Below are 111,539 nucleotides of genomic sequence, written 5' to 3' on the forward strand. Positions count from 1 at the left end.
TGCAGCCCGCGCCGGGGCGGCTCTGGACACCTCCGGCGGGGAGGCAGTGCTGGCGCAGGCGGACAGCACCGCGGCAGCAATAAACAAGATCAAAGGGGTCGGGCGCTTCATGCGGCCTCCGAAAGCGGTTTCTCACGATGGGCAGATTACCCGCCCCGGCGCGGGCTGCAATCCTGCCCGTGCCAGCAGGGGCGTCCGGTGGCGGGGAACCGCCATTGCCGCGGGGGGAAACCGCCTGAAATCCGGCGTGCGTTCCGGTGTCCGGGAAGTCGGTCAAACTTTAATCATTAGACATTTGTTAAATATGGCCGCCCACTACATATTGGGGTTGCGCATTGAGGCAGAAACAACCCTCAGGGCAGTTTGCCCCTCACGCCTGTGGGGCAGCTGACCACTTCGGGCAGAAAGGGACCGCGGCTGTTTCCCAAAATTTCGCGGTCCCTACAATCCCTGCCAACGCTTCTGTGCAGCCCCTGACCGCCCTGCGCAGACCGGTTTGCATACCTCAGCCAAAGGCCGCTTGGGACGCCTTTAGACAGGTTTCTGCATCGCGTCTGACGGCGCCTTGAACAGGCTGTCCCCAGGGCCGATAAGCCCTTTGGGCACCAGTTCTGAAATCGCTTCTGTCTTAAAGTCCGGCCGGTCGAACCGCTGGCCGCGCAGCAGCCGGAACAACAGCCGCCGCCGCAGCGCCAGCTCCTCACTTTCCAATGCGTCCTGCATGGCGCATCCCCCTTTTTCACTCCACGTGCCGACTATTCTGGATGAATCCGGCAAACAGATGGTTATTCGGGGGCAGGGGATTTCCGTGCAATTTGGCGTGTCTTTGCAAACTCCGCTGAGCCAAAGAAAAAGGCCGCCCCAAGGGCGGCCTTTCCCGTGTCTCACTGTCCCGGATGGGATCAGTTGGTTTCTTCGCCAGCGGCTTCGGCCGGTGCTTCGTCGTCGTCGGACGCAGCAGAGCCGATGTCGTCGAACAGCTCGGAAATCTCGAACTCTGCAGCGGCTTCCTCTTCGGCGGCCAGCTCCTGGATCGATTTGCCCGATGCCTGCAGTTCGGCTTCTTCTGCCGAACGTGCGACGTTCAGTTCGATGGTTGCTTCGACTTCCGGGTGCAGTTTCACGGAGACCGAGTGCAGGCCGAGGTCCTTGATCGGAGCGATCAGGGCGACCTGTTTCTTGTCGACCGAGAAACCGGCTTCGGTTGCAGCATCAGCCGCGTCGCGCGGGGTGACGGAGCCGTACAGCGCGCCCGCGTCCGAAGCGGAGCGAATCACGATGAACTGCTGGCCGTCCAGCTTCTCTGCCAGAGCCTCGGCTTCTTTCTTGGTCTCCAGGTTGCGCGCTTCCAGCTGCGCTTTCTGGGCTTCAAAAGAGGCGATGTTGGCTTCGGAAGCGGTCTTTGCCTTGCCCTGCGGCAGCAGGAAGTTGCGGGCGAACCCGGGCTTCACGTCAACGACGTCGCCCATCTGGCCCAGCTTTGCAACGCGCTCAAGAAGGATAACTTGCATCTGCTTATCTCCTTACTTCACGGCGTAGGGCAGCAGGGCGAGGAAGCGGGCGCGCTTGATAGCACGGGCCAGCTCACGCTGCTTCTTTGCCGAAACGGCGGTGATGCGCGAAGGCACGATCTTGCCGCGCTCAGAGATGTAGCGCTGCAGCAGACGGGTGTCTTTGTAGTCGATCTTCGGCGCATTTTCACCCGAGAACGGGCAAACCTTGCGGCGGCGGAAAAACGGTTTGGCTGCCATGATTTAGCGTCCTTTTCTCAAGCGTTGATCAGCGGCGCTCACGGCGATCGCCGCGTTCGTCGCGCTTCTGCATCTGGACCGAAGGGCCCTCGGCGTGCTCGTCGACCTTGATGGTCAGGACGCGCATCACGTCATCATGCAGACGCATCAGGCGCTCCATTTCCTGAACGGCGGCCGACGGTGCGTCGGTCTTCAGGAAGGCATAGTGGCCCTTGCGGTTCTTGTTGATCTTGTAGGCCATGGTCTTGACGCCCCAGTACTCCTGCTCGACCAGCTTGCCGCCGTTGTCGGACAGAACAGCACCGAAATGTTCGATGAGGCCTTCAGCTTGCGAGTTGGACAGGTCCTGACGCGCAATCATGACATGCTCATAGAGTGGCATGCGAACTCCTGTTTGTGTCTAGGCGCATTTCATAGACGGGGCATGTCACACTTCCGCTGCCCGGTCACGAGAGTCTGCGCGGATCGAAGATGTCGCGGAAGCAGGGCCTCCTATACAGGCTGGCGCCAAAAGAGCAAGTCCAAAGGGCGTTTTGCGCTGGCTGCAACACCCCGCCGCGGCAAAACCGCAAGCCCGCCCCATTGCTGCCCCAATGCCGGTCTTCACTCCTTAACGAAGCCTTAACGCGGAGAGAAGCCGCGGCGCCGGAATCCCAGACGCGGGACCCGCAGCAGGGCAGCAGAAACAGGACCGCAGCAGAAAGGGCAGTCAAATGGCAGTGACAGACCACACCCCGCCGCAGATTTCCGCAATGTCCAGCGCCCGGGCGCTTGGCGCAATTGCCAGCGCATCGCCGCTGCGCCTGCGGTTCGAAGCAAACTGGAAAGTGCGGGTGGTTGCGCTGAAACTTCTGGGCGCCGCGATGATCCTCAGCTCAACCGGCCTGTGGCTGGTGCAGGGGGCTGGTGCGGATGCGGAAATGAACCTGATCCGCTTCGGCCTCTCCGTTGCTTTCCTGCTGGCCGGGCTGGTCCTGATGACCGCGCATGAGCCTGAAGGCCGGCCGGAGGCCTGCTTTGATCCGGTGCGCCGCGAACTGCGGGTGCTCAAGCGCGACGCCCAGGGCCGTCCGCGCACCGTCCTGCGGCGCAGCTATGACACCTTGGGCGGCGCACGGCTCACTGCCAGCTCCGTCCAGCTGTTCGAGGGCGACGGCAGCCTGATGATCGAACTGCCTCTGGCCTCCGCCGCGGTGCGCAGCCAGCTGCGCGACCAGCTCAGCGGTGCGGTGCGGATCCTGACCTGATCCGCTTTCACATTTGCGCGAGATGCCGCCCGGCTGCCTGCAGCCGGGTTTTGTGTTCGCGCGCTCACAGATAATGTTGGATTTTGCAGTCTTCCTTTCGGGGGGGAAACAACCACATGTGTTGCCATAGAAATTCTTCAATTCGGAGCCTTTGAGATGAAAAAGACCCTGTTTGCCGCCGCCCTGGCCGCTGCCGCTGCAACCGGCGCTGCCGCCGCACCGGAGAAATACGTGCTGGACGCCGGCCACAGCCAGATTCTGTTCGATTACAACCACCTCGGCTACTCGACCACCTACGGCCTGTTCTCCGGCTTCGAAGGCGAGATCATGTTCGACCAGGAAGACCCGGCCGCTTCCAGCGTGTCGGTTTCGATGCCGCTCAGCAGCATGTTCACCGGCTGGCAGGCGCGCTTTGACCATTTCATGACCAAGGACTTCTTTGACGCCACCGAGGATGAAACCATCAGCTTCACCTCCACCGGCATCGAAGTGACCGGCGAAAATACCGCCAAGATCACGGGCGACCTGAACCTCAACGGCGTGACCAAATCCGTGGTGCTGGACGCCAAGCTGAACCAGGCCGGCGAACACCCGATGGCCAAGAAGCCCTGGGCCGGCTTTGACGCCACCACCCAGATCCTGCGCTCCGACTACAACCTGGGCCAGTTCGCCCCCTTCGTCAGCGATGAGGTCAACATCAAGATCTCCGTCGAGGCGATGAAGGCCGACGGCTGATCCAGCCGCCGCATCTTTGAAATTACAGCCGCCGGTTCCCTTGGGTCCGGCGGTTTTCCTTTGCGCCGCACTGCGAAGACCTCCCCAAACCGTGACCCAAGTTCACTGGCCTTTGCACCGCATCAGGCGCAGACTGTGGGCGGCCTCTCCGGCCACTTCGGAAAGGAGGCACCATGTTCCGCTTCGGCTTTCTCACTTCAGCCTGCGCGGCTTTGGCCCTTGCTGCCAACCTGGCCTTTACAGCACCCGCCGCAGCCCATGATTCCGGCAATGACGCCGCCCGTGCCATCGCCGGGCTGATTGCGCTTGGCATCATCGTCAAGAGCCTGGACAACGACCGCGACCGCCACCGCGGCCGCGCCTATTACCACCAGCCCCGGGAATATTACGGTCACCACGGCGCCCGCCGCCACCAACACGCGGGCCGCAACCGGCACCACGTCCGCCGCCACGGCGGCCACCGGCACCGCTCACGCCACGGCGGCTATTACTACCACCGGCATTGAAATCAGCGGGCAGATCAGGTCCCGGAAGCCTGTGAATAAGCAAAGCGCCGCGCGTCAGCGCGGCGCCAGGCCCAAGGCTGCCGGGGGGTGCCGGCCTTGCCGGCGCACCCGCCAGGCGCGGGAGAGCGGCCCTGTGCTGCCGGTTATTCGGCGCGCTTGGCGTCCAGTTCCACCGCGACATCCACGGCAAACGCCAGCGAGCTTTCATCGGGCAGGCTCTTGCCAACCCCGAAATCCAGCCGGTTCAGCGTCAGCCCGCCACTCATCTTGGCCGTATCCCCCTCAAGCACCAGATCAAAGGGCAGGGTGGCCGGCACGGTTTCCCCCTTGATGGTCAGGGTGCCTACTGCCTGATAGCCCTCTGCCAGCTTCTCGATCTCCGCAGTGAACTGCGCGGTGGGGAAATTGGCGCTGTCGAAGTAATCCGCGCCCATCGCCTGGCTTGCGACGGAGCCCAGCTCCAGCGAGGGGATTGCAATGGTCACCTCCACATCGCCCGCCGGGCCGGGGGCGGCAGGCTCCTCGAAATTGATCACCGCGGTCCACTCACCAAAACTGCCATTGATGACGCTGCCCATCTGAGTGACGGCGATGCCCAGCGTGCCGGATTGCACCGCCCAGCCGCCCGCGCCCTCGGGCGCTGCGGCAACCACCGGGGCAACGGTGCCTTCTGTGCCATGATCGTGGTCATGGCCGCCCAGAATGCCCAGCGCCGCACCGCCGCCCAGGACGCCGCCCCAGACCACCACTGCAGCCAGCATCGGTGCCAGGCTGTGCGCCTGCGCAGGCGGCTTGGGCAGGGTGCCGCTGCCCGGCAGCATCCGCCGCAGGGTGGCGTCGCGGTCGATCACATGGTGCTTCAGCGCACCGGCAATATGCAGCCCCAGCGCCGCCGCCAGCGTCCAGACCAGCAGCCAGTGCAAGCCGCCAAAGACTCCCGCAACCGCGTCGGACTTCGGCACAAACGGCAGCTCCTGCCCGAACGGCCACCAGATCGGCGCAAAGCCGGTGGTCGCCGCATGATGGATCCAGCCCGTGAGCGGCACCGCCACCAGCGAGCCGTACAGAAGCCAATGCACCACCTCCGCCGCCAGCGCCTCTGCCTTGCGCTCCGGGTGCAGCAGGCCGGGTTTCGGCTGGCTCAGCGCCCACAGGATCCGCAGCAGTGCAGTAAAGAACACCGCCACCCCAACGGTCTTGTGCAGGGAGAACAGCAGCGTTGCCCGCTCGATCACCGCCTGGCTGCCGTCAAACCCGGGGCTCTGGATCTCATGCGCCAGTTCATTGGCGACATAGCCCAGCGGAAAGGCAGAGAAGATCAGGAGGGCCGTAAGCCAGTGAAAGCCCTTGGCGACAGAGCCGTAAGACGAAAATGTATTGGAGCGGGACATAAAGCGCATTTCCTGGTCTGGGTCCGGTTGACCTTAACCTAACCGCGCGCACCCGGGATGCAACGCATGGGGCTGTCCGTCCATGCACAGGTTTCGTGCGCAATCTGCACCTTTGCTTGTACGTGAGGGAAAGGGCGGGTACATCAGGCAAAACGCTAAAACAGACGAGGTCATCAATGACGATCGCATTTGTGTTCCCCGGGCAGGGCGCCCAGACCATCGGCATGGGCAAGGCGCTGGCTGAGGCCTATCCCGCCGCCAAGGCCATCTTTGACGAGGTGGACAGCGCACTCGGCGAAAGCCTGAGCCAGCTGATCTGGGAGGGCGACATCGAAACCCTGACCCTGACCCAGAACGCCCAGCCCGCCCTGATGGCCACCTCGATGGCGGCCATGCGCGCGCTGGAGGCCGAAGGCGTCACCATCGAAAGGGCCGCCTTTGTGGCCGGCCACTCCTTGGGCGAATACTCCGCACTTGCTGCCGCCGGTGCCATTTCGGTAGCCGATACCGCCCGCCTGCTGCGCACCCGCGGCCTTGCGATGCAAAGCGCGGTGCCGGTGGGCGAGGGCGCCATGGCCGCGATCCTGGGCCTCGATCTGGATGCCGTGCGCGCGGTGGCTGAGGAAGCCGCGCAGGGCGAGGTCTGCCAGGCCGCCAATGACAATGACCCGACCCAGGTGGTGGTCTCCGGCGCCAAGGCCGCGGTGGAACGTGCGGCTGAGATTGCCAAGGAAAAGGGTGCCAAACGCGCGGTGATGCTGCCGGTGTCCGCCCCCTTCCATTGCGCCCTGATGCAACCTGCCGCTGACGCCATGGCGGAGGCGCTGGCGGGTGTTGATATCAAATCCCCCGCAGTTCCGCTGATCGCCAACGTCCGCGCCGATGCTGTCACCAGCCCGGACGAAATCCGCCAATTGCTGGTGGAGCAGGTCACCGGCTCCGTGCGCTGGCGTGAAAGCGTGCAGGCCATGGCCGCCAAGGGCGTCACTGAGTTCTGGGAAATCGGCGCAGGCAAGGCTCTGTCGGGCATGATCCGCAAGATCGACCGCAATCTCGCCTGCCGCCAGGTCGGCACGCCCGAGGACGCCGCGGCCGCCGCCGGGGCCTGATCCATGCAGCGCCGCCTCGCGTTTCTGGCATCCAGCCTTGCCCTTGCCGCAGCCGTGGCAGTGGCGGGCGGGCTGATGCTCAGCCACGCGCAGGCGGCCAGTTTCAAGCTGCAGGGGCAGGACATTCTGGTCAACGGCACCGTCAACGGCAAGTCGCTGCGCAAGTTCCGCGCCTTCATGGCCAAGAACCCGGATGCGCAGCGGCTGGTGCTGCTGGACATGCCCGGCTCTGACGATGACGAGACCAATCTGAAAATCGGCCACATGGTCCGCGATCTGGGCCTCGGCACCCATGTCACCGCCAGCAGCCGGATCTATTCCGGCGCTGTGGAGCTGTTCCTGGCCGGCACCGAGCGCACGATGGAGGCAGGCGCCGTCCTGGGCGTCCACGCCTGGGAAGGTGACAGGACAGCCGACGAATACCCGCGCTGGCATCCGGAACACGCCCCCTATGTGGCCTATACAACCCGGATGCTGGGCAGCGCCGATTTCTACTGGTTCACCGTCCACGCGGCCCCCGCCAGCTCAATGCACGAAATGACCGAGGCCGAGATAGAGCGCTTCGGTCTCCTGACACAACCGGTCCTGCGGGACTAAGAAGCCAAGAGGGCAAGAAACATGTTTGATCTTACAGGAAAAAATGCGCTGGTCACCGGCGCCTCCGGCGGTATCGGCGGCGACATCGCCCGCGCCCTGCACGCCGCTGGCGCCACCGTGGCGCTGTCCGGCACCCGCGAGGAGCCGCTCAAGGCGCTGGCGGCTGAGCTGGGCGAGCGCGCCCATGTGCTGACCTGCAACCTGTCGGACGCAGACTCGGTTGAGGCACTGCCGAAACAGGCGGCGGAGGCAATGGGCTCGGTCGACATCCTGGTGAACAACGCAGGCATCACCCGCGACAACCTGTTCATGCGCATGAAGGACGAGGAGTGGCAGAGCGTGCTGGACGTGAACCTCACCTCCACCATGCGGCTCTGCCGCGGCGTGCTGCGCGGCATGATGAAGGCGCGCTGGGGCCGCATCATCAACATCTCCTCCGTGGTGGGTGCCACCGGCAACCCGGGCCAGGGCAACTATGCCGCCTCCAAGGCCGGCATGGTCGGCATGTCCAAGTCGCTGGCCTATGAGGTCGCCAACCGCGGCATCACCGTCAATGCCGTGGCACCGGGCTTCATCGCCACCGCGATGACCGACAAGCTGAATGACAACCAGAAAGACGCGATCCTGACCCAGATCCCGGCCGGCCGGATGGGAGATTCGAAGGAAATCGCCTCTGCCGTGCTGTATCTGGCCAGCCAGGAAGCAGGCTATGTCACCGGCACCACCCTGCATGTGAACGGCGGCATGGCGATGATCTGAGCGCCCCGCCGCGCCGCATCATTATTGAACCCCGTAGCCTGTCTGCGGGGTTTTTCCGTCTCTGCAGCCCGGAACAAGAGCCGCAACCGGGGTTGGCCGGAGGCGCCAAATGATTGAAATCCGGTGAAAAAGCAAAAAAGATGCAGTGCAGGTCTTGCAACCACTTGATTACAAGGCCATCTGCACGCTTCATAGCGGCCACAGGCAAACCGCGCTGCCGCTTGATGACCGCGCGAAACCGTTTGCCTTGGCTGCGGTCTATGCTATAGGCGGCCCATATCCGCTGGTATTTCCTAACGGAAACGCCGCACTGTCCCCGTCCCGCGGGGATCACACCGCCCGCTCCGGGCAAAACCACGCCGCCCGGCTAGGGCAGGGCAGAACCGGGCAGAGTGCCCTGTAAAACGAGGAAGAGACATGAGCGACGTCGCAGATCGCGTTAAAAAGATCGTTGTTGAGCACCTGGGTGTTGAAGAAGACAAGGTCACCGAAAACGCCTCCTTCATCGACGATCTGGGCGCAGACAGCCTGGACACCGTGGAACTGGTGATGGCGTTTGAAGAAGAGTTCGGCATCGAGATCCCGGACGACGCAGCCGAAACCATCCAGACCTTCGGCGACGCGGTCAAGTTCATCTCCGAAGCGTCCTAAGCCACGCTTCCGGATGACCGGATTTCACGGCGCTCTCCTGCACGGAGGGCGCCGTTTTCTTTTGCCCGCCTGCCTGCGCCGAATCTGCTGCTGCGGCATTCTGGCCCCTTGTGCCTGTGGCGTTTGTTTGCGCTACCAGCGCGCCCGGAATTCCACGCCGCAATTGTTCTATAAATGGTCAGGATACGGCGTATCGCCGGCCTCAATCCGTGTTACTCTGAACCCATGAGGCATGACATGAGGAGACTGGCACTATGATCATCTACCCCACGATGCAAATTCAGAATGGCCGTTGCGTGACGCTCGAAAAAGGCCGCCTGGACGAGCCGCAGATCTGGCACGTGGACCCGGTGGAAACCGCCAAGGGCTTCGCTGCAGCCGGGGCGGAATGGATGCACCTCACCGATTTCAACGCGCTGGAAGGCGACAACAGCAACGAGGAACTGGTCACCGACATCATCCGCGCTGCCGGTATCCCGGTGCAGCTGGGCGGCGGCATGCGCTCGCGCGAGCAGGTCGAGTACTGGATCGACAAGGGCGCAGGGCGTGTCGTGATCGGCACCCTGGCCGCGCGCGATCCGCATCTGGTGCGCGAACTGGCCGAACACCACCCCGACCAGATCGTTCTGGCGGTGGACATCTGGCAGGGCCAGGTGATGACCGATGGCTGGCGCAAGTCTGGCGCTTTCACCCCGGAGGCCTATCTTGAGGCTTTTGCGGGCGCGCCCTTTGCAGGCATCCTCATCACCGATATCGACGCTGATGTTGCCGATACCGAGGCGCAGATGGGGCTGATCTCGCATCTGGCCTCGCTGGTGAAACTGCCGGTGATCGCCAGCGGCGTAGTGCGCAACGCTGATGACATCTCACGGCTGAAGTACATCCACAACATCGCCGGTGCCCAGATCGGCCGGGCCCTGTTCAGCAAGACCATCGCGCTGGAGGATGCGCTGGCCGTGGCCCGCCCGGAACCGGAACCGGTCGCCGAATTCCAGTAAGGCCGGCATCCGGCACGCAAGACCAGGGGCGCCTGCCAGCGGGCGCCCCTTCGTTATGGGCGTAACCGGCTTGGCTGCGGCCAGAGGTGCTGCACGGATGCCAGCCGCGGGTCCCGGGCTGGTCTCAGGCCGGTTTGACCGCGGCTTTCGATGCCAGTTCCGTCGCGGTCTCGGCCTGTTTCGACCAGTTGAGGAGGCTGCGCAGTTCTTCTGCCGTCATTGGCTTCAGGAATTTCACCCCAACATAATCAGCGCTCTGCCAGGTCACCTGGGCCCGGATTTCACCTACACCGGGAAAGACGGCAATGACGTCTTTCTTTGGCGGTGGCAGCGGGGTGCCGGGCAGCTGCCAGATCCGGATCTTGGCGCCCATGCGGCTGATGTCGACCAGTTTGGCGCGCAGCATCTGCGCCGGGGTTTTCAAGGAACAGGGCAGCGAGCAGGGGTAGCGGCGGCGCCTGCGCCGGTGGCGCCGGGCGACCCGCTCCGCCAGAAACATGCCGCCGCCGCCCAGCACCAGTGCGGACAGCGATCCGGCAATGGCCGTCTCCTGTGAAATGCCCCTGATCCGCCCCATCCCGGCCGCTGTGTCCGCGGAACTTTCCTTCTCCGGCGCATAGTCGCAGGGCAGCGGGATGATCCGGGCGGCAAACTCCTCCAGCAGCGCCGATGTGCCAAGCCGCTGCGCGCTGACTTCCGCCTTTGCTTGCCCATGCCGGTTATACACCTGAAGCAGCCCTTTCTGCTGGGTGATCAGCCGCATCGCCAGCGGCTCATACGCGTCCATGCCGGCCCGCCGCATTTGCATCCGCAGTGTGACATCCGGATGATCCTCCAGCCAATGCTCCAGCTGCCGGGCCGCGCGCGGCCCGTTCCCGGTGCGCAGATACTCCAGGAACTGGCGCGCTTCATGCTGGAAAATCACAAGATCGGATTGCAGAACGCAGGTGGGCCTGGACGCCTCAGCCCGCCCTGCGCTGCACCAGAGCGCTGCAGGCGCAGCAAGCGCAACCAGGATCAGTGGCCAATGTTTCATGCGGGGCTCGCCTTGCAGATCAAAAAGGTGGTTTCGCGCGGTTTCCGTTCAATCACTCTACCAAGGAGGGTGCTGGCAGTTATTAACGCAACCATTTACGGGAGTTAATTCGCCGTAAAAGCGCCCGTGGGTGACAGGGTAAGGAGGGCAGGAGGAAACAGGATATGCCGCAAATCAGCAGCAGGAGACGCAAACGGAGCACAGGCCGCGCCGCATGCAAAGCATCAGCCGGGCTCTGGGCCCGGCTGCAGGCCGCTGGCCTGAAAAGTGATTCTGGCTGGTTTGGCAGCCGCGCTGCCAAGGACGCTGCCGGGGGCGTTTACAGCCCCAGCCGCACTTCCTCGCGCATGCCGCCTTCTTCCATCGGGAATTCCTCCAGCAGCCGGTGCAGCTGCATGAAGTTGAATTCCTTGATGAATTGCACACCGACATAATCCGCGGTCTTCCAGCGCACCTGGGCGTCCACCGTATAGCCGCCAAAGTTCAGTTTCACCCGGCCTGAGGCATCGACCTGCGTGTCCGGGTGCACCTTGGCGCCGGCCCGGCTGAGGTCGACCAGGTGGCCCCGCACCGTGCGCCCGCCGGCCTGCAGCACGCAAGGCACGGCACAGGGGTAGCGTTTGGTGCGGCGGATCTTGCGGATGCCGATCCGGTCGAGAAAGTACAAAACGCTGCCGCCCAGCACCAGGAAGGACACCCAGGCAATCGCGGCATTGATGATCTGCTGGCGCTGGCGGGCGTCATTGGCGTTGATCGCCACCAGCTTGCTGCCGAAACCGTCTTCCTTGATCTGATCGCACGGCAGTGCCTCAACCCGGATGCCATAGTCCGACTGCAACGCGAAAACCCCCATGTGGCGGGCGGTTTCCAGCGCCGCCTGGCGGCCCTGGCTGGAGAGGATCTGCAGCAGCACAGTGGATTGCTGCATCAGCTTCAGCGTGCCGGCTTCGACCTGCTGAATGCCGACGGCCCGCATCCGCTGCTTCAGCGGGGCAGGCGGATTCGTACCGATCCAGCTGTTCAATTGCTGCACGTAATAGGCGCCTTCGCCGGTCTCGAGGTAGGACAGGAAGCCCGCCGAAGCCCGGTTCAGTCCGGAGAGATCCTGATGCACAGGACAGGCCGCCTCCGCCCGCAGGGGAAGCAGGGACAGGGTCAGCAGAACCGCAGCAGTCGGAAGCCATTGGCGCATGGCGGGGTAGTCCTCACGTATCTCCGCAGGAGATTTTGGCGCAAAGTTGCAAATTTGAGGTTAACAAGGCCGGATTGCAGCCCGGAAAGTTCCTGTTTCCCTCCCGCCAGATGCTGCAACGGGGATGCCGTCTCAATCCGGAGTCTTGCTGCCGGCAAAGGAAAAAACGAAAAAAAGACGGGCTGGAGACAAAATGGCCCAGAGCTCCAGCCCGTTTTGGCATTCGATGAGGACGGATGCCGAGTTTCGCGTTTTGATAAATTCAACCTAAGTGTGAGTCGTTAATCAAACGTTCCCGCAGCGCAAAAACACCGTCACCGCCCATTTTCCGTAACGTCACGGCGGGTGCCAGCCCGCTCTTGCACCCGGTTGCCATTCCAAGCTATTTGAACGGACGGATTGCCGAGGCATAGGAGAGCAAGGAATGCGCCGAGTAGTAGTCACCGGACTGGGCCTGGTCACCCCGCTGGCCAGCGGAGTCGAAGAAACCTGGTCCCGGTTGCTGGATGGACAGTCGGGCGCCGGCCCCATCACCCTGTTTGATGCTGAAGCAAGCGGCGTCACCACCACCTACGCCTGCGAAGTTCCGCGCGGCGACGGCGCGGATGGCACGTTCAATCCGGATGACTGGGTCATCAAGAAAGAACAGAAGAAGATTGACGACTTCATCCTCTATGGCATCGCTGCCGCCGATATGGCCGTGCGCGACGCCGGCTGGACGCCCGAGGACGAGGAAAGCCGCCTGCGCACCGGCGTGATGATCGGCTCCGGCATCGGCGGGTTGTCGTCGATCGCCGACACCGCGGTGATGATCAAGGAGAAGGGCCCCCGCCGGGTGTCGCCGTTCTTCATCCCCGGCGCGCTGATCAACCTGATTTCCGGTCAGGTCTCGATCCGTTTCGGCTTCAAGGGCCCGAACCACTCCGTCGTGACCGCCTGTTCGACCGGCGCCCATGCCATCGGCGACGCGGCCCGGCTGATCAAATCCGGCGACGCCGACGTGATGATTGCAGGCGGCGCCGAAGCCGCGATCTGCGAGATCGGCATTGCCGGCTTCAACGCCTGCAAGGCGCTGTCGACCAAACGCGCCGATGACCCCAAGGCCGCCTCGCGCCCCTATGACGCCGACCGCGACGGGTTCGTGATGGGCGAGGGCGCTGGCATCGTGGTGCTGGAAGACTACGAGCACGCCAAGGCCCGCGGCGCCAAGATCTATGCCGAGGTGCTGGGCTATGGCCTTTCCGGCGACGCCTACCACATCACCGCGCCCTCCGAGGACGGCGAGGGCGGCGAACGCTCGATGAAGGCTGCTCTGGCCAACGCAGGCCTGGACGCTTCCGCCATCGACTACATCAACGCCCACGGCACCTCGACCATGGCGGACACCATCGAACTGGGCGCGGTTGAACGCCTGCTGGGCGATCACGCCGCCAATGTCACCATGTCCTCGACCAAATCCGCCACCGGCCACCTCTTGGGTGCCGCCGGCGCGATTGAGGCGATCTTCTCGATCCTGGCGATCCGCGACCAGGTGGCGCCGCCGACCATCAACCTCGACAACCCCGCGGTCGAAACCCCGGTCGACCTGGCCCCCAACGCCAAGCGCGAGCGCAAGATCAACGTGGCCCTGTCGAACTCCTTCGGCTTCGGCGGCACCAACGCATCGGTCCTGTTCGGGAAACCTGACTGATGTGGCGCAGCCTCGCCTCTAACATGCTGACTGTCCTGATCGCCGCCCTGTTCCTGCTGGGCGGCCTCATCCTGTGGGGCAAGTCGCAATATACTGCCGGGGGCCCGCTCGATACCGCCATCTGCCTGCGGGTGGAGCGCGGCTCCAACATGGCCCGCGTCAGCCGCGACCTGGAAACCCAGGGCGCCGTCTCCTCCGGCACCATCTTCCGCCTCGGCGCCAAATACAGCGAGAAGACCGGCCAGCTGAAGGCCGGCAGCTTCCTGGTGGAGCCGGGCAGCTCGATGGAGCGCATCGTTGACGAGATCACCCATTCCGGCGCCTCCACCTGCGGCACCGAAATCGTCTACCGCGTCGGCGTGACCCGGACCCAGGCGCTCGTGCGCGAACTGGACCCGGCGACCAGCAAGTTTGAGGTGATCGCCGACTTCGTCCTCGGCGAGGATGAGGTCCCGGCCCAGTACACCGAGACCCGCCAGGACACCGACACCCGCTACCGCATCGCGCTGGCCGAAGGCGTGACCAGCTGGCAGGTGGTCGCGGCGCTGAAATCCATGGATGTGCTGGACGGCGACCCGGGCGAGCGCCCCGCCGAGGGCCTCTTGGCACCCGACAGCTATGAGGTCACCCCCGGCACAGACCGCGCTGCGGTGCTGGCCGAGATGCAGAAACGCCAAGAGCTGCGCATCAACGCCGCCTGGGAAAGCCGCTCCGCGGATGCGGTGGTGAAAACCCCGGAGGAAATGCTGATCCTCGCCTCGATCATCGAGAAGGAGACCGGCGTCGCCGAGGAACGCGGCCTGGTCGCCTCTGTGTTCACCAACCGCCTCAACCGCGGCATGCGCCTGCAGACCGACCCGACGGTGATCTACGGCGTCACCAAGGGCGAGGGGACCTTGGGCCGCGGCCTGCGCCAAAGCGAGCTGCGCAAACCCACCCCCTGGAACACCTATGTGATCGAGGGCCTGCCGCCCACGCCCATCGCCAACCCCGGCCTTGCCAGCCTGGAGGCCGCAGTGAATCCGGAGACCACCAACTACGTGTTCTTCGTCGCTGACGGCACCGGCGGCCACGCCTTTGCCGAGACGCTGGACGAGCACAACGCCAACGTCGCCAAATGGCGCGAGATCGAGGCCCAGCAGCAAAACAACTGACCGGACGCCGGAATTCTGCGAGAATTCCGGCCCGGAAAACACGTGTTTTCCGAGCCGTTTCCCGCGCCGGGAAACGGTCTGCGGGGCAGGGGCAAAAACAGGGAAGGGCGCCGGTTGGCGCCCTTTTTTTGTTACTGCAGGAAGCAGAGATTGCGCGCTGCAAGTGCGGCCGTTTGCGGGTGCTCTCGTTCTTTTCCATGGCCTTATTGCCTTTCGGCCGGTATGCAAAAGAGGGAGGGTAGGTTGTGGAACGCAAGCTGGCGGCAGTCTTAATCGCCGATATGGTCGGGTACACCAGCCGGATGGAACAAGACGAAGCCGGCACGCTCGCTTCGCTGTCTGCATTTTTTGATACGCTCTCCGCCCCGCTTATTGCTTCCCATCGCGGCCGCATCGTCAAGCAATTGGGCGATGGTCTTCTGGCCTGCTTCGACAGTGCTGCCGACGCTGTTTCTTGTGCCATCGAATGGCAGCAAGCGCAGGGTGAGGCTGCCGATCCGATCCGCTTTCGAATTGGTATTAATCTCGGCGACATAATCATTCGTGACGGCGATGTCTTCGGATCGGGTGTCAACCTGGCTTCAAGGTTGGAGCAGCTTGCCCCGCCCGGCGGAGTGCTAATCTCGGAAGCTGTTTACCGTGTTGTTGGAACCAGTCTCCCGGTTACTTGGGAAGATACCGGGCTCCACACTCTCAAAAACGTCGCCTCGCCGGTGCGCGCCTGGCGTTATGGCGGGGTGAAAGAGGCGGACACAGGACAAGTTCGGCCGGCTGATCCCGGAACGGCTAAGGTTGCCGTTCTTCCCTTCGATAGCATGAGCGGCGATACCGATCAGTCATTTTTCAGCGAAGGTATTGCAGAAGATGTTATCACAGGCTTGTCACGTTTCCGCACCCTCCAGGTCACTTCAAAGAACGCATCCTTCCGCTTCAAACCGAAGGATACAGACCCGGCCGAAATAGCCGAGGCGCTCGGTGTCGATTACCTCGTTCAGGGCAGCGTCCGGAAGGCCGGGGGACGGGTACGTATCTCGGTTCAGCTTGCGGATGCCCATAAAGGGATCCAGCTTTGGTCGGAGCGCTATGACCGCGAATTGGAAGATGTATTCGCCGTGCAGGACGAAGTAGCGCGCAGTGTCGCGGCGGTCTTGCCCGGACGGGTGCAACACGACGTGGTTGACCGCGCCGCTCATAAGCCGGCGGATGAAATGAAGGCCTACGAATTGATGCTGAAGGGCAAGGCGCTGCGAGACGGGCTGAATGCGCAGGACACAGCAACTGCACGCGTGCTCCTCGAACGGGCAGTCGTGCTCGATCCGTCTGTTGCGCGAACTTACATGTACCTGTCAGACACCTATGTGATTGACCTCTGGCTCGGTCTTGCGGACCCGGACGCGCCCGACCATGCACTTAAGACCGCCCGCAAAGGCGCTGCACTTGATAACCGCGACGTCTATATCCAGGATCAACTCGGGTTTGCATACCTTTGTGCGGGTCTTTGGGATGAAGCAGAAGCCCAGTTCGAAAGAACACTGTCGCAAATCGTCAATGAAGCAGAATCCATGGCGTGGTGCGGCTACGCGTTTCTCTTGCTAGGACGTCAGGAAAAAGCGCGCGATGTCGTGTCGGAAGCGATGCGTCTGGACCCGCTGCATCCGCCCGCCATTAAATGGATCATGGGACAGGCAGAGTTCTTTAGGGGCAACTATGAAGCGGCGCTTGGTATGTTGAATGGCGAGGCGCGTTTAAACTCGCTCGCCTCAGCATTTGTCGCTGCATCCTACGCACATCTCGGCCGTCGAAAGGAAGCCGCAGCCGCATTGAAGGAGTTCGTCGCTGAACGCCATGACGAATTCGCCAGCCGCGGCATTGAAGTCGATGAGGATACCGTTACGAGTCTTGCGCGCGGGTTTGAAACGATGTGGCGGCGGCCGGGGGATTTTGCTCTCGTTGCGGATGGTTTGCGCGCCTCAGGACTCAGCAGCTGAACCTAGCGATCCTAAGTATTTCCTTCCGGTCCTTCTTATTCTCCGCCTCCCCCGTTGCGTACCCACCGTACGCACCTCTCCCCATAACCCTTGACTTTTACGCCAAAATCGCGTATAGGTTGTGGTGCAGCTGGAAGAAACATGGACGGCCCCGGACCCCCTCCGCCGGCGGCCGTCCTGTCTTTCTCTCGTGCGGACAAGAACGCATGAGGCAGAGCATATCATGACAGATCAGACCAATGGCCCGGCACCGGGCCGCACAGGGCCGGGCTACCCGGCACCGGCCCCCTCAGAACCGGACCGCGCAGCACCGGCCCCCTCTGAACAGGGCCCCTCTGAACAGGGCCAGGCACCGGACCAGGACGGCGCCGCCCTCCTGAAACGGCGGGTGCATTACACCGCCGATCTCCTGCTGTCCCTGCAGGACAGCATCCACCGCCTGCGCAAAGAAGCAGAGGAGCTCCGGGAGCAGCTCGAAACCACCGGCGCCGATGAAATGACCGGCGCCAAATCCCAGGTCCGCAAGCTCGAGGACCTGATCCGGGACTGCCAGAAAGTGGAGAAGACCCTTGCAGAACAAAGCACCGACGTCGCCCGCCTGCTCAAATCCGAACATGAACTCGATCTCGTCGCGGCGCGCGCAGCTGTCGAGCTCGGACTTTCTCGCCTGCGTGCCGCCCTCGCTCCTGAGCTGCTTCTTGGATGAGCTGGACCGCAAGACCCTTGGCGCGCTGCCGCATCTCTTCCACATCTGGGCGCTGGATCACCAGCGCCCGCCGCCGGGCGATTGGCGTGCCTGGGTGATCCTGGGCGGGCGCGGCGCGGGCAAGACGCGGGCAGGGGCCGAATGGGTCCGCTCGCTGGCTGAGGGCGCGTGGCCTCACGACCCCGGCACCGCCCGGCGCATCGCACTAGTGGCGGAAACCTATGACCAGGTGCGCGACGTGATGATCCACGGCGACAGCGGAATCCTGGCCTGCTCGCCGCCGGACCGCCGCCCCAAGTGGAAGGCGTCAGAGCGCAAGCTGATCTGGCCAAACGGCGCAGAGGCGCAGGCGTTCTCCGCCCACGACCCCGAGGCGCTGCGCGGCCCCCAGTTCGACGCCGCCTGGGCGGATGAACTGGCCAAGTGGAAGAAGGGGCAGGAGAGCTGGGACATGCTGCAATTCGCGCTTCGGCTGGGGCAGGATCCCCGCGTCTGCGTCACCACCACCCCGCGCAACGTAGCCGTCCTGAAACGGCTGCTGGCCTCGCCCAGCACCGTCACCACCCATGCCCCGACCGAAGCCAACCGCGCCAACCTCGCAGCCTCCTTCCTGACGGAGGTCCGCGCGCGCTACGCGGGCACCCGGCTGGGCCGGCAGGAGCTGGACGGGGTGATGCTGTCGGACATCCAGGGCGCGCTCTGGACCACCGCAGCGCTGGTGGAGGCCCAGGTGGCCGAGGCGCCGCCGCTGGACCGGGTGGTGGTCGCCGTCGACCCGGCGGTCAGCGCGGGCAAGGCGTCTGACGCCTGCGGCATCGTGGTGGCGGGCGCGGTCACCCACGGCCCGCCGCAGGACTGGCAGGCCTATGTGCTGGCGGATTGCACCGTGCAGGGGGCCACGCCGATGACCTGGGCGCAGGCGGTGATCTCCGCCCGCGACCGCTTTGGTGCCGAACGGGTGGTGGCAGAGGTCAACCAGGGCGGCGCCCTGGTCGAAACCGTGCTGCGCCAGGCCGACCCGCTGGTGCCGTTCCGCACCCTGCACGCGCGAAAGGGCAAATCCGCCCGCGCCGAACCCGTCGCGGCACTTTATGAGCAGGGCCGGGTGCGCCACCTGCCGGGATTGGGAGAGCTCGAGGACCAGATGTGCCAGATGACCCCGCAGGGCTACCGCGGCAGCGGCTCTCCCGACCGGGTCGATGCGCTGGTCTGGGCCTTGCATGAGCTGATCATCCAGCCCGCCGCCAACCTGCGCAGGCCGCAGGTCAGGGTGCTCTAGAACCTCTCAAAAACCAACCGCCCGGCGGCACGCCGGGCAGCGCCCGTCCCGCCCTCCGTCATGCCGGAGGCGTGCTTCCAGCACGATGGGGCGGGCGCTTTGCTTTCCACCCCGCCGGGACCGGCGCTGCCCTCAGTGTGATGCAACACTGTATTGTTTCCAACATATCTCCTTTATTTCAGATGGTTGGCGTAGGGTGTTGCGTGCCCACCGTACGCACCGCTTGCCAAATCTTCAGGCCTTTCCGGCACAAATATTCCTCAGCAAAGGCGCACCAGCCCCAAGGGCCAGCAGCGTCACCTAGGAACAACCTGAGGAGCGGACCATGGTCTTTGACCTGCTGCGGCGCAAAACGCCGGACCCCCAAAAACCGGGCCCCAATAATCCGGGCCTGGAACAGAAGGCCAGCCAGACCGCCCGCGTGGTCTCCTGGCACGGCGCCGGCCGCATCGCCTGGAGCCCGCGCGACACCGTATCCCTGACCCGCAGCGGCTTTGCCGGCAATCCGGTCACCCACCGGGTGATCCGCCTGATCGCCGAGGCCGCCGCCGCCGTGCCGCTGGTGCTGCAGGACAGCCGCCAGCGCTACGACACCCACCCCTGGCTGGCGCTGCTGGCCCGTCCCAACCCGGCCCAGACCCAGGCGGAGCTGCTGGAGGCGCTCTACGGCCACCTGCTCCTGTCCGGCAACGCCTATATCGAGATGGTCACGGCAGAGGACGCAACCCCCGCAGAACTGCACGTGCTGCGCTCCGACCGGATGAACGTGGTGCCGGGGCCGGACGGCTGGCCCGCAGGCTTTGACTATGTGGTCGGCGGACGCAAGCACCGCTTCGCCAACGAGCCCGGCAACGCCCCGGTCTGCCACATCAAAAGCTTCCACCCGCAGGACGACCACTACGGCCTCTCACCCCTGCAATCGGCGGCAATGGCCATCGACGTCCACAACGCCGCCTCGCGCTGGTCCAAGGCGCTGCTTGATAACGCAGCCCGCCCCTCCGGCGCGCTGGTCTGGACCGGTTCCGACGGCCAGGGGCAGATGTCCGACGATCAATTCCGCCATCTAAGCGAAGAAATTCAAACGAATTTCCAAGGCGCCAACAATGCCGGCCGCCCGATGGTGCTGGAGGGCGGATTGGACTGGAAACCGATGGGCTTCTCGCCCTCCGACATGGAATTCCAGAAAACCAAGGACACCGCCGCCCGCGAGATTGCGCTCGCCTTCGGGGTGCCGCCGATGCTGATCGGCATCCCCGGCGATGCGACCTATGCCAACTATCAGGAGGCCAACCGCGCCTTCTACCGTCTGACCGTACTGCCCTTGGTCTCCAAGGTGACGGCGGCGCTGTCCGGCTGGCTCACCGCCTGGACCGGCGACGCGCTGACGCTGAAGCCCGACCTCGACCAGCTGCCTGCGCTCGCGGCAGAGCGCGAGGCGCAATGGCGGCGCATCACCTCCGCGGATTTCCTCTCCCATGAGGAAAAGCGGCGTCTGCTGGGGTTGCCCACAGAAACCCTGCCCCCAGACCACACTGAGGGCGCGCAGACGGAGGGCGGACAGGATGACTGAGCACCCGATGCACGCATTTGATTGTTCACCGGGATTGCGCCTGTCCGCCCATGAGCGGGTCGCCCAGATCCAGAATGACGCGGTAAACCGCCGCCTCGACCGGATCGAACAGATGATGGAGCGGCTGGAGAAACGCCTCTGGCTCACCGTCTACGGCGTCGCGGCGGTGATCCTGGCGCAGGCCTTCCAATCCTTCCTGACGGTGCAATTGCCGTAGTTCCAACGACTTGCGAGGTTCAGATGATGCAGGGATCCCCCCAGCTGGAACATAAATTCGCACGCTTCGGCGAGGATCTCTCGCTGAAGGATGCAACCGAAATCAAGGGCTACGCCAGCCTGTTCGGCCAGACCGACCAGGGCGGTGACGTGGTGATGCGCGGCGCCTATGCGGCCTCGCTCAAGGCGCTCCGCGATCAGGGCCGCACGGTCAAGATGCTGTGGCAGCACGACCCGGCACAGCCCATCGGCGTCTGGGACGAGGTGCGCGAGGACACGCGCGGACTGTATGTGAAGGGCCGCATCCTCACCGCCACCCCCAAAGGCGCCGAAGCGGCAGCCTTGATCGAGGGTGGCGCCATCGACGGCCTGTCGATCGGCTACCGCACTCAGAAAGCCAGCCGCGCCCCCGACGGCAGCCGCCATCTCACGCAGGTGGAGCTGTGGGAGGTGTCACTGGTCACCTTCCCGATGCTGCCCGCCGCCCGGGTGGCAGCCAAATCCTCCGCCGATGCGGAAGCACAAGCGCTGCGCGCCCTGGCCGACGGCCTGCGCCAGATCACCCGTGACCTCAGAACAGGACACCCATCATGAGCAATCAAGACCTCCCGGCCCAAACCGGGGACGCAGCGCCCCTGGCGTATGAAGTGAAACAGGCCATCTCCGGCTTTCTTCATGAATTCAAGGGGTTTCAGGACGACGTGCAATCAAGGCTGAAACAGGCAGAAGAGCGAGTGACCATGCTGGACCGTAAGACAATCTCTCAGAACCGCCCCCATCTGGCAGCCAGCCAGGACGCGGGTGCCCCGCACCAGAAGGCGTTCAACGCCTACCTGCGCAACGGCGACGACGATGGCCTGCGCGGGCTTGAGCTGGAGGGCAAATCCATGTCCACCGCGGTGGGCAGCGACGGCGGCTATCTGGTCGACCCGCAGACCGCGGACACCGTCAAGGCGGTACTGAACGCCTCCGCCTCGATCCGCGCCGTGGCCTCCGTGGTGCATGTGGAGGCCTCAAGCTATGACGTGCTGATCGACCACAGCGAAATGGGCGCCGGCTGGGCCAATGAAACCGGCCCGTCCACGGAAACCTCCACCGGCAGCATCGACCGCATCTCGATCCCGCTGCATGAGCTGAGCGCGCTGCCCAAGGCATCGCAGCGGCTGCTCGATGACAGCGCCTTTGATATCGAGGGCTGGCTGGCAGGCCGCATCGCAGACAAATTCGCGCGGTCTGAGGCCGACGCCTTCATCAACGGCGACGGCAACGACAAGCCCACCGGTTTCATGAACTACAACGTCGAGGAAAACGGCAACTGGACCTGGGGCAACATCGGCTACAAGGCCACCGGCGTCGAAGGCGAGATCGGCAACGGCGACGCGATCATCGACCTGGTCTATGCGCTGGGGGCGGAATACCGCGCCAACGCCACCTTCATTCTGAACTCCAAGACCGCGGGAATGCTGCGGAAATTGAAGGATGCCGATGGCCGCTTCCTGTGGTCCGACGGTCTGGCCGCAGGCGAGCCTGCGCGCCTGATGGGCTACCCGGTGCTGATCGCCGAGGACATGCCGGACCCGGCCGCCAACAGCTTCCCGATCGCCTTCGGCGACTTCCGCGCCGGCTACACCATTGCCGAACGCCCGGACCTGCGCGTCATGCGCGACCCCTTCAGCGCCAAGCCGCATGTGCTGTTCTACGCGACCAAGCGCGTCGGCGGCGACGTCAGCGACTTTGCCGCGATCAAGCTGATGAAATTCGGCCTGAGCTGACCGCTCAGCGCTGATGGCGGACCGGCAGCCCGGTCCGCCGGCTGGCACGCACCCCATATTTCCCTGCCGTCTAGCTGCTCCCCCTCCGTCCGAGCGGCAGGGAACGGTGCGTGCCGGCCGAACCTTTGAACGGACAGCAGATCAGGGCCGGCACAAGGGGGAGGCCCGCAGGAGTAAGATGATGATGCTGAGCGAAGTGACCCCCGTGCCCGAGGCCGCCCTGCCGCTGGCCCCCTTCAAGGCGCACCTCCGCCTGGGCACCGGCTTTGGCGAGGACAGCCTGCAGGACGAGGTGCTGATTGGCTTCCTGCGCGCCGCCGTGGCCGCGGTAGAAGCAAGAACCGGCAAGGCACTGATAACCCGCGATTTTGAAATGGAAACCCGCCACTGGCGCGACCGCACCCGGATGGTGTTTCCCATCGCCCCGGTGCAGATGGTGACAGAGGTGATGATCCGTGACGCCGCAGGCGCTGAGACGGTGCTGGACCCCGCCGCCTACCATCTGGAGCGCGACTGCCAGCGCCCGGCGCTGTGTCCCGCGGGCAGCCTGCTGCCCTCCATTCCCGTCGGCGGCTTCGCACGGATCACCCTGCAGGCTGGCATGGCCGCGGACTGGGGCGGGCTTCCTGCCGATCTGGGTCAGGCGGTGATGCTCTTGGCGGCGCATTACTACGAATACCGGGCCGATACCGGTCTGCATGGCGGCTGCATGCCCTTTGGCGTCACCAGCCTCATTGAACGCTACCGCACGCTGCGGCTGACATTGGGGGGCCTGGCATGAAACGCCCCCCGAACCTGACCCGCAAACTGGTGCTGGAAGACCCCCAGCGGACCCCCGACGGCGCCGGCGGCTATGCTGAGACCTGGGTGGCGCTTGGCACTCTCTGGGCTGAGGTGAAGCCCCTTTCGGGGCGTCTGAACAGCGACAGCCTGTCTTTGCAAAAATACCGCATCACCCTGCGTGCAAGCCCGGATGGCTTTGCATCCCGCCCGCGCCCCGATCAGCGGTTCCGAGACGAAAACCGCTTCTACCGCATTGATGCAGTTGCGGAAAACGGACCGGACGCCCGCTACCTCACCTGTTTCGCGGTTGCGGAGGTGAGCACATGACCTATGCCATCGCAGGCGGGCTGCAATCCGCCATTTACACCCATCTGACCGGCGATGCGGGCCTGACCGCACTGGTCGGCAGCGCGATCTATGACGCCATCCCCGCAGGCCCCTTGCCGCAGACCTATGTGGCGCTTGGCAGCGAAGAGGTGCTGGACCGCTCTGACAAGACCGCGGGCGGTGCCGAACACCGGTTCTTTGTCACCGTCACCACCGACATGGCCGGCTTTGCCACCGCCAAATCCGCCGCCGCCGCCGTCTGCGACGCGCTGGTCGGCGCCGCGGTGCCGCTGCCGCGCGGGCAGTTGACCGGCCTGTGGTTCGACCGGGCCAAGGCCGAGCGGCTGAGCACCGGCGGACGCCAGATCACCCTGCGCTTCCGCGCCCGTGTGGATGATGTCTGAACCGCAAGAACCTAACGAAACCAATTGAAATACATGGAGAAACCCCATGACAGTTCAAAACGGCAAGGACCTCTTGGTCAAAGTGGACATGAACGGCGCAGGCCTGTTCGAGACCATCGCCGGCCTGCGCGCCACGCGGATCAGCTTCAACGCCGAAAGCGTCGATGTGACCAGCCTTGAAAGCCAGGGCGGCTGGCGCGAGCTGCTGGCAGGCGCCGGCGTCCGTTCCGCCAGCATTTCCGGCTCCGGCATTTTCCGGGATGAAGCGACGGACGAACGCGCCCGGCAGCTGTTCTTTGACGGGCTGACGCCGGAGTTCCAGGTGATCATCCCCGACTTCGGCATTGTGCAGGGGCCGTTCCAGGTCACAGCGCTGGAATACGCCGGCAGCCACAATGGCGAGGCGACCTATGAGCTGTCGCTCGCCAGCGCCGGCCAGCTCAGCTTTGCGGCGGTGTGATCCGATGGTGAACCCGCATGCAGGCGAGGCGGAATTGCTCGTGAATGGAACCCCTTACGCGCTGAAGCTCACACTCGGTGCGCTTGCAGCCCTTGAGGCCGCGCTGGAGGAAGGCACGCTGGTGGATCTGGTGCAGCGGTTCGAACAGGGCCGGTTTTCCGCCCGCGACGTGCTGGCGCTTTTGGCCGCAGGATTGCAGGGCGGCGGGTATGATCTCAGCCGCGAAGACCTCGCCTCTGCCACCATCACCGGCGGCCCGATACAGGCGGCACGGGTAGCGGCGGAACTGCTGGTGCGCAGTTTTGCCGTGCCGGACAGCCCATGACTGCGCTCGACTGGCCCGCCCTGATGCGCGCCGGGATGGCGGGGCTGAAACTGATGCCGCGCGATTTCTGGCAACTGACGCCTGCGGAATTGCGGCTGATGCTGGGCGAGGCCGCAGCACCGCAGCCGCTGGGGCGCGACCGGTTGGCCGCCTTGATGGCGGCCTTCCCGGACGCCACCGCCCCGAAGAACAAGGAGACAACAGATGACTGACTCATCCTCGATGGCAGAATTGGAATTGCAGGGAGAGGCTTTGGGAGAAGCGCTGGACGGTGCCTCTGGAATGGCCGCAGCCTTTGCAGATGTGCTGGGGCGGGTGAAGGAAGGTTTTTCCGAAACCGGGCGCGATGCCCAGATCCTGGACCGCAGCCTTTCCAAGGGCTTGCGCCGTGCTTTTGACGATCTGGTGTTTGACGGCGCCAATCTGTCGGAGGCGATGGATACGCTCGCGCGCTCAATGATCCGCACAACCTATAACGCGGCGATGAAACCGGTCACCAACCACGTGGGCAGTCTTATTTCCGACGGTTTCGGCAGCCTCATCGGCAGTATCCTTCCCTTCGCCAATGGCGCCGCCTTCAGCCAGGGCAAGGTGATGCCTTTTGCCAAGGGCGGCATTGTCACCAGCCCCACCACGTTTCCGATGCGCGGCGCCACCGGGCTGATGGGCGAGGCCGGTCCGGAGGCGATCTTGCCGCTGACGCGCGGCGCCGATGGCTCGCTTGGGGTGCGCAGCCAGGGCGGCGGCGCGGTCAACGTGGTGATGAATGTCTCCACCCCGGACGTCAAAGGCTTTGAACGCAGCCGCAGCCAGATCGCCGCGCAGCTGTCCCGCGCGCTGTCACGCGGCGGGCGCAACCGTTAAGGATGGAGGGTAACCTTATGAATTTCCACGAAGTCCGCTTTCCCGCATCGCTCAGCTTCGGCTCCGTCGGCGGGCCGGAGCGGCGCACCGATGTGGTGACGCTGGCCAACGGTTTTGAGGAGCGCAACACCCCCTGGGCGCACTCCCGCCGCCGCTATGACGCGGGCCTTGGCCTGCGCGCGCTGGAGGATATCGAGGTGCTGATTGCCTTTTTCGAGGCGCGTCAGGGGCAGCTGTACGGCTTCCGCTGGAAGGATTGGAGCGACTTCAAATCCGCCCGGCCCAGTGCGGAGGCCGCCTTTGACGATCAGGTGATTGCCACCGGCGACGGCAGTACCGTGACGTTCCAGCTGGCCAAAACCTACCGCTCCGGCGCGTTTACCTATCAGCGCCCCATTGCCAAGCCCGTGGCGGGCACCGTGCGGGTTGGGATCGAGCAGGACGAACTGCGCGAAGGCGTGGATTATGAGCTGGATACAGCCACAGGGCTGATCACCCTGGCACACCCGCCGGAGCTTGGCCTCAGCATCAATGCGGGCTTTGAATTCGACGTACCGGTGCGGTTTGACACCGCCAGCATCCAGACCAGCGTGGCGTCATTCCAGGCCGGCGAGGCACCGGCGGTCCCGGTGGTGGAGGTGCGGATATGAACAGCCTTTCCAATGCGTTGCGGGAGCATCTTCAATCCGGTATCACCACGGTCTGCCGTGCCTGGGCACTGACCCGGCGCGACGGCGCGGTGCTGGGATTCACCGACCACGACTGCGTCCTGTCCTTTGATGGCATCTCCTTCCAGCCCGGCAGCGGTCTCACCGCGCGGGCGGTGCAGCAGGCCACCGGCCTGTCGGTCGACAACACCGAGGCGCTGGGGGTGCTAAGTGACGCCGCCGTGCGCGAGGAGGACATCGAGGCAGGCCGGTTCGACGGCGCTGAGGTGCGCTGCTGGCTGGTCAACTGGCAGGATGTCACAATGCGCTGGCTGCAATTCCGCGGTTCGATTGGAGAGATCCGCCGCGCCGGCGGTGCATTCGAGGCAGAGCTGCGCGGGCTGACCGAGCAGCTGAACCAGCCGCAGGGGCGGATTTTTCAGACGCCCTGTACGGCGGTGCTGGGGGATGCGGCCTGTGGGTTTGATCTGAGCACGCCGGGCTATGCCATCGAAACGGCGGTGGAAACAGTGGAGCGCAGCGAGGACTTCCGCTGGAACGCGCTGCCGGGGTTTGAGCCGGGCTGGTTTGCGGATGGCCGCCTGACGGTCCTGAGCGGCGCGGCACAGGGCCTTTGGGCGGCGGTGAAGTCCGACCAGTCCACGGCGGCGGGGCGCCGGATCACCCTGTGGGAGCCCATCCGCGCGCCCGTGTCCGCAGGTGACACGGTGCGGCTGGAGGCCGGCTGTGACAAGCGGATGGAGAGCTGCCGGCTGAAGTTCAACAACCTGATGAATTTCCAAGGGTTCCCGGATATTCCGGGCGAGGACTGGATCATGGCGGTGCCGCGCCAGTCCGGCATGAACACCGGGGGCAGCAGGCGATGAGCCGGGTGGTAGAGGCAGCGCGCGGCTGGATCGGCACGCCCTATGTGCATCAGGCCTCCTGCAAGGGGGCGGGCTGTGATTGCCTTGGCCTGATCCGGGGGGTGTGGCGCGAGCTGCTTGGCGCGGAGCCGGAGCTGCCGCCCGCCTATACGATGGACTGGTCAGAGCCGCAGGGGGCTGAGGCGCTGTGGCAGGCCGCGGCGCGGCATCTGGCGGCGAAGCCGCTGGCAGAGGCAGCTCCGGGCGATGTGATCCTGTTTAGGATGCGGGAGGGATCGGTGGCCAAGCATCTGGGGGTGCAGGCTTCGGTAACAGAACTGAGGGCAGCGCCCGGCCCGGCGGGGAGGGTGCGAAGAGCCCGCCCCGTGGGGGGCGGGATGGGCGCTGCCTGGCCTATCGGCCAGGCGGATGTGTTTAGCTGCAAACCATCCTTCATCCACGCCTATGCCGGCCACGGGGTTGTCGAAAGCCCGCTGAGCCCGCCCTGGCAGCGCCGTATCGTGGCGCGGTTTCACTTCCCCGGCATGTCCCGGCAAAGGAGCTGATCTGATGGCAACCATTCTTCTTTCTGCCGCCGGCGCGGCGGTTGGCGGCGCAATTGGCGGCACGGTGGCGGGGCTGTCCTCAGCCGTTATCGGCCGCGCGGTGGGGGCAACCCTGGGGCGCCTGATCGACGAACGGCTCTTGGGCTCCGGCGCTGATCCGGTGGAGACCGGCAAGGTCGACCGCTTCCGCCTGACCCAGGCCAGCGAAGGCGCGCCCATGGCGCAGGTCTATGGCCGGATGCGGCTGGGCGGGCAGGTGATCTGGTCCTCGCGCTTTCTGGAGACCTCGCAGACCAGCGGCGGCGGCGGTGGCAAGGGCCGGCCCAGCCAGCCGCAGGTCACCAGCTACAGCTATTCGGTCTCGCTGGCGATTGCGCTGTGCGAGGGGGAGATCGCCAGCGTCTCCCGCGTTTGGGCTGATGGTGAGGAAGTGGCGCCGAAAGATTTGAACATGACCGTCTACCGCGGCACGGCGGATCAGCTGCCGGACCCGGTGATGGAGGCGATCGAGGGCGCAGGGCAGGTGCCTGCCTACCGCGGCACGGCCTATGTGGTGATGGAGAACCTGGAGCTGGGACGGTTCGGCAACCGGGTGCCGCAGTTCTCCTTTGATGTCTTGCGCCCTGAGCAGCCCGCCAGCAGCACCTATGCGCAGGACCTGGGGCAAATCGTGCAGGGCGTGGCGCTGATGCCCGGCACCGGGGAATATTCGCTGGCCGCGGATGTGGTGCAGTATTCCGGCGGGCCGGGCGATGCCAGGGCTGCGAATGAGCATACGCCCAGTGGCCTCAGCGACCTCAAGACCTCGCTGAATGCGCTGGAGGCGGAACTGCCGTCCTGCGGCGCGGCGTCGTTGATTGTGTCGTGGTTCGGAAATGACCTGCGCTGCGGCAGCTGCACGCTGAAACCCAAGGTGGAGCATAAGGACGCTGAGGGGAACATGGCCTGGACGGTCAGCGGCGTCACCCGCGCAGGTGCTGAGGAGGTGCTGAAGGAGGACGGCGAGCCGCTCTATGGCGGCACGCCCGCCGATGCTTCGGTGATCCAGTCGATCCGGGAGATGCAAGGCCGCGGCCTTCGGGTGATGTTCTACCCGTTCATCCTGATGGATCAGGCAGAGGGCAACGCATTGGCTGATCCCTGGACCGGCGGTGCCAGCCAGCCGCATCTGCCCTGGCGCGGGCGGATCACCTTGTCGGTGGCTCCGGGCCGGCCGGGTTCACCCGATGGCACAGCGGCGGCGGATGCGGAGGTGGCGGCGTTCTTTGGCACCGTGACGGCGGCGGATTTCACCGTGGGGGACGGAACCGTCACCTACAGCGGGCCTGACGAATGGAGCCTCAGCCGGTTTATCCTGCACAATGCGGCGCTGTGTGCGGCGGCGGGCGGGGTGGAGGCGTTTTGCATCAGCTCCGAGATGCGCGCGCTGACGCAGATCCGCGGCGCCGGCGGCTTCCCGGCTGTGCTGGCATTGAAAGGGCTGGCGGCAGAGGTGCGCAGCCTGCTGGGGGTGGAGACCAAGATCGGCTATGCCGCCGACTGGTCGGAATACTGGGGCTATCAATCGCCGGAGGGCGACAGGTACTTCCACCTCGATCCGCTGTGGGCGGATGAAAACATCGACTTTGTCGGCATCGACAACTACATGCCGCTGTCCGACTGGCGCGAGGGTGATGATCATCTGGACGCGCAGGCCGGTGTGCCGTCGATCTATGACCTCGGCTACCTCAGCGGCAATGTGGAGGGCGGTGAAGGGTTTGACTGGTACTACCATTCCCCGCAAGCGCGGGAGGCGCAGATCCGGACGCCGATCACCGATGGCGCGCATGATGAGCCCTGGGTGTGGCGCTACAAGGATATCCGCAGCTGGTGGATGCAGGAGCACTTTGAGCGCATCGGCGGGGTGCGGCAGGCTGCGCCGACCGAATGGGTGCCGCAATCCAAGCCCGTGTGGTTCACCGAACTGGGCTGCGCTGCCATCGACAAGGGCACCAACCAGCCGAACAAGTTTCTGGACCCCAAAAGTTCTGAATCGAAACTGCCGCGCTATTCCAACGGCTTGCGCGACGATCTGATGCAGATCCAGTACCTGCGCGCGTTTCTGGGGTATTGGGGCGCGGCGGCCAACAATCCCGTGTCAGAGGAATACGGCGGGCCAATGCTGGATATGTCCAACGCCTATGTCTGGGCCTGGGATGCGCGCCCGTTTCCGGCCTTTCCGGCGCGGGTGGAGATCTGGAACGACGGCGAAAACTACCTGCGCGGCCATTGGCTGAACGGGCGTGCGGGGCAGCGCACGCTGGCCTCTGTGGTGGAGGAAGTGTGCCACCGTGCGGGGCTGTATGACTTTGACGTCACTGGGCTTTATGGCGTGGTGCATGGGTTTGTGAACCCGGATGTCGCGGATGCCCGCGCGGTGCTGCAGCCCTTGATGCTGCGGCACGGGTTTGACGCGGTGGAGCGCGACGGGGTGCTGAGGTTCCGGATGCGCAAGGGCATTGTGACGGAAGCACTGCAGTTGGAGCATCTGGCCGACAATGACGAGATGGACGGCAGCCTGGAGCTGGCCCGCGCCAGCGAGGCGGAACTGGCGGGCCGGGTGCGGCTGCGGTTCACCGAATGGGGCGGCGACCATGCTGCGGGCTCGGTCGAGGCGGTCTTGCCGGATGAGGCGACGCATAGCGTCAGCCAGAACGAGCTGCCGCTGGCGCTGACCCGGGCCGAGGCGCGCCAGACCGTCAGCCGCTGGCTGGCGGAAGCGCGGGTTTCCCGTGACACCGCGCGGTTCGTGCTGCCGCCCTCGCTGCTGCATCTTGGGGCGGGGGATGTGGTGTCGCTGCCAGTGGAGGGCAAGGACCAGCTCTACCGCATCGACCGGGTGGAGCAGGCGGAGGCGCAGACGGTGGAGGCGGTCAGGATCGAGCCCGGCACCTATGATCTGGCCGCGGTGGCGGAGGAGCTGCCGGGGGTCAACGCCTTTGCCGCCCCCGGCCCGGTGCTGCCGCTGTTCCTGGACCTGCCGCTGATGCGCGGGGATGAGGTGCCGCACGCGCCGCATCTGGCGCTGACGGCGGCGGCCTGGCCCGGCAGCGTCGCGGTTTACGGCTCCGAAGCGGATGAGAATTACGTTCTGGAACAGGTGGTTGCGGCACGGCAGGTGATCGGCGTCACGGAAACGCCGCTGTTTTCTGCCGGGGCCGGGCGCTGGGACTTGGGCGCGGACCTGCAGGTCAGGCTGATCTCCGGAAGCTTGGAAAGCCGCACGGTGGAGGCGGTGCTGAACGGTGCCAACGCCGCCGCCATCGGTGATGGCACGCCCGGCAACTGGGAACTGTTCCAGTTCCGCGAGGCGGAGCTGATTGCGCCGCAGACCTACCTGCTGCGGGGCCGGTTGCGCGGTCAGCAGGGCAGTGATGCGCTGATGCCGGACGTCTGGCCTGCGGGGTCTTATGTGGTGCTGCTGGATGGCACGCCGGTGCAGATGGAGCTGGCGCCCGAACAGCGCCGCCGCTTGCGCCATTACCGGATCGGCCCGGCGCGGCGCGCGCTGGAGGACCCATCCTATCTGCATCTGCAGGAGGCGTTTGAAGGAAATGGCCTGCGCCCCTATGCGCCGGTGCATCTGCGGCTGAATGGTGCGCTGGGGCAGGACCTGTCGGCGGGCTGGATACGCCGCACACGGATCGAAGGCGACAGCTGGGAGCTGGACGAGGTGCCGCTGGGCGAGGAAATCGAGAGCTACCGCATCCGGGTGATGCGCGGTGCCACTGTGCTGCGGGAGGAGACCTCTGCCACGCCCTCCTGGGCCTATCCGGCGGCGGCGCAGGCGCTGGACGGGGTGCAGGCCGGTGACGTGCTGGAAGTGGCGCAGCGCTCAGCCCGGTTTGGCGCCGGGCCGGCGGCAGAGGCCGTTCTGGGATGATCCGCCCGGTGCTGCCCGGCGATGTGTCCGCAGTGGCGCGGGCCTTGCTGGCAGTGCCGGAGAGCGCGCGCCTGGCCTTGTGCCGCCGCATCTTCGGCGGTGCGGCGGAGGCGGCGGCGCATTGCTGCCTGCTGGGCCGTCTGCATCCGCTTTGGGGTGATGGGAGCTTAAGCGCCGCGGCCCGGCGGTATGCGCTGGCGGATGAACCGTTTCTGGATGATCCGGCATATCTGGATTGCACCCGGCTGGTGCTGCGGGAGCTGGCCTCTGTGCTGGAAACCGGCAGGGAGGGTCCGGCCGGCTGATCCAAAATGGAAACCTGCCAAACCATCTGTTGGGCTGGCGCCGCTTGCCTCAGGCAGCGATGCGAGAGATTAGCTGCTAAGGGGGAGCGCCTGCCTGCGGGGTGGCGCTCCAACAGTTCTGTGTGGCAGTTTATTCCGGCAACGTCCGTACTAACTTTCCAAGGAGCTCCGCACTCTCAAAAGCGCCAGCCCGTGCGGGCGGGCAGGCGCTCGCCCGGCGCCTGCGGCTTGATTCCGGGCGGGATGGGGCATCACCCGAAAGCGAAGCGTTCTCTGCCGCCAGTTCCGCCAGCCGGATGGTGATCTGCTGCTTCAGCCCCACCTGATCGGACTCATTCATTTTGAAAATATGCCTCATCACGGGTTTGCGTTTGCTGCAAACCACCTTAGATGGGTAGTCTGAGCGGAGAAAGGACGTTGACCCATGGCAAAAACACAGCAAGCCGTTACTCCGGTGGATCCCGTATGGGACCGCATCACCCGCGAAGCTGAGGAGGCCGTTGCCACCCAGCCGCTGATGGGCGGGCTGATTCACGCCTGTATCCTGCACCACAAGACGCTGGAAAAGGCGCTGTCCTACCGGATTGCCGCCAAGCTCTGCTCGAATGAAATGTCGATGATGGTGCTGCGCGAGATCGTTGACGAAGCCTATGAGACCTGCCCGGAAATCCTGGAAGCCGCGCGCGCCGACCTGATGGCGATCAACGAGCGCGACCCGGCAAGCCACCGGCTGCTGCAGCCGATCCTCTACTTCAAGGGGTTCCAGGCGGTGCAGGCCTACCGTGTCAGCCATTACCTGTGGGACAAGGGGCAGAAGGATCTGGCCTATTTCTTCCAGATGCGCACCTCGGAGATTTTCGGGATCGACATCCACCCCGGCGCGCGTCTTGGCAAGGGGATCATGATTGACCATGCCCATTCCATCGTGATCGGCGAGACCGCAGTGGTGGGCGACAATGTCTCTATGCTGCATTCGGTGACCCTGGGCGGAACCGGCAAGGAAGAGCAGGACCGCCATCCGAAGATCGGCGACGGGGTGCTGATCGGTGCCGGCGCCAAGGTTCTTGGCAACATCAAGGTCGGCCATTGCAGCCGCATTGCAGCCGGGTCCGTGGTGCTGGCAGAAGTGCCGCCCTGCACAACGGTTGCGGGCGTGCCTGCGAAGATCGTCGGCGAAGCGGGTTGCGACCAGCCGTCGATCAACATGGACCAGGTGGTTCCGGCGGGGTCTCCTGCGGAGTGAGGCCTCTGGCTGCCGGACTGGGAAGTTGAGTATTTGAGCAAAGAAGAAGGGGCGGGTTCCGCCCCTTTTTTGATGGTCCTATCTGGCGTGAATATTGTTTTGAATAAAAGGGTTGCGGGTGGGTTTTGATCTGCTGCGTGCAGGCGGTGCGGCCTGCGGTTCTGAAAATGCCGGGTTGTGGCGGAGGCTGGTCTTAATCGCTGTCCGGTGCCGCCGGCTGGCTTGAACCCGGCGGCGGCGGGGCGCATATTCCTGACCAACAGCTTCTTTTTCTGCAGTTTCGATTTGGGGGACAGATCATGATTTATACAACCGAAGGCCGCGGGCGTCTGTTTGGCTCGATCCTTGAGACGGTGGGCAACACGCCCGTGATCCGGCTGAACAATATCGCGCCAGCGCATGTCACCATGTATGTGAAATTCGAGGCGTTCAACCCGGCGGGATCGGTGAAGGACCGGCTGGCGCTGAACATCATCGAGGCGGCGGAGCGCGAAGGGCGGCTGAAGCCGGGCCAGACCGTGGTGGAGGCGACCAGCGGCAACACCGGGATCGGGCTGGCGATGGTCTGCGCCGCCAAGGGCTATCCGCTGGTCATTACCATGCACGACGGGTTCTCAGTCGAGCGGCGGCGGCTGATGCGGATGCTGGGCGCCAAGGTGGTGCTGACCCGAAAGGAAGACAAGGCGGTTGGCATGGTTGTGAAGGCCAAGGAACTGGCGGAGGCCAACGGCTGGTTCCTGGCGCATCAGTTCGAGACCAAGGACAACGCCGACATCCATGAGAGCACCACTGCGCAGGAGATCCTGGGCGATTTTGACGGGCAGCGGCTGGATCACGTTGTTCTGGGCTATGGCACCGGCGGCACGGTGTCGGGCCTGGGGCGGGTGCTGAAGGGCGCGCGGCCGGACCTGAAGATCACCCTCAGCGAGCCCGCCAACGCGGCGCTGGTGCAGTCCGGCGCGGCGCAAGAGCGCAACGCAGAGGGCGAGCCCGCGGCGACCCACCCGGCCTTCAACCCGCACCCGATCCAGGGCTGGACCCCGGATTTCATCCCGCTGGTGCTGCAGGAGGCGCTGGACAAGGGCTATTTCGATGCGCTGGAACCGGTGAGCGGTGACGAGAGCATCAAGTGGTCCCGGCGGCTGGCAGCGGAGGAAGGCATCCTGGCGGGGATTTCCAGCGGCGGCAGCCTGGCGGCGGCGATGAAGGTCGCGGAAAGCGCGCCGGAGGGTTCGGTGCTGCTGGCGGTGCTGCCGGATACCGGCGAGCGCTATCTGTCGACGCCGCTGTTTGAGGATATTCCGGCGGAGATGGATGAAGCGGAGCAGGCGCTGTCGGCCTCGACGCCCGGGTATCAGTACTGAGCGGCGGACTGCCGCAGGCGTAGCGCCGCCGCGGGCGGGGGGCTGGCGGCGGCTGTTGCGCAGATGAGTATTTTGGGAAAGATGAAGGGGAGCGGTTGCGCTCCCTTTTTTCATGCGTTTGGAGGCAAATGGGTGCGCCCGATTTCCGGTAGCGGCTTCGAAGGCTGCCGGGGCGAAGCAGACTTTCCGCAGGGATTATGGTATTTCTTGCACATACAGTCTGGAGAAGAGGGATGTGTGAGGAGAATAAGGCGCTTGTCGAACGGTACTATCGCGAAGTCATGACGATTGGGCAGGGAGACACGGTGAAGTTTGATGAGTTTGTGGCGTCTGATGCGGTGCTGCACAATTCTTACTTCAATCCGCCTGTTGGGCCTGAGGCGTGGAAAGAACGCGTGCGGATTTTCACGACGTCGTTCTCTGACGTTGAAATCACGCTGGGAGAGGTGCTGGCCGAGGACGACAGGGTCGCAACGCAGATGATCTATCGCGGAACGCATACCGGAGAGTTTCTGGGGGTGCCGGCCAGCGGAATACGCGTCGCGGTGGATGAAATCCAGATCATGCGCATCAAAGACGGGATGATTACCGAACGCCGCAGCGTGATCGATATGATCAACTTGCTTGCTCAAATCGGGGCGACTGAAATTCCGGCATCTTATCGCGGCGCAGCCATTCCCGGGACCTGACTCAGGTGGCTATCAGTGCCGAGCGGCGCGCCGCCCGAGAGCATGGCGCCGCAGCGGGCGGGGTGCTGGCGGCGGCTGCGGTGCAGGTGAGTATTTGGTCAAAGAAGAAGGGGGCGCGCGCGCTCCCTTTTTCGGTTTGGGGCTTTGGGGGCCTGTAAAGGGCGTCTGACGGTGTGGTCGCGTTGCAGCGCCATGCGCCCCTTGCCCTGGTGCCGGGGCTGATGCACACTTCCATGTACAGGAGGGATGTCTGTTTCATTGCCTGGCCCGTTTGCACGGGGGCCAGCCCAAGGTCTTGCTTTGGAAGGAGTGTGCCATGACATCCGATACTGACCGTTCCCCGTCACCGGAAAACCTGAAGCCGCGGCCGCGCAGCGTGCTTGAGGTCAACAGGCTGACTGCAGGTGATATCAGCGCATCGCTGAAGGCCGGGTTTGCCGATTTTCTGGCGCGCCCGGTCATGAGCGGCTTTTTCGGCCTGTTCTATGCGGTTTTCGGCATTCTGTTTGTCTGGTGCCTGGTCTGGCTGGGCAAGATCTGGATGATCATTCCCGCCGCTGTGGGCTTTCCGCTGGTGGCGCCTTTCGCCGCGGCCGGGCTTTATGAAATGTCGCGGCGGATGCAGGCGGGCGAGAGTTTCGGCTGGTCAGACATCCTCAGCGTGATGGTCCGCCAGCGCAACCGTGAAATGGGCTGGATGGCTTTTGTGACGCTGTTCATTTTCTGGGTGTGGATGTATCAGGTCCGGCTTTGGCTGGCGATCACCCTGCAAAACGCGTCTTTCTCGGATTTCGAGGGGTTCCTGCACGCGATCTTCTTTACGCCGCAGGGCTGGGCCTTCCTTGCGGTTGGCACCTGTGCCGGCGCGTTTTTGTCGGCGGTTCTGTTCACGGTGACCGTTATCGCCATGCCGATGCTGCTGGACCGGGACACCAATTTCGTGACGGCCATGCTGACGTCGGTCCGCGCGGTTGCGGAGAACCCTGTGGTCATGCTGGGCTGGGCGGCGATCATCTCCGCCGCCATGCTGCTGTCGATGGTGCCGGCGTTTCTGGGCCTGATCGTCACGCTGCCGGTTCTGGGGCACACCACATGGCATCTCTACCGGCGGGCGGTGCCGCCGGCGGAGGCGGGGGCTTCTGATGCTGCTGTTTGAGGATTGTCTGGCGGAGATGGATGGGGCGGAGCAGGTGCTGCCGCCCTCGGCGCCCGGGTATCGGTGCTGAGCGGCGCGCCACCTCTGGCGGGGTGCTGGTGGCTGCTGTGGCGCAGGTGAGAATCTGGGGAAAGATGAAAAGGGAGCGAGGGTGCTCCCTTTTTTGAGTCCCGATGGCTGATGGCTGAACTGTAGATCTAGCTGTCTCAGTGCACATTATCGGGACTTTGCGGACATTCTCTGCACCTGCAGCGTACATCCCGAAACCAAACGTTGTTCTGTCCAGGACGCGGCCCGTTAGACTGACTTTATACTAGAGGCACCTTACGTACCTTAGCGCACGCTCGGCGGGCTTTTCCTGCTAGCAATTCCCGTCACCTTGCGCCAGAGTGACGCGAGCAGTCAGACCGGTTGAGGGGTAATGAAAATGACCGAGTACCTTGTTGAAAATAAAGAATGGATCTTCAGCGGTGCAGGTATCGCAATTGTTTCAGCAGGCGTCTATCTGTTACGCAAAATTGGCCGCCAAACACCCAGCATGAAACAAGAATCCGGCGACGGTTCGCTCAACATCCAAGTTGGCGGCAGCATCAACGATTCTGAAATAAAAAAGTGATCGACTATGTTTGGATCTGGAAAGAAAGAGCAGTCTTCTGGAGATGGTTCAGTAAATTTTCAGGCTGAAAAAATTACAGTTCAAACGGGACTTTCAATCGCTCACGTAAAGGAAATTGCCCTAGAGGTTTTTGAAAACAACTTTCACAAACTGTCAGGAGTGGCAAAAGATACCGCGGAAGAGCGAGCTCGTGAACTGACGGACAATTTTCTAAAAGAGTTCTCAAAAAGGAACCCAAATGGATTGGAGGTCGCTCAAGACCCAGGGTTTCAATATGACCTATACATCGCACAGAAAGAGTTCGTGAGATATGGCGATCAAGACCTGGGCGAGATCCTTGTCGATATCCTTGTTGATCGCACCAAGCACAAGGAAAAGGATCTTCGCCAATTGGTACTAAGTGAGGCGCTAGTGACTGCGCCCAAGCTAACTAGTGGGCAGATTGAAATCTTAGCATGTCATTTTAACATCACTCTGACAAAGAGGAACAACTTCCAATCAATAAAAGATTTCTCAAAATACATATCAGAAGTCATCCTGCCACTTTCGGAAAGTGTTGCTACCGCAGGAGTAAACTATAAACATCTAGAGTTTGTCGGATGTGCCGCGATCAGAACGGGTTCTTGGGATTTACTTGAAATCCTTCGGGGGGCTTACCCAGCAATCTTCTGCAAGGGTTTTTCGCATGAAGAGTTTGCGAAGTTGAGAGAAATGGACCCCAATGTTACAAAGGTGTTGATACGATGTCCCCACAATCCCTCGCTTTATCAAGCGGGAGGGATGGACGATAAAATCAATAAGCAGATGTGTGTTAGCAACGGCGTTTCAAAGGAAGCTGAAACCGCCCTGCTAGCCCTAAACAAGAATTCCATGATGAGCAATGTGGAAGCTGCCGAATTTATTGAGAGTGTCGCACCCGGTTTCTCCAAGTTTGTCAAGGGCGCAAAAGGATCTCAATTCGTAAATATGGAATTAACCAGTGTAGGCATAGCTATTGCGCACGCTTATAGCAGGAAAAGACTCGACTTTGATGCTGACCTGTCCATCTGGATTTAGGGCGACAGCTTCACCACCGAAACCTTTACCAGAGTCGGCTGCCCACAACCGACGCAGAGCGCGGTTCACGGCCTTCTGCGGGTGCGAGGGCCTGCTTAGCAATCAGTGTCCGCTTTGGGCTCGAAGCGGCCAATTGAGACGAGCGGCAGTATCACACACTAAAAGCCCCGGCGCGGAGGCCGGGGCTTTGTTTTTTCATTGGCGACCCCTCAGGCCAGCATCACCATCGGGTTTTCCAGGTTGTCGACGATGGCCTGCAAGAGGTCCGCGCCGAGGGCGCCGTCGATGACGCGGTGGTCGACCGACATGGTGACGCTCATCACGGTGGCGACCTTCAGTTCGCCATCCGAGCCGACAACCGGCTTCTTGACGCCGGAGCCGACCGCCAGGATGCCCGCGTGCGGCGGGTTCACGATGGCGTCGAAGTTGTCGATGCCGAACATGCCGAGGTTGGAGATTGCGAAGCTGCCGCCCTGGTATTCATGCGGTGCCAGCTTGCGCTCGCGGGCGCGGGAGGCGAGGTCTTTCATCTCTGCCGATAGCGCCGACAGGGATTTGGTGTCGCTGTCCTGCAGGACAGGGGTGAACAACCCGCCCTCGATGGCAACGGCCACCGCCACGTCGGAGGCTTTCATTTTCAGCACCCGGTCGCCTGCCCAGACCGCGTTGGCGTCCGGCACCGCCTGCAGCGCCAGGGCCACCGCCTTGATGATGAAGTCGTTGACCGAGAGCTTGACGCCGCGGCCTTCGAGCTGCTTGTTCAGTTCACCGCGGAATTTCAGCAGCGCGTCGAGCTGGATGTCGCGGCGCAGGTAGAAATGCGGGATGGTCTGCTTGGCCTCGGTCAGGCGGGCGGCGATGGTCTTGCGCATGCCGTCCAGCTTGACCTCTTCGAACGCGCGGCCCTCGTACATGCGGGCAACCATGTCGGCAGAGGGGCCGGCAGGGGCTGCAGCAGCGGCAGGTGCGGCGGCCGGAGCGGAAGCTGCCGGTGCAGCAGCGGCTGCGGCCTGCGGCTTTGCATCCATGACGTCAGCCTTGACGATGCGGCCCTTGGGGCCGGAGCCCTTGATGGCGCTCAGGTCCAGGCCCTTGTCGGCGGCGATGCGGCGGGCCAGCGGCGAGGCGAAGATGCGGCTGCCGTCAGCACCCTGCGGTGCAGCGGGGGCGGCTTTGGCCTCTTCCTTGGGCGCGGCTGCGGGGGCTTCCGCTTTGGCCGCGGGGGCCTCTTCCTTGGCCGGGGCAGCAGCGCCGCCGCCGGAGGACTGGATGTCATCGGCGCTTTCGCCGTCTTCCAGCAGCACCGCGATGGGGGTGTTGACCTTCACGCCCTCGGAGCCTTCGGCGATCAGGATCTTGCCGACCACGCCTTCGTCCACGGCTTCAAATTCCATGGTGGCCTTGTCGGTTTCGATCTCGGCGATCAGGTCGCCGGAGGAGACGGTGTCGCCCTCCTTGACCAGCCATTTGGCAAGGGTGCCTTCCTCCATGGTGGGAGAAAGCGCGGGCATCAGGATTTCGGTGGGCATGTCAGCGCTCCTCAATCAGAACAATTTGGTCATAGGGCGCCCTGGGGCGCTTGGTGCCGCGGGCCAGTTGGGTTATCGCGGCTTCGATCTTGTCTTTCTTCTCCGCCATCCAGACGTAGGCTTCCTGATGGGAGGGCCGCGAGCCGATGAGCCGTGTGTCTGCTGCCAGCCGTTCGGGAACCAGTGCGGTGACTGTGCGCCCGTCGACGGTCAGCGTGACGCGGTAGCATTCGGTTTCGGGATCGCGGCCCCTGATGTCCATCTTCGTCCTTAGCGGTAGGTCACTTGCTTCACCGCCTCGACCACCTCATCCGTGGTGATCAGCGCGTGGCGTTCCAGGTTGGCGGCATAGGGCATCGGGACGTCCTTGCCGGTGCAGGTCACAACCGGGGCGTCGAGATAGTCGAACGCCTGCTGCATCACCTCGGAGGCGATGTAGCTGCCGACGGAGCCCTGCGGCCAGCCTTCCTCGACGGTGACCAGGCGGTTGGTCTTCTTGACCGATTCAATCACCGTGGGCAGGTCCATGGGACGCAGGGTGCGCAGGTCGATGACCTCAGCCGAGATGCCGTCCTGGGCCAGCTTGTCTGCCGCTTCCAGTGCGTATTTCATGCCGATGCCGAAGGAGACGATGGTGGCGTCAGAGCCTTCGCGCCAGATACGGGCCTTGCCAAACGGCACGGTGAAATCGTCCATCTTGGGCACTTCAAAGCTTTGCCCGTAGAGGATTTCATTCTCCAGGAAGATCACCGGATTGTTGTCGCGGATCGCGGTCTTCATCAGGCCTTTGGCGTCGGCGGCGGAGTAGGGCATCACCACCTTGAGCCCCGGGATCTGCATGTACCAGGCGGCGTAGTCCTGGCTGTGCTGGGCACCGACACGGGCGGCAGCGCCGTTGGGGCCGCGGAACACCATCGGGGCGCCCATCTGGCCTCCGGACATATAGAGTGTCTTGGCCGCCGAGTTGATGATGTGGTCAATCGCCTGCATGGCGAAGTTGAAGGTCATGAACTCGACAATCGGGCGCAGGCCGCCAAAGGCCGCGCCGGTGGCGATGCCGGCAAAGCCGTGCTCGGTGATCGGGGTGTCGATCACGCGCTTGGCGCCGAATTCATCGAGCAGGCCCTGGGAGACCTTGTAGGCGCCTTGATACTCGGCGACTTCCTCGCCCATCAGGAACACGTCCTCGTCGCGGCGCATTTCCTCGGCCATGGCGTCGCGCAGCGCTTCGCGCACGGTGGTCTGAACCATTTCGGTGCCTTCCGGGTAGTCCGGTTCCAGCACGCGGCTTTCGACCGGTGCGGGCGCGGCGGCGGCAGCAGCAGGGGCTGCGGGCGCCTCAGCTGCCGGTGCCGGAGCTTCAGCAGCCGGGGCAGGGGCGGCGGAGGCGTCGTAGCTTTCGCCGTCTTCCAGCAGGACCGCGATAGGGGTGTTCACCTTGACGCCTTCGGTGCCTTCACCGATCAGGATCTTGCCGACGGTGCCTTCGTCGACGGCTTCAAACTCCATCGTTGCCTTGTCGGTTTCGATCTCGGCCAGAATGTCGCCGGAGCTTACGGTATCGCCTTCCTTGACCAGCCATTTGGCCAGGGTGCCTTCCTCCATGGTCGGCGACAGGGCGGGCATCAGAATTTCAGTTGCCATGTCTTGTTCTTCCCTCTCAGGCGTAGATGTCGGTCCAGAGTTCGTCCAGGGCGGGCTCGGGGCTTTCCTTGGCGAATTCTGCGGATTTGTTGACGATCTCCTTGATCTCTTTGTCGATCGCCTTGAGGTCTTCCTCGGTCGCGTGCTTGCCGGTCAGCAGCATCTCGCGGACCTGCTCGATCGGGTCGCGCTCCTCGCGCATTTTCTGGACCTCTTCGCGGGTGCGGTACTTGGCCGGGTCCGACATCGAGTGGCCGCGGTAGCGGTAGGTCTTCACTTCGAGGATATAGGGGCCGTCGCCGCTGCGGCAGTGGGCCACGGCGCGCTCGCCGGCTTCCTTGACGCTGAGCACGTTCATGCCGTCCACCGCTTCACCCGGGATGCCGAACGCCTTGCCGCGTTCCCAGATCTCGGCGCTGGAGGTGGAGCGCTGCTGCGAGGTGCCCATGGCGTACTGGTTGTTCTCGATCACGAAGACCACCGGCAGTTTCCACAGGGCAGCCATGTTGAAGGTCTCGTAGACCTGGCCCTGGTTGGCTGCGCCATCGCCGAAATAGGCAAAGGTCACGCGGCCGTTGCCCTTGTACTTGTCGGCAAAGGCAAGGCCCGCGCCGATCGGCACCTGGGCGCCGACGATGCCGTGGCCGCCATAGAAATGCTTCTCCTTGGAGAACATGTGCATGGAGCCGCCCTTGCCCTTGGAGTAGCCGCCCTCGCGGCCCGTGAGCTCGGCCATGACGCCGTCCGGGTCCATGCCGCAGGCCAGCATGTGGCCGTGGTCGCGGTAAGAGGTGACGCGTTTGTCGCCTTCCTCGGCTGCGGCCTCAAGCCCCACAACAACCGCTTCCTGGCCGATGTAGAGGTGGCAGAAACCACCGATCAGCCCCATGCCGTAGAGCTGGCCCGACTTTTCCTCGAATCGGCGGATCAGCAGCATCTCGCGGTAGTGTTTCGTCAGTTCTTCGGCAGAAACGTTTGGTTTCTTTGCGCTTTTTCTAGCGGCCATGGTGGTCAGCTCCCCCTGAAGGCTAGATAGTTTAGTGTTAAACAAATTCATAGCGGGTTTTGGCCCGGCTGAATAGTGCTATTCTGCCGCGGGCTGGACGCAGGGTAAAGATCCGCCGATTGGCGCGCAGAAATGCAACGGTTCCGGGCAAGAGGCGGGGGCCGTGCGGGTCTGTTCGAAGGTGCCCTGCCGGCCCGGATCTTGCGGTTCCGGTCCGGGTGCCGCGGCAAGCGCAAGAACCGGGTCGCTTCGTGTTGTCTCTCCTCCTTACCTGAATGGCATGCACAAAAGGAAAGGCATGACCATGGAACTGAAAGACAAGACAATCATCATTACCGGGGCGAGCAGCGGGATCGGCGCGGCCGCGGCGCTGCTGTTTGCCGCTGAGGGGGCAAATGTGGTGCTGGGCGCGCGCCGGGAGGAACGGCTGCGCGCCCTTGCCGGGCAGATCGAGCAGAGCAACGGGCGCGCGGCTTTTCTGGCCGGAGATGTTTGTGACGGACCTTATGCCAAGGCGCTTGTTGATTTGGCCGAGGAACAATTCGGCGGACTTGATGGCGCGTTCAACAATGCCGGCATGATGGGGGATGTGGGTCCCGTTGCGGAGATGGAGCCCGGCAATTGGCAATCCGTCCTGACGACCAATCTCACCAGCGCATTTCTGTCAGCCCGGGCGCAGATCCCCGCGCTGCAGCGGCGGGGCGGCGGGTCCATTGTCTTTACCGGAACCTTTGTGGGTGTCAGCAACGGCGGCATGCCGGGCATGGCGGCCTATGCCGCGTCGAAGGCCGGGCTGCTGGGGCTGACGCAGTCGCTGGCCTCAGACCATGCGGCGGAGGGGATCCGGGTGAATACGATCCTGCCGGGGGGCACCAGGACGGATATGGCCGGGGACGATCCGGCGGTGCATGAGTTCATCGCTGGTCTGCACCCGCTAAAGCGGATGGCGGAGCCGAAGGAGATTGCCCAGTCGGCGCTGTTTCTGCTGTCGGACAGAGCAAGCTTTGTGACCGGTGCTCCGGTCTCTGTTGATGGCGGTATTTCGGCCCGGTTGATTTGACTTTGCTGCCGCTGGCTGCTGTGCGGCTGGCGGCAGACATTTCCGACCGGATCAGCGGATCACGATCTCGTCCGCGCGGACGAGACCGAGAACCGTGCGTGCCTGTTCGTCAAGGAGGTCAAGGTCGAGGTAATCGTCGGACAGGCGGCGTGTCAGATTTTCCATCTCGCTGATGCGGGATTGGAGGCGGCCAAGATCCTGCTGAAGTTCTTCTGCTTCGGCCTGGATCTCAACCCGTCTGAACAGCCCGAAGTCGCCCTGCACCGCCGCAAAGGTGAAGTACGCGCTGAGCGCGAAGGCGATGGCAAAAAAGGTGATGGCGCCCAGGGACGGGCGGTTGCTTCGGGTCACTTTGGAGGTGCCTGTATGTTACTGCTCATGTTGTATTTTGCGCCGTTTGCCGGCGTCTGAAACCAGCATGCCACACGCGGCTGTGCTTGGGAATCCCAAATCTGTCCGCGGGCGTGTTTTTTATGGGGTTCTGGCGGGCGCCGGGATGGTCAGAGGATCATGTCCTGCAGTGCCTTGGGGTGGGTGGTGATCTGCTCGTAGCCGTCACCGGTGATGATGAAGCTGTCGCCGACCTGGGCGCGGAAGGTATCCGTGGCGACAGAACCGTCGACCGCAAACACCATGCCGGGCTGCAGAACGGTTGTGTCGCCGGTCACCAGCTGCGGGCGTTCCAGAAAGCTGAAGCCGGTGGCGCGGCCGCAGCGGAACGGGTAGCTGAAGCCTGCGTCCTGGATCACCCCGGCATAGGCGCGGTGCACCTCCTGCGCCTGAACGCCGGGGCCGAGGACGTCCAGCGCGGCCTTCTGGCTGGCCACGGCCACCTCATAGATGCGGGCCTGTTCCGGGTCCGCTTCGCCGATCCAGAAGGTGCGGTCGAAGCCCAGTTTGAAGCGGTGGAAATTGGTCATGCCGCAGAAACACAGGAACACCGGCTCACCGTGCTGCATGATGCGGGTGGAGGCGCGGTGGTGGGTCTTGGTAATGTCCCGGCCTGAGGCCATGATCTGCAGGAAATGGGTGCTGGGTGACATGTTGGCATCGCTGTAGTGGGTGCTGAGCAGCGCTGCCGCGGTGCGGGTGCCGGCCTGAGAGGTGGCGATGGCGACCTCGTATTCCGGCACGCCGGCGGCGATGGCGCCGCGGCCTGCGGCCATCATGGCACCGGCAACCTGGCCTGCGTGGCGGGCCAGTTGCAGATCTTCGGAGGATTTGATCATCCTGAGGTCCGACAGTGCCGGGGTGATGCTGGTGATCTCGGTTCCGCCCGCCAGTTCGCCAACGCAGGCGCGCACCATCGGCGGCATGTGGTCCGGTTCAACCGCGATGCGGGCGGCGCCTGCCAAGGCGGCTGGCAGTTCAGCGCGCCATTCAGCCCCGTCGCCGTCGTTCCAGGCGGCGATGCGGTCCACCTGCGCGACCTCCTCCGCCATCACCACGTCGATCACCGGGGTGATCAGCAGGGACGGGCCGTCACGCGGGACCACCAGGATGGTTGGTCGGCCGAACTCCATATGCAGGTAGTCGTAATAGCCGGACAGGTAGTAGACGCTGTCGTCGTCGGTGATCAGCGCCACGCCGATGTCGGCCTCTGCCATCTTCTGCCTGAGACGGGTCATGCGGTCCTGGAACATGGCGGGCCTCCCTGCTGCACCGGTGTTTTGCCGTGACGCTAAGGGGGCGGGCAGGGCCGGGGCAAAGCATTTATTGTCCCGTGACAAAGAAAACGCCCCGGCGGTGAGGCCGGGGCGCGGTCATGCAGATGTGTATTTGGCTTACTGATCCAGCGCCGCAACGCCGGGCAGCACTTTGCCTTCCATCCATTCCAGGAAGGCGCCGCCGGCAGTGGAGATATAGGTGAAGTCGCCGGCAGCACCGGAGGCATTCAACGCCGCCACGGTGTCGCCGCCGCCGGCAACAGAGATCAGCTGGCCGGAGCGGGTCATGGCCGCTGCTTTCAGCGCGGCAGAGTTGGTGGCGGCATCAAAGGGTTCCAGCTCAAACGCGCCCAGCGGGCCGTTCCAGATCAGGGTTTTGCTGTTGGCAAAGACCTCGATGATGCGGGCGACGCTGTCCGGGCCTGCGTCCAGGATCATGCCGTCCTCGGGGCATTGATCGGCGGGCAGAACCTCGTGCTCGGCATTGGATTCGAACTTCTTGGCGACCACGATGTCGGAGGGCAGAATGATCTCGCAGCCCGCGGCCTCGGCCTTGGCCAGGATTTCGGCTGCGGTGTCCTTCATGATGCGTTCGGCCAGCGAAATGCCGACCGGCAGGCCCTTGGCGACCAGGAAGGTATTGGCCATGCCGCCGCCGATCACCAGGTGGTCGACCTTCTCAATCAGGTTGCCCAGCAGTTCCAGCTTGGTGGAGACCTTGGCACCGCCGACCACGGCAGTCACCGGGCGCTGCGGCTGGCCGAGCGCACTTTCCAGCGCTTCGAGTTCGGCCTGCATCAGGCGGCCGGCGCAGGCGGGCAGCAGGCGGGCCAGTGCCTCGGTCGAGGAGTGGGCGCGGTGGGCGGCGGAGAAGGCGTCGTTGCAGTAGACCTCGCCCAGGCGCGCCATGCCGGCGGCCAGGTCCGGGTCGTTCTTGGTCTCGGCGGCGTGGAAGCGGGTGTTTTCAAGCAGGAGAACTTCGCCCGGCTGCAGCGCGTCTGCGGCGGCCTCGGCGCCTGCGCCGACGCAATCGGCGGCAAACAGGACCTTGGTTTCAAAGGCGCGCTCCAGCGTCGGCACCAGCTGGTTCAGCGACAGGTTCTCGCGCCGCTCGCCGCCGGGGCGGCCGAAGTGGGCGAGCAGGATCGGCTTGCCGCCCGCGGCCAGAATATCACGCACGGTGGGGGCGATGCGGCGGATGCGGGTGGAGTCGGTCACCACGCCGTCGACGATCGGCACGTTGATATCCACGCGCACCAGCACGCGCTTGCCGTTCAGATCCATGTCGTCGAGTGTTTTCCAGCCCATCTGCGAGACCCCTTATTGGTGAAATTGCCGATAAATCCGCGCGCTGTTTCGGGGGTTTTTGCGCATCAGTCAATGCTCCCTTGGCATTTCCGGGCTCTGGGCTTAGGTATCTGTGCAAATTTCGACGACAGGAGGGCCAGATGGCCGAGATTAAAGATCCCGAAAACACCATCATCATCGAGCTGAAAGACGGCAATGTGGTGATCGAGCTGCTGCCCGACGTGGCGCCGAAGCATTCCGAGCGGATGAAGGAACTGGCCCGCGGCGGCGAATATGATAACGTCTGCTTCCACCGCGTGATCGACGGTTTCATGGCGCAGACCGGCGATGTGGCCAACGGCGACATGGAAGACGGCTTCAACATCCGCATGGCGGGCACCGGCGGCTCCAGCCTGCCCGACCTGCCGGCCGAGTTCTCCAAGCTGCCGCATGACCGCGGCACCCTGGGCGCGGCACGCTCGCAGAACCCGAACTCCGCCAACTCGCAGTTCTTCATCAACTTCAAGGACAACCACTTCCTGAACGGCCAGTACACCGTTTACGGCCGTGTCATCGAAGGCATGGAGCATGTGGACGCGATCACCCGCGGCGAGCCGCCTGCGAACCCGGACCGGATGATCTCCGTAAAGGTTGCTGCGGATGCGTAAGGCGCTTTCGCTGGTGGCCCTGCTGGCGGCAGGGCCTGCCTTTGCCACCGGCCTGGAGGTCCAGGTCGAAGGCGAAGCCAACGGCACCATCAAGATCGACCTCTTTGAGGATGTGGCGCCCAAGCATGTGGAGCAGATCACCGCACTTGCGGCGGAAGGCCAATATGATGGCGTGGTGTTTCACCGCGTGATCGAGGGCTTCATGGCGCAGACCGGCGACGTGGAGTTCGGCCGGATCGGCGGCGACATGAGCTACGCCGGGCGCGGCGGCTCCAGCCGCCCGGACCTGCCGGCCGAGTTCTCCGACCTGGCGTTTGACCGCGGCGTCGTGGGCATGGCGCGTTCGCAAAGCCCGAACAGCGCCAACTCGCAGTTCTTCATCATGTTTGATGCGGGCCATTTCCTGAACGGCCAGTACACGGTTGTCGGCAAGGTGACCGAGGGCATGGATGTGGTCGATGCAATCAAGCGCGGCGCCGGCAACAACGGTTCTGTGATCGGCCAGCCGGATGCGATGACCAAGGTGACCGTGACCGAGTAATCGGGTCCGGTTGTCCGCAAGAATGAGGCCCGCGCCCGGCATTCCGGGGGCGGGCCTTTGCTATTGCCGGGCGCTAACGGCAGGTCACAAGCCCGTGCCGCCCTCTGTTCTGCGCCGCTCTGCCGCCGTTTACTGGGGCAGGAGGCGTTTGATCATGTTCAAAGGTGTTTTGTTGTGTCTGGCGCTGCTGCTGCCGTCGGGTGCTGCCGCCGATCCGCAGGTCTGGAAGCGGGAGTGGCCGCAGACCGATTTCAGCCGCACCAATGTGCCGGAGTGGCGCCAGATCCGTTCTGGCGGGGTGGGCAAGGACGCGATCCCGGCGCTGGATGAGCCGCAGTTCGTGGAGGCCGCCAAGGCGCGGCGGCTGAAGCCGCGGGAGCCGGTGATCACGCTGCAGATGGAAGGGGCCAAGCCACGGGCCTATCCGCTGCGCTACCTGACCTGGCATGAGATCGTGAACGACGTGGTGGCCGGGGTGCCGGTGGCTGTGACCTATTGCCCGCTATGCAACTCGGCAGTGACATTTGACCGGCGCACGGCGGCAGGCATGTTGAGTTTTGGCGTCAGCGGCAAGCTGCGGTTTTCCGACATGGTGATGTATGACCGCGAGAGCCAGAGCTGGTGGCAGCAGGCAACCGGCACCGGCATCGTCGGGCGGATGACCGGCACCAGGCTGAGGACGCTGCCGAGCTGGGTCGAGAGCTGGCGGGAGTTCACCGCGCGCAACCCGGACGGGCTGGTGATGGCAGAGCCGGGCTGGAACCGGGATTACGGGCGAAATCCTTACCGCGGCTATGACACCGCGAAATGGCCGTTCCTCTATGACGGCAGCCCGCCGCCGCATGGGGTGGCGCCGATGGCGCGGGTGGTGCGGGTTGGCAGCCGCGCCTGGCCGCTGGACCGGCTGGCCAAGGAAGGCGAGATCCGCGAGGCCGGGCTTGTGCTGAGCTGGCGGGCGGGGCAGGCCTCAGCCCTGGATACGGGCCGGCTGGCGCAGGGGCGCGATATCGGCAGCGTCCGGGTTCGGGACGGGACAGGCCGGGACGTGGCGCATGACGTGATGTTCGCCTTTGCCTTCCACGCCTTCTGGCCGGAGGGCAGATGGATGCTGAAATGAATAAGGCGCGCCGGGCAGGGCGCGCCATTCTATTATTTGCTGCGGAAACCGCTGTCAGAACAGGAAGTTATCCGCGTCCTGCAGCTGCGCCAGGGTAATGTCCTCAACCAGCAAGGTCACGTTCGAGAAGGACACCAGCACGTCATCCCCCTGGGTTTGGAAATTGAGATCGCCCATGCCGGAGGAACCTGTGCCGATCCTGATGCGGTCCAGGCCGGCGGTGAAATCCTGAATGGTGTCATTGCCATAGCCGCTGTGGAAGACGAAGACATCGGCGCCGGTGCCGCCGTGCAGCAGGTCATCGCCCGCCATGCCCCGCAGCGTGTCATTGCCGGCACGCCCGTGCAGGGTGTCGCTGCCCGCTTCGCCCAGAAGAATGTCGCCGCCGTAGCCGCCTGACAGGAAATCGTCACCGCTGCCCGCCTTGAGGGTGTCGTTGCCCATGCCTCCCTGCAGGGTGTCGTGGCCTGTTTGCCCAAAGAGCAGGTCATCACCCGGGCCGCCGTACAGGGTGTCGTCGTCGGTGCCGCCATAGAGGAGATCAGCGCCGCTGTTTGCCTCCAGCCGGTCGTTGCCCTGTTCGCCGTAAAGGGTGTCATCGCTGGCTTCGGCCCTGGCACCATAACCTTTCAGGGTGTCACTTCCTTCGCCGCCGTAAAGAAGGTCGTTACCTTTACCCCCTTCAAGAACGTCACCACCGGCCTGCCCGTGAAGGGTGTCCCACCCGCTCCCGCCTACTAGCCTATCGTTGCCGGTCTGGCCCCAGAGCCTGTCGGTGCCGGTTTTTCCGAGCAGGTAGTCATCCCCGGAGCCGCCGTTGAGCAGGTCATGCCCCTTTCCGCCGACTAGACCGTCCCCGCCGCTGCCGCCAAACAGCGTGTCGTTGCCCTGCTGGCCGCTGACATAGTCGCGGCCAGCACCGCCATAGAGCACATCCCGGCCTTCGCCGCCGGTCAAGTGATCGACGTTTTTGCCACCATACATGCGGTCTTCGCCGTCATCGCCCTTGAGCCGGTTGTAGCCGTTTCCGCCATAGATCGTGTCGTTGCCGCTACCGCCCGACAGGTAGTCCGTGCGAGGGCTGCCCATGAGACGGTCGTTGCCGTCCCCTGTCCAGTAGCGGACGCTACTGTTTGCGTAGGATGTGAAAGTGTCATCACCCGCCACCGCTTTGATCTGAAAGCTGTAAACGGTACTTTCGGCAAGATCCTGATACGTCAGATCGAAATCGCTGATTTCGTAGTACATTGCACCCGCATACCATTGGGAAAATGCAGTTATGCGGCTGTCAGCTGCGGGGGTGCCGGAGGCATCATAGGTAAACGCGCCCTCGAAAAGGAGGACGGTGTCCTTGTAAACCAGTTCCAATCTGGTGGCGCTGGCGGAGCGGATCTGAAGTTCGGCAGCAAATGCGTTATACTGATTGAGATAGTTGGTTCCGCTGTCGTAGGCGGCCGTAACAACAATTTTTGCCATACTCAGAAATGTCCTGCCATTTATACGGGAAAGGTATCGGTCCCAAGTATCACTGTGAGTGTAAATCGCTCAATCACAAGCCGCAAGGCCTGCGGGCTCCTGCACCTAGGCGGAACGAATAGCTTCGCAGCTTACAGCGCGTAAAAGGCGCGCCGGGCAGGGCGCGCCTTGGTTCGTTTGTTAGTGGCGGGAGCTGTCAGAACAGGAAGTTATCCGCGTCCTGCAGCTGCGCCAGGGTGATGTCCTCGACCAGGATGGTGACGTTGGAGAAGGACACCAGCACGTCATCGCCGCGGGTCTGGAACTCCAGGTCGCCCATGCCGTTGGCGCCGACGCCGATCTTGATGTGATCCTGCCCGGCGGTGAAGTCCTGGATGGTGTCATTGCCGTAGCCGCGGTGGAAGATGAAGACATCCGCGCCGGTGCCGCCGTGCAGCTGGTCATCGCCTGCCTGGCCGCGCAGCGTGTCGCTGCCGGAGCGGCCGTACAGGGTGTCATTGCCGACGCCGCCCTCGATCAGGTCGTTGCCGGAGCCGCCCGACAGGTAGTCGTCACCGCCGTTGGCGCGCAGGGTGTCGTTGCCGGTGCCGCCTTGCAGGGTGTCATGGCCGGTTTCGCCATAGAGCACGTCATTGCCGGCGCCGCCGAAAATAGTGTCGTGGTTCTTGCCTCCGAACAGGCTGTCGTTGCCGGCCTGGCCTTCCAGCCGGTCGTTGCCGCGCTCGCCGTAAAGCTTGTCGTCGCCGGTCTCGCTGGCGGAATCGCCGCCCTTGAGGGTGTCATTGCCCTCGCCGCCGTGGAGACGGTCGCCGCCGGCGCCGCCGTACAGTTTGTCGTGGCCGCTCTGGCCGTAGAGAACGTCGGTCCCGGATTCGCCGATCAGGCTGTCATTGCCGGTGCGGCCGGAGATCGTGTCGTTGCCGTTGCCGCCCAGAAGAATGTCGTCCGGGGTGCGGGAGAAACGGTCGCCGTTGATCTTGTTGGAAGACGAGCTGCCGACCTTCACGCTGACCGTGCGGTCGCTGAATTGCACCAGCTCGACGGAGCTCAGGTAGTCGCGGCCGTCGGAGCCGTCCAGGATCATCCGGCCGTAGCTGGAGGAGAAGCTGGCTGCGGACAATTTGCCATCGACAATCAGCCGGTCGATACCGTCGCCACCGTAGATGTATTCATTGCCGTTGCCGGAGTTGATGGTGTCATTACCGTCCCCCAGCTGCCATGTGCTGGTGCGGGTGGAGGTGATGTTGAACAGGTCGTTGCCTTCGGTGGCGTCATCAACGAAGGAGCTCGTGGTTCCGTTGGAGTAGGTGTAGAACGATGCATTCATGCCGGATGCGGACATCGCAGTCGATCCGTTGATTTTGACCGAGACGCCGGTGAGAGTTCCGAAAACCGTGCCGCCCGCAGCGCTGAAGCTGCCAGTGTAGGTTACGGTTACGGACTGGCCGGAATAGGTGCTGCCATTCACCACGACAACACTGCTGGTGACGGTTCCAGCAGAGTAGTTATAGATCCGGTAGTCTTTGAGCGCGCCCACACTCCAATTGTAGCTGGAGTCATTTACGGTAAAAGTCGCCATGGAAACAGCCTCTCGGTCTTAGCAATGCTTGGGTTGAAACCCGGAGGGTTAATGCAATCTAAATGCCTGTTGCCCGATTGGCCTGAAAGGTTCAAGGCGGGGAATTGCTTTCCGTAGGGTAAACGTGATGTTTTTGCAGCTTTAACGGGCGAAACAGGCGCGCCGGCTCGTGCGCGCCTTTGGGTATTGCAACGCTCCACCGCCGTTAGAACAGGAAGTTGTCCGCGTCCTGCAGCTGCGCCAGGGTGATGTCCTCGACCAGGATGGTCACGTTGGAGAAGGACACCAGCACGTCATCGCCGCGGGTCTGGAACTCCAGATCATCCATGCCGTTGGCGCCGACGCCGATCTTGATGTGATCTTGCCCGGCAGTGAAGTCCTGGATGGTGTCATTGCCGTAGCCGCGGTGGAAGATGAAGACATCCGCGCCGGTGCCGCCGTGCAGCTGGTCATCGCCGGCCTGGCCGCGCAGCGTGTCGCTGCCGGAGCGTCCGTACAGGGTGTCATGGCCGACGCCGCCCTCGATCAGGTCGTTGCCGGAGCCGCCCGACAGGTAGTCGTCACCGCCGTTGGCGCGCAGGGTGTCGTTGCCGGTGCCGCCCTGCAGGGTGTCATGGCCGGTTTCGCCGTAGAGCACATCATCGCCGGAACCGCCGTAAATGGTATCGTGGTTCTTGCCGCCATACAGGCTGTCGTTGCCGCCATGGCCCTCCAGCCGGTCATTGCCGCGGCCGCCGTAAAGCTGGTCATGGCCGTGTGAGGAATAGGTATCATCGCCTTTGAGTGTGTCGTTGTCCAATCCGCCATACAGGGAGTCGCTGCCTTGTCCGCCGACCAGGGTGTCGTTGCCGGTACCGCCGTACACCTTGTCGCTGCCGTATTCGCCCCAAACCTTGTCACTGCCGCTGCCGCCGGACAGGTGGTCGTTGTCAAAACCGCCTGCAATGAAGTCATACTGGGCGCCGCCGTGGATGTTGTCCTCGCCGGTCCAGCCCAGAAGCACGTCGGACTTATGCCCGCCGCGTATCGTGTCATTGCCTTCGCGGCCATTGATGATATCCCGGCTGGACGTTCCGCTGGGGTTTTTGGCACTCAGCAGATCGGCGCCGTCGCCGCCCTCCTGGACCCGGAGGGTTTTGCTGCCGACCTTGACCGTTTCAACGTTGTATAAATAGTCCAGAACCTGGCCCTGGGCGTCGTAGATTCTAAAGCCGAAGGTCGAGTCAAAGCCGTAACCGAGGCCATCAGCCGGGTTGCTGATGACATAGGTGTCGTGTCCGCTGCCGCCATTGATGGTGTCCTGGCCGCTGCCGGCCTGGATGGTGTCATTACCGCCGTAGGTTCGGATGTACTCGCCGCCATTGTAAGCAGAGGTGTAGCTGTCATTGCCGCCCAGTGCGGTCTCCAGCACGCTCTCGAGATCGCCCTGTGCCAGGTCCTGATAGGTCAGGCTGAGACCGGTTATGGAGGTGAACTCGGTTCCGTTATAGCGCAGGGAAATGGACTGGATGGTGCTGCCGTCCGCAGGCACGCCTGCGCCGTTGTAGGCAAAGGTGCCTTTGAAGACGGCAGTGATACCTTCGTAGCGCACCGTGAAAGTTGAGCCAGTGGCGGAAACGACGGTGACGTTGCTGATGTCAAAATTGGAAAGATCATATTCCGGGACGGTATTGGATGCGTCCGTAACAACAATATTCGCCATTATGTGTCCTGAAACGTGGGGCTTTGCAGGCCGGGGTTGTTTTGGCGGTTGATAAATCTTTAAGCGAAAATGGTAAAGGCCGGACTGCTGTACGTTGCGTAAAGCCAGGGTGATGCAACAGAAAACGCCGCGGGTGGCCCCGCGGCGTTCTGGTGGTCCCTGTCAGACCCGGCCGTGCAGAAGGCTTGCCGGATGGCGGCTCAGCTTTCTGCTTTATGTGCCTTGGTTGCGGCCTGAACCGCGGCCGACGGTGCCGGAGCCGGGGCTGCGGCCGGAGCTGCGGCTGCCGCCGGAGCGGACTTGCGGCCGCCCGGGTTCAGCGGGTCGTCCTGGCGCTGCACGGAGCCTTCGAAGTGGGCGCCGGACTCAATGGCGATGGTCTTGTGGATGATGTCGCCCTCGACCCGCGCGGTGGAGGTGAGGCGCACCTTGAGGCCGCGCACACGGCCGACGATGCGGCCGTTGATGACCACGTCATCAGCGGTGATTTCACCTTTGATGGTGGCGGTTTCGCCGACGGTCAGCAGATGCGCGCGGATGTCGCCCTCGACGGTGCCTTCGACCTGGATGTCGCCGGTGGTCTTGACGTTGCCGGTGATGTGCAGGTCCGAGCTCAGCAGCGATGCGGCGGGCTTGGCCTTGGGCATGCTGGAGGTGTAGTCGCTGGCCGCAGGCGCAGCTGCCGGTGCTGCCGCGGGTGCCGGGGTTGCTTCGGCCTGCTTCGGCCCGGGCTCGTTGATTTTGCTCTTAGAAAACATTTCTCGCAGCCTTGATATAGATCATGGGGTTAACAGCTTGCCCGTTGACCCTGACCTCGTAGTGGAGGTGGGTCCCGGTGGACCGTCCGGTGTTACCCATATCAGCAATGTGATCCCCGCGCGAGACCCTTTGGCCCTTTGTCACGCGGATCCTGGAGTTATGGGCGTATCTGGTTTCGATGCCGAAGGCGTGGCGGATGGTGACCATCTTGCCGTAGCCGGATTGCCAGCCGGCATGGGTGACCACGCCGTCGGCGGTGGCAAAGATATCGGTGCCGGTGCTGCCGGCGAAATCGGACCCTTTGTGAAGGCGGCGGCCGCCGGTTTTGGGGTCGCGGCGGTAGCCGTAGCCGGAGGTCTGGCGCACGTGGCCGAGGTTCACCGGGGTGGCAAAGGGCGCCTGCTGGGCGGCCAGCCGGTAGAGGTTCAGCTGGTCCAGCTTGGCCAGGATGGCATTGGCGCGCAGCGCTTCGGGGCTGGGTTCCTCGCCCCGGGTCGACATCGCCAGCGGCTCAAGCGGGCCGCCCTGGCCGCTGTAGCCGCGGCGCACCTGTTCGAGGATGCGGTCGGGCGGCATGCCGGCGTTGCGGAACATCTTGTCGAGCGGGGTGACGGAGACCGCAACCGCCTCTTCCAGCTGGCGGAAGATCTGGCTGTTGCGCTCATTCATCAGCTGCAGTTCCAGCTCCAGCTCGTCGCGCTGCTCCAGCGCGCCCTGGGCGTCGGCCTGAATCTGGTCGCGTTCACTTGCGGTGTCGGACAGAACACTTGCCAGCAGGCCCATCTGCGCCTCGGCGCTGGCCATCACTGCATGGGGGCTGGCACCGCCCTCGGTATCCTCTTTCAGCTGCGCCAGGGCTTTGCGGGCGCCGTCGCGCTGGGTCATGGTGTCGCGCAGGGTGGACTGGATCACCTCAATGCCGGTTTCCAGCTCGCGGCGGCGGGTCTCGGACGCCAGCAGTTCCGACTGCATGACGGAGATCTGCGCCAGCGCGGCGTTGAAACGCTCCTGCGCGGCCAGTGCTTCTTCGGCGCGGGCGTCGCGTTCATCGGAAATCGCATTCAGGCGGGCGCGGTAGGTCTGCTGGTCGCGCTTGGCCAGCTCGCGGAAGTTGCCGGAGCCGATACTGTCCATCAGCACGATGGCGGTGGCGACAATCGACCAGGCCACAAACAGGGTGACGCCAGCCATGGCGATCAGCTGGGTTTCAGAGCGCAGCCGGATGAACCTTGTGTCGGTATCGGACTTCAGGAACACCCGCCGCTCCGGGAAGCGGCGTTCGAGAAAACTGTGAATTCTGATCGCGAGCCGTGTGCGCAATGTGTCTTCCCTGTCTGTCTCGTCGTCCGGTGCCCTTGTGCCGTCTAGGGGCAGGCCCGGGACCTTGGCCGAAGTCAATAGACAGGGCTGCGCATTTGGGCAAGCCTGTTGACCCATTGGGGGGGCAAGGTGCTGGTCAGACGGGGAAGTCGGCGGAAATTTGCCGAGACGGCACCTGGCTGATCCCGGGGTGACGCGGGGTCAGCGCAGCGGCGGCGGTCAGACTGGCAGGTGCTGCGCGAGGAAGGCGGTGGGCAGCATGTGCGGAGCTGGCCGTCCGGCTTGCTCAGGTTTTGCAGCTACGGGCCGGGCAAGCCCCCCCCCATAGGCCTGCGGTGCCGCAGCGCCGGGCCGGAACAGTTGCGGAAACAGCGCCCAACCTCCGCCCGGGTCAGGCGCCGTGTGCCGATCCAGCAAATGGGCTGGGGACCGTTGTCGAGGGTGAATACCAGATCGCCGGGGCGCAGCGTCTCAATGGGCTTATCGCCTTGGGGCGTGCGGATGGCGGTGCCCGCGGTGAAACAGAAAACGCCGGTGTTTTCCGTGGTGAAGGAGGACCTGTCGGCGGAAGCGCCGGAGAAGGTGAGGCTGTCGCCGGCGCCGAATTGGGTGTTGTCGCTGTCGCCATCATCCAGCGCGCCGGTATTGCCGGTGTTGAAATCGCTGATGGTGTCATGGCCGGTGGAGACGGCAAAGACGTCGTTGCCCGCGCTGCCGGTCAGGGAGTCATTGCCTGCGCCGCCATCGAGCGTGTCATCGCCGCTGCCGCCCGTGAGGTCATCGTTGCCGCCCAGCCCGTACATCACGTTCTGGTTGTGCGGGCCGGTCATGGTGTCATCGCCGTCCTCGGTGCCGATGGCGACGCCCAGGGTCTCGGTATAGGTGTTGGTGTCCGGGTCGGTGACCTTGACCTTGACCGTGACGGTGTCGCTGAACAGGGTGTCTGCAGCGTGGTCGGCGGCCAGGGAAATATCGCCCGTGTTCGGGTCAATCACGAATATGCCGCCGGCATCGTCGGTCAGCGAAAAGGTATGGCCCGTGGGGTTGTCCGGGTCGGTCACATCGTCGACCGAGGCAATCACGGTGCCTGCGGCAATTGTCGGGGCGGTGGTGGTGTGGGGTTCCGTCACCTCCGACTGGGTGAGGGCGCGGTCGTAGATCTGCAGGGTATCCATCTCGCCGCCGTAATAACGGTCGGCGTTGAAGCCGCTGCGGCTGCCGAGGATCACATCGCCGGTGGGGGCGATCGGATCGCCGCCAGCGGTGCTGCTGTTTTGTTCGACCCCGTCGAGGTAGACCTTGGAGCCGGAGAAATCCACAGTCAGCGTATAGGTATGACACTGGCCGTCGCCGATGATGCCGCTGATGTCGAATTCCAAATCGGTGTTGCTGAGGGTATCGATCTCGTCCCGGATCACCGTGCGCATCATATTCGGGTCGGTGCCGTGGCCGTTTTCCGTCATGAAAACGTTGATGCTGTTGGTTCCGTTGATGTCACCGTGGCTGTAGAGGTACTGGAACAGCGAGCCGTCGTTATCATCGGCCTTGAACTGGAAGGTGATGGTGAAGGTGTCGTTCATCTCGACATCAGGGATGGCGACGTAATCGTCCGTCTCGTCAAAGCTGAGCGCGCCGCCATCCTTGCCGGCCACGGTGCTGGCGCCATAGACGGTGCCATTGTTGCCGCCGGCGCTGTCGTTTGCGTCGCCGTCCTAGTGGAACAGTTTGGTGAGGCCCGAGGGCATGACCGTGCGGTCTTCGGTCTCGAGCATGTCGTTGGGAATGAATTCCATGTCCGTGGGGTTCATGCCGGTTCCCCCTTGGCTTTGTCAGCGCGCAGACTGGCGCGGCAGCGCAAGCAGGATACCCTTGCTGCGGTGGAGGGTACGCATCCCAGGTGTGTTTACCCGGTATCCGGCACGACTGGTAAACCACCGTTTCAGGGGAAGAGTGTCATGGAAAGCCTTGAAAAGAGGGCTAAGAAGCGCGGAAAGGGCCTTGCAAGGCCAGGCCGCAGGTGCGGTTTGCCGGTGAACGTCCCGTCAGCCCTGGCGTTCGTTTCTCGCTTCGCTCCAGCCGCTTTCCCAAGCCTGATGGTCGGCGTTGTCAAAGGCATAGGGGTTGGCGGTCAGGGGCTGGCCGTTCAGGCCGGCGCGGAAGCCTTCGTCAAAATGCGCGCCCCTCGGGTCCATTCCGCAAGGCTGATGGGCGGTGTCGCGCAGATGGGCGGCAAATTCCGGGTAGCGGGCCAGGTCGGTCTGGTCGAGGCCTTCCGGGTGCTGTTCCAGCGCCCGGCGGCCGCGGCGGGTCAGCTGCCAGCTGCCGTCCGCTTCCTGTTCCAGAATACGGGCTGTTTGAAGGTCCGCCAGATGGCCCGCCAGCCGTTCCCGAAGCTCCTCCGGCGGCAGGCCGGGGGTCTCATTGGCCTGGCGGAACAGGGCGGCAAGGGCGGTTTCGCAGCTCTCGAGCGTCACGGGACCGGTCCCGGCCTTGTGCAGGATCAGGGCAACAAGGCTGGCTGTGCTCAGCAGTGGAAAGTCGTTTTCGAACATGGCTGCAGCCGCGGTTCCGGGCCTTTGCAGTCTACGCCTGTGCGGCCTCCGGGTAAAGGCCGGACCGGGGTGCTCAGGCGGCTGGTTCACCGGCCCGGTTTACCAGCCCGGCAGCGGTTTCACCTGGTCGGCCAGCGGCCAGTAGAAATCCGGCGGCAGGCCGGCATCGGCGCGTTTTTCCTCGTTGAAGGGCGGTTTCAGCGCGCCGCGGAAATACTTGCGCACCAGAGCATGGAATTCCTCCTTTGGGTCCAGATTGTCCCGTCCGCACAGGAAGTTGAACCATTTGGAGCCATAGGCAACGTGGCTGACTTCCTCGGCATAGATCAGTTCCAGCGCCTCCACCGCCTGGGGGAGGTTTGCCTTGCGGAACACCTCGATCATGCCGGGGGTCACATCAAGGCCACGGGCCTCCAGCACCATAGGCACAACCGCGAGTCGGCCCATCAGGTCCTCTGCCGTGTCCTCGGCTGCGCGCCACATGCCGGCATGGGCAGGCAGGGCGCCGTAATGGCTGCCCAGGGCTTCAAGGCAGTCGCAAATCAGGTTGAAATGCTTGCTTTCTTCATCCGCGGCCTGCACCCAGTCGTCGAAGAACCCCAGTGGCATCGGCACATGGGAGAAGCGGGCGATGATGTCCCAGTGCAGATCTACGGCATTGAGCTCGATATGGGCCACCGCATGCAAAAGCGCGATGCGCCCGGCTTCGGAGCCCGGCTTGCGCTTGGGCACGTCGCGCGGGTTCAGGAGTGCGGGCTGATCAGGCCGTGCCGGGTGCATCGGCGGGCTGGCGGTGCCGGTGGGGATCTGCGGCGCCTCGCCCTTGCGGCTGGCAAACCACGCGGCGGCATGGCGGCGCGACAGGGCGGTCTTGGCACGCCCGTCGGCGGTGGTCAGCACCTCGGCGGCACGTTCGGCAAGCGAAAGGGGCTGATCGGTCATGCGGGTCTCCTGTTGCGGCGGGGCGGCTGGGCCATTGCGGGGGCCGGTTCACCTGATTTGGGCGGCAGAGTCCAGTGCGGAAACCGGCGCACTCCCGCGCCTGCGGGGGATCAGCAGGCTGATCATCCAGGCCCATGGGGCGGCGCCGGGCCCAACAGCCGCGGCTCGTGCCTCTCAGGGCGCGGGCAGGGCTGGCGGGAGCACTTCGCCTAAAGGGCGCGGACGGCTTCCAGCACTTCCTCGGCATGGCCATCGACTTTTACCTTGCGCCAGACACGGGAGATCTTGCCGTCCGCACCGATCAGGAAAGTGGAGCGTTCGATGCCCCAGTGTTTTTTGCCGTACATACTTTTCTCTTTCCAGACGCCGTAATCCTCGCAAACGCTGCCCTCCGCATCCGACAGAAGCGGTGTGGTCAGCCCGTGTTTTGCGGTGAAATTCTCATGCTTCTTGAGGCTGTCCTTGGAAATCCCGAAAACGTGAGCGCCGGCATCGGCGAATGCCTGCAAAGCCTCTGAAAAGGCGATGGATTCTTTGGTGCAGCCGGGGGTATTATCGCGGGGGTAGAAGAACAGCACCACGGGCGCGCCCTGAAGGCTGGACAAAGTGACCTCTCCGCCGCCGCCGCGGGGCAGGGTAAAGGAAGGGGCGGGATCTGAAACGTCGAGCATTGGCCTGTCTCCTGTCATTTGCGCAACTCACTGCGCGGCGACCATAACCGATGAACAGCGAAGGGAAAGCTGAGATCAAACCCGACGGCGAGAATATCCGCGCCGCCGCAGAGGCGGTGCCCGTGCCCGGCCCCGAGCCGGAAGCGGATGCGGCTGCCGCCGCGGCGCCGCGGCGGCGCCGCCGCTGGCGGCTGCTGCGCGGGCTGGTCTGGGTGCTGGCGCTGCTGTCCTTTCTGGGTGCAGGCGCGGTCTATTTCGGGATCGGCACCCGGCTGGATGCGCCGGACTGGGTGCGCACCCGGGTGGAGGCGCGGATCGAGCAGCATCTGAACGGGCTGCAAGTCGAATTCGGCGCCATCCATGTGGTGGTGAACAAGGGCTGGCGGCCGCGGGTGAGCCTGCAGGACGTGGTGCTGCGGCATCCGGACGGCAGTGTCTTTGCCCAGCTGGCGGATGCTCAGGCGAGCCTGGCGATGCGGCCCCTTCTGCGGGGGAGGATCCAGCCCAAGCGGATCGCGCTGAGCGGGCTGTTTGCGGCGCTCAGGCGTAATGAGGATGGCAGCCTGGCGCTGAGTTTTGCCAGCGGCGCGGCACCATCGCGGCGGGCTGCAACCCTGGTGGAGCTGATCGAGCAATGGGACAGTCAGCTGCAGAAGCCGGTGCTGGCGGCGCTGACCGAAGTGGAAACCAGCGAGCTGACCCTCTCCTATACCGACGACCGGCTGGGCCGCGGCTGGACGCTGGACGGCGGCCGGATCGGGCTGCAGCGGCAGGGCAGTTCGGTGTCGCTGTCGGCGGCGTTCTCTGTCCTCAGCGGCCGCGGCGAGGTGGGCACGGTAGAGGCCAGCTATGCGTCCGAGATTGGCAGCCCCGAAGCGGAATTCGGGGTGCTTGTGTCGGAGATCGCCAGTGAGGATATCGCCTTGCAAAGCCCGGCCTTGGGCTGGCTGGGGGTGCTGCGGGCACCGATTTCCGGATCGCTGCGCGGCGGTGTGGCGGCGGATGGCGTGGTGCAGCCGGTGCAGGCCAGCCTGCGCATCGGCGAGGGTGTGATCCAGCCGGCCGCGCAGACCCGCCCGGTGCCGATCACCGGCGCGCGCAGTTACTTCACCTATGATCCCGCGCGCCAGCGGCTGGCGTTCTCGGAGTTGAGCGTGGAAAGCGGCTGGGGCTCAGGGGTGATGCAGGGGCAGGCGAGTCTGGCCGGAGTGCAGAACGGCCAGCTGGCCGGGCTGGTGGGCCAGCTGCGGTTCTCCGACCTGGAGCTGAACCCGCGCCGGCTGTTCGAGACACCGGTGAAATTCCCGGCGGTGGACGCGGATTTCGATCTGCGGCTGAAACCGTTCCGGCTGCGGCTGGGAGAGATGCTGGTGCGGGACGGCGACAGCCGCATCCATTTCGACGGCACTGTCGGGGCAGGCAGCGACGGCTGGGACTACGATCTGAACGGCAGCGTCGATCAGGTGCGCGCCGCGCGGGTCAAGGAATTGTGGCCCTCAGTTCTGGCCCCGAAGCCGCGGGAGTGGGTGCACGAAAACCTGCGGGCCGGTCTGGTGCGCGATGTCGGCTTCCACATGCGCGGGCGCGGCAGCGGCAAGCCGTTTGTCAGCCTGGACCTGGCGTTTGAGGGCGCCGAAGTGCTGTTTCAGAAATTCATGCCGCCGGTGGTTGGCGGCTCTGGCCAGCTGAGCCTTTACGGCAACCGGTTTGTGGTCACTTCCTCGGGCGGGACCGTCACGGCGGATCAGGGCGGCGAGGTGGAGGTGGCGGGCACGTCCTTTATCATCCCGGATGTATCGGCCAAGGATGGCACGCCGGGGATTGCCCGGATCAAGGCGAAGGGCTCTGCCACTGCCGCGCTGTCGCTGCTGAACCGGGAACCCTTGCGGGTGATGGATAAGGCCAGCCTGCCGGTGGACCTGGCGGAAGGGCTGGCGGAGGCCGAAGGCACCCTGTCGCTGCCCTTGCAGAAAGAGGTGCCGGTGGAACAGATCCTCTATCACTACCGCGGCACGGTGCGGGCGGTGGAAAGCGCAAAGCTGGTGCCGGGCCATGTGGCGGCGGCACCGCTGCTGCAGGTTGAGGGCGATCAGGGGCAGGTTCGGATCAGCGGTAATGGCAGCCTGTCCGGCGTGCCGCTGAGTGCCGGCTGGCAGCAGAAGATCGGCAAGGATGCACCGCCGGACAGCCGGGTCGCCGGGGTGATCGAACTGTCCCCGGCTGCGGTTGAGGCTTTCAACATTGGCCTGCCGCGCGGTGCGGTATCCGGCAAGGCGCAGGGGCGGTACTCGGTGGAATTGAAGCCGGGGACGCCACCGCGGCTGCAGCTGGACTCGGACCTTAGCGGAGTGGGGCTGCGCATACCGGAAATCAGCTGGCGCAAGGGCGCGGCAGCAAAAGGCAAGCTGTCGCTCACTGCAACGCTGGCCGAGCCAGCCAGGGTGGACCGTCTGGAGCTGCAAGCGCCCGGACTGTCTGCCACGGGCCGGGTCACGACGCGCAAGAGCGGCGGGCTGGATCAGGCGGTGTTCTCCTCCGCGCAGGCCGGCAATTGGTTCCGCGGCGCCGTGACCTTCACCGGCCGTGGCGCGGCGGCGCCCGCGATCGAGGTGACCGGCGGGCGGCTGGACCTGAACCGGTCGCCGTTCTCCGACAGCGCAAGCGGCAGCAGCGGCAGCAGCGGCGGCGATGTGCCGATCACCCTGCGGCTGCAGAACCTGCAGGTGACTGACAGCATCGGGCTGCAGAATTTCCAGGGGCGGTTTTCCACCCGCGGCGGCATGAACGGGGAGTTCACCGCACGGCTGAACGGGCAGACGCCGGTGGCGGGCACCGTGGTGCCGCAGAACGGGGGAACCGCCTCGCGCATCCGCTCAAATGATGCGGGCGGGGTGTTCCGCTCCGCCGGCGTGTTCGAACATGGCCGCGGCGGCAGTTTCGACATGACGCTGGTGCCCGCCGCCGGTGCGCCGGGTGAATATGACGGCAAGGTCAACGTCCGCAACATCCGGGTGCGGAACGCGCCGTCGATGGCGGCGATCCTGAACGCGATCAGCCTGGTCGGGCTGCTGGATGAGATGACGGGGCAGGGCATCCTGTTCACCAGCATGGACGGGCGGTTCCGGCTGGGGGATTCGCATCTGATCCTGCACCAGAGCAGCGCGGTGGGCCCGTCGATGGGGCTGTCGCTGGACGGAAACTACAACCTGAACAGCAGCCGGTTGAACATGCGGGGGGTGATTTCTCCGGTCTACCTTCTGAACGCGATCGGGCGAGTATTGTCGCCGCGTGACGGTGAGGGTCTGTTCGGCTTTACCTTTACCCTGCGCGGCACTGCGGATGATCCGTCGGTTGCTGTCAACCCGCTGGCCGGACTGGCGCCGGGGTTCCTGCGGGAGATTTTCCGCGGGCCGGCCCCCAAGGTTCCAGGCGACAACCGGGCGTTCAGTGCCGACGGCGAGGTGCTCGAAGACGGCGAGGAACTGGTTCGCGAACCGCGGGGCAGTGACAAGTAGTCCTTGAAGGAAACCCTGCGCGGGGCGAAAATCGCCATGGAACTTCCCCGCTGCACATCATATAGCGCGCGCCATGAAACTCAGCGATTTCGACTTTGACCTGCCCGACGATCTGATTGCCACCCGGCCTGCCAATCCGCGCAGCTCGGCCCGCTTGCTGGTGGCCGAGGGCGGTGCCCTGCACGACGGGAAGGTGACCGATCTGGTCGGCTGGCTGCAGCCCGGTGACCGGCTGGTGCTGAACGACACCAAGGTGATCCCTGCGCGTCTGAGCGGGCTGCGCCACCGCGACAGTGCGCAAGGGCCGGTGGCGGCGAAGATCGAGGCGACCCTGCTGGAGCCGCGCGCCGATGGAAGCTGGGCGGCGCTGCTGAAACCGCTGAAGAAGATCAAGGCAGGGGAAGAGATCATCTTCTCCGATGCGCTGAGCGCGACGCTGGACACCGTCGAGGACGGTCAGGGGTATCTGCGCTTTAACCTGAGCGGCACCGATTTCGACGCCGCCCTGGCCGAGGCCGGCGCGATGCCGCTGCCGCCCTATATCGCCGCCAAGCGCGCGGCGGATGAGCAGGACAAGACCGATTACCAGACCGTCTGGGCCAGGAATTCAGGCGCGGTGGCGGCGCCGACGGCCTCTTTGCATTTCGACGCGCCGCTGCTGGCGGCGCTGAAGGAGCGGGGCGTGGAGATTTCCTATGTCACCCTGCATGTGGGGGCGGGCACCTTTCTGCCGGTGAAGGTGGAAGACGTGACCACCCACCGGATGCACGCGGAATGGGGCAAGGTGAGCGAAGAGGCTGCAGCAGAGATCGCCGCAACCAAAGCGGCTGGCGGACGGGTGATCCCGGTCGGCACCACGGCGCTGCGGCTGATCGAGAGTGCTGCCAAGGACGGCCGGATCCATGCCTGGGAAGGTGACACTGACATCTTCATCTACCCCGGGTTTGAATTCCAGGTGGCGGATGCGCTGATGACCAACTTCCACCTGCCGAAATCGACGCTCCTGATGCTGGTTTCGGCGCTGATGGGGCAGGAGGAAATCCGCAAGATCTATGCCCACGCCGTTGAGAACCGCTACCGGTTCTTCTCCTACGGCGACGCGTCGCTTTTGATCCCGGCTTAGGCGAATACATCTCAGAAAAGCGGCAGGAAATCCTAGATAAGCGCCGCAACTGTGGAACCCCGCACGCGCGCATAGGGTTCATCAAACTGAAATCGGAATCGGCGATACCGGCCCGGCGGGCTTGATCGCCCGGACATAACAAACAAAGGTGTTGGCAGCCCGTCCCGTTGTGGAGGGCTGCTTTGCTTTCGAAGGAGGCATTAAAATGCTGCAGGTGCTGTCGAGCGCATGGGCGCTGCTTTTGGGGGTTTGCTTGCTGATGGTGGGCAACGGCCTGCAGGGCACCATGCTGGGTGTGCGCGGCGAGCTTGAGGGCTTTTCGACCTTCCAGATGTCGATCGTGATGGCGGCCTATTTTGTGGGCTTCCTGGGCGGCTCGCGGCTGGCGCCGGAGATGATCCGCCGCGTCGGCCATGTGCGGGTGTTTGCGGCACTGGCCTCGTTTATCTCTGCCGTGATGATCCTCTATCCGCTGCTGCCCAACACAGTTGCTTGGGCGCTGGGGCGGATGATCATCGGCTTCTGCTTCTCGGGCGTGTATGTGACCGCGGAAAGCTGGCTGAACAATGCTGCCGACAACACCAACCGCGGCAAGGCGCTGTCGCTCTATATGATCGTGCAGACCATCGGCATTATCGCCGCCCAGATGATGATCCAGATCGGCGACCCGGCCGGCTATGAGGCGTTCATCATCGCGTCGATCCTTGTTTCGGTCTCCTTTGGGCCGATCCTCTTGTCGATCTCGCCGACGCCGGCCTTTGACACCACCAAGCCGATGACCCTGCGCAAGCTGTTTGAAACCTCGCCCTTGGGCTGTGTCGGCATGTTCCTTTTGGGCGGCGTGTTCTCGGCCCAGTTCGGCATGAGCGCGGTTTACGGCTCAGCCGCCGGGCTGACGCTGTGGCAGCTGTCGGTCTTTGTCTCCACCTTCTATGTAGGGGCGATGCTGCTGCAGTACCCGCTGGGCTGGCTGTCGGACCGCATGGACCGCCGTTTCCTGATCCTGGGTGCGGCCCTCGCGGGCGGCGTCGGTGCTGTCCTGGGCTTCCTGTTCGGGATGGAGTTCAAGATGCTGCTGGTGGCGGCCTTCTTCATCGGCGGCCTTTCCAACCCGCTCTATTCGCTGCTGATCGCCTATACCAACGACTACCTGGAGCATGACGACATGGCGGCGGCTTCCGGCGGGCTGATTTTCATCAACGGGCTGGGCGCCATTGCCGGGCCGCTGATCACCGGCTGGCTGATGGAGGATGCGGTGTTTGGTCCGGCGGGCTTCTTTACCTTCATCGGTGCGCTGATGTTTGCGATGGCCGCCTATGCCGCCTACCGCGCGACGCAGCGTGCGGCGGTGCCTGTCGATGAAACCGGCAGCTTTGCCGCGATGTCGCCGACGGCTACGCCGGTGGCTGTGGAATTTGCCCAGGAATACGCCATCGAGTCGGAGCTGGAGGAGCAGGAAACTGCCCAAGAAACAGTCTGATTGCGCTAACCAGCCGGAATTGTGAGGATTATTTCACACAGAGGGCTTGTCTGACGTAATTTGTGACCCAAGGTTACTTGTAAAGGTAATGTAAAATGGCCTGAGATAGGGTCAGGAAAAACTTGGAGTTACGACCGATGACTGGTCCCGAAGAGATACTTTCATTCTGGCTCGACAAAGTCGGGGAGAAGGGATGGTATCTGCAGGATGACGCGCTGGATCAGGAGATCCGCGAAAAGTTCCAAAGCACCTGGGAGGCGGCCTGCGAAGGCCGGTTCTCCTTCTGGCTCACCTACCCGAGCGGCACGCTGGCCTACATCATCCTGATGGACCAGTTCCCGCGCAACATGTTCCGCGGTGATGCCCGGGCCTTTGCCTCGGACCGGGCGGCGCTGTCTGCGGCGAAGATCGCGATCAACAAGAACTGGGACCTCAAGATCAATGAACCGGCCCGGCAGTTCTTTTACCTGCCGCTGATGCATTCGGAAAACCTGTGCGACCAGGAGCGCTGCATCCGGCTGATGATGGAGCGGATGCCGGAGACCGGCGGCGGCAACCTGCTGCACGCCCGTGCGCATCGCGAAGTGATCCGGCAGTTCGGCCGCTTCCCCTACCGCAACGAGGCGCTGCACCGCGCCAGCACCACGCCGGAACGGGCCTATGTTCAGGCCGGCGGCTATGGTGAGACCGTGCGACAGATGCAAGCGGCTGGCTGACGCCGGTTTTGCTGGAAGAATTCAACGCCGCGTCCTGAGAAAGGGCGCGGCGTTTTTCTGTTGCCGCTCCCTTGCGTGCAGTGCGGCACTGCGGCAGGGAAGTGCTCCCGCATTTCAGAAAAATCTTTGAAAGACAGACCATGACTGCATCCTCCTTTCCCATGACCGGAAGCTGCCGCTGCGGCGCCACCGGAATCGAAGTGTTAGCACCGCCGGCGCTGACAGCCGCCTGCCACTGCCGCGGCTGTCAGAAGATGAGTTCCAGCGCGTTTTCCCTGACCGCGATGTTCCCGGCTGAGGCGTTCCGGGTGACGCAGGGCGCCCCTGTGGTTGGCGGAGCCAAGGGGGAGGAATTGAGCCATTTCTGCTGCCCGGAGTGCCAGACCTGGATGTTCACCCGCATTGCCGGCGTGGAGGGGTTTGTGAACGTGCGTCCGACGATGTTCGGGGACACCAGCTGGTTCAGCCCGTACATTGAGACCTGGACAGCGGCGAAACATCCGTTCGTGCAGGTTGCGGCCGCGCACAGCTTTGAGCACTTCCCCACGATGGAAGAGTTCGGCGGGCTGCTGGAAGCCTACGCCGCAAAAGGCTGAGCCGGGGTCAGCTTTTCCCTGAACCGCAGGCGCTGCCGTCCTTCAGCAAGGGCGCGGCGCGGATGATCCGGCCGGCAAGTTCTGCGGCTCCGGCACGGGCGGCCTCTGCCGCGGCCTGCTGCGGCAGCGTGCGCATGTCCGCGAGGCTGTCTTGCACCTTTGCCACGCGCGCCTCCAGCTGGGTGAGCCGGGCGCTGGACACGGTGTCGTCCTGCATAGAACTGCGGAGAGCCGCAATGTCTGACTGCAGCCCGGTTATGGCGGTGCGCAGCGGTGCTGCCTGATCAGCAATGGCTGCAGCATTGGCGGTGACGCCTTCGGCTGCGGCCATCAGTTTCCAACCCAGAAACAGGCAAAGTGCCAGCAGGATCAGGGTGGCGTTCACAAGCGCCTTGGCGAGGTCGAAAAGAGTTTTTGTCATATGCATGCGGTCCAGGGTTGTGGATTGCCGAAAGCTTCCAGCCTATGCTGGCCCGGAGCTGCCCCTGCTGCCAAGCGGAAACCTGCCGGAAAACGCATGGCCGCTATGCCGCAGCAGAGGATGATTGCAGTGCAGCGAAAACTAGTTTAACGGTAAACTAGTTTTTGGAACCTGTTCGAGGGCGAGGGAGCAACATGGCCGCACAATCTTATGACGTGATCGTAATCGGCGCCGGGCCGGGGGGCTATGTTGCCGCCATCCGTGCGGCGCAGCTGGGCCTTAAGACCTGCGTGGTCGAGCGTGAGCATCTGGGCGGCATCTGCCTGAACTGGGGCTGCATCCCGACCAAGGCGCTGCTGCGGTCCTCGGAAGTGTTCCACCTGATGGAGCGCGCCAAGGATTTCGGCCTGAAGGCAGAGAACATCGGCTATGACCTCGATGCGGTGGTGAAACGCTCGCGCGGGGTGGCGAAACAGCTGTCCTCCGGCATCGGCCATCTGATGAAGAAGAACAAGATCGACGTGGTGATGGGCGAGGCGTCGATTCCGGCCAAAGGCAAGGTTTCGGTCAAGACCGACAAAGGCACGCAGGATCTGACTGCCAAGAACATCGTGCTGGCCACCGGCGCCCGCGCCCGTGAACTGCCGGGGCTGGAAGCGGACGGCGATCTGGTCTGGACCTACAAGCACGCGCTGCAGCCCGTCCGCATGCCGAAAAAGCTACTGGTGATCGGCTCCGGCGCCATCGGCATCGAATTTGCCAGCTTCTACAACACGCTGGGCGCTGACACGACTGTTGTCGAAGTCATGGACCGGGTGCTGCCGGTCGAGGACGCGGAAATCTCCGCCTTTGCCAAGAAAGCCTTTGTCAAACAGGGCATGAAGATCATGGAGAAAGCCATGGTCAAGCAGCTGGACCGCGGCAAGGGTAAGGTGACGGCCCATATCGAGGTGGGCGGCAAGGTCGAAAAACAGGAGTTCGACACCGTAATTTCTGCCGTCGGCATCGTCGGCAACGTCGAGGGGCTGGGGCTGGAAGAGGTGGGCGTCAAGGTCGACCGGACCCATGTGATCACCGACGAATTCTGCCGCACCGGCGTCGACGGCCTTTATGCCATCGGCGACATCGCCGGCGCGCCCTGGCTGGCGCATAAGGCGTCGCACGAGGGCGTCATGGTGGCGGAGCTGATTGCGGGCAAGCACGCACACCCGGTAAAGCCTGAAAGCATTGCCGGATGCACCTACTGCCAGCCGCAGGTCGCCTCCGTCGGCTATACCGAGGCGAAGGCCAAGGAACTGGGCTACGACATCAAGGTCGGCCGCTTCCCCTTCATCGGCAACGGCAAGGCGATTGCCCTGGGAGAGGCCGAAGGCATGGTCAAGACCATCTTTGACGCCAAGACCGGCGAACTGCTGGGTGCCCATATGGTCGGCGCCGAGGTGACCGAGATGATCCAGGGCTATGTGGTGGGCCGCCAGCTGGAGACCACCGAGGAAGACCTGATGAACACCGTCTTCCCGCACCCGACGCTGTCCGAGATGATGCATGAGAGCGTGCTCGATGCCTATGGCCGGGTGATCCATATGTAAGCTGAAAGCTTGCCGGAACACTTTTGAGGGCCGCACACGGAAAGCGCCGTGTGCGGTCTTTCTTTGGGTAAAGGAGAGAGTGAGATTTCGTGCCAGTTTAAGCGAAAAGTCGCGCGCTCAAGTGTCGTAAGAACCGTCCGGCCAAGGAGGATAGAACATTAGAGTGCAGCCTGGCATAGCGTCCACAAGTTCTTCACCTGCCATTTCACCTTCTTCCTGTTCACGAAGGACCAGGCCAAAGGAAAGCCCAAATGCTTCAATTGAGAAGGGCTTTACCCAGAAGCTGCATCGTTTTTGCCGGCCTAGGAGGTTCCTCTTGATTTTCAGCTGCTTTCGTTTTGCCATTACTGCATTTGCTGCATGCTGGGCACTGGAAGATGATCGCAGGCCCAGGTCGCAAATTTCATGGTCCAGTAAATCGCCGTCTGCGTTGAAAGTATAAGTTGCAATGAAATCGCGTGTCTCATGCCCTTCGGTATTTAGTTGAAGGTCTATCCAAAAGTAACGCCCATCGACGAGTTGTCCGACGTCTCTTAAATGGTGCTGGTCTGGGACCAGCCGAATTCTTTCGACCATCTTTTCCCTAAATGTAACGACTAAAGTGTTAAAATCCATACGTTATTGTCTTCCGAAGTCCAAGAAAACTTTGGCGGAAGAGCCGTGAGTTGGCCACTCTTTTCCTTTGCGGCAGCTCTGGCATCCCGGAGCGGACCGGGGTAACCAGATGCAAATCAAGAACAAAGGGCAGCGGTCATGAGCACAACCGGGAAAACCCGCTGGGGCGCGATCCTTGCGGTCTGGGCTGCGGGCCTTGGCGCTGCCGCGCAATACGGCAAGGTGTCGGTTGTTTTTGACCAGCTTGGCGCGCTGTATCCCGAGGCTGGCGCGGCGCTGAGCCTGAGCGTGTCGATGACGGGCGTGCTGGGCATTCTGATGGGCGCGGTGGCCGGGTTGTTCGTGTCTTCCTTTGGCTACCGGCGCACGCTGGTCTGGGCCTTGTGGACAGGGGCAGTAATGTCGGCGCTGCAGGTGCTGCATCTGCCCTACGGGCTGTTTCTGGTGACCCGCGCGGTGGAAGGCCTGTCTCACCTGGGCATCGTGGTGGCCGGGCCGACTCTGATGGCGCTGCTGGCTGATGACCGCCAGCGGGGCACGGCGCTGACGGTGTGGAGCACGTTTTTCGGCGTTGCCTTTGCACTCTTGAACTGGCTGGGGCTGCCGCTGGTGGCCTCCTACGGGCTGCTGGCATTGTTTGCGGCCCATGCCGCGCTGATGGCGGCGCTGGCGGTATTGCTCCATTGGGCAATGCGCGATCTGCCAGTGCCGCCGCGCCAGCCGATGCCGCGGTTGGCCGACCTGCCGGCGCTGCATCTGAAGATCTACCGCTCGCCGTTCAAGCTGGCGCCGGCTGCGGGCTGGCTGTTTTACACCACCTGCTTTGTGGCACTGCTGACGGTGCTGCCGCCACATGTGCCGGAGGGGCAGCGGGCCTTTGTGATGGGGGCGTTTCCGCTGATCTCCATCGCCTCGTCTATGGTGATCGGGGTGGCGCTGCTGCGGGTGATGCCGGCGGTGCAGCTCATTCAGCTGGGCTTTGGCCTTTGTGCGGCAGGCGGGCTGTGGCTCTGGGCCATGCCGGGGGACTGGCTGGCATGCTTTGCGCTGGCTGCTGCCTTTGGCCTGGTGCAGAGCGGCAGTTTTGCCTGTGTTCCGCAGCTGAACACTACGGCAGCGGATCAGGCCGAGTCGAACGGCGCGATGTCGCAGGCGGGCAATGCCGGCAATGTGATCGGCACGCCGCTGCTGCTGGCATCGCTGGGGGTGGCGGGTTACGGCGGCATGATGCTGGTGGTCTGCGCCCTGTTCCTGGCGGGCATTCTGGTGCACCAGCTGCTGGCCGCGCGGCGGCGCGCCTGGGCCTAGACGCGCCGGAGTCCGGGCCGGAAAACGTGTGGCTTCCGCCTGCTGCCAGCTGCTGTCAGCAAGTTTCAACCTGTTCGCTCTATGTTCTCTTTTAGGGCTTGGCGTTTTCCACAGCATTCCCTATCTGTAGGGCGGGCGTCCGCCAGGGGTTCGGCGGCGCGGGTACGGGGGCATTATGGCTGAGCTGAAATCCATCGAAGTGCGCGGCGCGCGCGAGCACAATCTGAAGAGCATCGACGTGGATATTCCGCGCGATGAGCTGGTGGTGATTACCGGTCTTTCGGGTTCAGGCAAGTCCTCTCTGGCGTTTGACACCATCTATGCCGAGGGCCAGCGCCGCTATGTCGAGAGCCTGTCGGCCTACGCGCGCCAGTTCCTCGACATGATGGAAAAGCCGGACGTGGATCACATCAGCGGTTTGTCCCCTGCGATCTCCATCGAGCAGAAGACAACGTCGAAGAACCCGCGCTCCACCGTCGGTACGGTGACGGAGATCTATGACTATCTGCGTCTTTTGTTTGCCCGCGCAGGCACGCCCTACAGCCCGGCCACCGGCAAGCCGATTGAGGCGCAGCAGGTGCAGGACATGGTCGACCGGATCATGGAGATGGAGGAGGGCACCCGCGGCTACCTGCTGGCGCCGATCGTCCGCGACCGCAAAGGCGAGTACAAGAAGGAATTCCTGGAGCTGCGCAAGCAGGGCTTCCAGCGGGTGAAGGTGGACGGCGCGTTCTATGAGCTGGACGAGCCGCCCACTCTGGACAAGAAGTTCCGTCATGACATCGACGTGGTGGTCGACCGTCTGGTGGTGCGCGAAGGCATGGAGACCCGGCTGGCGGACAGCTTGCGTACCGCGCTGGACCTGGCGGATGGCATTGCCATTCTGGAGACCGCGCCCAAGGAGGGCGAGCCGGAGCGGATCACCTTCAGCGAAAACTTTGCCTGCCCGGTCAGCGGCTTTACCATCCCGGAGATCGAACCGCGGCTGTTTTCCTTCAACGCGCCGTTCGGGGCCTGCCCGGAATGCGACGGGCTGGGGGTTGAGCTGTTCTTTGACGAGCGGCTGGTGGTGCCGGACCAGAGCCTGAAAGTCTATGACGGCGCTTTGGCACCCTGGCGCAAGGGTAAGTCGCCCTATTTCCTGCAGACCATCGAGGCCATCGCACGGCACTACGAGTTCGACAAGAACACCGTCTGGAAGGACTTGCCGGAGAAGGTGCAGAAAGTGTTCCTGTACGGTTCCGGCGACGAGGAGATCATGTTCCGCTATGACGAGGGCGGGCGGGTCTACCAGGTGGAGCGCACCTTTGAGGGTGTGATTCCGAATATGGAGCGGCGCTACCGCGAGACCGATTCCAACTGGATCCGGGAAGAATTCGAGCGCTACCAGAACAACCGCCACTGCCATCACTGCGAGGGTTACCGGCTGCGGGAAGAGGCGCTGGCGGTGAAGATCGCGGGCGTGCATGTGGGGCAGGTGGTGCAGCTGTCGATCCGCGAGGCGCTGGCCTGGATCGAGGATGTGCCGAACCATCTGACCCAGCAGAAGCAGGAGATCGCCCGCGCCATCGTCAAGGAGATCCGCGAGCGGCTTGGTTTCCTGAATAACGTGGGTCTGGAGTATCTGACCCTGAGCCGCAATTCCGGCACCCTGTCTGGCGGCGAGAGCCAGCGGATCCGGCTGGCGAGCCAGATCGGGTCCGGCCTGACCGGGGTTCTCTATGTGCTGGACGAGCCCTCGATTGGCTTGCACCAGCGCGACAATGACCGGCTGATCGGCACGTTGAAGAACCTGCGCGACCAGGGCAACACCGTGATCGTGGTGGAGCATGACGAGGACATGATCCGCCAGGCGGACTATGTGTTCGACATCGGCCCCGGCGCCGGGGTGCACGGCGGCGAGGTGGTGAGCCACGGCACGCCGCAGAGGATTGCGTCTGACACCAACTCGATCACCGGCCAGTATCTGGCGGGCACGCGGGAAATCGCGGTGCCGGCCAAGCGCCGCAAGGGCAACAAGAAGAAGATCAAGGTGGTCAAGGCCACCGGCAACAACCTGAAAGAGGTGACGGCAGAGTTTCCGCTGGGCAAGTTCGTCTGCGTGACCGGCGTGTCGGGCGGCGGCAAGTCGACGCTGACCATCGAGACGCTGTTCAAGACCGCCTCGATGCGGCTGAATGGTGCACGCCAGACACCGGCGCCCTGCGAGAGCATCAAGGGGCTGGAGCATCTGGACAAGGTGATCGACATCGACCAGCGCCCGATCGGCCGCACGCCGCGGTCGAACCCTGCGACCTACACCGGTGCCTTCACCCCGATCCGCGACTGGTTTGCTGGCCTGCCGGAGGCAAAGACGCGGGGGTATAAGCCCGGGCGGTTCTCCTTCAACGTCAAGGGCGGGCGCTGCGAGGCCTGCCAAGGCGACGGCGTCATCAAGATCGAGATGCACTTTTTGCCCGACGTCTATGTGACCTGCGAGACCTGCAAGGGCGCGCGCTATAACCGGGAAACGCTGGAGATCAAGTTCAAGGGTAAGAGCATTGCCGATGTGCTTGATATGACGGTTGAAGACGCGCAGGGCTTCTTCCAGGCGGTGCCCGCGATCCGCGACAAGATGGATGCGCTGATGCGGGTGGGCCTGGGCTATATCAAGGTAGGCCAGCAGGCGACGACGCTGTCGGGCGGCGAGGCGCAGCGGGTGAAGTTGTCGAAGGAACTGTCGAAACGCTCCACCGGGCGGACGCTGTATATCCTGGACGAACCGACCACCGGCCTGCATTTCGAGGATGTGAAGAAACTTCTGGAAGTGCTGCACGAACTGGTGGAGCAGGGCAATTCGGTAGTGGTGATCGAACACAATCTGGACGTGGTCAAGACTGCCGACTGGATCATCGACATCGGCCCCGAGGGCGGCGACGGCGGCGGCGAGATTGTTGCGGCCGGCACGCCGGAGGCAGTTGCCGATGAGCCGCGCAGCCACACCGGGCGCTATCTGAAGGACATTCTGGCGGCGCGGAAGGTCGCTGCGGAATAAGAGAGAGCGGCGCTGGCCTGCTGACGCGGGAAAGAGGGGTGCTGCCCCTCTTGGCCGATGGCCAATTCACCCCGGAGTATTTCTGCAAAGGTGAACAGGGGGCGGTGGCGCCCCCTTTCTTATGCCGCTTGCACGGCAGTTGGGCGGGCCAGCAGCAGCGGAACCAGGAACAGGGCCAGGAAGGCGGTGTTCATCACCACGTTGAACCAGGCGCCTGCGGCGAGGGAGCCGAGGCTGTCGGGAATGTACCAGGCCAGAAGCGCCGGGATCAGCAGGCGGCGGCCAAGGGCGGGGTCGGTGCTGTAGACATGTTCAGTCAGCAGATAGATCAGCACGCAGAAGCCGCACATCAGCCCGCCGCTGATGGCGGTCATCAGCGACGCCGCGCCAGGGCTGAGCGCCTGGGCACCGTCCACCGGCAGGAAGGCTAGGTCGATGAACAGGCCAAGCGCTGCGCCCAGCGGGGTGGCCAGTGCCAGCACCATGGCAAGGCCGAAGGCAGCGGAGAGGATCGAGACGGTCTTGAGCATGCGGATCGAGGCAGTGTGGGTCATTGGGGGCTCCTGTAGGTTTCCGCAGGCAGAGTGCCGCGGAGCACAGAGGCAAAACAATTACCTGGGAGGTAAGTGAAGTTCCGAATGCGACCGCCTATGCTGGCGAAAACGGAGACACGGCATGGCAGAAGCATTTGGCGCGGTTCTGAAGAAATGGCGCGGGCTGCGGCGGATGAGCCAGATGCAGCTGGCGCTGGAGGCCGGGGTCTCAGCCCGGCATCTGTCGTTTCTGGAGAGCGGCCGCGCGCGCCCCAGCCGGGGCATGGTGCTGCGTCTCAGCGAGGAATTGCAGCTTCCGGGCGGGGCGCAGAACCAGATGCTGACGGCGGCGGGGCTGGCGCCGGCCTATGCAAGCCGGGATCTGGATGATGCAGCGCTGGTGCCGCTGCGGCAGGCGGCGGCGCAGATGCTGGCGGCGCATGCGCCCTATCCGGCGATGATGATCGACCGCCACTGGACCCTGCTGGATCTGAACCGCCCAATGGAGATGATGCTGAGCGGTGCCGGCATCAGCAAGGGCAGCAGCCTGATCAATGCGCTGCTGGGCAATGCGGCGCTGCGGGATGCGTTGGATAACCTGGAGGAGGTCGAACGGCACAGCCTGGCGCGCCTCAGGACCGAATTGGCGCATTTCGGGGCTGACCCGGTTCTGGAACAGGCGGTGGCGCGGCTGCAGGCAAATGCGGCCGCCCATGAAACACCGCAGGAGGGCGTGTTGCCCGCTGTGATCCCGGCCCGCTACCGGATGGGCGGGCAGGTGCTGGCGTTCTTCTCAACCATCACCCAGTTCGGCGGCACCGGTGATCTGGCGATGTCGGAGCTGCGGATCGAGATGCTGTTTCCGGCAGATGAGGCAACGCGCCAGGTGATGGAGGCGATGGCCTGGCCCTGACCGGGCCGCACAGCGTCTATTGGGGGAGATTGTCCGCGGCGCCGATCAGGCGCAGCACCTTCTGGGTCTCGCGATTCACCTGGTAGACATAGCCGCCGGCCTGCACATAGGTGCCATAGGGATCGGGCGCCCATTGGCCCGGTTCGCCGATCCAGGTGTAGTCATCCAGGATATGGTCGCCGCGGCGGTAGAACTTCTTAGTTAACCGTGCCGGCGTGCAGTGCGAGGCCTTCAGGGCCAGGCCCTGAGGGCAATCGAGTGAGGCCTTTTCGATGCCGCCATTGCCTGCCGCCAGCGGAATCGCCAGCGCGCAGGCCGCGGCAAGAACGGTGATCGGAACAAGATGACGGCGTACCATTTACAGCGGATCCTTTCTTCGCTGCCCTTGTCATAAAGAGCTGCGCGGCAAAGCCAAGGGAGCTGAAAGGGGGCGGCGGCGCGCCGCCAGTTGCTGCTTAGGCGGCGGCAAGAACCCGCGCTTCGAAGCTGCGCAGGGACAGCCGGGCGGCGTTTCCGTAGCCGCGGCCGGTTTCAGCGCACAGCTCGGGGAACAAGTCGCGGATTTCCGCCTGTGTTCCGGCATCAAAGCCAGAGGCTGATTCCGGCCCGGGCTGATAGCTTTCGCTGAGCGCACCGTTGGCCCAGAGAATCTGATGACGGCCGAACAGCAGGTGGAAATACTCGGCCTCCTGCAGCTCCAGTGCCGGGCGCACAGTCCTGTCGTTGACCAGGTCCTTGGCCTTGACCAGAACCTCTTCCTCACCGAACAGCAGTTCGGCCAGCGGGCCGGAGACAACCATCCGGTGCTGGGGGGAGACATAGAGGTCGCGCGTGTTGCCGCAGCTGCCCTTGGCAAAACGGACCGGAGCGGTTTCGGCCGTGCATGCCGTGCGGCGGCTGCCGGTCCATTGCAGGACCTGCGGGCCGTTGTCGTAGGTCAGCACTTCCATGCCCGGGCGCAGATCCTCGACCGGGATCTCGCCGTCCGGGGTGCGGATCAGGGTGCCGCGCAGGAAGCAAGGCACGGTCTGGTTGATTTCCACCAGACCAGTATCGGAATTTCCCTGGCCGTTGTCCGCGGTGTAGTTGAAGTAGACGGTCTCCAGATCGCCGTCGGTGACCACGGTCAGGGTGCCATCGGCGTTCAGGGTGATCTGCTGCCCCGTCGCCAGAGTGACGGTATCGCCGGCGGTGACCGCCTGATCGTTGATATGGGTAATGGTCAGCGTGCCGGAGGTGGTGGTGTCGTTCTCCAGAACGTCGATCACCCGCGTCTTGTTGATGGCGATGTCTTCCTGATCGTCCTGCGCAACCACAGCCGTTTGCACCGAGCCGCCGGCAATCAGAAGGTTGGTGTCGTAGCTGCTGTCGGCAGTATCGGCGACGCCGATCTTGAGTGTATTGATTTCACCTGCATTCACCGGGGCAACAAAGGTCAGGGTGATGGTGAAGCCGTCCATCTCCGTGTTGTACTGGTCACCGGTGTTGTCGACGTAGACGTTCTCGGTGCCGTCGTTGATGTTGCCGATCGAGGCGGTGCCGTCGCCGATGGTGACCTGGGCCTCCACACCGTTCACCCAGACGCCAATGACATCGTTGTACTGGGAGTTGGCGAACTCCGGGTATTCTTCGGAGGACAGCACGAAGTCGATGGTCAGCGTATCACCGTCCGGGACAAAATTGATCTCCAGGAAGGACGCGTCAAACGTGCTGGCTCCGGCCAGGGAATCAAAGTCGGCATCCCCGTTCACGCCGCTGGTATTGGTGGTTGTGTTGGTGTTCTGGTTGGTATTGGTTGAGCCGTCGCTGTTGGTGAAATCACGCACGTAGCCGGTGGACAGAATGACGCCCGAGTCGGCGGGTGCGACACCCGGCGTGGTGGTGTCCGCGCCGGTGTAGATGCCGGACGACAGGTTGTCGCCGCTGTAGCTGGCGCTGGTCACGGTCACGCCGTCGCCGAAAATCTCCTCCGCCATCTGGATGGCGGTAGCAGTTGAGTCGATATTCAGTTCGGTTGCGGTGGCCATGACGGGCGTCTCGATCCTGGTGCTCGGCTTTACGGTCGCTTACCGGAATGCTGCTGAATTGAGACGGAACTGTGGCGGGTTGGGGCCAAAATCCGGGAGTTTATTCGAATTTTAAGGGTATTTTCAGGAACTCCCGAAGATTGAGGCCGGCCCGTTGAAGGGCCGGCCTGACGCAATGCCGGTTTGGGAGGAAACCGCGTGGAGGCGGCCGGGCGTGTCAGCCCTCCCGGCTGCGTTTCTCAAAGCGGGGCAGCATGGCAGAGAAGTCCATGCCCTTGCCGTCTTCGTCCTCGACGAACTTCTTGTAGAGCGCCATTGCCAGTTCGCCCATCGGGGTATCGGCATCGGCGCTCTCAGCCGCCTGCTGGCTGAGGCCCAGGTCCTTGAGCATCAGTTCAGCCGCAAAGCCGGGCTGGTAATTGTTGTCGGCGGGTGATTGCGGGCCGACACCGGGGGCCGGGCAATAGGCGTTCATGGTCCAGCTGTAGCCGGAGGAGGTGGAGACCACATCGAACATCTTCTGCCGGTCGAGGCCCAGCTTGTCGGCCAGGGCAAAGGCCTCGCAGGTGGCGATCATGGTGACGCCGAGGATCATGTTGTTGCAGATCTTGGCGGCCTGGCCGGCGCCGGCCTCGCCGCAATGCACGGCTTTCTGGCCCATGATGCCGAACAGCGGTTCTGCTGCGGCAAAGGCCTCTGCCGAGCCGCCGGCCATGAAGGTCAGCGTGCCGCCGGCCGCGCCGCCGATGCCGCCGGAGACCGGCGCGTCGACGGACAGGAGGCCAGCGGCCTCAGCCTGTTCCGCCACAGCGCGGGCGGAGTCGACGTCGACGGTGGAGCAGTCAATAAGGGCGGCGCCCTTGGCCATTGCCGGGATCACCTCTGCCGCGACCAGGCGCAGGATAGCGCCGTTGGGCAGCATGGTGATCACCGCATCGGCACCCGCCGCGGCCTCGGGGCCGGAGGCCGCCATTTTGACACCTTCGATGCTGACATCAGCCATGTCGAAACCGGTGACCTCATGGCCGGCCTTGGCCAGGTTGGCGGCCATCGGCCCGCCCATGTTGCCCAGCCCGATAAATCCGATCTTCATGCGAGTTCCTCCTCAAATGTCAGCGCATCAGCACCAAGCGGCGCCAGCAAGTCGTCAACCGCCTGTGCCGGAACCGGCTGGCCTGCATATTGCCATTGCGGATTGCGGTCCTTGTCAATGATCTGGGCCCGGATGCCCTCCAGGAAATCGCTCTGCTCCATAGCCCGGAAGGTGTAGCGGTATTCCAGGTCCAGCGCCCGGCGGATGGCGGGGCCGTCGGCACGAAGGCGGCGCAGCATTTCCAGCGTGCAGGCCATCGACAGCGGCGAGTTGCGCTTGAGCGACTTCAGCGCGCTTGCGGCAAAATCGCTGTCCTCTGCCTCAAGCCCCGCAAGGATGTCTTCCAGGCTGTCCTTGCCGAAATGCCGGGCGGTGTCCTCGCGAACCGTGCGCAACTTGCCCTCCGGTGCAGGCTTGGCGGCGTCTTCTACCAGCTTGGCGCTGCCGGTCTCCTCCAGCGCGGCGATCAGCGCGGGCCAATCGCCTTCAGGGATGAAATAGTCGGCAAAGCCTGCGAGGATGGCATCATCGGCGCCCATCCGCGCCGCCGTCATGCCAAGGTATTCGCCCAGGTGATCCGGCGCCAGCGCCAGCATCAGCGAACCTCCCACGTCCGGCACCAGGCCGATGCCGACCTCCGGCATGGCGATCTGGCTGCTTTCACCCACCACCCGGTGGGTGCCGTGGCAGCCTATGCCGACCCCGCCGCCCATGGTGAAACCCTGCATGAAGCTGATCACCGGCTTTTTGTATTCGAAGATGCGGGCGTTCAGACGGTATTCATCGCGCCAGAAGGTGCGGCCATAGGAATAGTCGCCCTTGGTGCCGGTGTCATACAGCTCGGCGATGTCGCCGCCGGCACAGAAAGCCTTGTCGCCCTCAGCGTCGATCACCACCAGCTTCACGGCATCATCTTCAGCCCACTCGCGCATCGCGGCGTCGATCGCCATGCACATCTCATAGCTCATCGCATTGAGCGCCTTGGGGCGGGTAAAGGTGATGCGGCCGGCCTGGCCGGAGGTGCGGATATGGATATCACTCATCTGGCGTGCTCCATCAGTATGTCTTGCCGTGCAGTCTGGGGCAGGGCGGATCAGCCTGCAATCAGCTGGCGCGAGACGATCAGGCGCATGATCTCATTGGTGCCTTCCAGGATCTGGTGCACCCGCAGATCACGCACGATCTTCTCGACGCCGTAGTCGGCCAGGTAGCCGTAGCCGCCGTGCAGTTGCAGGCAGCCGTTGGCGACGTCAAAGGCGGTGTCGGTGACCATCAGCTTGGCCATGGCGCAGAACTTGGTGGCGTCATGGGCGCCGGTGTCCAGTTTCCACGCCGCCTGGCGCAGGAAAGTGCGGGCGGCCTGCAGGCGGGTTTCGTATTCCGCCAGCCGGAACTGCAGCGCTTGGAACTGGTTGATGGATTTGCCGAAGGCCTTGCGCTCGGACATGTATTGCACGGTCTGATCCAGCGCCGCCTGGGCGCCGCCCAAAGCGCCGGCCGAGATGTTCAGGCGGCCACCGTCAAGGCCCGCCATCGCGTAGGAGAAGCCCTTGCCCTCCTCGCCGATCAGGTTGTCCGCGGGGATCGCGCAATCGTCAAACTGCACCTGCGAGGTGGGCTGCGCCTTCCAGCCCATCTTGTCCTCAAGCGCGCCAAAAGACAGGCCCGGGTTGCCGTCCTCGACCACCACGGTGGAGATGCCCTTGGGGCCGTCCTCGCCGGTGCGGCACATCACGACATAGGCGTCGGAGTAGGAGCCGCCGGAGATGAACGCCTTGGTGCCGTTCAGGATGTAGCCCTCATTGCTGCGCTCGGCGCGGGTTTTCAGCGCCGCCGCGTCAGAGCCGGAACCTGGTTCGGTCAGGCAGTAGGAGAAGATTTTCTCCATGGTGCAGAGGCTCGGCAGCCATTTCTGCTTGGTCTCTTCTGAGCCGAACTTGTCGATCATGCCGCCGCACATGTTGTGGATCGACAGGAAGGAGCCAATTGCGGGATCGGCCATCGCCAATGCTTCGAACACCAGCGTGGCGTCCAGGCGCGACAGGCCGGAGCCGCCGTATTCCTCGGACACGTAGAGCCCGCCAAACCCCAGCTCTGCCAGCTGCGGCCACAGGGTTTTCGGGATGGTGCCTGCCTTCTCCCATTCTCGGGAATGCGGGGCGATGTTGTCCTGGCCGAATGCAAGAGCCATGTCGAAAATGGCCTGCTGTTCCTCTGACAGTGCGAAATCCATGCGCCGTTCCTCCCGTCGCTCAGATGAATTGAACAGTTGTTTATTTAATAGCGGCCAGCGGACGCTGAGGCAAGCTGCGCAAATGCAAAGCCGCCGTGCAGCAATGCCGCGGTTTCCCGCCCCGCGGTCAGGAGAAAATTAAGAAACTTCGGCGAAACTCTGTCTCAAACCGGTCAAGTGCAGGTGAATCCTGCCTAACGCATTCCAAAAGGAGCAGGCGAAGTGTCAAATTCTGGGGCGCAGCATTTTCTGGCAACCAACCTCAGCGGGCCCGCAAAGGGAGCGGGCAAAACACTGAATTTCCCGGGCGCCGTGGCCAGCAACGAACGGGCAAATTTCGCCATGGCAATGAAGCATGGCATGATCAAGTCGACCGATGCGCCGGTCAGGGAGCAGGTCGTGCGTTTGATGAAGCTGGCCCGCCGCAAGGCGATTGAGCGCAGTTTCGACGATGCGGTCTACCTGATGCAGCAGGCGCTGGAACTCGACCCCAAGAACCGGGGGGTGCACACCGCGCTTGGCGAGGTGTACGAACTGATGGAAAAGCGCGACAAGGCGATCCTTTGCCATGTTGAGGCACTGCGGCTTGAGCCGCGGAACCCGGAATGCCTGTCCTACATTGGCAGTTTTCTGATGCGGATCGGTCAGGAAGAGGAAGCCATCAATTACTTTCAGGACTGCCTGAAGTTCGCCCCGAATAACGACGTTGTCTTTGCCCGCATGATGCACCTGAAGCGGCATAAATGCGACTGGTCCGACTTTGACAAGACACGCCGGAAGATCAGGAACAGTACCAAGGCTATGACGGCGATTGACCCGTTTTCGTTCCTGAGCCTTGTCGACGATCCCGAAATGCAAATGAAGTTTTCAATCCTTGCAGCCAACGTCAACAGGGTCTGCAAGAGCGAGACCGCCACATTCACCGCACCGCTGGCAAAGAAAGACAAGATCCGGATCGGCTATTTCTCCTGTGATTTCCTGAACCACGCGACCATGTTCCTGATTGGCCGGATGTTCGAATTGCATGACCGGGAGAAGTTCGAGATTTACATCTACGACTACGGCGCCATGAACGACAATGAAGGCCGGCAGCGGGCAGAAGACTCCGCTGATGTCTACCGGCATGTCGGCGGTATGGCGAGCGAGATAATCGTCGATCAAGCGCGGGCGGATGGCCTGGACATTGCCGTCGACCTCAAGGGGCACACAAAGGGCAACCGGGTCAACCTGTTTGACCACCGCATGGCGCCGGTTCAGGTGTCGTATCTGGGCTACCCTGGAACCTCCGGAGTGGACTCCATCGACTACATGGTGGCAGACCCAATTGTCGTGCCGCCGAAGTACCGGAAATACTACACGGAAAAAGTCCTCTATATGCCGGACTGCTACCAGTCCAATGATGACCAGCGTAAGGCCGCTGAGACGAAGCCCACGCGAGCGGATGTGGGCCTTCCGGAGGATGCGCTGGTGTTCTGTTCCTTCAACAGTTCCTACAAGGTGTCGCCGGATGAATTCGATATCTGGATGAAACTGCTGAAGCTGGTGCCGGACAGTGTTCTGTGGTTCTACGCGTCCAGGGACGGCATCCGCAAAAATGTCCTTGCGGAGGCGAAGCGGCGCGGCGTCGGCCCGGAACGGATCGTATTTGCGGCCCAGGTCAAACAAGAGGAACACCTGGCGCGTCTGCCGCTGGCGGATATTTTCCTGGACACTTTCTTTGTCAACGCCCACACCACTGCCAGTGACGCACTGTGGGCCGGCGTGCCGGTTGTCACCAAGATCGGCAAGCAGTTCGCGGCCCGGGTTGCCGCCAGCCTGCTGCACTCCGTCGGGCTGGATGAGCTGACCGCAACCACACCGCAGCAATACCAGGCGCTGGCGCTGAAGCTGGCCCGCGACCGGGAATACCTGGCGGATGTGAAGGCACGGGTGAAACAGGGGATCGAGGACGGCCCGCTCTATGACACTGAGAAGTTCACCCGCAACTTCGAGGCATTGCTGGAAAAGTCGCTGGAGCGTTTCAACGCCGGGCTGAAGCCGGACCATATCAGCCTGTCCTGACAGCCGGCCAAAACAAAAACAGGGCGCGGAGTTTTCCGCGCCCTTTTCTATTCAGCCTGCCGCTGCCGCCACGTAGGTCAGAGCAAGCGCACCTGGGTGCCGATCTGCACCAGCTCATACAGGTCTTCGACGTGCTGGTTGTAAAGGCCGATACAGCCGGAGGAGCTTTGCCGTCCGATCTTGCGGGTGTCATGGGTGCCGTGCACCAGATAGGCCGGCCAGTCCAGATACATGGCACGGGTGCCCAGCGGGTTGTTCGGAACCCCGCCTTCGATTGTCACCGGCAGCGACGGGTCGCGCTCGCGCATCGACGCGGTCGGGGTCCAGCTGGGGTTTTCCTTCTTGCGCACCACTTCGGTGTAGCCGCGCTTGGTCAGGTCCTCTGTCATAGGCACCGAAGAGGGGAACAGCCGGTAAGTTTCGCCGTCTGCGCCCCAGTAATGCAGCGCGCGGGAGCTGATGTCGGCCAGCAGGCAGCCAACGCCCAGTGTCTCGAAATGATCCTGCCAGTTCTGCTGGGTGAAGGCGGAGGTGTTGCGCTGCACCGGCACTTCCTCGCGGATCGCCGGTTCGTTTTGCGGGAAGGCGTCTGTGGATTGGGCGCGCAGAAGGGCCGGGGTGGCCAGGGTTGCGCCAAGACCCATCAGGGTTGCGCGGCGGGTGATGCGGAGTTTGGTCATATTTCCTCTACCGTGCTGCTCGAAAACTCCGCCGCAAGATAAGCATGCCAACGAGTTTTCCTAGGGGCGGCATAGCGGAATTTCCCAGCCTCACAAGCTTGTGTTGTGCCGGGCGGCGGAAGATTGCCGCCCTGGCATCAAACAACAGTCAGGCTGACAGGCTGCGGGCCTGGGCAAAGGACAACAGGCGCTTGCTGTCCTCGTCCCACAGGTGCAGCCGGGCGTTGGCCAGGCTTTCACGAATTGTCATCCGGTTGCCCTCGGCCAATTCGGCATGGTCGCGCAGAACCTCGGGCAGGCGGTAGAAGGGGATGCGGCTGTAGAGGTGGTGCACATGGTGGATGCCGATATTGGCGCTGAGCCATTGCAGCACCGGCGGCAGCACGTAATGCGAACTGCCGTGCAGCGCGGCGTCATGCAGCTGCCAGTCCTCTTCCTGCTCCCACTGGGTGGTCTCGAACTGGTGTTGCACATAGAACAGCCACAGGCCTGCGGTAGCGGCGATCAGGGTGGCTGGAAGGAAGATCAGCACCAGCGGCATCAGCCCGCCGAAGTACCAGATCAGTCCCAGAGCGGCCAGGATAGAGGCATTGGTGCCCATCGCGCTGATCCAGTAGCGGGCCTGGCCGGTCAGGCCGTAGGGGATGCGGTTTTGCAGGAAGAACAGGTAGCCGGGACCAATGGCGAACAGTGTCACCGGGTGGCGGTACAACCGGTAGACCAAACGGTCCCAGCGGCTGGCGGCGCGATATTCGGCCACCGTCATTGTGTGGATGTCGCCCATGCCGCGCTTGTCCAGGTTGCCATGGGTGCTGTGATGGATCGAATGGGTGCGGCGCCAGACGTCATAAGGTGTCAGGGTCAGTACGCCGATGATGCGGCCGACCCAGTCGCTGACATGCCGGTTGGAAAAGAAGGACCCATGACCGCAGTCGTGCTGGATGGTGAACAGGCGCAACAGGAATGCGGCGATCAGCACGGAAATGGCCAGTGTCAGCCAGTAGCTGACAGACAGCGACCACCATGCCAGCGCCCAGAGCAGCAGGAAGGGCACCACCGTCACGGCCAGCTCAAAGCTGCTGCGCAGGGGGTTGGGGTCGCGGTATTGGGCCAGGATCTTGACCCAGTCGCGGGCGGTCTTTGCAGCCGCCTGCGGCTGGTCCGGTACTTCTGTCTTGCTCATGCGCCTGCCGTTTGTCTGTCTGTTCCTGCCCGGATAGACGAGTTACGCGGCGGAACAAGCAAAAACTGGCTGAAAAGCCTATTTTAACTTACACCGTGCCGTCAAAAGCGCCGCGGAAACCGGCGGTGCATCTGCCCCTGATGTCTGCAAAGGAAAAAGGCCCCGAAGTTTTCGGGGCCTTTTCCTGTTAGTCAGCAGTGGTTTAGTCCATTGCCTTGAAGTTGAACTCGCCGCCTTCCTTGATGCCCGAGGGCCAGCGGGAGGTCACGGTCTTGGTGCGGGTGTAGAACTTGAAGCTGTCCGGGCCGTGCTGGTTCAGGTCACCGAACATGGATTTCTTCCAGCCGCCGAAGGTGTGGTAGGCCAGCGGCACCGGGATCGGCACGTTGATACCCACCATGCCGATGTTCACACGGGAGGCGAAGTCACGCGCGGTGTCGCCGTCACGGGTGAAGATCGCGGTGCCGTTGCCGTACTCGTGGTCCATCGCCAGCTTCAACGCTTCCTCGTAAGTGCCTGCACGCACAGTGGAAAGCACCGGGCCGAAGATTTCCTGCTTGTAGATGTCCATGTCGGGGGTGACATGGTCGAACAGGTGGGCGCCGACAAAGAAACCGTCCTCGTAGCCCTGCAGTTTGAAGTCGCGGTTGTCGACAACCAGCTTGGCGCCCTGATCGACACCGGACTGGATCAGGCCAAGGATACGCTCCTTGGCGGCTGCGGTCACAACCGGGCCCAAGTCGACGTCGTCGCCGGCGGTGTAGGGACCGACCTTCAGGGTTTCGATGCGCGGGATCAGCTTTTCGATCAGCTTGTCGGCGGTTTCCTCGCCGACCGGCACCGCAACGGAGATCGCCATGCAGCGTTCGCCGGCCGCGCCGAAGCCTGCGCCGACCAGCGCGTCTGCGGCCTGGTCCAGATCAGCATCGGGCATGATGATCATGTGGTTCTTGGCACCGCCGAAGCACTGGGCGCGCTTACCGTTGGCGGTGGCGCGGGAATAGATGTACTGCGCAATCGGGGTGGAGCCCACGAAGGACACGCCCTGGATGATGTCGCTGTCCAGGATGGTATCAACCGCCTCGCGGTCGCCGTTCACCACCTGGAACACACCTTCGGGCAGGCCGGCCTCGACAAACAGTTCCGCCAGCATCAGCGGCACGGAGGGGTCGCGCTCGGACGGTTTCAGCACCACGGCGTTGCCGCAGGCCAGCGCCGGGCCGACGTGCCACAGGGGCATCATGGCCGGGAAGTTGAACGGCATGATCGAGCCGACAACACCCAGCGGCTGGCGCATGGAGTACATGTCGATGCCGGGGCCTGCGCTGTCGGTGAATTCACCCTTCAGCATTTGCGGCGCGCCGACGCAGTATTCGATCACTTCCAGGCCGCGCTGCAGGTCGCCCTTGGCGTCCGGGATGGTCTTGCCGTGCTCGCGGGACAGGGCCTCTGCCAGCTTGTCCATGTCGCGGTTCATCAGGCCAACCATCGCCATCATCACGCGGGCGCGTTTCTGCGGGTTGGTGGCGCCCCATGCGGGCTGCGCAGCGGCAGCTTTTTCGATCGCATCGGTGGTTTCCGCAGCGCTGGCCATCGGGCACTGGTACTGCACTTCGCCGGTTGCGGGGTTGAAGACATCGTCAAAGCGGCCCGAGGTGCCGGAGACCAGTTTGCCGTTGATAAAGTGGCCGAGTTCTTTCATCGGATCCTCCTCTGTTCATGTTGCCCTTATCGTAGGCTTGCAAAAAACACTGGAAAAGAGGAAACATTTCAAAGAGGCTTTGCAGGAACGCAAAAGGTTAACGCCAGGTTAGCAGCAGAACGGAGGACCCGGGGCCAATGGATCCGCAGTGGGATGATATGAAAGTGTTTTTGGCGGTGGCGCGGGAGGCGAGCCTGTCCGGCGCCGGCCGCATCCTCAAGATGGACCCCGCCACCGTCGGCCGCCGCATCGCCCGGTTCGAGGCGGCGCTGGAAACCCCGCTGTTCGTGAAATCGCCGCAAGGCTATGCCCTCAGCGCAGCTGGCGACCGTCTGCTGGTCCATGCCGAAGCGGCAGAACAGGCCATGAGGGCAGGGACGGAAGCCTTGAGCGGCCCGAGCGACACCATGTCTGGCCAGATCCGCATCGGCGCGCCGGACGGCAGCGCCAACTACATATTGCCGCAGGTCTGCGCCCAGATCGCAGAGGAAAACCCGGATCTGGACATCCAGATCGTGGCTCTGCCGCGCGTCATCAACCTCAGCCGCCGCGAAGCCGACATGGCAGTCACGGTCAGCGCCCCCACCGCGGGCAAACTGCTGGTGCAGAAGATCTGCGACTATAAGCTGCACCTTGTGGCCTCGCGCCATTACCTGAAGGAACACCCGCCGATCGAAAAGCTGGAAGACCTGAAGGGTCACAAGATGATCGGCTATATCCCGGACATGATCTTCGACAAGGAACTGGACTACCTGAACGACATCGGCATTGAGCGGGTGGCGCTGGCGTCCAACTCTGTCTCGGTGCAGATCAAGATGGCGGCGCAAGGGACGGCGGTCTGTATTGCGCATGATTTCAGCCTGCCGGCCCACCGTATGCTGCGCAAGATCCTGACCGACAAGGTGAGCCTCACCCGCAGTTTCCACCTCGTGCGGCACCAGGGCGACCAGCGCAGCGAGCGGCTGAACCGATTTGCCCATGCCTTGTCCAAGGGCATCCGCGACGAGGTGGCCCGGCTGGAAGCCTTGACTTAAAGCTGCGTTGCGGCACACTTAATTTATTGAGAAGTTATTTCCGGAGGTCCCCAGCGTGCTCGTTCAAGAGATTTTAAAGTCCAAGGCCGGCTCGGGTGTTGTTACCGTCAGCCTGTTTGCGAGTGTCGCCGAAGCTGCAAAAGTGATGGCAGACAACCGTTTCGGCACCGTTGTGGTATCCGCAGACGGCGAATACCCGGATGGCATTCTGTCGGAGCGGGATATCGTGCGGGAACTGGCCAAGGACGGCGCAGGCTGCCTGACGGAGCCTGTCAGCGGCTATATGACCAAGGAACTGGTCACCTGCACCAGCCAGTCAAACGTCGGCGAAGTTCTGCAGCAGATGACCGACGGCCGGTTCCGCCACATGCCGGTGGTTGAGGAAGACGGAAAGCTCATCGGGATCATCACCCTTGGCGATGCCGTCAAGGCGCAGCTGGCCCAGGTAGCGATGGAGAAGGACGCGCTGCAGGACATGATCATGGGCCACTGAGCCCGCAAGCCGGCGCGCGGGGCACTTGGCCGCAGGCTGCGCTTCCGTATTTCTGCCCCCTTGCAATGGCGGCTGCAAATATGTTTGCGTGTGCAGAAATTTCTGACAAGGCAGGAGGCCGCCCATGCGCGTTGGTCTGTATCCCGGCACCTTTGATCCGATCACCATCGGGCATATCGACATCATCCGCCGCGCCAGCGCGCTGGTGGACAAGCTGGTGATCGGCGTTGCCATCAACCGCGACAAGGGGCCGCTGTTCCCGCTGGAGGAGCGGGTGGCGATGATCGAAGCGGAATGCGCCAAGCTGAGCGATGAGACCGGCACCGAGATCATTGCGCATCCTTTTGAGAACCTGCTGATCGACTGCGCCCGCGACGTGGGGGCCCAGATTATCGTGCGGGGGCTCCGGGCGGTTGCTGACTTTGAGTATGAGTTCCAGATGGTCGGCATGAATCGGGCGCTCGACAGCTCAATCGAGACCGTGTTCCTGATGGCGGAAGCCCGGCATCAGGCAATTGCGTCGAAGCTGGTGAAGGAAATCGCCAGGCTGGACGGCGACGTGTCGAAATTCGTCACGCCGCTTGTCAATGACAAGCTGATGGAGCGGTTGGGCAAAACCGGCTGACACCGTTTACAGGTTTGGACGCAGGCAAAGCCGGGCTGACGCCCGGCTTTGTGCTATCTGTGGAACGCTGCGGGACTGTGCGGGACGTCAGCGCCAGAAAGCAGCCCAGTCGATCAGCGCAAACAGCTTCTTGCCGAGAAAGATCATGTGCGTGTCGCCGAACAGGGCGATGTCAATCACGGCGGCGGCAATCAGGAACAGCCCGAGGTAAATGGCAATCCGGTTTGTCATGAAAGCTCCGCCGCAATTAAAAACGCCCGCCCAGATAACCTGAGCGGGCGCGAATTCTCAAGGGTCTAGGGGCGTTTAGCCCAGCTTGCCCATCGCGACGGCGACGTCGGCCATGCGGACCGAGAAGCCCCATTCGTTGTCGTACCAGGCCAGCACGCGCACCATGCGGTCCTCGACCACGCGGGTCTGGTCCGGTGCGAAGATCGAGCTCTCCGGGGTGTGGTTGAAGTCGGTGGAGACCAGCGGCGCCGGCTCATAGCCCAGCACGCCCTTCATCGGGCCCTCAGCAGCCTCTTTTACGGCGGCGTTGACCTGCTCGGCGGTCACGTCGCGGCCGGCGCGGAAGGTCAGGTCCACTGCAGAGACGTTGGGCGTCGGCACGCGGATGGCGGAGCCGTCCAGGCGGCCTTTCAGGTTCGGCAGCACTTCGCCCAGGGCCTTGGCCGCGCCGGTCGAGGTCGGGATCATCGACATGGCGGCAGCGCGGGCGCGGTACAGGTCCTTGTGGCGGCGGTCCAGGGTCGGCTGGTCGCCGGTGTAGGCATGGATGGTGGTCATGATGCCATGCTCGATGCCGAACGCCTCGTCCAGCACCTTGGCCAGCGGCGCCAGACAGTTGGTGGTGCAGGAGCCGTTGGAGATCATGGTGTCGGAGGCTTGCAGCTGGTCGTCATTGACGCCGAACACGATGGTCTTGTCGACGTTCTTGCCGGGGGCGGACAGCAGCACTTTCTTGGCGCCGCGCTCCAGGTGCGCCTTGGCCTTTTCGCCGTCGTTGAACTTGCCGGTGCATTCCAGAACGACGTCGCAGCCCGACCAGTCCAGCTCGTTCATGTCATAGGTGGAGAACATCTGCATGTCGCCGCGGCCCAGGTTCATGGTGCCGTCGCCGATGGTCACTTCACCCGGGAAACGGCCATGCACGGAGTCGTATTTGATCAGATGCGCTGCGGTTTCCAGCGGGCCGGTGGCGTTCACCTTGATCACCTCGATGTCGTCGCGGCCCGAGGCGGCGATGTGCGACAGGGTGCAGCGGCCGATGCGGCCAAAACCGTTGATCCCGACTTTGATGGTCATGAGTACGTCTCCAAGCGAGCAAAACCTTTGGCCGCCATATAGACCGGGGCGGATGTGGTCTAAAGGGGTAAAAGCGTCATTAAATGAAACTGTTAGCGCAAAATCATGATGTTGGCGATAACGGTTTGTGGCGGTGGCGGTAACGGAAATCCGCGCCCCGCGTGCGGTGGCGCTAACGCTTGTGCTGCGGCGCGGAAGAAGGCAGATTGCCACTCAGACGCGAACAGGGATTGAGGAAATTGGCATGAGCGGATTGCTGGCGTTGCTGGATGATGTGGCGGGGATCGCCAAGGTGGCAGCGGCCTCGGTCGACGATGTGGCGGCAGCGGCGGGCAAGGCCGGGGCCAAGACCGCGGGCGTGATTATCGACGACGCCGCAGTGACGCCGAAGTATCTGCAGGGGTTTGCGCCGGCCCGCGAGTTGCCGATCATCTGGCGCATTACCCGAGGCTCCTTGTTCAACAAGCTGATCCTGCTGATGCCCGTCGCCATGCTGCTGGCGAATTTTGCGCCTTGGGCAATTACGCCCTTGCTGATGCTCGGCGGGTCGTACCTGTGTTTTGAAGGTGCTGAGAAGGTCTTTCACGTGCTGTTCCCGCACGCCAGCCACGCCATCGACGAGGATATGAGCGTCAAGGACCCCGGCCATCTGGAAGAGCAGAAGATCAAGGGCGCGATCAAGACCGATTTCATCCTGTCGGCCGAGATCATGACCATCGCGCTGGCCGCCATCGAGGCGCCGAACGTCTGGATGCAGGCTGCGACTCTGGCGGTGGTGGCGATCGGCGTGACGCTGGCGGTCTACGGCTCTGTCGCGCTGATCGTGAAGATGGACGATGTGGGCCTCTACCTGGCGCAGAACGCACCGACGCCGGTGGGGCGCGGGCTGGGGCGCGGGCTGGTCAAATTCATGCCGGTGCTGATGAAGATCCTGTCGGTGGTTGGCACCGCGGCGATGCTGTGGGTCGGCGGCTCCATCATCATCCACGGACTGGAGGTGCTGGGCTTTGGCTGGCTGGGCCATCACATCCACGACTGGGCCTATGCCGTGGGACATGCAGTGCCTGCGGGCTGGACCGGCTTTGCCGAGTGGACTGCCAAAGCAACGATGGACGGGGTGTTTGGTGTGGCCTGGGGGCTGGTGCTGATCCCGCTGGCGACCAAGGTTATCGGGCCGGCGATTGCTTCGGTTTCTGGGAAGAAGGCCAGCCATTGAGCAAAATGCCCGTGCGAAGCACGGGCAGCGCCCGGACCGACCCCACGGGGAGGGCGCTTCACGCCCACCCCTCGGCCCGGGCGCCGGGTTTGTGGACTGCACAAACAGAAAAGGGGCATCCGCTTGGATGCCCCTGTGTTCGTTCTTATCTGTGAACTGACTTAACCCAGCAGCTCTTTCACCTTCGCCACGGTGCCCTCGGCGGTGATGCCGAAGCGCTCGAACAGCTCGCCTGCCGGGGCGGAAGCGCCGAAGCGGTCCATGCCGACGAAACCGGCTTTCTTCTCCTGGCCGCGCTCGCCCAAGAGCCAGCGGTCCCAGCCGCCGTCGCGGACAGCGGCCTCGATGCCGACGCGGACCGGGCCTGCGGGCAGGACCTTGCGGCGGTAGGCTTCGTCCTGCTGTGCAAACAGCTCCATGCAGGGCATGGAGACGACGCGGGTGCCGATGCCTTCGGCCTCCAGCTTGGCCTTGGCGTCCATCGCCACGGAAACCTCAGAGCCGGTGGCGATCAGGATCACCTGGCGCTTGTTCTCGGCCTCGGCCAGCACATAGGCGCCTTTTTCGACCATGTTGGTCAGCTTGTGCTCGGTCCGGACGGTCGGCAGGTTCTGACGGGTGAGCGTCATCACCGACGGGGTTTCCTTGGAGGTGAGGGCGATTTCCCAGGCCTCGGCGGTTTCCACGGTGTCGGCGGGGCGGAACACATAGGTGTTCGGGGTGGCGCGGCAGATCGCCAGATGCTCCACCGGCTGGTGGGTCGGGCCGTCTTCGCCAACGCCGATCGAGTCGTGGGTCATCACGAATACCGATGGGATTTTCGACAGGGCCGCCAGACGCATCGCCGGGCGGGCATAGTCGGTGAAACAGAAGAATGTACCGCCGTAGGGGCGCATGCCGCCGTGCAGCGCCATGCCGTTCATCGCCGCGGCCATGCCGTGCTCGCGGATGCCCCAGTAGACATAGCGGCCCTTGCGGTTGTCGGTGTCAAACACGCCCAGGTCGCCGGTCTTGGTGTTGTTGGAGCCGGTGAGGTCGGCAGAACCGCCCACGGTTTCCGGCATGATCGGGTTGATCACTTCCAGCGCCATCTCGGAGGATTTGCGGGTGGCAACCTTGGGCTGGGTCTCGGAAACCTGCTTTTTCAGCGCCTTGATGGTGGCCGACAGTTTCTTCGGCGCATCCAGAGAATAGGCGCGGTTGAAGCGGTCCTGCTTCTGCTGCGACAGCTCGGCAAAGCGGGCTTCCCAGGCTTCGCGCTCGGACTTGCCGCGCGAACCGATCTCTTCCCATTGGGATTTGATCTCTGCGGGCACTTCAAACGCGCCGCCGGTCCAGCCGTAGGCGTCCTTGGCCGCTTTCAGCTGATCGGGATCGGTCAGGGCGCCGTGGCCCTTGGAGGTGTCCTGCGCGGCGTGGCCCAGGGCGATGTGGGTCTTGCAGGCGATCATCGAGGGTTTCTTCGATTTCTTCGCCACGGTGATGGCCTCGTCGATGGCAACCGGATCGTGGCCGTCGATTTCCAACACCTGCCAGCCCGACGCCTTGAAGCGCTGCACCTGGTTGGTGCGGTCGGACAGATCAACGGTGCCGTCGATGGTGATGTTGTTGTTGTCCCAGAAGACAATCAGCTTGCCCAGCTGGTGGCGGCCTGCGAGGCCGATGGCTTCCTGGCTGATGCCTTCCATCAGGCAGCCATCGCCGGCGATCACATAGGTGTGGTGATCGACGACCTTCTTGCCGTAATGGGCGCGCTGCATTTCCTCAGCCATGGCAAAGCCGACAGCGTTGGAGATGCCCTGGCCCAGCGGGCCGGTGGTGACCTCCACCGCGTCGATCAGGAAGTTCTCCGGGTGGCCCGCGGTGATGGCGCCGGTCTGGCGGAAGTTCTTGATCTGATCCAGGGTGACCTGCTTGTCGCCGGTGAGGTACAGCAGCGAGTAGATCAGCATCGAGCCGTGGCCTGCCGACAGGATGAACCGGTCGCGGTCCGGCCACTGCGGGTTGGATGCATCGAATTTCAGGTGCTTTTCGAACAGCACGGTGGCGACATCGGCCATGCCGATCGGCATGCCGGTATGGCCGGAATTGGCGGCGGCAACCGCGTCCAGGGCCAGCGCGCGGATGGCGGCGGCTTTGTTCCAATGTTCGGGATTGGCGGTGCGCAGGGCTGTCAGGTCCACTTGGATTGTCCTTTGGCGTTAACAGGCATTTGCTGCGCTCAATAACAGCGATGCGCCAAAGATCAAGCGTGGTTGCGCCTATTGCGGCCAATCTGCGCGAACTAGGCGCGGCAAGTGGTTGAAACGCAAAGGGGGGTGATTTATCCCTGAAAGGGAAGAATTGGCCCATGCCGGCCGCGCGTGCTCGATTCGGGCAGGCCGCAGAACGACAATGGAACGGCAGGGCGCGGGTGAGGGACGGGCATGAACCAGATTGAAGAATTGCAGGGCCGCATCCAGGCTGCGCTGGAGCGTATCAGCGAAGGCACAGCCGCGCTGCAGGAGGCGCGCGCGGCGGATAAGGTCAGGGCCGAGGAAGCCGCGGCAGAAGCGGTGCAGGCTGCTGAGGCCGCCGCTGCCGGTGCCGCCAATGCTGAGCTTGAACAGGCGCTGGACGAGGAAAAGACGGCCAACGCCCAACTGGAAGAGCGGGTGCGGGTCCTGCACGCCCGCCTGAAGGAAATTGAGGGCAGCGCGCCGGCTGGTTCTGCCAGCGACGAAGACGTGGCCGCGATGCAGGCAGAACTGGAGCTCTTGCGCAACGAGGCCGGGGATCCGGCTGAGAAACAGGCGCTGCGTTCGGAGGTTGCCCGTCTGAAGGGCGAGTTGGAAGCGGCGGCCAATACTGCCGCCAGCGACAAGGAAGCGCTTGAGGATGAGCTGGCAGAGGCCAAGGCGGCCAATGACGCGCTGAAGGCACAGCTGGAGGCAGCCCCTGCGGCGGAGAACACGCCTGAAGAGCCGGCGGACGCACCGGACATGAGCGCCGAACTGGAACGTCAGAACGAAGCGCTGGTGCGGCTCGATATGGAGCTGCAGCAGCTGCGCCAGGCCAATGAGGAACTGCGTGCCTCCAACGTCTCCCTGCGCGAAGCCAACGCGCAAAGCCTGGGCGATGCCGGGCTGATCAACACCGCGATGGAAGCCGAAATCGAAGGGCTGCGCGCAGCCCAGGCCAGCGATCAGGCCCAGGTCAACGCCGTGCTGGCCAAGCTGGAGCCGCTTCTGGCCAATGCCCGCAACCTGCCTGAGGGAGAGGAAGTCTGATGCCTGAAGTAACCATAATGATCGGCGGCCGCGGCTTTGAGGTCTCCTGCCAGGAAGGCGAGGAAAGCTATCTGCACTCTGCCGCCAAGATGCTGGATGACGAGGCGCAAGTGCTGTCCGACCAGATCGGCCGCATGCCCGAGGCGCGGATGCTCTTGATGGCCGGGCTGATGCTGGCGGACAAGACTGCCGCAGTCGAGGACCGGATCAAGGAAGTCGAGGCAGAGCTGGCCGAGCGCATGCAGGAGCTGGAAGCGCTGAAAAACGCGCCCCCGCCGGAGCCTGAGAGGATCGAGATCCCTATCGTGCCGCCGCAGGTGAACGAGAGCCTGGCCGAACTGGCCGCCCGTACAGAGGCCCTGGCCCAGCAGATTGAGGAACAAACCAGAGACGGTGCCGCTTGACTGAAACCGGCGACCTTCTGTTTTGCGTAGTAGGTTCTGACAGCAACTTAATTTCCAGTGTCGAAGCTGGGTACAAAGGGGCGCGCCTGAATCACGTTGGTGTTGCGATTGATCTTTACGATACCATGTTTGTGTTGGAGGCGATTGCACCTATGGTGCGCCTGATCCCATTAACTGCATATCGCAAGCAATCGCGCATCTCGCCCAGCGGCCCCGAGCGGATTATGTCCGCCAGGCTCAATGCGCCCTACAGGCATTTGATTCCCCCGGCGATTTCTTATGGAATGCGTCAGCTGGCACTGCCGTATGACAGCTTCTTTATGCCGGATCAGGCGGCTTTGTATTGCAGTGAGCTGATTGTCGACATGTTTCGCCACGCGAATGGCGGCGCAGAGTTTTTTCGGGAAACACCGATGAGTTTCAGTGATCCTGTGACCGGTGAAATTCTGCCAGGTTGGATTAATTACTACGAAGCATTCGGGCTGGAAGTTCCGGAAGATGAACCCGGATCGCACCCGGGGGAAATCAGCTTGGACCCCCGGATAACAATTTATGATGTGACAGAAGCTGTACCTGGTTATCAGCCCTGAGCCAGCCGCAGCCTTCAGGCGTTGGCTTCGCGGATCTTGTCTGCGGCTTCCTTGTTGAAGGTGATGCCGTTGTCCTCGAACAAGGTGTCCAGCTCCGACGACAGGGCCATCTCGGTGATGATGTCGCAGCCGCCGACAAACTCGCCCTTCACATAAAGCTGCGGGATGGTCGGCCAGTCGGAGTATTCCTTGATGCCCGAACGGAGGTCTTCGTCGGCCAGCACGTTCACATCGGTGTAGTCGACACCGATGTAATTCAGCACGGCTGCCACGCGCGAAGAGAAGCCGCACTGCGGCATTTCCTTGGTGCCTTTCATGAAGAGCACCACGTCATTGGCTTTGACGGTTTCGTCGATGCGGGTCTTTGCGTCGGTCATTAATCCATTTCCTCTTGGCGCTTCCGCCGGTCGCGTTCGGTTCGGATATAGGGGAGAAGCTTCAGAAAAGTAAGTCCCGCAATCAAGGCAATTGCTGCGATGGCTGGATAAAGGCTGAAAACAGGTTCAAAAGCGGTCAAGGTACTTACTCACGACGTTTGTTCCCATTTCAATCATTCGCTCTTGCTTCTCGTGCTTCAGTTCTGCCTCCAGCTCAGGATGCTTTCCGTCAAGCGGCACAAAGGGCATTGCGCGGCTGTGGTTTGTCATGCCGTTTCAAATACAGCAAGGCAGACAGGACTGCTCCAAACCAAAGTAGAAAACCTCCACAAACGAGCCAAAGAGTAGGAATACCGCTCATTTTTTGCTCACCTGTGCTACTTCAGTTTGCGCTTCGGAACAAAGAACCGGGCGTATTCCTGCGGGTCTTTTGGGACTTTCCAGGTCCGGGCGGAACCGCCGCCCATGCCCGACTGATAGTCAGAGCGCAGGGTGTGGTAATCGGGGTCGTCGTCATCGTCTTCCAGTGGGCGCCGGCGCTGGGACACAACCGCCACAACAGCGGTCATGATCACAATGCCAATCACCAGAATGGAGGAGAACAGCGACATCCCGGGTTACTCCGGTGCCTTGGCGGTGCGTGCCGGCGCCCGCATTCTTCTGAGAGGTCTGCGCATTTTGCCGTTCAATTTCTCAAGCCGCTCGTTTTCTTTGTTTACGCTGTCCACCATCTTCAGGTCGACCGCTTCCAGACCCAAGTCGCTGTCCGGCGTTAGGGGATGGTATTCGTAATCTGGCTGGCTGCGCGATAAAGGACGCTTGCGGCGTCGTTTCTTCAACTGCGTATCAATGGCATAGATACCTGCAGCGAGGCCCAGAAGGCCGATCATGAACCACCAGCCAGAAGACATTCAGATTATTCCGGCGCCTTGGTGGTCAGCGCCAGCGCGTGCAGCTCGCCGTCGGGGCCGTCCATCTTGCCTTTCAGCGCTGCATAGACGGCACGCTGCTGCTGGACACGGTTCTTGCCGCGGAAGCTCTCGTCGACAACCATCGCTGACATGTGCACGCCGTCTGTGCCAGCCACCTGGATTTCGGCGTCTGGAAAGCTCTCGCGCAGCAATTCTTCAATTTCATGGGCTTGCATAGGCATCTGGGGGAGTCCTTTGTCTGATTTGACAAAAATGTAAGTGTCCGCTTGGGGCTGTGCAACCCGGATTAGCTGCGGTGCTGCGTATAAGGGGCAATGGTTTCAACGAAATCAGGCAGCGCCGCCAGGGCGTTCTGCACGCTGTCTTCCTCGAAATCCCAGACCGACGACGGTGCCTCCGGGCAGAGCGCGCGCGTCAGCTCCGCGCCGCGCTCCTGCAGATCCTTTGGCAACGGCAGCGCGGCGGCCTCTTGCAGCACCAGAAGCGCCTCGTGAATCGGGCGCAGCACCCGCAGGGCATAGGTCATATGGGACAGCAGATCCGGGTCGTCGCGCCAGGTCTCGCCGTCAAACAACACTTGCGTCACCCGCTGACCGGCACCGGCGCAGGAATAGGCAACGCAGCCGCCAAAGCCGCATTTGGCCAGGTCATTGTGAATGTTACAGCGGAAATCCGGGGCGAGATTGGGGCAGGGGATGTCTGCCGCCTTCAGCAGGCCAAAATCCTCATGCTCTTCAAACGGATAGGCCACGCAACACAGGCCTGCGCAGCGGCTGCAATCCTCGGTGAGTTCAGGAAGCGGCAAGCGGGAACCCCCGTCATGAATAAGGGCGGGACAGCTGCGCCATCCCGCCCGTTAAATGTCAACGCTTTGCGCTGCAGATCAAGCCACGGCGGCGGCAAAGCTGGAGCGGAAGATGTCCTTCAGCTCTGCCAGCGGGGCCTCGGAAGCACCGAACTTCACCATATCGCCGCCGAATTTACCGACGGAGGTCAGCGGCACGCCCGCCTGTCCCGCGGCCAGCATCAGCGCCTCAGCCTGGTCGAAGTTGCAGGCAATCAGGTAGCGCGCCTGGTCCTCGCCGAACACGGTCTGGGTGTCGCCCGCGTCGATCTGCACGCCGACGCCTGCCTCTTCGGCCATCTCGAACGCCGCCAGCGCCAGGCCGCCGTCGCCCAGGTCCGTGCAGGCCTTGATGAAATCGCGGTTGGCACGGATGAATTCGCCGTTGCGCTTCTCGGCTGCCAGATCCACCGCCGGGGCGTCGCCGTCCTCGCGGTTGAAGACCTCTGCCAGCAGTGCTGATTGGCCCAGGTGGCCAGTGGTTTCACCCACCAGAAGGGCAACATGGCCGTCGCGCGCCTCGCCGATGATCGGCTCTTCACCCGCGGCAATCAGGCCCACGGCGCCGATGGTCGGGGTCGGCAGGATGCCCTTGCCGTCAGTTTCGTTATACAGCGACACGTTGCCGGAGACGATCGGCATGTCCAGCGCGGCCACAGCCTCGCCGATGCCTTTGATGGCGCCGACGAACTGACCCATGATTTCCGGCTTTTCGGGGTTGCCGAAGTTCAGGTTGTCAGTGGTCGCCAGCGGCTTGGCCCCGACAGCGGTCAGGTTGCGGTAGGCCTCGGCCACCGCCTGTTTGCCGCCCTCGATGGGGTTCGCCTTGACGTAGCGCGGAGTCACGTCGGAGGTGAATGCCAGCTTCTTGCCGGTGCCATGCACCCGGACAATGCCGGAGCCTGCGCCCGGACGGCGCTGGGTGTCGCCCATCACGGTGGTGTCATACTGCTCATAGACCCACTGCTTGCCCGCGTAGTTCGGCGAGGACAGCAGCGCCTTCAGGCCGTCAATCGGGTCGATGGAGGGCACATCCGCGTCAGTCAGCGGCTCGGCAGCCGGGGTTTCCACCCACGGGCGGTCGTATTCCGGCGCGGTGGAGGACAGTTTCGACAGCACCAGATCAGCTTTCACGTCGCCGTTGTGCATGATCAGGAAGCGGTCTTCGGCGATGGTCTCGCCGACGATGGCAAAGTCCAAGTCCCACTTTTCGAACACTGCGCGCGCCTCAGCTTCCAGCTCCGGCTTCAGAACCATCAGCATCCGCTCCTGGGATTCCGACAGCATCATCTCGTAGGCGGTCATGTTCTCTTCGCGCTGGGGCACCTTTTCCAGGTCCAGGCGCACGCCCAGCTTGCCCTTGTCGCCCATTTCCACGGCAGAGCAGGTGAGGCCCGCGGCGCCCATGTCCTGGATCGAGATCACCGCGCCGGTCTGCATCAGCTCCAGCGTGGCTTCCATCAGGCGCTTTTCGGTGAAGGGGTCGCCGACCTGAACGGTGGGGCGCTTTTCCTCGATGGTATCGTCGAACTCGGCGGATGCCATGGTTGCACCGCCAACGCCGTCACGGCCGGTCTTGGCGCCAAGGTATACCACCGGCATGCCAACACCCGACGCGGCGGAGTAGAAGATCGAGTCGGTGCGTGCGAGGCCGGCCGCAAAGGCGTTCACCAGGCAGTTGCCGTTGTAGGCCGGGTGGAAGCGAACCTCGCCGCCGGCGCAAGGCACACCAAAGCAGTTGCCGTAGCCGCCGATGCCCTCAACCACACCGTTGACCAGCTGGCGGGTCTTGTGGTGGCCGGGCTCGCCGAAGGACAGCGAGTTCATCGAGGCGATGGGCCGCGCGCCCATGGTGAACACGTCACGCAGAATGCCGCCAACCCCGGTTGCCGCGCCCTGATAGGGTTCGATGTAGGAGGGGTGGTTGTGGCTTTCCATTTTGAAAACAACGGCATCGCCGTCGCCGATGTCCACGATGCCCGCGTTCTCGCCGGGGCCGCAGATCACCTGCGGGCCGTCGGTCGGCAGGGTGCGCAGCCATTTCTTGGAGGACTTGTAGGAGCAGTGCTCATTCCACATCGCCGAGAAGATGCCCAGCTCGGTGAAGGTCGGCTCCCGCCCGATGATTTCGAGGATCAGATCGTACTCATCAGGCTTCAGCCCGTGATTTGCGATCAGTTCAGGCGTGATGGCGGGTTCCTGCATCCGTAAACGTCCCCAATGGCTGCGATTGCGCGCCTTTTAGAGCAAGCTTTGCCATTGGGAAAGAGGGGTTGCGCAAACGGATGCACGCAGCGTGGCCCCAGTGTCAGAACCGCTGCCCGACATAGACATACAACTGGGTTTCCTGCGCGTTGTTGCGGCTGACATCAATAGAGAAATCCACCGGAAATTTCCTGGACACCCGGTAGCGCAGGCCTGCGCCGGCGGCGCTGTGGCTGCCGCCCTGCGTCAAATCGCCGATCTCCGGTCCTGTCCAGCCGGTGCCGGCAAAGACCACGCCACCCCAGCGCTTGGAAAACCTTTTGCGGTATTCGGCCTGCACCGAGACAGAGCGCGCGCCGATGAACTGCGTGCTGTTGAAGCCCCTCATGTTGTCGGTTGCCCCGATGGAGCATTGGTCGAAGAACGGCGTATTGCCGGAGGCAGCGCAAAGGATGCCGCGCAGGGCAAGCACACCGCGCCGCCCCAGCGGGCGGTAGCCGTCAAGAATGGCATAACCCTTGTCATACCGGCGGCTGAGCCCGCCCAGTGTGTGGGACCGGGTGGCAAAGGCAGTGAGCCGTGTGCCTTGCGTGGGATAGTCGCTGTCATCGCGCCGGTCCCAGTCGATGCTGAGGCCGAAGGTGCCGATTTCCAGATCGGCGTCCGGCTGCAGGCTGGACGGCAGCAGCCCCGCGTTTGGCGTGATGCCCGTCTCCAAGTAGCGCAGCAGGATCCCGGCAGACAGCTCCGGCGTCACCCCATACGCCGCGTTGATCCGCACCAGCGACCCGTCCTGGCTGACCGGCAGCACCCCAAGGCCGGTATAAAGGTCATAGACCGCATCCGCCCGTGCCGCGAAGACCTTGACCTGCCAGCGGTTGCCGGGAAAGGCGAGGTTCACCATGGCTGCCGCCGCCTGACTGCCGTTATCGGATCTGAGACCACCCAGCCCGATCACAGAAGTATTGGCATCCGGGCCGGTCTTGAACAGATACCCGGCCCCCAACGCAAGACCGGAGCCGATCATCGGGCTGGAAAACGGCACCGGCGCCACCACGACAGAGCCGTTGCGGAAGCCATAACCCTCTGCCTTCTGCGCCGTCTCAATATGGTCCAGCTGCCGCTCCGTCTGCTCCGGCCCTGCAGCCAGCCCGGCCGTGGCAAGCACCGCCAGTCCAGCGACCAAAGCCGCGAACCTGACAGCGCAGCCAAAGGAGTTACTTTTTCTGCCCGGCAGCACCAGCTTCCCTCTCAGCCGCCTGTTGCTGCGCTGCACTGCCCGCGGCAGCAGCCACAGCGGCCTTTTCGGAGTCGTTCAACTGATCCGTATCCTCCAGCCCCGGGATCGCGACCCGGACTTCGCGGCGGGCAAAGTCGATGCCGTTTTCAGCAAAGGCTGCCTTGACCCGGTTGTAGATCTCCTTGCGGATGGTGAACTGGGTGCCCGGCTTGGCCATGAACTTGCCGCGCATGATCATGCCGACGTCGTCGAAATCAAACACACCCTGGCTTTTGAACGGCTGCAGGAAGTCGTCCTTGTACAGTTCATCCTCCAGCATCGAGGCGCCGATCTTCTTGAAGATCTTCTTGACCTTGTTGGGATCGGTATCAAACGGCACCGTGAAGCGCAGCTTCATGATCACCCAGTCGCGGCTGTAGTTGGTCAGCTTGGGGATCTCGCCATAAGGGATGGTGTTGATCGGACCGCGGTGATGGCGCAGCTGCATCGAGCGGATCGAGATCTTCTCCACCGTGCCGCGGGTGCCTTCGACCTCGACATATTCGCCAACGCGGAAGGCATCATCGATCAGGAAGAAGATGCCGGACACCACATCCGACACCAGCTTCTGCGCGCCAAAGCCGATGGCGAGGCCCAGAATCCCGGCGCCGGCCAGCAGCGGCGTGATGTCGATGCCCAGCGCCCCAACCGCAAGCAGGCCAAAGATCACCGTAATGGCGATCTGCGCGGTGACCAGCAACAGCGGCAGCACCGTCGCCAGCCGCGAGCCGCCCGCGCCGCCGCCTTCGCCGCCGACCTCTGCCTCCTCGCCGGAGGTCTGCTCCTTGGCGAGCCGACGGTTGATCCACAGCGACACGCCCTCATAAACCACATAGCCCACCGCAATGGTCATCAGGCAGCCGATGATGTTGCCGGCGATGCCTTCCGCACCAGAGGCAATGGCCATCAGGTCCACATCCCAGGCATTGGAGATGATCATCAGCACGATACCCGCGACCAGCACCCGGCCGATCCGGATATAGCTGCGCTTGGTGGAGATATAGGCGGCTTCGGCCAGATGGCCCTCGCCGGACATCGGCGGCACCAGATGCTTGACCAGCCCGCGGATGGCGGTGTCCAGCGCCGGCGCGGCCAGCAGCCAAAACATGGTGACGTAATGGGCGCCGTGGATCAGCTGCGCCACTTTGCCAAGCCCAACCAAGGTGCCGACGGCGACCCAGGTCAGCGCCGCCACTGCCATGGCGAAGAACGGGTAGTAATGCGCCGCAACCTCGTCATAGCGGGTGCGGTCCGGGTCCGTGCCGCGCATCATGTCGGTGAGGCCCTCGCGCGCGGTCCAGGCAATCCAGATGATGTAGACATAGACCAGGGTATCCAGCCAATAGGCCAGGCGGATCGATTCAGGCGGAACCCCGTTGGCCGTGTTGAACCCAACGGAAAAGATCGTAAGACCGGCCAGAAAAACCAGGCCAATGGTGTGCAGGTACAGGAAATCGGCCCAGCGGTCGCTGGCGTTGACCAGCCGCCGGTCCGGACGTTCCGGAGCCATGATGAAACGGGACACGGCTGCCCCAACGCGCGGCATCCAGATCAGATAGGTGACCATCGGTGCTGCAAACTGCAGCATCTGCGCATCGAGCAGCGCCCGGCCCACCGTGCGGATCACGATATAGAACACCACCAGGCCGATCATCTCACGCAGGAACCGCCGGCCCAGAAAGCTCAGCGCGCCTGCCAATGTATCCGCATCGCCGCTGACGGCTTCAAGGTTGCGCCAGCGCGCGATCAGCTTGCGAACCGCAAACTCCGCGGCCAGGCCGATGGCGAGTGTCAGGGCAATCAGCCCCAGCATCTTCAGCACGCCGCCCAGGCCGCCGTGCTTTTGCACAAAATTGCCAACTGCGCGCGACTGGCCCTCCGGCAGGACCGGCAGTTTCCGCACCGCATCCGTGACCGGCAGCGTAAAGGCTGTCCACAGCTGCACCACCCGCCCGGTCAGGGTCGGGGGCGGGGCTTCGGCCTGCTGCCGGGCCGCCACGGCATCCAGCCTTTCAAGCAGCAGCGCCCGCACCTGATCGTCGGACATCCGGGCGACCATCTCATGTACGGCGTCCTCCGTCAGCGGATCGGGCAGGGCAGGCGCCTCGCTGGTCTGAGCAATGGCTGGCGCTTGCAGGACTGTTCCAAGAACCAGAACTGTCAAAAAAACGCTCAAAATGCGGGCGAAGTGCTGAAAATAAAACATCATCGGAACCTCCTGTGCCAGAAATTCGGGCCGGGTGCGGGTAACCTCTGGCTCAGTTGAACCGATGAGTTGTATTCAGGTCAAAGAAAAAAGGGTTTTTGTTGCAGGATGTTAATCCACGGCAGCTGGCTGCGGGGTGACGTTAGGCCAAAAAAAAGGCCGAGCACTAAGCTCGGCCGAAGTCCAACAGGGAGGTATGAAGGGGGGCGAAGCCGCCGCCTTCATGAGTTTCATTTAGGGTGATGACGCCTACCCTTCAAGGGGATTAACGCCAAATCAGCGTCAATGCTGCTATGCGGTTTTTGCATGGCTGGCGCAGCGGTTGGCGGCGTTTTGCCCTGCAGAATAAATAACCCGCCGCGGAACGGCGGAATTTTCCGGCTGGCACGGCGGCTGCGGACTTCAGAGCTTGCCCAGTTCTTTCATATGTTTGCGGTGGGCCATGATTTCACTTTGCACGAAATCGCGGAAGGCGCCGACACGCTGGGAATGACGCAGTTCCTCCGGATAGGCGAGGTAAACCGGAACCTCGTTCTGGGTCTCTTCTGGCAGCACCTCGACCAGATGGGGGAATTCTTCCGTCACATAATCAGGCAGAATGCCGATCCCAAGATTGTGCAGAACCCCTTGCATAACGCCAAAATAGTTATTCACAGTCAGCAGCGAGCCAGGGTCCATCGCCATCAGCTTCTTGCTGAGAACAGCTGCAGACCCAACCTGGGCAGAGTGCTGGTTCTGGCAGATCAGCCGGTGATTGGAAATATCTGCAGAAGTTTCCAACTCGCCGTGCTTCTCCAGGTAGGACGGAGTGGCATAGAGCCCCATCCGCACTGTCATCAGACGCTTGCGCACCAGATCGGCCTGGCTCGGCTCCTTCATGCGGATCGCCACATCAGCCTCGCGCATCGGCAGGTCCAGCACCCGTTCCTCCAGCATCAAGTCAATCTTGAGGTTGGGATACTGTTCGTAGAGCTTTGTCAGCCGCGGCGCCAGCCACAGGGTTCCGAACCCCACAGTGGTGGTGACCCTGAGTTCCCCGAACACTTCCTCTTCACTGTCGCGGATGCGGGCAGAGGCCGCCTCCAGCCGCGCGGACATGGATTGTGTGGCGTCAAACAGCAGCTCGCCCTGCTCGGTGAGAATCAGTCCGCGCGCATGACGGTGGAAAAGCGTCGCATTGAGGCTCTCCTCCAGCGCCCGGATCTGGCGGCTGACCGCCGATTGCGACAGATTCAGCTTGTCGCCCGCATGGGTCAGGCTGCCCGCATCGGCCACTGCGTGAAATATTCTGAGCTTGTCCCAATCCATATGTGTTACTTTCTGTCCGTTCGGGGCCGACTGTATGAAATCTTAGTTATGTATCAGTTTCCCCAGCGCAAGCGAGCAAAAACGAAAAAAATGCGGCTATTCAGGTCAGCATTTATGACCTATTCTTCCCGGCAGAAAGTGCAAGCTAATCCCGGTTGAGGAGGCCACGATGAGCACGCCAAAAATCACGCTGAACGACAAATACGATCTGACCAAATCCCCGGTACTGCTGAACGGCACCCAGGCGCTGGTTCGCCTGATGCTGATGCAGAAGCACCGCGACAAGGCTGCAGGTCTCAACACCGCCGGGCTTGTCACCGGTTACCGCGGTTCGCCCCTGGGGGCCGTTGACCTGCAGATGTCCCGCGCCGAAAAGCAGCTGAAAGAGGCGGATGTCACCTTTCAGTTCGGTCTGAACGAGGACCTGGCTGTCACCGCGCTCTGGGGCGCGCAGCAGGCAGAGGTGCGCGGCGAAGGCAAATACGACGGCGTCTTCGGCCTCTGGTACGGCAAGGGTCCGGGCGTTGACCGCTCCGGCGACGCGATCCGGCACGCCAATATGGCCGGCTCCTCCAAATACGGCGGCGTTCTGCTGGCGATGGGCGACGACCACACCGGCGAAAGCTCCACCGTGCTGCACCAGTCGGAATGGTCGCTCTTGGACTGCTACCTGCCGATCGTCAGCCCGGCCGGCGTGCAGGAAATCCTGGATTACGGTATCTACGGCTACGCGCTCAGCCGGTTCTCCGGCCTCTGGACCGGCCTCAAGACTATGAAGGATACCATTGAGGTCACCTCGGTTGTTGACGCCCGCCCGGAACGGATGGAAATCGTCACCCCGGAATTTGACATGCCGGCCGACGGCCTCAACATCCGCCTGGATGACGACCGTTTCCGCCAGGAAAACCGCATCATCGATTACAAGCGTTTTGCGGCAGAGGCATTCAGCCATGCCAACAAAATGGACAAGCGCATGTGGGGCAAACCCGGCGCCAAGATCGGCTTTGTCGCCGCGGGCAAGAACTGGCTCGACCTGGTGCATGCGCTGAAGCTCTTGAACATCGACGAAAACATGGCCGAACGGCTGGGCATCACCACCTACAAGGTGGGCCAGACCTGGCCGATGGATATGAAGGGCTTCAACGACTGGGCCGAGGGCCTCGATCTGATCGTCGTGGTCGAGGAAAAGCGCAAGCTGATCGAAATCCAGATCAAGGAAGCGATCTTTGACAACCGCCGCGGCCGCCGGGTTTACGGCTGGTACAAGGGCGGCGCCGGCGGCATGCACCGCGAGGAGCTGTTCCCGACCAAATACGCCCTCGACCCGATCATGATCGCCGAGAAACTGGGCGGCATCCTGATCGAGGAAGGCCGCGAGACCGAGGCAATCAAGGCCGGGATGGAAGCGCTGGCAGAGGCGCGCCGCGCCGACAACGCCGAGGAAATCGCCACCCGTCTGCCCTATTTCTGCTCCGGCTGCCCGCATAACAGCTCAACCAAGCTGCCCGACGGCTCCCGCGCCTATGCCGGCATCGGCTGTCACTTCATGGTGCAGTGGATGGACCGCGAAACCACCGGTTTCACCCATATGGGCGGCGAAGGCGTCAACTGGGTCGGCGAGGCCCCGTTCTCCACCCGCAAACATGTGTTCCAGAACTTGGGCGACGGCACCTACAACCACTCCGGTGTGCAGGCGATCCGCGCAGCACTCGCCGAAGGCACCAACATCACCTACAAGATCCTGTACAATGACGCGGTGGCGATGACCGGCGGCCAGCAGGCCGAGGGCGGCCTCACTGCCCAGCAGATCGCGCATGAGCTGAAGGCGATGGGCGTCAAGACCATAGCCGTGGTCTATGACGAGAAGGAGGACGTGGACGCTGCGCTGTTCCCGGCTGGCATGCGGATGCATGAACGCGCCGAGATGATGAAAATCCAGCGCGAGTTCGAACAGGTTGAGGGCGTCTCCGCCATCATCTACATCCAGACCTGCGCCGCCGAAAAACGCCGCCGCCGCAAGCGGGGGCAGTTCCCGGACCCGGACCAGCGGGTGTTCATCAACTCCGACGTTTGCGAAGGCTGCGGTGATTGCGGGGTGCAGTCGAACTGCGTTTCCATCGTGCCCAAGGACACCGAGCTGGGGCGCAAGCGCGCCATTGACCAGTCGTCCTGCAACAAGGACTTCTCTTGCCTGAACGGCTTCTGCCCGTCCTTCGTGACCGTCGAAGGCGCCAAGATCCGCAAGGAAGCAACCGCGGGCCTCGACCTGCCGGACCTGCCGAAACCGGAGCTGCCTGCAATCGACGGCACCCATAACGTGGTGATAACCGGCGTCGGCGGCACCGGCGTTGTGACCATCGGAGCGGTGCTGGCGCAGGCGGCGCAGATCGACGGCAAGGGCGCAGGCCTGATGGAAATGGCCGGCCTCGCCCAGAAGGGCGGCGCGGTGCACATCCACTGCCGGATTGCCAACAACCCCGAGGACATCTCCGCCATCCGTGTTGCCACCGGCGAGGCGCACGCGCTTATCGGCGGCGACCTGGTGGTAAGCGCCGGCGCCAAGACCCTGGGCCTGACCACCACCGGCAAGACCGGCGCGGTGGTGAACAGCCATGAGATTATCACCGGCGAGTTCACCAAGAACACTGAGTTCAAGGTGCCCTCCGACCGTCTGGAACTGGCCCTGCAGGCGCGCCTGCGCGACCAGCTGGACCTGTTTGATGCGTCCGAGCTGGCCCGCGTGACCATGGGCGACTCGATTTTCTCGAACATGATGGTGTTCGGCGGCGCCTGGCAGAAGGGGCTGATCCCCGTCAGCTTTGAAGCCATCGCACAGGCGATCGAGATGAACGGCGCCGCGGTGGACCGCAACAAGCGCGCTTTCGACATCGGCCGCTGGGCGGTGCTGCACCCGCAGGAAGCCGCCAGGCTGATTGAGCCCAAGGTGGTGGACAAGCCCAAGACATTGGATGAGAAGATCGCTTTCCGCGCCGATCATCTGGTGGCCTACCAGGGCAAGGGCCTGGCCAAGCGCTACGGCAGGCTGCTGGACGGCATCAGCGACCCCGCGCTGAAAGAAGCGGTGGCGAAGGGCTATCACAAGCTGTTGTCGTACAAAGACGAATACGAGGTGGCCCGCCTGCTGCTCGACAGCCGTGCCAAGGCGGAAGAGGCGTTCGAGGGCGACATCAAGCTCTCCTATCACCTGGCCCCGCCGATGCTGGGCGGCACCGATCCCAACGGACGCCCGAAAAAGCGCAAGTTCGGCGCCGGCATGGAACGCGGGTTCCGCCTGCTGGCCAAGCTGAAGGGCTTGCGCGGCACACCGCTGGACGTCTTCGGCTACACCGAAGAGCGCAAGATGGAGCGGGCGCTGATCAAGCAGTATGAAGCTGACATGAAGGAATGGCTGCCCAAGGCTGCGCCTGAAATCATGGAGCCGCTCATGGCGCTGGCCGAACTGCCCCTGCAGATCCGTGGTTTCGGCCCGGTGAAGATGGCGAACGAGCAGAAGGCTGCCAAGCGCCGCGAGGAGCTGCTGGCCGCGCTGCGCCAGGGCGGCGTGCCGCTGAAACAGGCGGCAGAATAATACCGGGGCAGGGCGGGGCACACCCGCCCGCCTTGATCCTTTCGAAGAAAGGCCCAAGACAGTTGGGCCCGGCGCCGCGCTGACGCGCGGCGTTTGCCGTTCCGCCTTTTGGGACCGGTCCGCTTGAAAATTTTTGCTGCGGCGGTCGCTTTTGGCCAATTTTCCTGCAAATGCAGCGCGCGGCTTGACGCGCCGCCGCTAGGCTCGGCCCGGATTGCATGTTTCTGCTGCACCGGAAAGGAGCCGCCCGATGTCCCTCTCTCAGGCCCTGCAGGCCGCCCGCGAACTGCACAGCCGACTGCCTGCTCTGCGCGAATTTGCGCCCTGGCCCGGTGATTTGCAGCCGGCCGCGCTTGCGCCCGCAGCAATGCCCGCGCTGGATCAGGTGGCCGGGTTCGAGCAGCCTTGCACTGCCGCGACCCAGCCGCTGATCAATGCTCTGCGCAACTCGGCCTCCCAAGCGCATTGGACCCAAACCTACACCGAGGAAGAAGTCGGCGCGCATTTCCTGCAGAACTACGGCTATTTCGAGCTGTTCGGACCAACCGGCCATTTCCGCAGCACCCAGCTGCGCGGCTATATCGCCTATTGGGGCGCCGGGCTGAATTACGACTGGCACAGCCACGAGGCAGAGGAGCTGTATGTGGTTCTGGGCGGCGGCGCGCAGTTCCTGACAGAAGAGAACGAGAGCTGGCTGGGCGCTGGCGATACACGCCTGCACAGCGGCTGGCAGCCGCATGCGATGAACACGGGCGCAGAGCCGATCCTGACATATGTGCTGTGGCGCGGCGCCGGGTTGGAGGGCCTGCCTCTAATGGGCAGCAACCGGGAAGCCGCAGCCTGACCCGGTATCAGCCCCGGCCAGCGGTTTGCTGCAAAGCGTCACATCCCTGTCACAGACCTGTTGCATAGAGCGCTGCCGGTCTTATCTGGCCGGTATCACCAGACGGAGACCCGCCCAGATGCAGGCGCAGCGCCATATCGCCCGTGACATTTCCTATGCCCATTCGGCGTCTACCCGCGCGGGCCGCGCGGTCATCCGGCTGATGGAGAACTCCACCGGCCGGCTGAACCTGATCCGCCGCGCTGCAGGCTATGAGCAGGAGGTCGCCGCGGGACGGGATTTCTGGACCGTCATGGCCGAACGCTACGGGCTGACGCTGGATATCGCTGGCGGCGCGCTGGCGAACATCCCGCAAGACAAGCCGGTGATCCTGATAGCCAACCACCCCTACGGCATTCTCGACGGGCTGATGATGGGGCATATCCTGGCCCAGACCCGCGGCGATTTCCGCATTCTCGCCAATCACGTTTTCCGCAAGGCGGAGGATCTGAACAAGGTGATCCTGCCGGTGGACTTTGCCGAGACCCGGGAAGCAATGCAAACCAACCTGCAAACCCGCAAGGAGGCGCTCAGCTATCTGGGGCAGGGCGGCGCCATCGGCATCTTCCCAGGCGGCACCGTCTCCACCGCGGCGCGTCCTATGGGCCATCCGATGGACCCGGGCTGGCGCGGATTCACGGCCCGGATGATCGCCAAGTCGGAGGCGGTGGTGGTTCCGGTGTACTTTGACGGCCACACCTCGCGCCTGTTCCAGATCGCCAGCCATCTGCACGCAACCCTGCGCATGGGGCTGTTGATCCAGGAGTTCCGCAAGCGGGTCGGCACACCTGTCCGTGTGGTGATCGGTGAACCAATTGGCCGCGACGTTCTGGCGCCTTTGGCAGGTGATACAAAAGCCCTTATGGATTTCTTGCGCAAAGCGACGTATGAGCTTTCTCCAGAACCTCTCAAATCCTATGCGTACGGGTTTGAGTTCGAAGAGAAACACCGCGCGTGAGAAGGCGACATGGCTGTAGGCATCTTTGATTCAGGCCTGGGCGGGCTGACCGTCCTGGACGCGGCGCAAAAGCGCCTGCCGGATGTGGATTTCCTTTACTACGGCGACAACGCCCGCGCACCCTATGGCGTGCGCGATGCTGAGGATGTGTATCAGCTGACCAAAGCCGCCGTGGCCGACATGTGGGACAAGGGCTGCGATCTGGTGATCCTCGCCTGCAACACCGCCTCTGCCGCCGCCCTGCGCCGGATGCAGGAGGGCGGCCTGCCCCAGGGCAAGCGGGTGCTGGGCGTCTTTGTGCCGCTGATTGAGGCGCTGACCGAGCGGCAGTGGGGTGACAACTCGCCGCCGCGCGAGGTGGAGGTGAAACACGTGGCGCTGTTTGCCACACCCGCCACCGTTGCCAGCCGCGCCTTTCAGCGGGAACTGGCCTTCCGCGCCATCGGTGTCGACGTCGAGGCGCAGGCCTGCGGCGGTGTTGTCGATGCGATCGAGGACGGCGACATGATCCTGGCCGAGGCGCTGGTGCGCTCCCACGTCGATGCGCTGAAGCGCAAGATGCCGCACCCGCAGGCCGCGATCCTCGGCTGCACCCATTACCCGCTGATGGAGAAGACTTTTCAGGAAGCACTGGGTCCGGACGTCAAGGTCTTCAGCCAAGGCAACCTGGTGGCCGACAGCCTGTCGGACTATCTGACCCGCCACCCGAACATGTACGGCAACGGTGCGGGCGGGTTCTTCACCACCGGTGAGCCCCGACGTGTCAGCGACCGCGCGACCCAGTTTCTCCGACGGGAAATCTCCTTTCAGGCGGCCTGACCGCAAACGCCCTGGAACCTTGTTCCAGGTCAAAGTGCGCGGGCGCAGTTTTCCCTATTTCTCTCCGCAGATGGCTGCGGAACCGGCATATCACATCGAAAGACGAGGTCTGACATGACCCATAAAGTGGCTATCCTTGGCGCTTCCGGCTACACCGGCGCCGAACTCGTGCGGCTGATTGCCCAGCACCCGAACATCGACATCGCGGCGCTGTCTGCCGACCGCAAGGCCGGCATGACTATGGCCGAAGTGTTCCCGCACCTGCGCCATATGGAGCTGCCGGTGCTGTGCAAGATCGACGAGATCGACTTTGCGGGCATCGACCTCTGCTTCTGCGCGCTGCCGCATAAAACCAGCCAGGAAGTGATCGCAGGCCTGCCCAAGAGCCTGAAGATCGTTGACCTGTCGGCAGACTTCCGGCTGCGCGACCCGGCGGAGTATGAGAAATGGTACGGCAACCCCCACGCCGCGCTGGAGCAGCAGGAAGAAGCAGTCTACGGCCTGACCGAGTTCTACCGGGAAGAGATCAAATCCGCCCGTCTGGTGGCCGGAACGGGGTGCAACGCCGCCACCGGCCAGTTCGCTCTGCGGCCGCTGATCGCGGCGGGTGTTATTGATCTGGACGACATCATTCTGGACCTGAAATGCGCCGTCTCCGGCGCTGGCCGCTCGCTCAAGGAAAACCTGCTGCACGCAGAGCTGAGCGAGGGCTACCACGCCTATGCCATCGGCGGCACCCACCGGCACCTGGGCGAGTTCGACCAGGAGTTCAGCAAAATCGCAGGCCGTCCGGTCAAGGTGCAGTTCACCCCGCACCTGCTGCCGGTGAACCGCGGCATCCTGGCGACCGTCTATGTGAAGGGCGACGCCAAGGCGATCCATGAGACCTTTGCCAAGGCTTACGCCGATGAACCCTTC

At 63.4% G+C, this 111,539-nt stretch carries 107 protein-coding genes (1 of these 107 running past the window's edge); 61 read left to right on the forward strand and 46 right to left on the reverse strand.

Features of this window, described 5'->3' with window-relative positions; genetic code table 11:
- Positions 1-531: 531 nt before the first annotated feature.
- The 4 genes from RA24_RS05615 to rpsF all read right to left on the reverse strand — a co-directional run bounded on the left by RA24_RS05615 (position 532) and on the right by rpsF (position 2,133).
- Entirely contained in the window at positions 532-723 is a 192-nt protein-coding gene (locus RA24_RS05615; protein ID WP_019295530.1) for a hypothetical protein, read from the reverse strand.
- 179 nt (positions 724-902) lie between these two features.
- Entirely contained in the window at positions 903-1,511 is a 609-nt protein-coding gene (gene rplI, locus RA24_RS05620) for a 50S ribosomal protein L9 (protein WP_019295531.1), read from the reverse strand.
- 12 nt (positions 1,512-1,523) lie between these two features.
- Positions 1,524-1,751, reverse strand: coding sequence for a 30S ribosomal protein S18 (gene rpsR, locus RA24_RS05625; RefSeq protein WP_005608650.1), 228 nt, complete (start codon positions 1,749-1,751; stop codon positions 1,524-1,526).
- A 28-nt stretch (positions 1,752-1,779) separates the two neighbouring features.
- Positions 1,780-2,133, reverse strand: coding sequence for a 30S ribosomal protein S6 (gene rpsF, locus RA24_RS05630; protein ID WP_019295532.1), 354 nt, complete (start codon positions 2,131-2,133; stop codon positions 1,780-1,782).
- Between the two features lie 331 nt (positions 2,134-2,464).
- On the opposite strand from rpsF, the gene RA24_RS05635 reads away from it, so the two are divergent.
- The 3 genes from RA24_RS05635 (at position 2,465) to RA24_RS05645 (ending at position 4,239) form a co-directional block, all read left to right on the forward strand.
- On the forward strand, positions 2,465-2,998 hold the full coding sequence (locus RA24_RS05635) for a hypothetical protein (protein ID WP_019295533.1): 534 nt from the start codon (positions 2,465-2,467) through the stop codon (positions 2,996-2,998).
- Between the two features lie 156 nt (positions 2,999-3,154).
- On the forward strand, positions 3,155-3,733 hold the full coding sequence (locus RA24_RS05640) for a YceI family protein (RefSeq protein ID WP_039146241.1): 579 nt from the start codon (positions 3,155-3,157) through the stop codon (positions 3,731-3,733).
- 173 nt (positions 3,734-3,906) lie between these two features.
- Positions 3,907-4,239 (forward strand): hypothetical protein, encoded by a 333-nt coding sequence (locus RA24_RS05645; protein WP_039190405.1) that lies wholly within the window; start codon positions 3,907-3,909, stop codon positions 4,237-4,239.
- Positions 4,240-4,382: 143 nt separating this feature from the next.
- Here the strand turns inward: RA24_RS05645 and RA24_RS05650 are convergent, their stop codons facing one another.
- Complete coding sequence (locus RA24_RS05650; protein WP_039190407.1) at positions 4,383-5,630, reverse strand: cytochrome b/b6 domain-containing protein; 1,248 nt, start codon at positions 5,628-5,630, stop codon at positions 4,383-4,385.
- 176 nt (positions 5,631-5,806) lie between these two features.
- On the opposite strand from RA24_RS05650, the gene fabD reads away from it, so the two are divergent.
- The 5 genes from fabD to RA24_RS05675 all read left to right on the forward strand — a co-directional run bounded on the left by fabD (position 5,807) and on the right by RA24_RS05675 (position 9,744).
- A complete protein-coding gene (gene fabD / locus RA24_RS05655) occupies positions 5,807-6,739 on the forward strand; it encodes an ACP S-malonyltransferase (protein WP_039190409.1) in 933 nt (310 codons plus the stop codon).
- 3 nt (positions 6,740-6,742) lie between these two features.
- Positions 6,743-7,336: a COG3904 family protein gene (locus RA24_RS05660; RefSeq protein ID WP_052269540.1), complete on the forward strand. Its 594-nt coding sequence runs from the start codon at positions 6,743-6,745 to the stop codon at positions 7,334-7,336.
- 21 nt (positions 7,337-7,357) lie between these two features.
- The gene (fabG, locus tag RA24_RS05665; protein WP_039146230.1) at positions 7,358-8,095 is read left to right on the forward strand and encodes a 3-oxoacyl-ACP reductase FabG; all 738 of its coding nucleotides are present in this window, start codon (positions 7,358-7,360) and stop codon (positions 8,093-8,095) included.
- Between the two features lie 417 nt (positions 8,096-8,512).
- A complete protein-coding gene (locus tag RA24_RS05670) occupies positions 8,513-8,746 on the forward strand; it encodes an acyl carrier protein (protein WP_005982462.1) in 234 nt (77 codons plus the stop codon).
- 254 nt (positions 8,747-9,000) lie between these two features.
- The gene (locus RA24_RS05675) at positions 9,001-9,744 is read left to right on the forward strand and encodes a 1-(5-phosphoribosyl)-5-[(5-phosphoribosylamino)methylideneamino]imidazole-4-carboxamide isomerase (RefSeq protein WP_019295540.1); all 744 of its coding nucleotides are present in this window, start codon (positions 9,001-9,003) and stop codon (positions 9,742-9,744) included.
- Between the two features lie 124 nt (positions 9,745-9,868).
- Here the strand turns inward: RA24_RS05675 and RA24_RS05680 are convergent, their stop codons facing one another.
- Both RA24_RS05680 and RA24_RS05685 read right to left on the reverse strand, forming a co-directional pair.
- Positions 9,869-10,780 (reverse strand): PilZ domain-containing protein, encoded by a 912-nt coding sequence (locus tag RA24_RS05680; protein ID WP_019295541.1) that lies wholly within the window; start codon positions 10,778-10,780, stop codon positions 9,869-9,871.
- Between the two features lie 319 nt (positions 10,781-11,099).
- A complete protein-coding gene (locus RA24_RS05685) occupies positions 11,100-11,972 on the reverse strand; it encodes a PilZ domain-containing protein (RefSeq protein WP_039170008.1) in 873 nt (290 codons plus the stop codon).
- A 424-nt stretch (positions 11,973-12,396) separates the two neighbouring features.
- On the opposite strand from RA24_RS05685, the gene fabF reads away from it, so the two are divergent.
- The 27 genes from fabF to RA24_RS05825 all read left to right on the forward strand — a co-directional run bounded on the left by fabF (position 12,397) and on the right by RA24_RS05825 (position 37,940).
- On the forward strand, positions 12,397-13,662 hold the full coding sequence (fabF, locus tag RA24_RS05690; RefSeq protein ID WP_039190411.1) for a beta-ketoacyl-ACP synthase II: 1,266 nt from the start codon (positions 12,397-12,399) through the stop codon (positions 13,660-13,662).
- Positions 13,662-14,816 carry an endolytic transglycosylase MltG gene (gene mltG / locus RA24_RS05695; protein ID WP_039190412.1) on the forward strand — a complete coding sequence of 385 codons (1,155 nt, stop codon included), beginning with the start codon at positions 13,662-13,664 and terminating at the stop codon, positions 14,814-14,816. Before fabF ends, mltG begins: the two co-directional genes overlap by 1 nt.
- Positions 14,817-15,061: 245 nt before the next feature.
- Positions 15,062-16,804, forward strand: a complete 1,743-nt coding sequence (locus RA24_RS05700) for an adenylate/guanylate cyclase domain-containing protein (RefSeq protein WP_039190414.1) — start codon at positions 15,062-15,064, stop codon at positions 16,802-16,804.
- 223 nt (positions 16,805-17,027) lie between these two features.
- Positions 17,028-17,510, forward strand: a complete 483-nt coding sequence (locus RA24_RS05705; protein WP_241480908.1) for a hypothetical protein — start codon at positions 17,028-17,030, stop codon at positions 17,508-17,510.
- Positions 17,503-18,789, forward strand: a complete 1,287-nt coding sequence (locus tag RA24_RS05710; protein WP_039190416.1) for a DNA-packaging protein — start codon at positions 17,503-17,505, stop codon at positions 18,787-18,789. The genes RA24_RS05705 and RA24_RS05710 overlap by 8 nt, the downstream gene beginning before the upstream one ends.
- A gap of 325 nt (positions 18,790-19,114) precedes the next feature.
- Positions 19,115-20,359 (forward strand): phage portal protein, encoded by a 1,245-nt coding sequence (locus RA24_RS05715; RefSeq protein ID WP_039190418.1) that lies wholly within the window; start codon positions 19,115-19,117, stop codon positions 20,357-20,359.
- Positions 20,352-20,576, forward strand: coding sequence for a GTA head formation protein, RCAP_rcc01685 family (locus tag RA24_RS05720; RefSeq protein ID WP_039182700.1), 225 nt, complete (start codon positions 20,352-20,354; stop codon positions 20,574-20,576). The genes RA24_RS05715 and RA24_RS05720 overlap by 8 nt, the downstream gene beginning before the upstream one ends.
- 26 nt (positions 20,577-20,602) lie before the next feature.
- Positions 20,603-21,169, forward strand: a complete 567-nt coding sequence (locus RA24_RS05725; protein ID WP_446720210.1) for an HK97 family phage prohead protease — start codon at positions 20,603-20,605, stop codon at positions 21,167-21,169.
- Positions 21,166-22,347: a phage major capsid protein gene (locus tag RA24_RS05730; RefSeq protein ID WP_039190421.1), complete on the forward strand. Its 1,182-nt coding sequence runs from the start codon at positions 21,166-21,168 to the stop codon at positions 22,345-22,347. The genes RA24_RS05725 and RA24_RS05730 overlap by 4 nt, the downstream gene beginning before the upstream one ends.
- A 181-nt stretch (positions 22,348-22,528) precedes the next feature.
- Complete coding sequence (locus RA24_RS05735) at positions 22,529-23,128, forward strand: head-tail connector protein (RefSeq protein ID WP_039190548.1); 600 nt, start codon at positions 22,529-22,531, stop codon at positions 23,126-23,128.
- Positions 23,125-23,457, forward strand: coding sequence for a head-tail adaptor protein (locus RA24_RS05740; protein ID WP_039190423.1), 333 nt, complete (start codon positions 23,125-23,127; stop codon positions 23,455-23,457). The genes RA24_RS05735 and RA24_RS05740 overlap by 4 nt, the downstream gene beginning before the upstream one ends.
- On the forward strand, positions 23,454-23,861 hold the full coding sequence (locus RA24_RS05745; protein ID WP_039170034.1) for a DUF3168 domain-containing protein: 408 nt from the start codon (positions 23,454-23,456) through the stop codon (positions 23,859-23,861). The genes RA24_RS05740 and RA24_RS05745 overlap by 4 nt, the downstream gene beginning before the upstream one ends.
- A gap of 46 nt (positions 23,862-23,907) precedes the next feature.
- On the forward strand, positions 23,908-24,321 hold the full coding sequence (locus RA24_RS05750) for a phage major tail protein, TP901-1 family (RefSeq protein WP_039170035.1): 414 nt from the start codon (positions 23,908-23,910) through the stop codon (positions 24,319-24,321).
- Between the two features lie 4 nt (positions 24,322-24,325).
- Positions 24,326-24,646, forward strand: a complete 321-nt coding sequence (locus tag RA24_RS05755) for a gene transfer agent family protein (protein ID WP_039190426.1) — start codon at positions 24,326-24,328, stop codon at positions 24,644-24,646.
- Complete coding sequence (locus RA24_RS05760; protein WP_039170038.1) at positions 24,643-24,858, forward strand: rcc01693 family protein; 216 nt, start codon at positions 24,643-24,645, stop codon at positions 24,856-24,858. The genes RA24_RS05755 and RA24_RS05760 overlap by 4 nt, the downstream gene beginning before the upstream one ends.
- Positions 24,851-25,510, forward strand: coding sequence for a phage tail tape measure protein (locus tag RA24_RS05765; RefSeq protein ID WP_039190427.1), 660 nt, complete (start codon positions 24,851-24,853; stop codon positions 25,508-25,510). Before RA24_RS05760 ends, RA24_RS05765 begins: the two co-directional genes overlap by 8 nt.
- A gap of 17 nt (positions 25,511-25,527) precedes the next feature.
- Entirely contained in the window at positions 25,528-26,160 is a 633-nt protein-coding gene (locus RA24_RS05770; protein WP_039190429.1) for a DUF2460 domain-containing protein, read from the forward strand.
- Complete coding sequence (locus RA24_RS05775; protein ID WP_039190430.1) at positions 26,157-27,044, forward strand: DUF2163 domain-containing protein; 888 nt, start codon at positions 26,157-26,159, stop codon at positions 27,042-27,044. Before RA24_RS05770 ends, RA24_RS05775 begins: the two co-directional genes overlap by 4 nt.
- Positions 27,041-27,589, forward strand: coding sequence for an NlpC/P60 family protein (locus RA24_RS22885; protein WP_039190432.1), 549 nt, complete (start codon positions 27,041-27,043; stop codon positions 27,587-27,589). The genes RA24_RS05775 and RA24_RS22885 overlap by 4 nt, the downstream gene beginning before the upstream one ends.
- Before the next feature lie 4 nt (positions 27,590-27,593).
- Positions 27,594-31,511, forward strand: a complete 3,918-nt coding sequence (locus tag RA24_RS05785) for a baseplate multidomain protein megatron (RefSeq protein WP_039190434.1) — start codon at positions 27,594-27,596, stop codon at positions 31,509-31,511.
- Positions 31,508-31,816, forward strand: a complete 309-nt coding sequence (locus tag RA24_RS05790) for a DUF7742 family protein (RefSeq protein WP_039190436.1) — start codon at positions 31,508-31,510, stop codon at positions 31,814-31,816. The genes RA24_RS05785 and RA24_RS05790 overlap by 4 nt, the downstream gene beginning before the upstream one ends.
- A 424-nt stretch (positions 31,817-32,240) precedes the next feature.
- On the forward strand, positions 32,241-33,059 hold the full coding sequence (cysE, locus tag RA24_RS05800; protein ID WP_019296878.1) for a serine O-acetyltransferase: 819 nt from the start codon (positions 32,241-32,243) through the stop codon (positions 33,057-33,059).
- Between the two features lie 299 nt (positions 33,060-33,358).
- Positions 33,359-34,423 (forward strand): cysteine synthase A, encoded by a 1,065-nt coding sequence (cysK, locus tag RA24_RS05805; protein ID WP_039190440.1) that lies wholly within the window; start codon positions 33,359-33,361, stop codon positions 34,421-34,423.
- Between the two features lie 233 nt (positions 34,424-34,656).
- Positions 34,657-35,112: an ester cyclase gene (locus tag RA24_RS05810; RefSeq protein ID WP_019296876.1), complete on the forward strand. Its 456-nt coding sequence runs from the start codon at positions 34,657-34,659 to the stop codon at positions 35,110-35,112.
- Positions 35,113-35,428: 316 nt separating this feature from the next.
- Positions 35,429-36,268 (forward strand): DUF2189 domain-containing protein, encoded by an 840-nt coding sequence (locus RA24_RS05815; RefSeq protein ID WP_039190442.1) that lies wholly within the window; start codon positions 35,429-35,431, stop codon positions 36,266-36,268.
- Between the two features lie 427 nt (positions 36,269-36,695).
- Positions 36,696-36,884 carry a hypothetical protein gene (locus tag RA24_RS05820; protein WP_152612813.1) on the forward strand — a complete coding sequence of 63 codons (189 nt, stop codon included), beginning with the start codon at positions 36,696-36,698 and terminating at the stop codon, positions 36,882-36,884.
- A 6-nt stretch (positions 36,885-36,890) separates the two neighbouring features.
- Entirely contained in the window at positions 36,891-37,940 is a 1,050-nt protein-coding gene (locus tag RA24_RS05825) for an LPO_1073/Vpar_1526 family protein (RefSeq protein WP_152612814.1), read from the forward strand.
- A 209-nt stretch (positions 37,941-38,149) separates the two neighbouring features.
- On the opposite strand, the gene RA24_RS05835 is transcribed toward RA24_RS05825, so the two are convergent.
- The 4 genes from RA24_RS05835 to pdhA are packed head-to-tail and all read right to left on the reverse strand — an operon-like array spanning position 38,150 to position 42,119.
- Positions 38,150-39,469 (reverse strand): pyruvate dehydrogenase complex dihydrolipoamide acetyltransferase, encoded by a 1,320-nt coding sequence (locus RA24_RS05835; RefSeq protein ID WP_039190449.1) that lies wholly within the window; start codon positions 39,467-39,469, stop codon positions 38,150-38,152.
- 1 nt (position 39,470) lies between these two features.
- Entirely contained in the window at positions 39,471-39,731 is a 261-nt protein-coding gene (locus RA24_RS05840; RefSeq protein ID WP_039190451.1) for a hypothetical protein, read from the reverse strand.
- 8 nt (positions 39,732-39,739) lie between these two features.
- On the reverse strand, positions 39,740-41,113 hold the full coding sequence (locus RA24_RS05845; protein WP_039190453.1) for a pyruvate dehydrogenase complex E1 component subunit beta: 1,374 nt from the start codon (positions 41,111-41,113) through the stop codon (positions 39,740-39,742).
- Between the two features lie 16 nt (positions 41,114-41,129).
- The gene (gene pdhA / locus RA24_RS05850) at positions 41,130-42,119 is read right to left on the reverse strand and encodes a pyruvate dehydrogenase (acetyl-transferring) E1 component subunit alpha (RefSeq protein WP_039146169.1); all 990 of its coding nucleotides are present in this window, start codon (positions 42,117-42,119) and stop codon (positions 41,130-41,132) included.
- 304 nt (positions 42,120-42,423) lie between these two features.
- On the opposite strand from pdhA, the gene RA24_RS05855 reads away from it, so the two are divergent.
- Entirely contained in the window at positions 42,424-43,179 is a 756-nt protein-coding gene (locus tag RA24_RS05855; protein ID WP_039190550.1) for an SDR family oxidoreductase, read from the forward strand.
- Positions 43,180-43,230: 51 nt separating this feature from the next.
- On the opposite strand, the gene RA24_RS05860 is transcribed toward RA24_RS05855, so the two are convergent.
- The 3 genes from RA24_RS05860 to RA24_RS05870 all read right to left on the reverse strand — a co-directional run bounded on the left by RA24_RS05860 (position 43,231) and on the right by RA24_RS05870 (position 46,154).
- Complete coding sequence (locus tag RA24_RS05860) at positions 43,231-43,530, reverse strand: FtsB family cell division protein (RefSeq protein ID WP_019296869.1); 300 nt, start codon at positions 43,528-43,530, stop codon at positions 43,231-43,233.
- Between the two features lie 149 nt (positions 43,531-43,679).
- Entirely contained in the window at positions 43,680-44,822 is a 1,143-nt protein-coding gene (locus tag RA24_RS05865) for a M24 family metallopeptidase (protein WP_039190455.1), read from the reverse strand.
- A 141-nt stretch (positions 44,823-44,963) separates the two neighbouring features.
- Entirely contained in the window at positions 44,964-46,154 is a 1,191-nt protein-coding gene (locus tag RA24_RS05870) for a phosphoglycerate kinase (protein WP_039190457.1), read from the reverse strand.
- A gap of 140 nt (positions 46,155-46,294) precedes the next feature.
- On the opposite strand from RA24_RS05870, the gene RA24_RS05875 reads away from it, so the two are divergent.
- The 3 genes from RA24_RS05875 to RA24_RS05885 all read left to right on the forward strand — a co-directional run bounded on the left by RA24_RS05875 (position 46,295) and on the right by RA24_RS05885 (position 48,459).
- The gene (locus tag RA24_RS05875; RefSeq protein ID WP_019296866.1) at positions 46,295-46,801 is read left to right on the forward strand and encodes a peptidylprolyl isomerase; all 507 of its coding nucleotides are present in this window, start codon (positions 46,295-46,297) and stop codon (positions 46,799-46,801) included.
- Positions 46,794-47,342 (forward strand): peptidylprolyl isomerase, encoded by a 549-nt coding sequence (locus tag RA24_RS05880; protein WP_039146157.1) that lies wholly within the window; start codon positions 46,794-46,796, stop codon positions 47,340-47,342. The genes RA24_RS05875 and RA24_RS05880 overlap by 8 nt, the downstream gene beginning before the upstream one ends.
- Positions 47,343-47,496: 154 nt before the next feature.
- Positions 47,497-48,459 carry a DUF3179 domain-containing protein gene (locus tag RA24_RS05885; RefSeq protein WP_039190552.1) on the forward strand — a complete coding sequence of 321 codons (963 nt, stop codon included), beginning with the start codon at positions 47,497-47,499 and terminating at the stop codon, positions 48,457-48,459.
- A gap of 54 nt (positions 48,460-48,513) precedes the next feature.
- Here the strand turns inward: RA24_RS05885 and RA24_RS21705 are convergent, their stop codons facing one another.
- The 9 genes from RA24_RS21705 to RA24_RS05930 all read right to left on the reverse strand — a co-directional run bounded on the left by RA24_RS21705 (position 48,514) and on the right by RA24_RS05930 (position 59,460).
- Positions 48,514-49,935, reverse strand: coding sequence for a calcium-binding protein (locus RA24_RS21705; protein ID WP_052269541.1), 1,422 nt, complete (start codon positions 49,933-49,935; stop codon positions 48,514-48,516).
- 196 nt (positions 49,936-50,131) lie between these two features.
- A complete protein-coding gene (locus tag RA24_RS05895) occupies positions 50,132-51,514 on the reverse strand; it encodes a calcium-binding protein (RefSeq protein ID WP_152612815.1) in 1,383 nt (460 codons plus the stop codon).
- Between the two features lie 205 nt (positions 51,515-51,719).
- Positions 51,720-53,216, reverse strand: a complete 1,497-nt coding sequence (locus RA24_RS05900) for a calcium-binding protein (RefSeq protein ID WP_039190459.1) — start codon at positions 53,214-53,216, stop codon at positions 51,720-51,722.
- 200 nt (positions 53,217-53,416) lie between these two features.
- The gene (locus tag RA24_RS05905) at positions 53,417-53,974 is read right to left on the reverse strand and encodes a bactofilin family protein (RefSeq protein ID WP_039146145.1); all 558 of its coding nucleotides are present in this window, start codon (positions 53,972-53,974) and stop codon (positions 53,417-53,419) included.
- Positions 53,964-55,295 (reverse strand): M23 family metallopeptidase, encoded by a 1,332-nt coding sequence (locus tag RA24_RS05910; protein ID WP_039170092.1) that lies wholly within the window; start codon positions 55,293-55,295, stop codon positions 53,964-53,966. Before RA24_RS05910 ends, RA24_RS05905 begins: the two co-directional genes overlap by 11 nt.
- 299 nt (positions 55,296-55,594) lie before the next feature.
- Complete coding sequence (locus RA24_RS22890) at positions 55,595-56,947, reverse strand: LamG-like jellyroll fold domain-containing protein (protein WP_039190461.1); 1,353 nt, start codon at positions 56,945-56,947, stop codon at positions 55,595-55,597.
- A gap of 390 nt (positions 56,948-57,337) precedes the next feature.
- Positions 57,338-57,847 (reverse strand): ribosome modulation factor, encoded by a 510-nt coding sequence (locus tag RA24_RS05920; protein ID WP_039190463.1) that lies wholly within the window; start codon positions 57,845-57,847, stop codon positions 57,338-57,340.
- Between the two features lie 99 nt (positions 57,848-57,946).
- A complete protein-coding gene (locus RA24_RS05925) occupies positions 57,947-58,789 on the reverse strand; it encodes a ferritin-like domain-containing protein (RefSeq protein ID WP_039190465.1) in 843 nt (280 codons plus the stop codon).
- Positions 58,790-58,998: 209 nt separating this feature from the next.
- Positions 58,999-59,460, reverse strand: coding sequence for a peroxiredoxin (locus RA24_RS05930; protein ID WP_039190466.1), 462 nt, complete (start codon positions 59,458-59,460; stop codon positions 58,999-59,001).
- A 50-nt stretch (positions 59,461-59,510) separates the two neighbouring features.
- Between RA24_RS05930 and RA24_RS05935 the strand changes: the two genes are divergently transcribed.
- The 5 genes from RA24_RS05935 to RA24_RS05955 all read left to right on the forward strand — a co-directional run bounded on the left by RA24_RS05935 (position 59,511) and on the right by RA24_RS05955 (position 66,890).
- On the forward strand, positions 59,511-62,975 hold the full coding sequence (locus tag RA24_RS05935) for a YhdP family protein (RefSeq protein WP_039190468.1): 3,465 nt from the start codon (positions 59,511-59,513) through the stop codon (positions 62,973-62,975).
- Positions 62,976-63,048: 73 nt separating this feature from the next.
- Positions 63,049-64,098 (forward strand): tRNA preQ1(34) S-adenosylmethionine ribosyltransferase-isomerase QueA, encoded by a 1,050-nt coding sequence (queA, locus tag RA24_RS05940; protein WP_039190469.1) that lies wholly within the window; start codon positions 63,049-63,051, stop codon positions 64,096-64,098.
- A gap of 205 nt (positions 64,099-64,303) precedes the next feature.
- Positions 64,304-65,578 carry an MFS transporter gene (locus RA24_RS05945; protein WP_019296897.1) on the forward strand — a complete coding sequence of 425 codons (1,275 nt, stop codon included), beginning with the start codon at positions 64,304-64,306 and terminating at the stop codon, positions 65,576-65,578.
- A gap of 137 nt (positions 65,579-65,715) precedes the next feature.
- Complete coding sequence (locus RA24_RS05950; RefSeq protein WP_039146122.1) at positions 65,716-66,294, forward strand: DUF924 family protein; 579 nt, start codon at positions 65,716-65,718, stop codon at positions 66,292-66,294.
- 161 nt (positions 66,295-66,455) lie between these two features.
- Positions 66,456-66,890 (forward strand): GFA family protein, encoded by a 435-nt coding sequence (locus RA24_RS05955; RefSeq protein WP_241480910.1) that lies wholly within the window; start codon positions 66,456-66,458, stop codon positions 66,888-66,890.
- Between the two features lie 7 nt (positions 66,891-66,897).
- Here RA24_RS05955 and RA24_RS05960 read toward each other — a convergent pair whose 3' ends face one another.
- Positions 66,898-67,311, reverse strand: coding sequence for a hypothetical protein (locus tag RA24_RS05960; RefSeq protein ID WP_039190557.1), 414 nt, complete (start codon positions 67,309-67,311; stop codon positions 66,898-66,900).
- 194 nt (positions 67,312-67,505) lie between these two features.
- On the opposite strand from RA24_RS05960, the gene lpdA reads away from it, so the two are divergent.
- The gene (gene lpdA / locus RA24_RS05965; RefSeq protein WP_039190473.1) at positions 67,506-68,900 is read left to right on the forward strand and encodes a dihydrolipoyl dehydrogenase; all 1,395 of its coding nucleotides are present in this window, start codon (positions 67,506-67,508) and stop codon (positions 68,898-68,900) included.
- A gap of 117 nt (positions 68,901-69,017) precedes the next feature.
- Here the strand turns inward: lpdA and RA24_RS05970 are convergent, their stop codons facing one another.
- Entirely contained in the window at positions 69,018-69,515 is a 498-nt protein-coding gene (locus RA24_RS05970; protein ID WP_039190475.1) for a hypothetical protein, read from the reverse strand.
- A gap of 138 nt (positions 69,516-69,653) precedes the next feature.
- On the opposite strand from RA24_RS05970, the gene RA24_RS05975 reads away from it, so the two are divergent.
- A complete protein-coding gene (locus RA24_RS05975) occupies positions 69,654-70,823 on the forward strand; it encodes an MFS transporter (protein WP_039190477.1) in 1,170 nt (389 codons plus the stop codon).
- 175 nt (positions 70,824-70,998) lie between these two features.
- Positions 70,999-73,857 (forward strand): excinuclease ABC subunit UvrA, encoded by a 2,859-nt coding sequence (uvrA, locus tag RA24_RS05980; protein WP_039190479.1) that lies wholly within the window; start codon positions 70,999-71,001, stop codon positions 73,855-73,857.
- A gap of 119 nt (positions 73,858-73,976) precedes the next feature.
- Here uvrA and RA24_RS05985 read toward each other — a convergent pair whose 3' ends face one another.
- The gene (locus RA24_RS05985) at positions 73,977-74,411 is read right to left on the reverse strand and encodes a hypothetical protein (protein WP_039190480.1); all 435 of its coding nucleotides are present in this window, start codon (positions 74,409-74,411) and stop codon (positions 73,977-73,979) included.
- Between the two features lie 121 nt (positions 74,412-74,532).
- Here RA24_RS05985 and RA24_RS05990 point away from each other — a divergent pair, with 121 nt between their 5' ends.
- Entirely contained in the window at positions 74,533-75,303 is a 771-nt protein-coding gene (locus RA24_RS05990; RefSeq protein ID WP_039190482.1) for a helix-turn-helix domain-containing protein, read from the forward strand.
- Positions 75,304-75,319: 16 nt separating this feature from the next.
- Here RA24_RS05990 and RA24_RS05995 read toward each other — a convergent pair whose 3' ends face one another.
- The 5 genes from RA24_RS05995 to RA24_RS06015 all read right to left on the reverse strand — a co-directional run bounded on the left by RA24_RS05995 (position 75,320) and on the right by RA24_RS06015 (position 80,656).
- The gene (locus tag RA24_RS05995) at positions 75,320-75,661 is read right to left on the reverse strand and encodes an excinuclease ABC subunit A (protein WP_241480911.1); all 342 of its coding nucleotides are present in this window, start codon (positions 75,659-75,661) and stop codon (positions 75,320-75,322) included.
- A gap of 97 nt (positions 75,662-75,758) precedes the next feature.
- Positions 75,759-77,330: a Hint domain-containing protein gene (locus RA24_RS06000; RefSeq protein ID WP_039190484.1), complete on the reverse strand. Its 1,572-nt coding sequence runs from the start codon at positions 77,328-77,330 to the stop codon at positions 75,759-75,761.
- 217 nt (positions 77,331-77,547) lie between these two features.
- A complete protein-coding gene (mmsB, locus tag RA24_RS06005; protein ID WP_039190485.1) occupies positions 77,548-78,423 on the reverse strand; it encodes a 3-hydroxyisobutyrate dehydrogenase in 876 nt (291 codons plus the stop codon).
- Positions 78,420-79,466 carry an enoyl-CoA hydratase/isomerase family protein gene (locus RA24_RS06010; RefSeq protein WP_039190487.1) on the reverse strand — a complete coding sequence of 349 codons (1,047 nt, stop codon included), beginning with the start codon at positions 79,464-79,466 and terminating at the stop codon, positions 78,420-78,422. Before RA24_RS06010 ends, mmsB begins: the two co-directional genes overlap by 4 nt.
- 50 nt (positions 79,467-79,516) lie before the next feature.
- A complete protein-coding gene (locus RA24_RS06015) occupies positions 79,517-80,656 on the reverse strand; it encodes an acyl-CoA dehydrogenase family protein (protein ID WP_019296911.1) in 1,140 nt (379 codons plus the stop codon).
- 342 nt (positions 80,657-80,998) lie between these two features.
- Here RA24_RS06015 and RA24_RS06020 point away from each other — a divergent pair, with 342 nt between their 5' ends.
- The gene (locus RA24_RS06020) at positions 80,999-82,717 is read left to right on the forward strand and encodes an O-linked N-acetylglucosamine transferase, SPINDLY family protein (RefSeq protein ID WP_152612816.1); all 1,719 of its coding nucleotides are present in this window, start codon (positions 80,999-81,001) and stop codon (positions 82,715-82,717) included.
- Positions 82,718-82,794: 77 nt separating this feature from the next.
- Here the strand turns inward: RA24_RS06020 and RA24_RS06025 are convergent, their stop codons facing one another.
- The 3 genes from RA24_RS06025 to RA24_RS06035 all read right to left on the reverse strand — a co-directional run bounded on the left by RA24_RS06025 (position 82,795) and on the right by RA24_RS06035 (position 86,282).
- Positions 82,795-83,397 (reverse strand): L,D-transpeptidase, encoded by a 603-nt coding sequence (locus tag RA24_RS06025; RefSeq protein WP_019296913.1) that lies wholly within the window; start codon positions 83,395-83,397, stop codon positions 82,795-82,797.
- A 148-nt stretch (positions 83,398-83,545) separates the two neighbouring features.
- Positions 83,546-84,580: a fatty acid desaturase gene (locus tag RA24_RS06030; RefSeq protein ID WP_039146094.1), complete on the reverse strand. Its 1,035-nt coding sequence runs from the start codon at positions 84,578-84,580 to the stop codon at positions 83,546-83,548.
- A 202-nt stretch (positions 84,581-84,782) separates the two neighbouring features.
- Entirely contained in the window at positions 84,783-86,282 is a 1,500-nt protein-coding gene (locus RA24_RS06035; RefSeq protein ID WP_019296915.1) for a CoA-acylating methylmalonate-semialdehyde dehydrogenase, read from the reverse strand.
- 137 nt (positions 86,283-86,419) lie between these two features.
- Between RA24_RS06035 and RA24_RS06040 the strand changes: the two genes are divergently transcribed.
- The 3 genes from RA24_RS06040 to coaD all read left to right on the forward strand — a co-directional run bounded on the left by RA24_RS06040 (position 86,420) and on the right by coaD (position 88,434).
- Positions 86,420-87,316 carry a LysR family transcriptional regulator gene (locus tag RA24_RS06040; RefSeq protein WP_039190489.1) on the forward strand — a complete coding sequence of 299 codons (897 nt, stop codon included), beginning with the start codon at positions 86,420-86,422 and terminating at the stop codon, positions 87,314-87,316.
- Between the two features lie 55 nt (positions 87,317-87,371).
- Positions 87,372-87,809 (forward strand): CBS domain-containing protein, encoded by a 438-nt coding sequence (locus tag RA24_RS06045; RefSeq protein WP_039146086.1) that lies wholly within the window; start codon positions 87,372-87,374, stop codon positions 87,807-87,809.
- A gap of 124 nt (positions 87,810-87,933) precedes the next feature.
- Positions 87,934-88,434, forward strand: coding sequence for a pantetheine-phosphate adenylyltransferase (coaD, locus tag RA24_RS06050; RefSeq protein WP_019296918.1), 501 nt, complete (start codon positions 87,934-87,936; stop codon positions 88,432-88,434).
- A gap of 87 nt (positions 88,435-88,521) precedes the next feature.
- Here the strand turns inward: coaD and RA24_RS22465 are convergent, their stop codons facing one another.
- Complete coding sequence (locus tag RA24_RS22465) at positions 88,522-88,665, reverse strand: hypothetical protein (RefSeq protein ID WP_019296919.1); 144 nt, start codon at positions 88,663-88,665, stop codon at positions 88,522-88,524.
- A gap of 75 nt (positions 88,666-88,740) precedes the next feature.
- Positions 88,741-89,742 carry a type I glyceraldehyde-3-phosphate dehydrogenase gene (gene gap, locus RA24_RS06060; RefSeq protein WP_039190490.1) on the reverse strand — a complete coding sequence of 334 codons (1,002 nt, stop codon included), beginning with the start codon at positions 89,740-89,742 and terminating at the stop codon, positions 88,741-88,743.
- A 244-nt stretch (positions 89,743-89,986) separates the two neighbouring features.
- Between gap and RA24_RS06065 the strand changes: the two genes are divergently transcribed.
- Positions 89,987-90,958 carry a DUF808 domain-containing protein gene (locus RA24_RS06065; RefSeq protein ID WP_039190492.1) on the forward strand — a complete coding sequence of 324 codons (972 nt, stop codon included), beginning with the start codon at positions 89,987-89,989 and terminating at the stop codon, positions 90,956-90,958.
- A gap of 161 nt (positions 90,959-91,119) precedes the next feature.
- Here RA24_RS06065 and tkt read toward each other — a convergent pair whose 3' ends face one another.
- Entirely contained in the window at positions 91,120-93,141 is a 2,022-nt protein-coding gene (gene tkt, locus RA24_RS06070) for a transketolase (protein WP_039190494.1), read from the reverse strand.
- A gap of 243 nt (positions 93,142-93,384) precedes the next feature.
- Here tkt and RA24_RS06075 point away from each other — a divergent pair, with 243 nt between their 5' ends.
- Genes RA24_RS06075 through RA24_RS06085 form a run of 3 tightly spaced genes read left to right on the forward strand, consistent with a single transcriptional unit; the run spans position 93,385 to position 95,221 of the window.
- Positions 93,385-94,227 carry a colicin transporter gene (locus RA24_RS06075; RefSeq protein ID WP_039190496.1) on the forward strand — a complete coding sequence of 281 codons (843 nt, stop codon included), beginning with the start codon at positions 93,385-93,387 and terminating at the stop codon, positions 94,225-94,227.
- Positions 94,227-94,631: a cell division protein ZapA gene (locus RA24_RS06080; RefSeq protein WP_039190498.1), complete on the forward strand. Its 405-nt coding sequence runs from the start codon at positions 94,227-94,229 to the stop codon at positions 94,629-94,631. The genes RA24_RS06075 and RA24_RS06080 overlap by 1 nt, the downstream gene beginning before the upstream one ends.
- The gene (locus RA24_RS06085; RefSeq protein WP_039190499.1) at positions 94,628-95,221 is read left to right on the forward strand and encodes a YiiX/YebB-like N1pC/P60 family cysteine hydrolase; all 594 of its coding nucleotides are present in this window, start codon (positions 94,628-94,630) and stop codon (positions 95,219-95,221) included. Before RA24_RS06080 ends, RA24_RS06085 begins: the two co-directional genes overlap by 4 nt.
- 14 nt (positions 95,222-95,235) lie before the next feature.
- On the opposite strand, the gene grxD is transcribed toward RA24_RS06085, so the two are convergent.
- The 9 genes from grxD to RA24_RS06130 all read right to left on the reverse strand — a co-directional run bounded on the left by grxD (position 95,236) and on the right by RA24_RS06130 (position 104,372).
- Positions 95,236-95,598 carry a Grx4 family monothiol glutaredoxin gene (grxD, locus tag RA24_RS06090; RefSeq protein WP_019297750.1) on the reverse strand — a complete coding sequence of 121 codons (363 nt, stop codon included), beginning with the start codon at positions 95,596-95,598 and terminating at the stop codon, positions 95,236-95,238.
- Between the two features lie 377 nt (positions 95,599-95,975).
- Positions 95,976-96,209, reverse strand: coding sequence for a hypothetical protein (locus RA24_RS06095; protein ID WP_019297753.1), 234 nt, complete (start codon positions 96,207-96,209; stop codon positions 95,976-95,978).
- A 6-nt stretch (positions 96,210-96,215) separates the two neighbouring features.
- Complete coding sequence (locus tag RA24_RS06100; RefSeq protein WP_039146073.1) at positions 96,216-96,488, reverse strand: hypothetical protein; 273 nt, start codon at positions 96,486-96,488, stop codon at positions 96,216-96,218.
- 26 nt (positions 96,489-96,514) lie between these two features.
- Positions 96,515-96,751: a BolA/IbaG family iron-sulfur metabolism protein gene (locus tag RA24_RS06105; RefSeq protein ID WP_019297755.1), complete on the reverse strand. Its 237-nt coding sequence runs from the start codon at positions 96,749-96,751 to the stop codon at positions 96,515-96,517.
- A 65-nt stretch (positions 96,752-96,816) separates the two neighbouring features.
- The gene (locus RA24_RS06110; RefSeq protein ID WP_241480912.1) at positions 96,817-97,335 is read right to left on the reverse strand and encodes a hypothetical protein; all 519 of its coding nucleotides are present in this window, start codon (positions 97,333-97,335) and stop codon (positions 96,817-96,819) included.
- 78 nt (positions 97,336-97,413) lie between these two features.
- Positions 97,414-99,579: a phosphoribosylformylglycinamidine synthase subunit PurL gene (gene purL / locus RA24_RS06115; RefSeq protein WP_039190503.1), complete on the reverse strand. Its 2,166-nt coding sequence runs from the start codon at positions 99,577-99,579 to the stop codon at positions 97,414-97,416.
- A 103-nt stretch (positions 99,580-99,682) separates the two neighbouring features.
- Positions 99,683-100,765, reverse strand: a complete 1,083-nt coding sequence (locus tag RA24_RS06120) for a BamA/TamA family outer membrane protein (protein ID WP_039190506.1) — start codon at positions 100,763-100,765, stop codon at positions 99,683-99,685.
- 31 nt (positions 100,766-100,796) lie between these two features.
- The gene (locus tag RA24_RS06125; protein WP_082020325.1) at positions 100,797-103,067 is read right to left on the reverse strand and encodes a mechanosensitive ion channel family protein; all 2,271 of its coding nucleotides are present in this window, start codon (positions 103,065-103,067) and stop codon (positions 100,797-100,799) included.
- A 399-nt stretch (positions 103,068-103,466) separates the two neighbouring features.
- Positions 103,467-104,372: a LysR family transcriptional regulator gene (locus tag RA24_RS06130; RefSeq protein WP_019297760.1), complete on the reverse strand. Its 906-nt coding sequence runs from the start codon at positions 104,370-104,372 to the stop codon at positions 103,467-103,469.
- 169 nt (positions 104,373-104,541) lie between these two features.
- Here RA24_RS06130 and RA24_RS06135 point away from each other — a divergent pair, with 169 nt between their 5' ends.
- From RA24_RS06135 to argC, 5 genes are all read left to right on the forward strand, one after another.
- Positions 104,542-107,961 carry an indolepyruvate ferredoxin oxidoreductase family protein gene (locus RA24_RS06135; RefSeq protein ID WP_039190508.1) on the forward strand — a complete coding sequence of 1,140 codons (3,420 nt, stop codon included), beginning with the start codon at positions 104,542-104,544 and terminating at the stop codon, positions 107,959-107,961.
- 250 nt (positions 107,962-108,211) lie between these two features.
- Positions 108,212-108,805 (forward strand): dimethylsulfonioproprionate lyase family protein, encoded by a 594-nt coding sequence (locus RA24_RS06140; protein WP_039170150.1) that lies wholly within the window; start codon positions 108,212-108,214, stop codon positions 108,803-108,805.
- 118 nt (positions 108,806-108,923) lie between these two features.
- On the forward strand, positions 108,924-109,802 hold the full coding sequence (locus tag RA24_RS06145; protein WP_039190509.1) for a lysophospholipid acyltransferase family protein: 879 nt from the start codon (positions 108,924-108,926) through the stop codon (positions 109,800-109,802).
- Positions 109,803-109,811: 9 nt separating this feature from the next.
- Positions 109,812-110,621, forward strand: coding sequence for a glutamate racemase (locus RA24_RS06150; RefSeq protein ID WP_039190511.1), 810 nt, complete (start codon positions 109,812-109,814; stop codon positions 110,619-110,621).
- Between the two features lie 114 nt (positions 110,622-110,735).
- Positions 110,736-111,539, forward strand: the 5' portion of a protein-coding gene (argC, locus tag RA24_RS06155; protein WP_039190513.1) for an N-acetyl-gamma-glutamyl-phosphate reductase. Its footprint extends 225 nt past the window's final position; only the first 804 of its 1,029 coding nucleotides appear in the window; its start codon is at positions 110,736-110,738; its stop codon lies off the right edge, out of view.

Origin of the sequence: Leisingera sp. ANG-M6, assembly GCF_000813905.1 — a bacterium.
GTDB lineage: Bacteria > Pseudomonadota > Alphaproteobacteria > Rhodobacterales > Rhodobacteraceae > Leisingera.

Excerpts from the sequence above, each read along its gene's own strand:
- fabF (WP_039190411.1), top strand. The coding sequence starts at position 12,397 with ATGCGCCGAGTAGTAGTCACCGGACTGGGCCTGGTCACCCCGCTGGCC.
- RA24_RS05950 (WP_039146122.1), top strand. The coding sequence starts at position 65,716 with ATGACTGGTCCCGAAGAGATACTTTCATTCTGGCTCGACAAAGTCGGG.
- purL (WP_039190503.1), bottom strand. The coding sequence starts at position 99,579 with ATGCAGGAACCCGCCATCACGCCTGAACTGATCGCAAATCACGGGCTG.
- RA24_RS06000 (WP_039190484.1), bottom strand. The coding sequence starts at position 77,330 with ATGGCCACCGCAACCGAACTGAATATCGACTCAACTGCTACCGCCATC.
- RA24_RS06105 (WP_019297755.1), bottom strand. The coding sequence starts at position 96,751 with ATGCCTATGCAAGCCCATGAAATTGAAGAATTGCTGCGCGAGAGCTTT.
- RA24_RS05785 (WP_039190434.1), top strand. The coding sequence starts at position 27,594 with ATGGCAACCATTCTTCTTTCTGCCGCCGGCGCGGCGGTTGGCGGCGCA.
- RA24_RS05870 (WP_039190457.1), bottom strand. The coding sequence starts at position 46,154 with ATGGGCTGGAAAACACTCGACGACATGGATCTGAACGGCAAGCGCGTG.
- RA24_RS05930 (WP_039190466.1), bottom strand. The coding sequence starts at position 59,460 with ATGCTCGACGTTTCAGATCCCGCCCCTTCCTTTACCCTGCCCCGCGGC.
- RA24_RS05900 (WP_039190459.1), bottom strand. The coding sequence starts at position 53,216 with ATGGCGAATATTGTTGTTACGGACGCATCCAATACCGTCCCGGAATAT.
- RA24_RS05615 (WP_019295530.1), bottom strand. The coding sequence starts at position 723 with ATGCAGGACGCATTGGAAAGTGAGGAGCTGGCGCTGCGGCGGCGGCTG.
- RA24_RS05875 (WP_019296866.1), top strand. The coding sequence starts at position 46,295 with ATGGCCGAGATTAAAGATCCCGAAAACACCATCATCATCGAGCTGAAA.
- RA24_RS06015 (WP_019296911.1), bottom strand. The coding sequence starts at position 80,656 with ATGGATTTCGCACTGTCAGAGGAACAGCAGGCCATTTTCGACATGGCT.
- RA24_RS05725 (WP_446720210.1), top strand. The coding sequence starts at position 20,603 with ATGCAGGGATCCCCCCAGCTGGAACATAAATTCGCACGCTTCGGCGAG.
- fabD (WP_039190409.1), top strand. The coding sequence starts at position 5,807 with ATGACGATCGCATTTGTGTTCCCCGGGCAGGGCGCCCAGACCATCGGC.
- rplI (WP_019295531.1), bottom strand. The coding sequence starts at position 1,511 with ATGCAAGTTATCCTTCTTGAGCGCGTTGCAAAGCTGGGCCAGATGGGC.
- mltG (WP_039190412.1), top strand. The coding sequence starts at position 13,662 with ATGTGGCGCAGCCTCGCCTCTAACATGCTGACTGTCCTGATCGCCGCC.
- RA24_RS05975 (WP_039190477.1), top strand. The coding sequence starts at position 69,654 with ATGAGCACAACCGGGAAAACCCGCTGGGGCGCGATCCTTGCGGTCTGG.
- RA24_RS05925 (WP_039190465.1), bottom strand. The coding sequence starts at position 58,789 with ATGACCGATCAGCCCCTTTCGCTTGCCGAACGTGCCGCCGAGGTGCTG.
- lpdA (WP_039190473.1), top strand. The coding sequence starts at position 67,506 with ATGGCCGCACAATCTTATGACGTGATCGTAATCGGCGCCGGGCCGGGG.
- pdhA (WP_039146169.1), bottom strand. The coding sequence starts at position 42,119 with ATGGCCGCTAGAAAAAGCGCAAAGAAACCAAACGTTTCTGCCGAAGAA.
- gap (WP_039190490.1), bottom strand. The coding sequence starts at position 89,742 with ATGACCATCAAAGTCGGGATCAACGGTTTTGGCCGCATCGGCCGCTGC.
- RA24_RS05705 (WP_241480908.1), top strand. The coding sequence starts at position 17,028 with ATGACAGATCAGACCAATGGCCCGGCACCGGGCCGCACAGGGCCGGGC.
- RA24_RS05935 (WP_039190468.1), top strand. The coding sequence starts at position 59,511 with ATGAACAGCGAAGGGAAAGCTGAGATCAAACCCGACGGCGAGAATATC.
- RA24_RS05760 (WP_039170038.1), top strand. The coding sequence starts at position 24,643 with ATGACTGCGCTCGACTGGCCCGCCCTGATGCGCGCCGGGATGGCGGGG.
- cysE (WP_019296878.1), top strand. The coding sequence starts at position 32,241 with ATGGCAAAAACACAGCAAGCCGTTACTCCGGTGGATCCCGTATGGGAC.
- RA24_RS05645 (WP_039190405.1), top strand. The coding sequence starts at position 3,907 with ATGTTCCGCTTCGGCTTTCTCACTTCAGCCTGCGCGGCTTTGGCCCTT.
- RA24_RS05680 (WP_019295541.1), bottom strand. The coding sequence starts at position 10,780 with ATGAAACATTGGCCACTGATCCTGGTTGCGCTTGCTGCGCCTGCAGCG.
- RA24_RS21705 (WP_052269541.1), bottom strand. The coding sequence starts at position 49,935 with ATGGCAAAAATTGTTGTTACGGCCGCCTACGACAGCGGAACCAACTAT.
- RA24_RS05635 (WP_019295533.1), top strand. The coding sequence starts at position 2,465 with ATGGCAGTGACAGACCACACCCCGCCGCAGATTTCCGCAATGTCCAGC.
- grxD (WP_019297750.1), bottom strand. The coding sequence starts at position 95,598 with ATGACCGACGCAAAGACCCGCATCGACGAAACCGTCAAAGCCAATGAC.
- RA24_RS05955 (WP_241480910.1), top strand. The coding sequence starts at position 66,456 with ATGACCGGAAGCTGCCGCTGCGGCGCCACCGGAATCGAAGTGTTAGCA.
- RA24_RS06125 (WP_082020325.1), bottom strand. The coding sequence starts at position 103,067 with ATGATGTTTTATTTTCAGCACTTCGCCCGCATTTTGAGCGTTTTTTTG.
- uvrA (WP_039190479.1), top strand. The coding sequence starts at position 70,999 with ATGGCTGAGCTGAAATCCATCGAAGTGCGCGGCGCGCGCGAGCACAAT.
- RA24_RS05650 (WP_039190407.1), bottom strand. The coding sequence starts at position 5,630 with ATGTCCCGCTCCAATACATTTTCGTCTTACGGCTCTGTCGCCAAGGGC.
- RA24_RS05730 (WP_039190421.1), top strand. The coding sequence starts at position 21,166 with ATGAGCAATCAAGACCTCCCGGCCCAAACCGGGGACGCAGCGCCCCTG.
- RA24_RS05845 (WP_039190453.1), bottom strand. The coding sequence starts at position 41,113 with ATGGCAACTGAAATTCTGATGCCCGCCCTGTCGCCGACCATGGAGGAA.
- RA24_RS05660 (WP_052269540.1), top strand. The coding sequence starts at position 6,743 with ATGCAGCGCCGCCTCGCGTTTCTGGCATCCAGCCTTGCCCTTGCCGCA.
- RA24_RS05865 (WP_039190455.1), bottom strand. The coding sequence starts at position 44,822 with ATGTTCCAGGACCGCATGACCCGTCTCAGGCAGAAGATGGCAGAGGCC.
- RA24_RS22885 (WP_039190432.1), top strand. The coding sequence starts at position 27,041 with ATGAGCCGGGTGGTAGAGGCAGCGCGCGGCTGGATCGGCACGCCCTAT.
- RA24_RS05720 (WP_039182700.1), top strand. The coding sequence starts at position 20,352 with ATGACTGAGCACCCGATGCACGCATTTGATTGTTCACCGGGATTGCGC.
- RA24_RS05920 (WP_039190463.1), bottom strand. The coding sequence starts at position 57,847 with ATGTTCGAAAACGACTTTCCACTGCTGAGCACAGCCAGCCTTGTTGCC.
- RA24_RS05990 (WP_039190482.1), top strand. The coding sequence starts at position 74,533 with ATGGCAGAAGCATTTGGCGCGGTTCTGAAGAAATGGCGCGGGCTGCGG.
- fabG (WP_039146230.1), top strand. The coding sequence starts at position 7,358 with ATGTTTGATCTTACAGGAAAAAATGCGCTGGTCACCGGCGCCTCCGGC.
- RA24_RS05855 (WP_039190550.1), top strand. The coding sequence starts at position 42,424 with ATGGAACTGAAAGACAAGACAATCATCATTACCGGGGCGAGCAGCGGG.
- RA24_RS05905 (WP_039146145.1), bottom strand. The coding sequence starts at position 53,974 with ATGTTTTCTAAGAGCAAAATCAACGAGCCCGGGCCGAAGCAGGCCGAA.
- RA24_RS05715 (WP_039190418.1), top strand. The coding sequence starts at position 19,115 with ATGGTCTTTGACCTGCTGCGGCGCAAAACGCCGGACCCCCAAAAACCG.
- queA (WP_039190469.1), top strand. The coding sequence starts at position 63,049 with ATGAAACTCAGCGATTTCGACTTTGACCTGCCCGACGATCTGATTGCC.
- coaD (WP_019296918.1), top strand. The coding sequence starts at position 87,934 with ATGCGCGTTGGTCTGTATCCCGGCACCTTTGATCCGATCACCATCGGG.
- RA24_RS22465 (WP_019296919.1), bottom strand. The coding sequence starts at position 88,665 with ATGACAAACCGGATTGCCATTTACCTCGGGCTGTTCCTGATTGCCGCC.
- RA24_RS06065 (WP_039190492.1), top strand. The coding sequence starts at position 89,987 with ATGAGCGGATTGCTGGCGTTGCTGGATGATGTGGCGGGGATCGCCAAG.
- RA24_RS06145 (WP_039190509.1), top strand. The coding sequence starts at position 108,924 with ATGCAGGCGCAGCGCCATATCGCCCGTGACATTTCCTATGCCCATTCG.
- RA24_RS05735 (WP_039190548.1), top strand. The coding sequence starts at position 22,529 with ATGATGCTGAGCGAAGTGACCCCCGTGCCCGAGGCCGCCCTGCCGCTG.
- RA24_RS05740 (WP_039190423.1), top strand. The coding sequence starts at position 23,125 with ATGAAACGCCCCCCGAACCTGACCCGCAAACTGGTGCTGGAAGACCCC.
- RA24_RS05755 (WP_039190426.1), top strand. The coding sequence starts at position 24,326 with ATGGTGAACCCGCATGCAGGCGAGGCGGAATTGCTCGTGAATGGAACC.
- RA24_RS05880 (WP_039146157.1), top strand. The coding sequence starts at position 46,794 with ATGCGTAAGGCGCTTTCGCTGGTGGCCCTGCTGGCGGCAGGGCCTGCC.
- cysK (WP_039190440.1), top strand. The coding sequence starts at position 33,359 with ATGATTTATACAACCGAAGGCCGCGGGCGTCTGTTTGGCTCGATCCTT.
- RA24_RS05745 (WP_039170034.1), top strand. The coding sequence starts at position 23,454 with ATGACCTATGCCATCGCAGGCGGGCTGCAATCCGCCATTTACACCCAT.
- RA24_RS05840 (WP_039190451.1), bottom strand. The coding sequence starts at position 39,731 with ATGGACATCAGGGGCCGCGATCCCGAAACCGAATGCTACCGCGTCACG.
- RA24_RS06075 (WP_039190496.1), top strand. The coding sequence starts at position 93,385 with ATGAACCAGATTGAAGAATTGCAGGGCCGCATCCAGGCTGCGCTGGAG.
- RA24_RS06130 (WP_019297760.1), bottom strand. The coding sequence starts at position 104,372 with ATGGATTGGGACAAGCTCAGAATATTTCACGCAGTGGCCGATGCGGGC.
- RA24_RS05995 (WP_241480911.1), bottom strand. The coding sequence starts at position 75,661 with ATGGTACGCCGTCATCTTGTTCCGATCACCGTTCTTGCCGCGGCCTGC.
- mmsB (WP_039190485.1), bottom strand. The coding sequence starts at position 78,423 with ATGAAGATCGGATTTATCGGGCTGGGCAACATGGGCGGGCCGATGGCC.
- RA24_RS06135 (WP_039190508.1), top strand. The coding sequence starts at position 104,542 with ATGAGCACGCCAAAAATCACGCTGAACGACAAATACGATCTGACCAAA.
- RA24_RS06080 (WP_039190498.1), top strand. The coding sequence starts at position 94,227 with ATGCCTGAAGTAACCATAATGATCGGCGGCCGCGGCTTTGAGGTCTCC.
- RA24_RS05820 (WP_152612813.1), top strand. The coding sequence starts at position 36,696 with ATGACCGAGTACCTTGTTGAAAATAAAGAATGGATCTTCAGCGGTGCA.
- RA24_RS06140 (WP_039170150.1), top strand. The coding sequence starts at position 108,212 with ATGTCCCTCTCTCAGGCCCTGCAGGCCGCCCGCGAACTGCACAGCCGA.
- RA24_RS05985 (WP_039190480.1), bottom strand. The coding sequence starts at position 74,411 with ATGACCCACACTGCCTCGATCCGCATGCTCAAGACCGTCTCGATCCTC.
- RA24_RS05640 (WP_039146241.1), top strand. The coding sequence starts at position 3,155 with ATGAAAAAGACCCTGTTTGCCGCCGCCCTGGCCGCTGCCGCTGCAACC.
- RA24_RS06150 (WP_039190511.1), top strand. The coding sequence starts at position 109,812 with ATGGCTGTAGGCATCTTTGATTCAGGCCTGGGCGGGCTGACCGTCCTG.
- RA24_RS05750 (WP_039170035.1), top strand. The coding sequence starts at position 23,908 with ATGACAGTTCAAAACGGCAAGGACCTCTTGGTCAAAGTGGACATGAAC.
- RA24_RS05790 (WP_039190436.1), top strand. The coding sequence starts at position 31,508 with ATGATCCGCCCGGTGCTGCCCGGCGATGTGTCCGCAGTGGCGCGGGCC.
- RA24_RS05825 (WP_152612814.1), top strand. The coding sequence starts at position 36,891 with ATGTTTGGATCTGGAAAGAAAGAGCAGTCTTCTGGAGATGGTTCAGTA.
- RA24_RS05815 (WP_039190442.1), top strand. The coding sequence starts at position 35,429 with ATGACATCCGATACTGACCGTTCCCCGTCACCGGAAAACCTGAAGCCG.
- RA24_RS06035 (WP_019296915.1), bottom strand. The coding sequence starts at position 86,282 with ATGAAAGAACTCGGCCACTTTATCAACGGCAAACTGGTCTCCGGCACC.
- RA24_RS05810 (WP_019296876.1), top strand. The coding sequence starts at position 34,657 with ATGTGTGAGGAGAATAAGGCGCTTGTCGAACGGTACTATCGCGAAGTC.
- RA24_RS06020 (WP_152612816.1), top strand. The coding sequence starts at position 80,999 with ATGGCAATGAAGCATGGCATGATCAAGTCGACCGATGCGCCGGTCAGG.
- RA24_RS05775 (WP_039190430.1), top strand. The coding sequence starts at position 26,157 with ATGAACAGCCTTTCCAATGCGTTGCGGGAGCATCTTCAATCCGGTATC.
- RA24_RS05960 (WP_039190557.1), bottom strand. The coding sequence starts at position 67,311 with ATGACAAAAACTCTTTTCGACCTCGCCAAGGCGCTTGTGAACGCCACC.
- RA24_RS05675 (WP_019295540.1), top strand. The coding sequence starts at position 9,001 with ATGATCATCTACCCCACGATGCAAATTCAGAATGGCCGTTGCGTGACG.
- RA24_RS06095 (WP_019297753.1), bottom strand. The coding sequence starts at position 96,209 with ATGTCGCTGTTCTCCTCCATTCTGGTGATTGGCATTGTGATCATGACC.
- RA24_RS05945 (WP_019296897.1), top strand. The coding sequence starts at position 64,304 with ATGCTGCAGGTGCTGTCGAGCGCATGGGCGCTGCTTTTGGGGGTTTGC.
- RA24_RS05970 (WP_039190475.1), bottom strand. The coding sequence starts at position 69,515 with ATGGATTTTAACACTTTAGTCGTTACATTTAGGGAAAAGATGGTCGAA.
- RA24_RS06025 (WP_019296913.1), bottom strand. The coding sequence starts at position 83,397 with ATGACCAAACTCCGCATCACCCGCCGCGCAACCCTGATGGGTCTTGGC.
- RA24_RS05765 (WP_039190427.1), top strand. The coding sequence starts at position 24,851 with ATGACTGACTCATCCTCGATGGCAGAATTGGAATTGCAGGGAGAGGCT.
- RA24_RS06030 (WP_039146094.1), bottom strand. The coding sequence starts at position 84,580 with ATGAGCAAGACAGAAGTACCGGACCAGCCGCAGGCGGCTGCAAAGACC.
- RA24_RS05685 (WP_039170008.1), bottom strand. The coding sequence starts at position 11,972 with ATGCGCCAATGGCTTCCGACTGCTGCGGTTCTGCTGACCCTGTCCCTG.
- rpsR (WP_005608650.1), bottom strand. The coding sequence starts at position 1,751 with ATGGCAGCCAAACCGTTTTTCCGCCGCCGCAAGGTTTGCCCGTTCTCG.
- RA24_RS06100 (WP_039146073.1), bottom strand. The coding sequence starts at position 96,488 with ATGATCGGCCTTCTGGGCCTCGCTGCAGGTATCTATGCCATTGATACG.
- RA24_RS05670 (WP_005982462.1), top strand. The coding sequence starts at position 8,513 with ATGAGCGACGTCGCAGATCGCGTTAAAAAGATCGTTGTTGAGCACCTG.
- RA24_RS05770 (WP_039190429.1), top strand. The coding sequence starts at position 25,528 with ATGAATTTCCACGAAGTCCGCTTTCCCGCATCGCTCAGCTTCGGCTCC.
- RA24_RS05835 (WP_039190449.1), bottom strand. The coding sequence starts at position 39,469 with ATGCCCACCGAAATCCTGATGCCCGCGCTTTCTCCCACCATGGAGGAA.
- RA24_RS05895 (WP_152612815.1), bottom strand. The coding sequence starts at position 51,514 with ATGGCGACTTTTACCGTAAATGACTCCAGCTACAATTGGAGTGTGGGC.
- RA24_RS06010 (WP_039190487.1), bottom strand. The coding sequence starts at position 79,466 with ATGAGTGATATCCATATCCGCACCTCCGGCCAGGCCGGCCGCATCACC.
- rpsF (WP_019295532.1), bottom strand. The coding sequence starts at position 2,133 with ATGCCACTCTATGAGCATGTCATGATTGCGCGTCAGGACCTGTCCAAC.
- RA24_RS06040 (WP_039190489.1), top strand. The coding sequence starts at position 86,420 with ATGGATCCGCAGTGGGATGATATGAAAGTGTTTTTGGCGGTGGCGCGG.
- RA24_RS05885 (WP_039190552.1), top strand. The coding sequence starts at position 47,497 with ATGTTCAAAGGTGTTTTGTTGTGTCTGGCGCTGCTGCTGCCGTCGGGT.